Consider the following 115,343-nt stretch of genomic DNA (forward strand, 5'->3'; position numbering starts at 1 on the left):
GACAGCCGTGCCCGGGGTGGCTTCGGGGATTTTTTGCGAAACATGGTACAGATCGACTAAAAAAAACCGACTCAATTTAACAGCGAGGCGACGAATAGCGCCGCATGAGCAATACTCTACCCGCCGCAATCCAGGGTTTGGAGCGCGGTACATTGCTATCAACCAGCCCTCACGGGTCTGCCAGGCTTGATAAATCAAGCACCGCGCACGACTGAGGGCGAGACAGAACAAGGACGTACTGGTCATGAAATCGGTCTTCATCAGCGAAAGCAACGCACTCGCCCAGATCTGGAACAGCGCCCCGCAACTGGACAACATCCCGGTCATCAACACCCAGTCCCTGGTGCCCGAAGGCGCCCGCGCTGTGGTCATCGCGCCGCATCCGGGCGATGAAGTGGTGACCTGCGGCGGCTTGCTGCAGTTACTCTCCGGCCTCGGCCACCCCCTGCAATTGATCTCGATCACCGACGGCAGCGCCAGTCATCCGGGCTCGCAGCAGTGGTCGGAAAAACGCTTGAGCGTGTTCCGTCCCCAGGAAAGTGTCGAAGCCCTGCGTCGCCTCGGGTTGCCTATGCACAGCCTGAAATGGATTCGCGGCGGCTTCACCGACAACGCCCTGGCCGAGCGCGAACAGCAACTGACCCACTACATTGCGCGCTACCTGCGACCGGGGGACGTGGTGTTCAGTACCTGGAGCGAAGACGGCAACGATGACCATGACGCGGTCGGCCGGGCCTGCGCCAGGGCGGCGGCGATCGTCGGCGTGGCGTGTCATGAAATACCGGTCTGGGCCTGGCACTGGCCCAATCGTGACCAAGGGCTGATCCCTTGGCACCGGGCACGCAAGGTACGCCTCGACACCTGGACCGTCGCCCGCAAAAGCCACGCCATCCATGCCTACGCCAGCCAGCTCGACGGCGAACCGGCCATCGGCATTGCGCCGTTGTTGCCGAGGGTGTTGCTGGAGCGGGTGCGGTTGCCGTATGAAATTGTGTTTGTCTGAAGAAAGATCAAAAAATCGCAGCCTTCGGCAGCTCCTACATTTGAATGGCGTTCACCCTGTAGGAGCTGCCGAAGGCTGCGATCTTTTCGGCATCACCACAAATCCGCTGAACTGCCCGCCGCTGAGTCAGTCGCATAGTTATGCAGCCTGATTCAGAGGAGCCAACGTGACCCGCAACTCGCTAAACCCCGCGCCATTGAACACCCCCACGGCCGTTCACCGACTGCGGGTGCTCACGGTCAACACCCACAAAGGATTCACCGCGCTCAACCGCCGTTTCATCCTCCCGGAGCTGCGCGAAGCAGTGCGCAGTACCTCGGCAGACCTGGTGTTTTTGCAGGAGGTGGTCGGTGAACATGAGCGGCATTCTTCCCGTTACCACGCCTGGCCGCAGATGTCGCAATACGAGTTCCTCGCCGACAGCATGTGGAGTGATTTCGCCTATGGCCGCAACGCGGTCTACCCTGACGGTCACCACGGCAACGCGCTTCTGTCCAAATACCCGATTCGCGAGTTCCGCAACCTCGATGTGTCAATCACCGGCCCCGAGCGTCGTGGCTTGTTGCACTGTGTGCTGGACGTGCCGGGCCATGCCGAAGTCCATGCGATCTGCGTGCACCTGAGCCTGCTCGAAAGCCATCGTCAGTTGCAGTTGCAACTGCTCTGCCAATTGCTCGAATCCTTGCCCGACGATGCGCCCGTGATCATCGCCGGTGATTTCAATGACTGGCAGTTGCAAGGCAACGCCGCCCTCGCCCGACGCGACTACTTGCACGAAGCCTTCGAACGTCACCACGGACGCCCCGCCAAGACCTACCCGGCCCGTTTTCCACTGCTGCGCCTGGACCGCATTTACCTGCGCAACGCCAGTAGCCACAACCCGCGAATACTCGGCAACAAGCCCTGGACGCACCTGTCGGATCACTTGCCGTTGGCCGTTGAAGTGCACCTGTGAATCGCACTTTTGACAGAACCATTCGTCAGCCGCCCTCGACCCGTTAAAAAAACGCGTCTACACCTTCAAATAGCTAAGGAGCAGCGCGTTCAATTCGTTAGGGCACAGGCCTCACGTAGTTCATGAATTAGGGTTGATTGAGAGTCCGGCGATTTACCAAGGATGACATCCCGAAACTCGAGAAGGGATTCGCCATGAATCGTTACGCCGGGCTGCTGCGGGCATTGCCGCAGGCCTTTGCTGTCCCCGCTTCACTGCTGATGTTTATCAGCTCCCCCGCCCCTGCCGCCTGCACATTGATCGCCGGCCCCGGCAACGACACCTTCACCTGCGACAGTGGCACCAGCGGTGCATTGACGGATCTGGCGGGCAATAACAGCCTGACCTTCCCCGCCAACGGCACCGGGCGCATCAACGGTAATGTGACCTTCGGCGCCGGCATCGACACGGTGCAGATGAATTCCGGGACGCTCGCGGGCGCGCTGGATCTGGGCGATGGCAATGACAGCCTGCGCATCAGCGCCGGGCAAATCACCGGGGCGGTCAGTCAGGGCAACGGTATCGATGATTTCGTCATGAGCGGCGGGACGATCCAGTCCCTCGCCCAGGGCGACGGTCGCGACACCTTCCTGATGACCGGCGGCACGATCACCGGCGCGTTCGAGGACGGCGATGTGGCGAGGATGACCGGTGGCACCATCGGCCGGGTCGACATGAAGCTCGATAACAATATTTTTGATCTGTCCGGCGGGCAAATCCTCGGCAACCTGGTAACCGGTTTCGGCACCGACACCATCATCGTGTCGGGCGGTCGAATCGGCGGCAACATCAGTGTCAGCGGCGGCAACGACAGCATCACCGTGACCGGTGGCGAGATCGTCGGCGAAATCCGCGCCAGCACCGGCGACGACACGCTGACCTGGAGTGGCGGCGGGATCATCCGCTCGGCGGTGTTGATGGGCGAAGGCAACGACCGCGCAACCCTGAGCAATCTGAATGAAAGCCTCCTCGCCCTGACCCCGAGCATCGACGGCGGTCCCGGCAATGATCTGCTGACCTTTGATCACTCCGCCGCTGCGACGCCCGCCCGCTATATCAACTGGGAGACCGTCAACCTGAGCAACGGATCGCAATTCAACCTCGCCGGCAACTTTGTCCTCGGCGACAGCGCCAGTGGCACCGGTGTGTTCAATATCGACGGCAGCAGCACCCTGGCGACCAGCCAAGGCAACCTCTCGCCCTTCACTTCCGGCCAGTTGGTCACCCTGAACAACGCAGGTGTGATCGACCTGGCCAGCGGCAGTAGCCGCACCGACGACACCCTGACGGTGCAGGGCAACTACACCGGCAATGGCGGCCAACTGCTGCTGCAAAGCGTGATCGGCGATGACAATTCCCCCAGCGACAAACTGGTGGTGAACAACGGGACCTTGACCGGCATCACCCTCATCAGCATCAGCAACCTGGGCGGGGTTGGCGGACTGACTCAGCAGAACGGCATCCAGTTGGTCCAGGCCCAAGGCACGGCGATCAGCGACAACTCGGCGTTTGTCCTCAGGGGCCCGGTGTCGGCTGGCGCCTACGATTACCACCTGTTCAAGGGTGGCGTGACTGCGGGCAGCGAAAACAGTTGGTACCTGCGTTCGGCCGTCGTTGCACCCGCAGCGGCCACGAGCATTCCCAATCCCGATCCAGACTTGCCACCCATCATCGTGGCGGCGGTGGCGACCCCCGTGGCGGCAGCGACGCCGACAATCATCAGCATTCCCAACGCCGACCCGACCTTGCCACCGACCCTCGTCGCAGTGGCGTCGTCCGCCCCGGTGTTGCCAGCGGCAGTGCCCGGCGCCGCGCCGATTCCCTTGTACCGCCCGGAAGTCCCGACCTGGTCGGTGCTGCCTCCCGCCGCCGCGCAATTGACCCTCAGCGCCTTGGGCACCTTCCATGATCGGCAAGGTGATCAACGTCTGCTGACCGAAACCGGCACGTTCGGCGCCGGTTGGGCTCGGGTCTATGGCAAAAACTTCGACCAGACCTGGGCCGGCACAGTGACGCCGCGACTCAATGGCTCCTTGAACGGTTTTCAGGTCGGCAACGATCTGTACAGCTCACAAACATCGGGTGGACAAACCCAGCGCACCGGGTTCTTCGTCGGCCACACCCGTTTGCAAGGCGATGTCGACGGTTTCAATGAAGGCTTCAGAGGCCAGCACGCCGGCAGCATAGCGCTTGAAGGCGACAGCTACGGCTTGTACTGGACGCTGACCGATCCCAAGGGCTGGTACGTCGATACCGTGGTCATGGGCACCCGGTTCGACGGCGATAACCGTTCCGATCGCGGCCTCAAACTCGACAACCGTGGCCACGCCCTGACGCTCTCGGTCGAGGCCGGTTACCCGATTGCGCTGGCCGGCAACTGGGTGGTGGAGCCCCAGGCACAAGTGATCCATCAGAACATCTCCCTGGACACCCAGGACGACGGTATTTCCCGGGTGTCTTTCGACTCCGATGGTGCATGGACCGGTCGCCTCGGCGCTCGCTTGAAGGGTCGCTACGAAGTCAGTGGGCGGCCGCTGGAGCCTTATCTGCGGGCGAATCTGTGGCACACCTTTTCCGGCACTGACACGGTGACGTTTGATCGCGCTGACCGGATCGAAACACAGCAGCAATCGTCCTCGGCCGATCTCGGCGCCGGGGTGGTCGTGAGCCTCGCCTCTAGCGTCAGCGTGTATGCCGGCGCGGACTACACCAGCAATATTGACAGTAATCCGCTGCGCGGCATGGTTGGCAATGCGGGTATCCGGGTGAGCTGGTAAGCCGATAGCCAGCTATCAAAAGCCTCTGGCACGGTGGTTTTTTGATGATTTTTTGTACAAACAACCACTTATGGAATTCCGTCAAATCAGCCACTTGCAATCACCAAAATAGCCCTACCATTTATCGGCCATTTTCTTGACGCAGGGTCGCCGGTCTTCTTAGCTACACCTTACTACCCCCGGAAACACCACCAGGGGCAAGCCCTCAGACACCCGCAAAAACGGGCGGCCACAGGCTTGCCTCAATCCATTCGGTCGCCCCTCATTCGGGGTAGGAGAGACGCCAAAGCGAGATTCGGCATGCGTTTGCAAGGTAGACCTCCATGAAAACTTCACTCACCCCACAAGAGATCAAAATCACCTTCTGCACAGTCTCGAGCTCACTCCTGCTGTGTTCATCCATGGAGGTGCAGGCCGTGCCTGCTGAGGATGAAGCCACTCCCTGGTATCGCCAGGACGTATCGACACTGACCATGCCCGACGTCGCAACACTCTACCCCGGCCATTTCGCCGCCCGCCCCGATTTGCGAAGTTCGCGCCTCACCGTCGAAGACGCCGCCCCGGCTGCCTGGGATCAGCTCTATGGCAAGGCCTCGCGACAAGCACAAAGCGATTATCAAGCCGAGGGTTATGCAATCCCCGGCGCCGACGAATTCAAAGGCCCGGCCATCCTGACCCTGCAAAGCAGCGGTGGTCATGTGCAGCGAATGGGGCTGATCGGCGGCACCAGCCAGTACCAGGGCAACAGCAATGGCTTGCTGCCCAATCGCGGCTTTGCCGACCCCGGCAACGACACCTTGAACCTGCAAGGCCAGAGCCTCGGCGCCTACTGGAGCCTGACCGGGCCCCAAGGCTGGCACGTGGACCTGACCGCCAGCGGCGGACGCGTCAACGGCTACAGCCGCGACGCCCAGGGCATGCGCCAAACCGCCGAGGGCAGCGCGATGACCGTGTCGGTGGAGGGTGGTTTTCCGATTGGCCTGGGCGAGAACTGGGTGGTCGAACCCCAGGCGCAATTGGTCAATCAGCGCATCACCCTGGACACGCCCTATGCCGGCGCCAATAACGCCTCATCCAGCGATTTGACCTCCTGGAGCGGTCGGGTCGGTGCACGGTTGAAAGGCAGTTACGACATCAATGGCTTACCCGTCGAACCTTACGTGCGGACCAACCTGTGGCACACCGTGTACACCGGCAATACCGTGACCCTGGATCAAGTGGACAAGATCAGCAGCAGCCGCAATTCGTCTACGGTCGAATTGGGGTTGGGCCTGGTCGCCAGAGTCACCCCCAATGTCAGCCTGTACGTCAGCGCCGATTACAGCAGTGATGTGGATGACAATGATTTGAATGGGTTGATTGGCAGTTTGGGGGTGCGGATGCGGTGGTGAGGGTTTCGGGTTGAGAATGTGGTGTCTGGACTGACGCCTTCGCGAGCAAGCCCGCTCCCACCGTTTGGAAATGCATTCCAGTGTGGGAGCGGGCTTGCTCGCGAATAGCCGCGACGCGGGTCTGGATCAGCCCTCCGGCCGCAAAATCAACACCGCCAGCGGCGGCAGGTTCAACACCAGTGATAACGCCTGGCCATGGCTCGGCTCTTCCTCGGTAAACGCCCCGCCGCCATTGCCAAAGTTGGAACCGGCGTAAGTACTGGCATCGCTGTTGATCAGCTCGGTCCAGCGCCCGGCAAACGGCACGCCGATGCGATAGGCCTGACGCGGCACCGGCGTGAAGTTGGCCACCACCAGCACCGGCCGCCCCTCTTTGCTCCAGCGCATGAAGGCGTAGACGCTGTTGATCGCATCGTCACCGATCAACCACTGGAAGCCCTGCGGTGCGTCGTCCTGATCGTGCAGTGCCGGCTCTTCGCGGTACAAGCGGTTGAGGTCACCGACCAGTTTCTGCACACCTTTGTGCTCGGAGTACTGCAACAGGTACCAGTCCAGTTGCTGATCGTGGTTCCACTCGCGCCACTGGCCGAACTCGCAACCCATGAACAACAGCTTCTTGCCCGGGTGCGCCCACATGAAACTCAAGTAAGCCCGCAGGTTCGCGAATTTCTGCCAGCGGTCGCCAGGCATCTTGTCGATCAGCGAATGCTTGCCGTGGACCACTTCATCATGGGAAATCGGCAGGATGAACCGCTCGGACCAGGCGTACACCAGGCCGAAACTCAGTTCGTTGTGGTGATGGGCGCGGTACACCGGGTCCTGCTGGATGTAGTGCAGCGAATCGTGCATCCAGCCCATGTTCCATTTGTAATCGAAACCGAGACCACCCTGCTGGGTGTCCTGACTGACACCGGGCCATGCCGTCGATTCTTCGGCGATCACCAGCGCACCGGGCGCTTCGAGGTTGACCACGTCATTGAGATGGCGCAGGAAATCGATGGCTTCCAGGTTCTCGCGACCGCCATGCTTGTTCGGCACCCATTCCCCAGCCTTGCGCGAATAATCGCGGTAGAGCATCGAGGCCACGGCATCGACCCGCAGGCCATCGACGTGGAAATGCTTGAGCCAGTGCAGCGCCGAAGCAAGCATGTAGCCGTGCACTTCGGTGCGGCCCAGGTTGTAGATCAGCGTGTCCCAATCCTGATGAAAGCCTTCCATCGGGTTGGCGTACTCATACAGCGCGGTGCCGTCGAACTGTGCCAGGCCGTGAGTATCAGTCGGGAAGTGCGCTGGCACCCAATCGAGGATCACGCCGATCTCGGCTTGGTGGCAGGCGTTGACGAACACGGCGAAGTCATCGGGCGTGCCGTAACGGGCGCTTGGGGCAAATTGCGAGAGCAACTGATAACCCCAGGAGCCGCCGAACGGGTGCTCCATAATCGGCATCAGCTCAATGTGGGTGAACCCCAGATCCTTCACATACGGAATCAGGCGTTCGCCCAGTTCATGCCAGGTGTACTGGCGGGCGACCTCACCCAGATCATCCAGTTCGCATTGCCACGAACCGGCGTGCAATTCGTAGATCGACAGCGGCGCACTCGGTTTCTGCCGTTCTTCACGGGACTGCATCCACGCGTGGTCCTGCCAGTCGATGCTCAGTGGCGCGGCGACTTTGGAGGCGGTGTCGGGTGGCATTTGCGTGGCCAGGGCCATCGGGTCAGCCTTGAGCGGCAGAATGCCCTGGGCCCCGAGGATTTCGTATTTGTACGCCTCCCCCGCTTGCAGGCGCGGGATAAACAACTCCCAGACCCCGGTGGGATGACGCAGGCGCATCGGGTGCCGACGTCCGTCCCACACGTTGAAATCACCGACCACCGACACCCGCTTGGCGTTCGGCGCCCACACGGCGAAGCGCACACCATCGACGCCATCGACGTTCTTCAGTTGTGCGCCGAGGCAGGCGCTCAGGTCTCGGTGATTGCCTTCGGCGAACAGGTACAAGTCCATCTCGCCGAGTAGCGGCCCGAAGCTGTAAGGGTCCTCCGCGACTTGTTCGCCACCAGCCCAGCGGGTGCGCAGCAGGTACGGCTGGGCCCGGTCGAAGTGGCCGACGAACAGCCCCGGCGTCTGGGTGGCCTCAAGGTTGCCGAGCTCTTCGCCTGAGTCCTTGGCCAGCACCTGAACGCTTAACGCGTCCGGCAGATAGGCCCGAATGAATTGCCCGCCATGCTCATCGCCGTGGGGGCCGAGGATGGAAAACGGATCGTGGTGTTCTGCGCGTACCAGCGCATCAATGTCCCGCGCCCTGGGTAGCAGCGCTTCTTTGTGATGCCTCTGTTCCTTGTTCGAGAAACTCATGACTACTCTCCACCAAGATCGGAAAAGGGTTTGAGCCCACTCAATAACCCATACAAACCGTGCAACGGCACCGGCAGCCAAGTGGGGCGGTTTTCCGCCTCATAAGCCACTTCATAGGCCGCCTTCTCCAAACCGAACAACGCCAGCGCAGCGTCTTCGCCCTCGGGATCTTGCCATGCATGAGCAAGACTAGCTGCCGCCAGCCGATAAGCGTCGATAAATGCCTGTCGTGCTTCAACTAAATAGCGGTCGGCGACCCGCTGGCGGGCAGCCTGGGCATCAGCGGTGTTATCGACGCTGTGCACGTTGACGGTCATCGCCGCTGCGTAATCGAAGGAGCGCAATACGCCGCTGACATCCTTATAAGGGCTGTGCTTGCCGCGCCGGTCGCTGAGCGGCCGCGCCGGCTCCCCTTCGAAGTCGATCAAATACGCATCGCCCTTGATCACCAATACCTGACCCAAATGCAAGTCGCCGTGGACACGAATCCGCAAGCCCCCCGCCGCTTTTTTGCCCAGTTCCTGGACATGGCTGAGGATGGCTTTTTTGTTGTCCACCAAGTGGCTGACCAGCGCCGCATCTGCCGGGTTCAATTCGCTTTGATGCTGCTTGAGCAACTTCAAGGCGTGTTCCAGTTGCGCCGCCACGTCCTTGGCCGAGGCCAGGGCCTCTTTCTGCGAGGTCACGCGCGGGGCAAAGTCCGGGTCATCGGTCGGTTTGGCCAACACGACGTGCATTTCCCCCAGACGCTGGCCGAGCATGCCGGCGAAATCTTTCAGCTCGCCGAGGGCGTTGTAGTGCTGCTCCTGCTCGGACATGGCATTGGCCAGCTCGTCCCGCAGCGCCCGTTCGAGGTTGTTCTGCGTCCACTCCCAGGCGTCGCCCTGATTGCTCAAGTAGCCTTGGGCGATCATCAACAACGTGTCTTCGCCCTTGGCATCGCGACGAATCACCGAACCGAGCAGCGGCGAAATATTGCCGAAACTGGCGGCCGTCAGGTACGCGCTCATCTCCAGTTCCGGGTGCACGCCCGAGGCGAGTTTACGGATCAGTTTCAGCACCAGGCTTTTGCCAATGACCACGGAACTGTTGGATTGCTCGGCGGACAGGTAACGCACTTCCGCGTCGTCACCCAAGCCGAGTTTGGCCAGTTGTGCGGTCGGCTCGAAACGAATCTCGCCGTCGCTGGAGGACAACACGGTGCTGGCCTGCATGCCCGCCAGCACGGCACGGATGTAGGTTTCCAGGCTGAAGGCATCGGTGATCAAGCCGACCTGCCGCCCGCGCCGAACTCGAGACAACGCCAGTTGCTGTGGCAGCGGCGCGCCGACCTGGTCCTCGGCGATAAAACCGAACGGCAGTTGGTAGCGACTGGTCACACCCGCACTGGTGACGTCGATCTCACTCAACAGCACCGGGTGCGACGGATCGCCAAAACGCACGCCGTAAGCCAGGCTGACGCTGTCGATGGTGGCGTCCTTACCGGCGAACCAGCGACGGTTCTGCAACCAGTTCGGCAAGATGCCCTGCTCCAGCGTGTCCCGGGACGGCGCCTCGAGCAGTTCTTCCATGCGTTTTTTCAGCACCAGGGTGGTGAAGTCCGGCAGGCTTTGCGCCGGCTCCACGTGCCAGCTCGGCATCTGGTTTTCCGCTGCAAGCACGAACCAATAGAAGCCGTACGGCGCCAGGGTCAGGAGGAAATTCAACTGGCCAATCGGCGGGAAGGCGTTGCCGCCGAGCATCTCCACCGGGACCATCCCGGCGTAGGCCGACAGGTCGAGTTCCGCCGCTTGCGCACTGCGCGACACGTTGGCCACGCACAGGATGATTTCGTGTTTGCCGTCCTCGCCGGTGAATTCCCGGGTGTAGGCCAGAATCCGCCGGTTGCTCGGCGAGAGCATGTTCAGCGTGCCACGGCCAAACGCCTTGGACTGCTTGCGCACCGCGAGCATGCGTCGGGTCCAGTTCAGCAGCGAATGCGGATCGCCGGCCTGGGTTTCGACGTTGACCGACAGGTAGCCGTATTGCGGGTCCATGATCGGCGGCAGTACCAGGCTGGCCGGGTCGGCGCGGGAGAAACCGCCGTTGCGGTCGATCGACCACTGCATCGGCGTGCGCACGCCATCGCGGTCGCCGAGGTAGATGTTGTCGCCCATACCGATTTCATCGCCGTAATACAGCGTCGGTGTACCGGGCATCGACAGCAACAGGCTGTTAAGCAACTCCACACGGCGGCGGTCGCGCTCCATCAACGGTGCGAGACGGCGGCGAATCCCCAGGTTGATCCGCGCCCGACGGTCGGCGGCGTAATAATTCCACAGGTAATCGCGCTCCTTGTCGGTGACCATTTCCAGGGTCAGCTCATCGTGGTTGCGCAGGAAAATCGCCCATTGGCAGTTGGCGGGGATTTCCGGGGTCTGGCGCAGGATGTCGGTGATCGGGAAACGGTCTTCCTGGGCCAGCGCCATGTACATGCGCGGCATCAGCGGGAAGTGGAACGCCATGTGGCATTCGTCGCCGTTCTGGCCCTTGGCGTCGGCGTCACCGAAGTACAGCTGAGTGTCTTCCGGCCATTGATTGGCTTCGGCCAGCAGCATGCGATCGGGGTAGTTGGCGTCGATTTCGGCACGGATCTGCTTGAGGACGTCGTGGGTCTCGGGCAGGTTTTCGTTGTTGGTGCCGTCGCGCTCGATCAAGTACGGGATCGCGTCCAGGCGCAGCCCGTCGATGCCCATGTCCAGCCAGTAACGCATGACTGACAGCACCGCTTTCATGACTTGCGGGTTGTCGAAGTTCAGGTCGGGCTGGTGGGAGTAGAAACGGTGCCAGAAGTACTGACCGGCGACCGGGTCCCAGGTCCAGTTGGATTTTTCGGTGTCGAGGAAAATGATCCGCGTGCCGTCGTACTTTTGATCGTCATCGGACCAGACATAGAAGTCCCGGGCTGCCGAGCCTTTCTTGGCTTTGCGCGCACGTTGAAACCAGGCGTGCTGGTCGGAGGTGTGGTTGATGACCAGTTCGGTGATCACCCGCAAACCACGGTCGTGGGCCTCGGCGATAAAGCGTTTGGCGTCGGCCATGGTGCCGTAATCGGGATGGATGCCACGGTATTCGGCGATGTCGTAACCGTCGTCCCGGCGCGGCGAAGGATAGAACGGCAACAGCCAGATGGTGTTGACGCCCAGTTCGGCAATGTAATCGAGTTTGGCGATCAGGCCGGGAAAGTCGCCGATCCCGTCATTGTTGGAGTCGAAAAAAGACTTAACGTGAACCTGGTAAATCACCGCATCCTTGTACCAGAGCGGGTCTTTGATGAAGGTGGCTGCCTTGGGTTTCTTCGCCATTTGAAACTCCTGCTGAATTCAATAACGCCGACACGACGCAAGACAGTTCCCCTGTAGGAGCTGCCGAAGGCTGCGATCTTTTGATCTTGTTCTTCGGCGATTTGCAGCACGCCAAAAGCTTGAGATCAAAAGATCGCAGCCTTCGGCAGCTCCTGCGGGGTTACTTGCCCGCCTTGGGGAAGGTGTCGTTTTCGTTGGCGTTCAAGAGGTAGTGATGCGCCAAATCCCGAACGGCTGATGCGCCGGGTCGATCCGCATGAATTGATACTTGCCGTACCAGGTCCAGCGATGCCCGCTCATCAAGTCTTCGCCCTGGGTGTGCGCGTCATCGGGCAAGCCCATTTCCCACAGCGGCAATTCAAAATTGGCTTCCTGGACGTTATGCGGGTCCAGGCTGACGGCCACCAGAATGAAATTGCTGCCATCGGCGCTGCGTTTGCCGAAGTACAGAATGTTGTCGTTCCAGGCGTTGTAGAGCTTCAGCCCCAGATGGGTTTGCAGCGCCGGGTTTTGCCGGCGGATGCGGTTGAGCTGGGCAATCTCGGCAATGATGTTGCCCGGCGCATTGAAGTCCCGTGGGCGGATTTCGTACTTCTCGGAATCGAGGTATTCCTCCTTGCCCGGCACTGCAGCGGCTTCACACAGTTCGAAACCCGAATACATGCCCCACAGGCCCGAGCCCATGGTCGCCAGCGCTGCGCGGATCAGAAAACCGGCGCGTCCGGATTCGTGCAGGAATGCCGGGTTGATGTCCGGGGTGTTGACGAAGAAATTCGGGCGGAAGCATTCGCGCCACGGCGACTCGTTGAGCTCGCTGAAATAGGTTGATAGCTCGTATTTGGTATTGCGCCAGGTGAAGTAGGTGTAGCTCTGGGAGTAACCGACCTTGCCCAGGCGCGCCATCATCGCCGGCGTGGTGAAGGCTTCGGCGAGGAAGATCACCTCCGGGTGCAGCGCCCGGACATCGGCGATCAGCCATTGCCAGAACGGCAGCGGTTTGGTGTGCGGGTTGTCGACGCGAAAGATCTTCACGCCCTCCTCGACCCAACCGAGCACAATGTCGCGCAGTTCCACCCAGAGGCTGGGGATCGCGTCGGCGGCGTAGAAATCGACGTTGACGATGTCCTGGTATTTCTTCGGCGGGTTTTCGGCGTATTTGATCGTGCCGTCGGGGCGCCAGTTGAACCAGCCCGGATGCTGTTGCAGCCACGGGTGGTCCTGAGAACACTGGATCGCGAAATCGAGAGCAATCTCCAGCCCATGCTCAGCAGCGGCCACCACCAGTCGGCGGAAGTCTTCGCGGGTGCCCAGTTCGGAGTGAATCGCTTCATGCCCGCCTTCGGCGCTGCCGATGGCGTACGGGCTGCCCGGATCATTGGGGCCAGCGGTCAGGGAATTGTTCGGGCCTTTGCGGTAGCTGCGGCCGATCGGGTGGATCGGCGGGAAGTACAGCACGTCGAAACCCATGTCCTGGATCATCGGCAAGCGCGAGTGCACATCATTGAAGGTGCCGTGGCGCGCGGGATCGTCGGTGATCGAGCGCGGAAACAGCTCATACCAACTGGCGAACTGCGCAATCTCCCGTTCAACGTCCAGCGGGTATTCCGGACTCAGGCTCAGGTAGGCGCGGTGATCGGCCTGGGCCATCAGCTCGGCGCTACGCTGGTGCACAAACAACGCGACCTGCTCGGTTTCGAGCAGCCCGGCCAATTCGTGATGCAGCGCGGCCAGTTGTTCGCTCAGCGGTCCGTCACTGCGTTCGGCGGCTTGCTGGACCAGTGTGCGGCCTTCCTGCAACTCCAGGCTGACCGGCACCCGGGCCGTGTGTTTCTTTTCCAGCTCGTAACAGAAGCTGGCGAACTGATCGATCCAGGCTTCGATGCAGTACAGATGACGGCCCTGGCGCTCGACCCGGAACCGGCCCTGCCAGCCGTTGTTGCCCACTTCCACCATGGTTTCGCTGTGCCAGGACTCCTCGCCCTCGTTGCGCCAGCGAATGCGCACGGCCAGTTTGTCGTGGCCGTCGGCAAACACTTTGCTGGTCACCAGCACGTCCTGGCCGACCACGGCTTTGACAGCGAACTGCCCGCCATCGAGGGTCGGCATGGTGTTTTCAATTGCGATGCGCGGCAACAACAAGGCCTGCGACAGCGGCATGTGCGGGTTGTAACTGAGTTCTGTCGGTTTTTCAGCGATCATCGAGCATCTCTCCTTTACGCCCCAAGGACGCTCATTTGCCAGATGTTCATCCCCGTGGGCCGGTCCGTCCCGGAATGAACTCACTTAGGTTCCGAGCGACAGGCGCCGTTAAAAGTTCACGGGGATTTGCCTGGCATTCATGGGAATCAAAACCTTTGCGCGGTGGTCAATCCACTTAAGCACGACTCACGCCATGTGCCACAAGGAGCTTGAACGATGAACAATCCATTCCCCGCCGAAACCCCGGACCCGAACATCGACAACCCGGCCATTCCCGACACTGAACCGGCTCCGGTGCCCGAGCAAGAGCCGCCGGGCACCACCCCGCCACCTCGTGAAGACCCGCCAACCACCATGCCCCCGGTGATCGTCAATCCATAACATGAACACCCCACCGTAGGAGCTGCCGAAGGCTGCGATCTTTTGATCTTAAGCTTTTGGCGTCTTGGAAATCGCCGAAGAACAAGATCAAAAGATCGCAGCCTTCGGCAGCTCCTACCCAGGCGATGGTGCTGGTCTTCTTACGGGTTGCGATCCTTGTCGAGCATTCGCACCACCGCTGGCATCACGCTGAAAATCACCAGCGCCAACAACGTGCTGAGCACCGCTGTCGCTTCTCGCCCCAGCCCGGCCGACACGCCAATGGCGGCGGTCATCCACAACCCGGCGGCGGTAGTCAGCCCTTTCACATGCCCCTCGTCGCCCTCGGAATTCTTCAGGATCGTCCCGGCGCCGAGAAAACCGATCCCGGCAATCACCCCCTGCACCACCCGGCTCATGGCATCGGCCTGGGAACCGGACATCTGCGGCACCAACACAAACAACGCCGCGCCCAGGGCCACCAGCATGTGGGTGCGAACCCCGGCAGCCTTGCCCTTGTGTTCGCGCTCAAAACCGAGAATGCCGCCCAGCACCGCCGCGATCAGCAGGCGCACGGTGATCTGTGTCAGTTGCTTCGCATCCCCCACATCGGCGAACTCCGCTTGCAGCGTCACCCAAACTTCATGCCACCAGGCGTCCATGGGCCAGTCCTTGTAGTCGTTGTTAAACGATGGACCGCACCGACCACTAATCGGTTGCACAGAACCATGCCCATTCCTGGCGCCCTAACGTATTAGTCTCCGCCAAAATAAGGACAGTCCCATGACCGTACGCATCGAAAACCAGACCTGCTTCTTCAAGACCGAAAACGGCGAAGAGATTCGCCTGTGCCCCGACATCACCATCATCACCGACTCGGAAGTCGCCATGTCGGCAGTGGAGCTCGACGGCCAGCGGATCTACATCACCGAAGCAGAAGCCGACGCATTGACCGTAGCAGGCGCGGTCGACGGCCGTAAGCATTTGAAGGCCACCGACAGTGATTCGGTGATTTGACTGACCCGGATCAACAACCGCTGCGCACGCTTGAGATAGGCGCCCGCAGCCTTTGCCGCCGGGTGCATCAACTTGTCGCAGGCCGCCACTGAAAACCCATCTGATCCGCTTTTTATTGCAATACCTGAGTCTGTTATGCAAACAGATCGACGCTCATAGTGCACCGGCCTGATGGAGGCTGATGAGCGAACGACCATGAGCGAGAGAATCCCCGTCCGAACCGTAGAAACATTCGAGCCTTCGCGTCCAAAGATGAAGGCCAAATCCAGCGACAACCTGATCCACACCCGCAGCTTCACCGGCCTGTTCCGCACCTTGCGCATGAGCGGTGCAGGCTTTCTGTTCCTCGCGTTTTTCGGCACCGTGTGGCTGAACTGGGGCGGCCGCCAGGCAGTGCTCTGGGACCTGTCCGAAAGCAAATTCCACATTTTTGGCGCGACCTTCTGGCCCCAGGATTTCATCCTGCTCTCGGCGCTGTTGATCATTGCCGCATTCGGCCTGTTTGCGATCACCGTGTTCGCGGGCCGGGTCTGGTGCGGCTACACCTGCCCGCAGAGTTCCTGGACCTGGATCTTCATGTGGTGCGAGAAGATCACCGAAGGCGAGCGCAACCAGCGGATCAAGCTGCAAGCCGCGCCGTGGAGCCTGAACAAACTGCTGCGGCGCTCGGCCAAGCACACCTTGTGGCTGGCGATCAGTTTGCTCACTGGCCTGACCTTTGTCGGCTACTTCACGCCGATCCGGCCACTGGCCGAAGAGCTGCTGACCCTGCAAATGGCCGGTGTCAGCCTGTTCTGGGTGATCTTCTTCACCGGCGCCACGTACATCAACGCCGGTTGGCTGCGTGAAGCGGTGTGCATGCACATGTGCCCGTATGCGCGGTTCCAGAGCGTGATGTTCGACAAGGACACCCTGACCATTTCCTACGACGTGGCCCGTGGCGAAAACCGCGGCCCGCGCAAACGGGAGGTGAAACCGGCCGAGGTTGGCCTGGGTGATTGCATCGACTGCCAGCTCTGCGTGCAGGTCTGCCCGACCGGCATCGACATCCGCGACGGCTTGCAGATGGAATGCATCGGCTGCGCGGCGTGCATCGACGCCTGCGATTCGATCATGGACAAAATGAACTACCCTCGCGGGCTAATCAGCTACACCTCCGAGCATGAGTTGCAAGGTGGCAAGACCCACCTGCTGCGGCCACGGCTGATCGGTTACACGACGGTGTTGTTGCTGATGATCGGTGCGCTGGCATTGGCGCTGGTGGAGCGGCCGATGGTGTCGCTGGACGTCACCAAGGACCGTGGCATGTACCGTGAAAACAGCCAGGGCCAGATCGAGAACATCTACAGCCTGAAAGTGATCAACAAGACCCAGCAGCGTCAGGATTACCGCCTGAGCCTGGAGGATGGTGAGGGCTTCCAGTTGCAAGGCAAGACCGAGTTGAGCCTGGCGCCGGGCGAGATTGTCGATGTGCCGGTGTCGGTGGCGATGACCACGGAACGGCCCAGCAGCAGCTCACAGACCATCAGCTTCAAGATTGTCGACAGTGATGAATCGGACATTTATAGCGTGGCCAAGAGCCGGTTTGTTGCGCCGATGAATCGTTGAGCCATTAAGATGCACAGCCTTGTAGGAGCTGCCGAAGGCTGCGATCTTGACGGCTTCGACCGCGCCAATTCTCTAAATGACACAACCCGGGCACACGATGAAACGCTACGAAAAATTCGCCGATGACATCGCTGAACTGATCCGCTCCGGCGTCCTCGGCCCCGGCCAGCGCGTGCCGTCGGTGCGCTACGCCAGCCAGACCTACGGGGTCAGCCCGTCCACGGTGTTCCAGGCTTACTACCTGCTGGAACGTCGCGGCCTGATCCGCGCCCGACCGCGTTCCGGCTACTTCGTCAATACCCACGCCCCAAGCCCGTTCTCGGAGCCGGTGATCAGCACTCAGGTCAACGAGTCCACGGAAGTCGACGTCAGCGAACTGGTGTTCTCGGTCCTCGACTCGATCAAGGACCCAAACACTGTCCCCTTCGGCTCGGCCTTCCCCAGCCCGACCCTGTTCCCGCTGCAACGGCTGTCGCGCTCCCTGGCCAGTGCCGCCCGGGAGATGGACCCGCGCATGGTCGTCACCGACATGTCGCCAGGCAACCCGCAACTGCGTCGGCAAATCGCCCTGCGTTACATGGTCGGTGGGTTGATGTTGCCGATGGAGGAACTGCTGATCACCAACGGCGCCCTCGAAGCCCTGAACCTGTGCCTGCAAGCCGTTACCGAACCCGGTGATCTGGTGGCCATCGAAGCCCCGGCGTTCTACGCCAGCCTGCAAGTGCTGGAACGCCTGAAACTCAAAGCGGTGGAAATTCCGGTCCATCCCCGAGACGGCATCGACCTTGGCGTGCTCGCGCAAACCCTGGAACGGCATCCGATCAAGGCCTGCTGGTGCATGACCAGTTTTCAGAACCCGATGGGCGCGACCATGCCCGAGGCGAAAAAACAGGAACTGGTGGAGTTGCTGCGCAGCCATCAGGTGCCGCTGATCGAGGACGACGTCTACGCCGAACTCTATTACGGCCAGCAAGCGCCGAAACCGGCCAAGGCGTTCGACACCGAAGGCTTGGTGATGCACTGCGGCTCGTTCGCCAAGAGTCTGGCCCCCGGCTACCGCATCGGCTGGGTCGCCGCCGGGCGCTATGCGCAGAAAATCGAACGGCTGAAACTCATGACCTCGCTCTGCGCCTCGATGCCGGCCCAAGCGGCGATTGCCGATTACCTGCAACACGGCGGCTACGACCGGCACTTGCGCAAATTGCGCTATGCCCTGGAAGAACAGCAAAGTGCCATGCTCGCGGCCATCGCCCGCTACTTCCCGGCGCAAACCCGCGTCAGCCAACCGGCCGGCGGCTACTTCCTGTGGCTGGAACTGCCACCGCAGATGGACTCGTTGAAGTTGTTCCAGATGGCGCTGGCCCAAGGCATCAGCATCGCGCCGGGGCCGATCTTTTCACCGACCCAGCGCTTCAGGAATTGCATTCGCTTGAACTACGGCAGCCCGTGGGATGAAGCGTCGGAGAAGGCGATGGAGACATTGGGACGGATTGTGCGGTCGTTCTGACAGCCGTGTGTTGTCTGGACTGGAGCCTTCGCGAGCAAGCCCGCTCCCACAGGGGAGTGAGGTGAACACATCATTTGTGAACGCCACCAACCTCCTGTGGGAGCGGGCTTGCTCGCGAAGAGGCCCGCTGCAGCAACGCAAACCTTAAGTTAAGGCCTAACGCCCACCACCCAAATCCACAAACGTCCCCGTCGCATAAGAAGCCTTATCCGACAACAACCACACAATCGCCTCCGCCACTTCATCCGGCCGCCCGCCACGCGCCATCGGGATCGCCGATTCGAGTTTGCTGACCCGATCCGGGTCGCCGCTCAGCGCATGGAAATCGGTGTAGATATAGCCCGGACGTACCGCGTTGACGCGAATCCCTTCCCCCGCGACTTCTTTCGACAGGCCAATCGTGAAGGTATCCAGCGCGCCTTTGGAAGCCGCGTAATCCACGTATTCCCCCGGTGCGCCCAACCGCGCGGCGACCGACGACACATTGACGATGCTGCCACCCTGCCCGCCGTGCTTGGGCGACATGCGCAGGATCGCGTGCTTGGCGCAGAGGATCGGCGCCAGGACGTTGGTCTTGAGGATTTTCAGAATGCGGAACTCGGACATTTCGTCGACCCGGGACTTGTGCCCGACGGTGCCGGCGTTGTTCACCAGCGCAGTGACGCGGCCCAGTTCGGTATCGACCCGGTGGAACATCGCAATCACTTCATCTTCGATGCTGACGTCGGCCCGCACCGCGATAGCGTGGGCGCCGAGGGCACGGACTTGCTCCAGCACACTCAGGGCCGCGACTTCGTCGGCCAGATAGTTGATACAGATCCGATAGCCCTGCCCAGCGGCCAACAGCGCCGTGGCGGCCCCGATTCCACGGCTGCCGCCGGTGATGACAATGACTTTTTCCATGCTGACATTCCCCGTTTCAAGCTAAATCAGTCGGGGGCAAGAATAACCGTCATTGGCTGGATTTGCATGACCTGCATCTATCAGGCTGAGAATGCGGGCCTATGGCTCAAAGAGTTACCTGTGGCGAAGGGGCATTCAGCCCGCCGCCAACTGCTCGCCACGGTGGATGTCGGCCATAAAGCGCTCTGCCGGCAACGGGTGCCCGAGCAGATAACCTTGCAGCGAATCGCAGCCCAGCTTCGTCAGGAAGTCCTGTTGCACACCGGTCTCGACCCCTTCCGCGACAATCCGCAAACCCAACGCCTGCCCCAGGGCAACTATCGCCGAAACGATGGCCGCATCATCGCTGTCATGCTCCAGGTCGCGAACAAAGCCACGGTCGATTTTCAGTTCGTTGGCCGGCAGTCGCTTGAGGTACATCAAGCTCGAATAACCCGTGCCAAAGTCATCGATGGACAGGTCAACGCCCATTTCCGACAACTCCTGAAGCACGGTCATGCTCGCATCGGCGTCGCTCATGGCCGTGGTCTCGGTGATTTCCAGGGTCAGGCTGTTGGCCGGCAAGTGGTGCGTGGCCAACGCCTTGGCAACGCTCTGGACCAGCCCGGTGTGACAGAACTGCAACGCCGAGAGGTTCACCGCAATGCGCCAGTCGGTGTAACCGAGCACGTACCATTCGCGCATCTGCCGGCAGGCTTCGTTCAGCACCCATTCACCGATGGGGATGATCAGCCCGGTCTTTTCCGCCAGCTCAATAAATTTGTCCGGCAACAGCATGCCTTGGGTCGGATGCACCCAGCGCAGCAAGGCTTCCGCGCCCACCGGCCGGCCATTGCCGGCGTCGAATTTGGGTTGGTAATACAGGCTGAATTGTTGCTGCTCAAGGGCAGCGCGCAGGTCTTGCAGCAGTTGCAGTTGTTTGCGGGCGTTACTGTTCATTGAGGCGTCGAAGAAGCTGTGGCCGTTTTTGCCCGCGCCTTTGGCGTGATACATCGCCGCGTCGGCGTTCATCAGCAGTTCTTGTGGGGTCTGGCCGTTGCCGGGGTATAGCGCGATGCCGACGCTGGCGGAAATCTGCAGGTCATGCTCGGCCACCCGGAACGAGCGCGCGATCAGGCTGACCTGACGGGCCGCCAGGTTCAGGGCGTCGTTGGGTTCATTCAGGCGCACCAGCAGCACAAACTCGTCACCCCCGATCCGTGCCAGGGTGTCCTGGCTGCGCAAGTCTTCGCGCAGTCGCAGCCCGACCTCGCGCAACAACTGATCGCCCATGTGATGGCCGAAGGCGTCGTTGACCGGTTTGAAGCCGTCCAGATCGATGAACATCAGCGCAAAACAACCGCCCTGCTCCTGCACCTTCGACATGGCCAGTTCGATCCGGTCGGCCAGCAACATACGATTCGGCAGGCCGGTCAGGGTGTCATGCAGGGCCAGTTGGGTGAGTTCGCGGTTGGCTTCGGTCAGCGAGTGCGCCAGATCGGCGGTGCGGGCTTCCAGGCGCGCGTCGAGGATCGACGTCAGCAAGGCGATGCTCAACACCGCCAAGGTAGTGATCAACACCAGGTTATCCAGGCCTTTGCCGCTCAAGCCACTGAGGGCCGCACCGCAGAAACTGCCGTCCGGAAAACGCGCGGCGGCCATGCCGGTGTAGTGCATGCCGACGATGGCAAAGCCCATGATCACCGCCGCACCGCCACGGATCAGGCCCACGTAAGGCGTGTGCTGACGCAAGCGGAAAGCGATCCACAACGCAGCGGCCGAAGCCCCCACGGCGATCAGCAACGAGGCGCCAAACAGCGTCGGGTCGTAATCGATCCCCGGCTGCATGAGCATGGCCGCCATGCCGGTGTAATGCATGGCGCTGATGCCGCTGCCCATGATCAGCGCACCAAAGGCCAGTTGCCAGGCCGGCAGTTTTGGCTGACTGACCAGCCACAGGGCAAAGCCACAGGACAGGATGGCGATGGCCAAAGAGAGCACGGTGATGCCCAGGTCATAGCCCAGGTCGATGGGTAATTTGAAGGCGAGCATGCCGATGAAATGCATCGACCATACGCCGATACCCATGGCCACCGCGCCACCGGCGGTCCACAAATGAACCCCTCGGCCCTTGGTGGTAGCGATTCGGCCCGTAAGGTCCAGGGCGGTATACGAGGCGAGAATCGCCACGCACAGCGAGATGAAAACCAACGTGGGGGAATAGGTGCCGATGAGCATGGAATTTCTCGTGACCGCCCCACCGTACTGCGTCCATTCTCGGGGGGCAAAGTCGCGATTGTACTGATTGTCCAGAAGAACGCACTGACAAAATTATCAAAAGGCCATCAAGCCGATGAAACGCTTGTTTGACAGAAAATCAAGGCCTCGCGCAGCCCCAGAAAACTCGCTCAGAACCCAATTAAAAGGTCTGACACGACTCCTGTAGGAGCTGCCGAAGGCTGCGATCTCTTGATCTTGATCTTAAAAACAAAGTCAAAAGATCGCAGCCTTCGGCAGCTCCTACAGAGAGATGGCATTTGGGTTACGGGTTTTTGCTCATCTCTAGCTGCCCATCCCATCCACCACCCAGCGCCGCAATCAATTGAACGCTGGCAATCAACCGGCTCTGCAACACCGTCAACACGCTTTGTTCATTGCTCAGCGCGGTGGCTTGCACCACCACCACGTCCAGATAGGCAATCAGCCCGGCCTTGTACTGGTTCTCGGTCAGGCGCAGGGAATCCCGCGCCGCGTCCAACGCCTCCTGACGCACCGCCGCTTCGTTTTCGTAGACCTTGAGTTGCACCAGGTAGTTTTCCACCTCGCGGAAGCCGTCGAGCACGGTCTGGCGGTACTTGGCCACGGTTTCGTCATACAGCGCTTCGTTGCGATCGACTTCCGCCGAGCGCGCACCGCCGTCGAACAACGGCAACGTGACTTTCGGCCCCACCGACCAGAAGCGGTTCGGCAGGCTGATCAGGTTGCTGGACGTACTGCTGCTGTAACCGCCGCTGAGGCTCAGGCTCAAATCCGGGTAGTAAGCGGCTTTCGCCACGCCGATGTTGGCATTGGCGGCAATCACCGAGCGTTCGGCGGAGGCGATGTCCGGGCGACGTTCGAGCAGTTGCGACGGCAGGCTCAGGGGAATCTGCGGCAGTTTGGGGATGTCCTGGGTTTCAGCCAGAGTGAACTCGGCGGGCGCCTTGCCGATCAGCACGGCGATAGCGTTTTCGAACTGGGCCCGTTGCCAGATCAGGTCCACGAGGTTGGCCTGGGTGGTTTTGAGCTGGGTCTGGGCCTGGGCCACCGCATCACGCCCGGACACACCGGCGCGGTACTGGTTCTGGGTCATTTGCAGGGAGCGTTGGTACGCCGCGACCGTCGATTCGAGCAAACGCTTCTGCTGATCGATCACCCGCAACTGCAAGTAATTCTGCACCAACTCCGACTGCTGGCTCAGGCGCATGGCCGCCAGATCGGCAAAACTCGCTTGGGCACTTGCCTCGTCAGCCTCCAGCCCGCGCCGCAACTTGCCCCAGATATCCGCTTCCCAACTGACGCCCAACTGGGTGTTATAGGTATCGCGAATACCACTGGAGGAACTGCTCAAACTCGAACTGCTGCTGCCGGCACCCTGACTGGAGCGGGTTTTGCCCGCACTCAAATCCACCGTCGGATAAAACGCCGCACGGGCGCTGCTCACCAAGGCCTGGGACTGACGATAGCGGGCCTCGGCCTGGGCGACGGTCTGGTTGGCGTTGTTGAGTTTTTCGATCAGGTCATTGAGCTGCCGGTCGCCGTATAACTCCCACCAGGCACCCCGGGCCAGGGAATCGCTGGGGTTGGCCTGACGCCAACCCTCGGCTTCCTTGTATTGCGCCGGTTCGGCGGTGGGCGGGCGCTGATAGTCCGGGCCGACGGCGCAGGCGCTGAGCATCGCCACACACAGCGCCAGGCTCAGCAAGCGCGAGCCCCGGGCCATGGCAATCGGTGCAGCAAGAGTGATAAGCGAACGGTCAGTCATAGCGGAGTTTCCAGAGCTGCATCGGTACGTACCCCACGCCACTTGTTGAAGCGATGGCGCAGTTTGTCGAGATAGAGATAAACCACCGGGGTGGTGTAAAGGGTCAGCACCTGGCTGAAAATCAGCCCGCCGATGATGGTCAGGCCCAGCGGCTGACGCATTTCCGCGCCCTCGGCACGGCTGAGCAGCAACGGCAACGCGCCGAGAATCGCCGCCAGGGTGGTCATCAGAATCGGCCGCAAACGTTGCAGACAGGCACTGCGAATCGAATCCAGCGGACTCATGCCCTGATGCCGCTCCAGTTGCAAGGCGAGGTCGATCATCAGAATGGCGTTTTTCTTCACCACCCCGATCAGCAGGAACAGCCCCAGCAACGAGATCAGGCTGAACTCCCCGCCCAAGGCATAGATCGACAGCAGCGCGCCGACCCCGGCCGACGGCAGCGTCGACAGAATCGTCAGCGGGTGAATGTAGCTTTCATACAGCACGCCCAACACCAGATACACCGCCACCAGCGCGCCGAGGATCATGAACGGCTGGCTCTTTTGCGTCGCGGCAAAGGCATCGGCGGTGCCGGCCATTTTCACGATCACGTCTTCCGGCATCCCGAGCTTGGCAATCGCCCGCTCGATGGCGGCGGTGCCCTGCTCAACCGTGACCCCTTCTGCCATGTCGAAGGAAATGCTCTCGGACGCGAACTGGCCTTCGTGGCTGACCCGGTCGTCTTCCAGGCTGTTTTCGTAGTGCGCGATGGTCGATAGCGGAATCCGCGCGCCCGTCGAGGTAATCACCTGAACCTGTTTAAGGGTGATCGGGTCCTGGGCGTAGATCGGATTGACCTCCATCACCACCTGATACTGGTTGAGGCTGTCGTAAATCGTCGAAATCTGCCGCTGGCTATAGGCGTTGTTCAACACCGCCGTGACCATGTCCATGTCCACCCCCAGGCGTTTGGCCTGGTCGCGGTCGACAATCAGCGTCACCTGTTGCGCGCCACGGCCTTCGCGGGCATCAATCGCGGTCAGCTCCGGCAAGGCTCGCAGCGCCGTGACGACTTTCGGATACCACTCGCGCAACGAGCCGAGGTCGGCGCTTTGCAGGATGTAGGAATACTGCGACGTGGTCTGCTCGCGGCCCCCGCCAAATTGCAGGTCCTGGTCGGCCATCAGCATGAGTTGGGCACCGGCGACCTTGGGCATTTCCTTGCGCAGGCGTTCGATGACTTTTTGCGCTGAAATATTGCGCTCCTTGATCGGCTTCAACCGCACAAGCATGAAGGCGTTGTTCGTGCCGTTGGTGCCGCCGATAAACCCGGCCACGCTTTGCACGGCGTCGTCCTTGAGCACGGCGCGGCGGAAGGTTTCCATCTTCGGCTGCATCACGCTGAACGACAGCCCGTCGTCACCGCGCACGAAACCGATCAACTGCCCGGTGTCCTGCTGCGGCATAAAGGTTTTCGGCACCACCACGTACAGCGCGACGTTGACGCCAACGGTGATGATCAGGCTGAGCAAGGTCAGGCGGCGGTGACGCAACACCCAGTCGAGGCTGGTGGCGTATTTGCCGACCATCCATTCGTTGGCGCGCTGGCTCCAGCGTTGCAGGCGGTTTTCCTGGCCTGGCGTGTGTGGCTTGAGCCAACGGGCGCAGAGCATTGGCGTCAGGGTCAGGGACACAATCAACGAGACGACGATGGACGCCGCCAGGGTGATGGAAAATTCGCGGAACAGACTCTCGATGATCCCGCCCATAAACAGGATCGACAGGAACACAGCCACCAGCGAAACGTTCATCGACAGCAAGGTGAAACCGACTTCCTGGGCGCCGAGGTACGCGGCTTTCATCGGCGGCACACCTTCGTCGATGTGCCGGGAAATGTTCTCCAGCACCACGATGGCGTCGTCCACCACCAGCCCGGTGGCCAGGATCAGCGCCATCAGCGACAGGTTGTTCAGGGAAAACCCGTAGAGGTACATCACCGCAAAGGTGCCAACCAGTGACACCGGCACCGCCAGCGTCGGAATCAAGGAGGCGCGGAAATTACCGAGAAACAGGAACACCACCAGGATCACCAGGGCCACGGCGATCAGCAGGGTCATTTCCGCTTCATGCAGGGTCGCCTTGATCACCGGCGAACGGTCCATGGCCAGGTTCAGTTTGACGCTGGCCGGCAACACCGCTTGCAGCGCCGGCAGTTGTGCCTTGATGTCGTTGACCGTCTCGATGATGTTGGCGCCGGCCTGGCGGTTGATCACCAGCAACACCGCTGCATCGTCGTTGAAGAAACCGCTGTTGTAGCGGTCCTCGACACCGTCGCTGACCTTGGCCACATCCTTCAGGCGCAGGGCTGCACCGTTGTTGTAGTGGATGATCAGCGACTCGTAATCCTTGGCCTTTTCCAGTTGATCGTTGGCTTGCACCTGCCACAAACGCTGGTCGTCCTCGACCGAGCCTTTCGGACGGCGCACGTTGGCGTTGGCGATGGTGTTGCGTACGTCATCCAGGGCTACGCCGTACTGGTTCAGCGCCTGAGGTTCAAGTTCGATGCGCACCGCCGGCAGGGAGCTGCCGCCAATCTGCACCTCGCCTACGCCCTGAACCTGGGACAGGCTCTGGGACAGGATGGTCGAGGCCAAGTCGTAGAGCTGGCCTTTCTCCAGCACGTCTGAGGTCAGCGAAAGCACCATGATCGGTGCCTGCGACGGGTTGACCTTCTTGTAGGTTGGCATGCTGCGCATCCCGCTCGGCAGCAAGTTGCGCGAGGCGTTGATCGCCGCTTGCACTTCCCGCGCCGCGCCGTTGATGTCGCGGTCGAGGTCAAACTGCAGAATCACCCGGGTCGAACCCTGGCTGGAGCGGCTGCTCATGGTGTTGACCCCGGCGATGGCGCCGAAGGAACGCTCCAGCGGAGTGGCCACGGTCGAGGCCATCACCTCCGGACTCGCCCCGGCCAGACTGGCCTGGACCACGATCACCGGGAAGTCCATCTGCGGCAACGGCGCCACCGGCAACAGGCCGAAGCTCACACCGCCCAGCAGCATGATCGCCAGGCTCAGCAACATGGTCGCGACCGGGCGCTTGATAAAAGGTCCGGACAGGTTCATGGCTGCTCTACCGCTTCCACGGCTTCAGACTTATGGCCCCAGCGCCGACCGAGACGGTCGAAATACAGATAGATCACCGGGGTGGTGAACAGCGTCAACACCTGGCTCACCAGCAACCCGCCAACCATCACCAGGCCCAACGGTTGACGCAATTCCGCGCCCGAACCGGTAGCGAGCATCAACGGCACCGCGCCGAACAATGCCGCCAGCGTGGTCATCAGGATCGGCCGGAACCGCAACAGCGCCGCTTGATAGATCGCTTGCTCCGGCGCCATGCCCTGATTGCGTTCAGCGTCGAGGGCGAAGTCGATCATCATGATCGCGTTCTTCTTCACGATGCCGATCAGCAGGATGATGCCGATGATCGCGATCATCCCCAGGTCATTGCCGGTCAACAGCAGCGCCAGCAACGCGCCGACCGCCGCCGAGGGCAGGGTCGAAAGAATGGTGATCGGGTGAATGTAACTCTCGTACAAAACGCCCAGCACGATGTACATGGTCACCACCGCCGCCAGGATCAGCAACAAGGTGCTCGACAATGACGCCTGGAACGCTTCGGCCGCGCCTTGGAACTGGGTCTGCACGCCAATCGGCATGCCGATGTCCTTCTGCACCTGATCGATGATGTCCACCGCATGCCCCAGCGCCACGCCAGGCGCCAGGTTGAACGACATCATCACTGCCGGGAACTGACCGATGTGGGTGATCGCCAATTGCGTCTGGCGTTGCTCGACGTGCGCCAGGCTCGACAGGCGCACCTGACCGCCCGTGGTGGTCTTGACGTGAATCTGGTTCAGTGCATCCGGGCCGATCTTCTCACCGGACTGCGATTGCAGCACCACCCGGTACTGGCTGGCCTGGGTGTAAATCGTCGAAATCTGCCGTTGGCCAAAGGCGTCGTACAGCGCGTCGGTAATGTTCGACACCGACACCCCGACCCGTGACGCCGCATCGCGGTCGATCACCAGGTACACCTGCAAACCTTTGTCCTGTAAATCGCTGGCGACGTCGGTCAGCTCCGGCCGCTGAGCCAGGGCCTCGACCAGACGCCCGCTCCACAGGCTGAGCAATTCGGAATCCGGCGACGACATGCTGAACTGATACTGCGTGCGGCTGACCCGGTCTTCGATGGTCAGATCCTGCACCGGCTGCATGAACAGACGGATGCCAATCAGCTTGTCGACTTCCGGTTGCAGGCGGGCAATCACCTGCGTTGCGGTCAGATCCCGCTGGCTGTGGGCCTTGAGGTTGATCAGCATACGGCCGCTGTTTAGCGTCGAGTTATCACCGTCCACACCGATATAAGACGACAGGCTTTCCACCGATGGGTCGGCCAGAATCACCTTGGCCAGCTCCTGCTGACGCTCACTCATCGCCGCGAACGAAATCGACTGCGGCGCCTCGGAAATGCCCTGGATCACCCCGGTGTCCTGCACCGGGAAGAAGCCTTTAGGCACGACCATGTACAGGAACACCGTCAGCCCCAGGGTGGCGATGGCCACCATCAAGGTCAGTGGCTGGTGCTTGAGCACCCACTGCAACTTGCGCCCGTAGGCGGCGATCATCCAGTCGATGGTCGCACCGCTGGCCCGGTAGAAACGGCCCTGCTCTTCTTCCTTCGGTTCACGCTTGAGCAACCGGGCGCACATCATTGGCGTCAGGGTCAGGGACACGACCAGGGAAATCAGGATCGCCACCGCCAGGGTGATGGCGAACTCGCGGAACAAGCGCCCCACCACGTCAGCCATGAACAGCAGCGGGATCAGTACGGCAATCAGCGACAGGGTCAGGGAAATCAGGGTGAAACCAATCTGCTTGGCGCCCTTCAACGCCGCTTGCAGCGGACTGTCGCCTTCTTCGATAAATCGGGAAATGTTCTCCAGCATGACGATCGCATCGTCCACCACAAAACCGGTGGCGATGGTCAGGGCCATCAAGGTCAGGTTGTTCACCGAGAACCCGGCGAGGTACATCACGCCGAAGGTGCCGATCAACGACAGCGGCACCGCGACCGACGGAATGATCGTCGCGCTCGCCCGGCGCAGGAACAGGAACGTCACCATCACCACCAGTGCGATGGCGATCAGCAGTTCGTGCTGAACGTCGGTGACGGACGCACGGATGGTCTGGGTGCGGTCAGTGAGGACCGTGACGTCGAGGCCGGCCGGCAGGTTGTCGGTGATGCTTGGCAACAAGGCTTTGATCCGGTCAACCACCTCGATGACATTGGCGCCGGGCTGGCGCTGAATGTTCAGCAACACAGCCTGGTTTTCATTCGCCCACGCGGCGAGACGTTCGTTCTCGGCGCCGTCGACGATTTCCGCCACATCCTTGAGCCGCAACGGCGCACCGTTGGCGTAGGCCAGGATCAGGTTGGCGTAGTCCTTGGGCGAGGTCAGTTGATCGTTTGCGTCGAGCATCGACACCCGGGTCGGGCCGTCGAAGTTGCCCTTGGGCTGGTTGACGTTGGACGCGCCGACGAGGGTGCGCACGTCCGACAGGTTCAAGCCGTTGGCCGCCAGGGCTTCCGGGTTGACCTTGATCCGCACAGCCTGACGCTGGCCGCCGGCGATGCTGACCATGCCCACGCCACTGATCTGGGCGATTTTCTGCGCCATGCGCGTATCGACCAAATCATTGAGTTTGGGCAGCAGCATGGTTTTGGAGGTGATGGCCAGGGTCAGCACCGGGGTGTCCGCCGGGTTGACCTTGTTGTACACCGGCGGGGCCGGCAGGTCCTTGGGCAGCAGGTTGGTCGCGGCGTTGATCGCGGCTTGCACCTGTTGCTCGGCGACGTCCATGTTGATGTCGAGGCTGAAACGCAGGGTCAGCACCGAGGCGCCGCCGGAGCTGGTGGACGCCATTTGGGTCAGGCCGGGCATTTGCCCGAATTGGCGCTCAAGGGGCGCGGTCACCGCACTGGTCATCACGTCCGGGCTGGCGCCGGGATAGAGGGTCATGACGCGGATGGTCGGGTAGTCCACCTGAGGCAATGCCGACACCGGCAGCAGACGGTAAGCGATGATGCCGGCCAGGATAATGGCCAGCATGCTCAGGGTCGTGGCGACCGGGCGAAGGATGAACAGCCGCGAGATGTTCATGCGCCCTTCTTCGCCTTGTCAGTGACAGGTGCGTCAGAAGTCTTGGCCGCCGATTTGCCTTGCAGGTGTTCCGTTGGGGTGGCTGGCACATCCTGACTGCCGTTGACCACTTCCACTTCGCTGCCTTCCTTCAAGCGGTCAGTGCCTTCCAGGACCACGCGATCACCCACGGCCAGGCCTTCGGTGATGACGGTGTTGCTGCCATCGCTGGCGCCGACCTTCAACTGACGGATCGTGACTTTCTTATCCCCGTCCATGGCGTAGACGAAGGTGCCATTGGTGCCGAACTGGATCGCCGCCGAGGGTGCGAGTACCACGTCTTTGAGGGTGTCGGCCAGCAGGTGCACGTTGACGAACTGGTTGGGGAACAGCGCTTGATCGCGGTTATCGTAACGGGCCTTGAATTTCAGGGTGCCGGTGGTGACGTCAATCTGGTTGTCGAGGCTCTGCAACACACCGGACGCCTGCTGTTTCATGTCGCCACGGTCCCAGGCTTCCACCGGCAATTTGGCACCGGTGTGGTAACGGGCCAGCACCGTGTCGAGGCTGTTTTCCGGCAGGGTGAAAACCACGCTGATCGGTTGGGTCTGAGTGATGATCGCCAGTGCCGTGGTGTCGTTGGCGGCGACGAGGTTGCCGACGTCGAGCTGGCGCAAGCCGACACGTCCGGTGATTGGCGCGCGGATCTTGGTGAATTCGAGATTGAGCTTGGCGTCGTTGACTGCCGCCTGGTTGGTCTTGACCGTGCCCAGGTATTGGCCGACCAGCGCTTCGGCGGTGTCCAGGGTCTGCTTGGCGATACTGTCTTCTTTAAACAGGCCGCGATAACGCTCGACATCGACCTGGGCGTTTTTCAGTTGCGCCTGGTTTTGCAGCAAAGTGCCTTCGGCCTGGAGTAGCGCGTTCTGGTAAGGGCGCGGGTCGATCTCGGCCAGCAAGTCCCCGGCCTTGACCATCTGCCCTTCCTCGAACGCCACTTTCATCAACTCGCCGGCCACGCGGCTGCGCACGTTGATGGTGTTAAGCGCCGTGACGGTGCCCAGCGCCTTGTAATACAGCGGGAAGTCACCCTTGACCGCCGGCGCCACGCGCACTGGAATCGGCCCGGTTGCGCCACCGAAACCAGGGCGCATGCCCCCGGCCTTGCCCGTATGTCCGGCGACGGCTTTCGGCTTTTCGCCCGCCTTATGATCGGTACTGGCGGGCCAGAATTTCCAGCACACGCCAGCGACGACCAACAAGACAAGCAGGCCGAACAGCCAGCGACGGGGACTACGGGAGGAGGATTGCATTGAATGATCAACCATTGGGCGCGTGGGCTTCTTCTACGGGAGGCTGAACGATAAGCACTGGCGGGCATTAAGCAAAGCGGCTTTACCGGCAATTTACCTTCGGCTTACGTAACAGGATGTTTGTCTAAAACACTGAAGCACAAATGAAAACGGCCTGGACAGAGCCAGGCCGTTAACAATTGTAAAAGCGCTTACTTCAGAACGGCGAGTGCCGCTTCGTAATCAGGCTCTTCTGCAATTTCTTTAACCAGTTCGCTGTGCAATACATTGTCGTTTTCGTCCAGGACCACGACGGCACGGGCGGTCAGGCCTTTGAGCGGGCCGTCAGCGATAGCAACGCCGTAGTTTTCGATGAACTCGGCGCCACGCAGGGTCGACAGGTTCTGGACATTTTCCAGGCCTTCGGCGCCGCAGAAGCGGGCCTGGGCGAACGGCAGGTCAGCGGAGATGCACAGCACAACGGTGTTGGCGACGTCATTGGCCTGGGCGTTGAACTTGCGGACCGATGTAGCGCAGGTCGGGGTATCAACGCTTGGGAAGATGTTCAGCACTTTGCGTTTGCCGGCGAAGCTCGCCAGGGTCACGTCGGACAGATTGCCGGCAACCAGGGAAAAGGCTGGCGCCTTGGAACCGGCTTGTGGCAGTTGGCCGTTGACTTGAACCGGGTTGCCTTTAAGAGTGACTTGAGCCATGAACGGAGTCCTTCTGGAAGTGTTGTTGGAAATCTGAAGAGGCCGAAGTTAACCACGAAATTGTCCGACGACCTATGCCCAGATACAAATTGTGAAGTCTCGCGGCTGAAACTGGATACAACTCGCACAAATGACATAAAAGCCGTGTGGGAATGGGCTTGCTCGCGAAAGCGTCGCACTGATGACTGACGGGCCGACTTCGCGAGCAAGCCCGCTCCCACAGAACCGCGTACACACCGCGCTATCCCAATAAACGCAGCATATTGCGGTGCCGCGCTTCGAAAATCCGCCGCATGTAGCCGTTGACCAGTAACCACTCCAGCGGCGCGCCGCCGATGGCCGAGTACGTCACCCGGTCGGTGTACAGCGTACCGCCCTCTCCCGCCACCACCCGGTGTTCATGACGAAAGGCTGCCATCGGCCCCTTGAGCATTTCATCGATGAAATGTGTGTCGCCGACTTCACGAATCACCACCGTCCAGTTCGATGGAATAACGTTGAACATCCAGTGCCGAAACCTGAACTGCCGCCCGGCTTCGATGCGCAGGTTGTTCAGGTCGATATCGCCCAGCGGCGTGACACGTTCGGGGAAGATCTTCGGGAAATTGACGCCTTCCAGACAGAAGTCGAGCACCTGCCAGGGCGTGCGGTTGGGGATCAGAGTGGTGAGTTCCAGAACGGGCATGACTGACGGACATTCCATTGACCAAGGAACGCGCAGCCTACCACCGCGCTCAATGGCGACACACCCCTGTAGGAGCTGCCGAAGGCTGCGATCTTTTGATCCTGATCTTAAAAACAAGGTCAAAAGATCGCAGCCTTCGGCAGCTCCTACGGGGAATTTTGTTGGGCGCGGTGTCGATTCGGGAAACGACCATTCGACTAGACAGTGAATCACTCAACTACAGCGGAGATAAACCATGCGATTCATGATCATTGTGAAAGCCAGCCCGGACTCCGATGCCGGCGTGATGCCCACCGAAGAATTGATGACCGCGATGGGTAACTACAACGAAGAACTGGCCAAGGCTGGCATTCTCCTTTCATGCGACGGCCTCAAACCCAGCAGCAACGGCGCCCACGTGCGCTTCTCGGGAGAGAAACGCACAGTCATCGACGGGCCGTTTGCCGAAACCAAGGAACTGATCGCCGGCTATTGGATTTGGGAAGTGAAGTCCAAAGCAGAAGCCATCGAATGGGTTAAACGCTGCCCGAACCCAATGCCGGGAACAGAGGCCGAAATCGAGATTCGTCCGATATTCGAGGCCGAGGACTTTGGCGATGAGTTCACGCCGGAGCTGCGTGAGCAGGAGGAGAGAGTGCGGGCGCAAGCAAGGAAGCACTGAGTATTTCGTCAGTATTCAAAAGTGGGGCGAGCGTGCTCTCAAGAGCGGTGGTTGAGTCAGATGTTGGTGTATCGGTAGTCTCAAACATCGCGAACTGGCTCGCCCCACAACACCCTGTACAGGCCGTTTCAGCCCAGCAACCGCAGCATATTGCGGTGCCGCGCCTGGAAGATCCGGCGCATGTACCGATTGACCAGTAGCCACTCCACCGGCGCGCCGCCAATTGCGGCGTAAGTCACCCGGTCGGTGTACAGCGTACCGCCCTCTTGCTCCGCGACCCGATGTTCATGACGAAAGGCTGCCAGTGGGCCACTGACCATTTCGTCGATGAAATGGTGTTTACCGATTTCGCGGATCACCATAGCCCTATTCGCTGGGATGATGCTGAACATCCAGTGTCGGAAACGAAAATTTCTATTGGATTCGATACGCAGATCACTCAGGTCCATATCACTCAGCAGCGTCACGCGTTCTGGAAAAAACCTCGGAAAGCTGAGGCCTTCCAAACAGAAATCGAGGACGAGTTCCGGCGAACGATTGGGAATTAAAGTAGTGAGTTCCAGAACAGGCATACAGATAAACATTCCATTGTTTGGCGGCACAGCAGCAGGTTGTGTTCGACATAAGGCTAAGGTTCGACTAAGCAATAGTCGTAGCGGGATATTCGCTTCTATCTCTGAACATGACATACAGCGGGTCCAAACCTGCCTCGGCGGGAAAGACCACAATGTAGTCGTCAGCCCTGGGCCTTTCTGCGTCAACAAAGTTTTCAAGCAACGGCATGCGTGGCGTGTGCACAAACTGCAAGCGGGGTAAGGGGGCCGAGCCCGTCGAAGTAACAACCGTACTGGGGACCGAATCAGACCAGAGCACGGTAATCGGCGTTCCACCTTCAGCAGTAAAACTGAATGTATTGTTACGCTCGTTTTTCTTCGCCAGCCTGACCCTGACTCCGGGCACGTCTGGGCCGCCCAAAGAAGGTGTGACGTAAACCTGCGACAGCGTTTTGATTTCGCGTAACCCCTGGAATATTTTTCCAGGCTTGGCAGGGGCTATTGTGGTGCTCATCCGGAATGGCAGGTCTATCTCGTTTTCGCTTTCCGCAAGATGTTCCCAATCCTGGCCTTCAATGGGCATCAACTCCGACAGAGGCAGGCTCAATCCATAAACCTGACGATCCGCGCGGCTGGAAAATCCGAAGTAAAGCACTCCAGAATATTGGTTTCCAGCAGTTGCCTCGCTCGAAGTGTTTTGCCAGGAAAACTCAGCAACAGTCGAGCGAATGGCGTTCTGTAGACCAACTTTTTGGGATGTCACTAAACCGGATGGTTCGTTTACCAGCAAGATATCGGGACGCTTATTGGCAAATGCCAGCGAAGCAATGAACGTGCAGGTCACTTGTGTCGGGCCGGAACCCGCCAGGTTGCGTGCCACAATTAATTGGTCTTGCGCGCTTATCAGAAGCGTTTCTGCCCGTTCATGCAAACCACGATGTCGCAGGGCAGTGCTCGCCAACTGCGCAATGTAATGCTCATGAGTCGCGGTGATCTGCTGCACGATGCTCTGCCATTGGACTTGCTCAGACCGCGCGTAAGTCAACTCGCGCTGCGCACCGTGTTTGGCGAACTCCACGCGCATTTTCAGGAATTCAAACTTTCTAACGGCTATAACCGCCTCATGTTGAGCCGCTTCCAAAGCCTGTATGTCGACTTCGCGAGAAAAAATATCCGGATGAGCGTTCAGTTGATCAGACATGTGTTTGATACGCTGCGCGAACAAACTAAACGCGGTTTCTAGCCTGTGCGCGGTTGCAGCGACATCGGCAGCGATTGTTTGCACATCTGCCAGGTTCCGTGCAATGGGGCTCAGGGGAGTGGAAGGCCTTGGCGCCGTGGGGACAGTCTTATCTCTGAAAGCTACGACACCACGCTGGCGATGCCAATCTCTGACGTAATGCACAACCGACTCCGAGTCGTTCACGTTGTGCTTGTCATCGGGGTAAAACAACAAATCCGCTCCTTTGGGATGGCCAACGATTCGATCAAAATGATTGATTAGTTGATCGTGATCCTTTTTTGGCAAGTCGACGGCCCAAATCCGGTCAACCAGCGCCTTGAATTCTGCTGTCGAGTAGTGTTGCAGTGCAGCCTTAAGTTCCATCTTGATTTTTCCTTATTTCTCAAGCACGCAAAAAACGTCCGAGTTAAAGCATGCCCTCTTTTGAGATGAGCGCATGCATACACACTAAAGAATATTTCTATACTTAAATTGAATCACGACCTTTATCCACCAAAGTAAAAACCAGCGTTTTAACTCGCATATCGGCCGTATATTGAAAGACGACTTTTTTACCCGGATATATAGAAGAATCTAAAAGAAAGGACTCCCAACCACCAGTTTGCCCCATCGGCTCCGGCATTCTGATGGGCCCCCTTGACTCCGTTGGATTGCCAAAAACCGCATGCACATCGGACTGAGTCATTGCAGATCTGTAGGGTGCAGGAAGATCCCCCTCGTACTCGATAGTTGATGGTGTCGTCTTTACCAAGGTTACGAATAGCGTTTCAAGTCGTTTGGTGTCCGCCCAGAATGTAAGGCTGAGTCCGGCCTCCAGAACCATGTCCAACAGATCACAATCAGGATATAACGCCTCCAAGAGCTGATCCTTCGCTATAAAATCTCTACTGACGAGTTCCTCATAACTTGCCCCCAAGTTTTTTACCCACTGGTTTATCGTCGTGATGCTCATCAATACCATCCCTGCTCTGTGTGAAGCTTGTGGAGTTTCAATCGAACCGCTTCGACAGAAGCCTCGTTAAATCCGTGCTGCAACAGCCCGACCTTCAAAGCATCAAAATTAACATCAACCGCGCGCTTAAGATCGTCTGCGTCCTGAACTTGTTTTTCTCTATTATTTCGCGCCCCATAAGTTTCGCTAAATTTCCGGTGAACTTCAGAAGGTATCGCTACGCTTGGGGCTCGTCTTACAAACTCCTTCCTTTCTATATGACCAATTTCGGGGAATGCGTACATCAGATGAATCTCCAACGCCCTGCGCGAAGGAATGTGATCTATATCCAACCCATCCCCCCTGCTCCGACCACTGAGTTCATTGTAGGGCCCAACCTCTAACGGTTCGACTGGTGGCCCGACAAACACCAGCTCCGGAGAAGGCAGTTCCATCCCTCCCGGAAACCCAGGAATATTGGCACCAATCAACCCTTCATCAACAGCCGGAAACGTCTCGTTCTGCGGTAGGACCGGGATGACAGAACCGCCGGGATAAACCTCGGGTATTGGCTGAGTAATCGGCGATGTTGTAGGACCGAGTTGCTCGACGCCCGGCGGAATCAGGGGCGTCCAGGCACCCGAACCGACAGGGCGAATTGGCCAGGACACCACCGCCGGCAGGATACCCAAAAGGCCCTGAGTACTTTTCGGCGTGGCAATGCTGATTTTATCGAGGTTGAAGGGGTTTTCGCCGAGTTCGGCAATCTCCCAATAACGCAGTTCGTATTCACGCCGCTCGCCGACCCAGGTACTTTTCGGCGCATAGGGTGCAAAACCTTGTTCGAGGCGCTTTTGGTTCACCTCATCGAATCGGCCGGTTAGCAACTCCTGCTCGCCGAGGGTTCGCCAGAACGTTGAGTCGAAGGCCGCGAACGAGTGGATCTCCCGGCCTCGAAGCTGATCGCCGATCTGCGCTGGAATCTGCGCGCCGTTACTGAGCGTTCGCAACCAGTCGGCCGTGGCCGGTTGACCACTTCCGATGACAACGCCCGAGCCCATGGGCGGCAGGTTGAAAGACAGATACGTCGGCGGCAGGCCGGGTACGCAGACAATGCAGTCCTGTATGCGAAAATCCACACCCACCGGTACGGTCTGAACCTGCGTGGTCATAACCGCCAACCGCGCCTGGCCTATCGTGGCGGTCTGAGCGGCAGCGTCTGGCGTGAACTGCAGATGCCGAGGTATTGATCCTGGACTCTCTGCGATATAGAGCCCGGTGAGCGGGTCGAATACTGCATTGATGACGGGCACAAACTGGCCGATCTCAGAACCCGTGCTGACGGCAATAAGCGCGGTGCCTTCCGACACCGTTTCGGGTTTGAGCCGATACGCAACCTCTACCGAACCGCCGGCGTCAGCAATCGATTGCAGCACTTGATGGTCCGCAAGGCCCAGCGCGTGCGCAGGAATGGCGACAGCCTGAAACAGGCGCCGACGTTGCTCGGCAGTCAACTCGCCATTGCCGACGGTTGGCGAGTACACCATGGCCGTTACGAATACCGGCCCTGTCCTGACAGCTATTCGCCCAAAATCCATGAGCGCTTCGCCAGCAGCCTGCACAGCCTTTTCAAGCACGGCAGCGATTTCTTGCGCAACGAACACGCCCTCTCGGGTCAAAATCAACCCGCCAGAGGAAAGAGCAGAAGCAGGCGCCGTCAGCGTATTGGCCTGCCTGACCCGCTCGACGCGAAAATCTTCATCGGCCTGTTGCCTGAACCGAATACGTGCGTCGCGTTGTTCGGCCTGTTGCCGGTGACGCTCCCGAATAGCCTCATGCTCACGCCAGACAATCGTCTGTTCGGTGTGACGTCTGGCCAGCGCGCTGGACTTGTCGGTGAGCGCACTTACTTGAGCCGACAGCAGCCGAGCTTCATGCGCCGCGTTGTAAGCGTTTTCCCAGATCTGATGCCCGTCATTCAGCGCCTGGCCAAACGCCGCCAGGCGCGTCAGGTAGTCGTTTGAATTACGGTTGAGCGGATCATGCCCATCGAATGATCGGGCAACGGCGTTCTTGGCATTCAGCTCTGAAGTTTTGCGGGCGATCAGCCCGTCGATTTCGTTTTTTGCTTTGGTAAGGAGGTAAAGCTGCCAGCGCTCGCTTGAAGTGCCGGTGTGGTGCTGGCGCGCTGCCGAAATCTCCTGTTCAAGGGACGGCACGAGTTGCGCCGCCCGGGCTGCAAAGTTTCGGTCGGCCTCGGCTCTGATGGCGTCATGACGCTGCGCCAAAGCGCCAAGAAGCTGGTGAAGGGCCTGCGCCTGAGCCTGAGCTGCAGCGGCCTGCGTTTTGGCTGCCGCTTGCGCCTGGGCGTGTTCCTTTGCCTGACGATCAGCTTCTATGGCCCGCTTTCGAGCCTTCCGCTTACTTTTGCTGGTTTTACCGAATCCACCTGAAACCCCTCCACTGCCACCAAAGCCACCACTAAAGCCACCACCCGAAGATGACGGCCCGGATCTGATGACAACGTCCCCAGTTGATCCATCTTTAAATGTTTGTTGTGCCATACAGTCACTCCTTGTCTGTATGGCGCAGCATGTCGATGAAGCGGTGGTCAGGTGCGGTACATAGTTATCGGACGGGGATTTTTTCGAAAATCAGCGCACATGGGTTTGTTTGAATGCGATCTCCATTCGCGGATTCAGTTTGCCGCTTTTGCCTGACGTTCTTAATCCCCTCAACCTCCTGTTTCGTATTAACTTTTTAGTACACGAAACAAAGCGCGAACCCGCCCACAAAACCAAAGAATTAATCCATTCGACTGGCTAACCCTCGGTTAACTGCTAGCTTCAACTGACGTGTCCTACAGGCTTGATAGGAAAGGGATTACGCCGTAACGACCAAACATAGGGTCGAGTTCGCCCACTGAGCCACCAAGGAACCGGGGAATCATGTCGAAGAATCTGGGAGCTCACGCCTGTTTGCTGGCGGCAATGCTGGCATCTGCCTTTTGTGCACACGCCGATAACGCCGAGGACGCCAATAAAAGTAACAACCCGCTTAACCTCGCGCCCGGCGTCAACCTGCAGGATTACTACACACCCAAACTGTATGACACCAACGTCCACACCAATGACGCGCTGCTGCGCGGCACCCTGCCCGTGGCGCCTAACGACTTCATCGGCGTGCCGCAGTTGCTGCGCGCGACGTTACCGATCAGCACCCGCCCCGACCCGCACAACGGTTACAGCACCGGCATCGGCGATCTGAACCTGTTCGATATTTTCCTGCTCAAGACCGACGGCATTCAGTTGGGTATCGGCCCGCAGATCACTGCGCCCACCGCCGCGCAAGATGAGTTGGGCACGGGCAAATGGCAGGCCGGCCTCGCCGCCATCGCCATCGATTCGTCGCCTCGCGGCCTGCTGGGCGCGCTGGTGCAGTATCAGAGTTCGTTCGCTGGCGACCATGATCGCGCCCACGTCGAAACCGCCACGATGCAACCTTTCATCATTCATAACCTGGCCAAGGGTTGGTACTTGCGCTCGACCGGCACCTGGACTTTCGACCTGAAAAACGACACCCATTACATTCCCGTCGGCTTCGGTGGCGGCAAGGTCTGGAAATCCGGGACCAACGTTTTCAACGTCTTCGTAGAACCCCAATGGACCGTGGAACGCAAAGGCGATGGCTTGCCGCAGTTCACGCTGTTCGCCGGGATCAACGTCACCTTCGGCAAATAAGGACATTTCTATGCACAGTGCACTGCGGGTCGCCGGTTTCGGCATCATGGCGACGTTCGTCAGTTGTGGCGTGGGCGCCCAGGCGCAAGCCCAGGAACTCGACAGCCGAATCGGCAACGTGGCCATGGAAGGCGAACTGCCGGCTCACGCGTCCATCCCCCTGCTCTACGCCGAACTGGATTTCCAGCAAGCGACCCAGAGTTACCTGTGGGCCTTGCCGCTGGTGTCCTACGCTCAATGGCAGGAGGAGTTTCGCGACAAACTCGGGGCCCACAGCGGCGACTTGATGGTGCTCAACAGTTACGAAGACAAGCTAGGCGTGATCACCGCCAACGCCACCACGCCGTACATTCTCGGGTTTGTCGACCTCAATGAAACCGGTCCGCTGGTGATCGAACTGCCGCCGGGCCCGACGGCGGGCGGCGTCGGTGATTTCTGGCAGCGGGCGATCATCGACATGGGCCAGACCGGCCCCGACAAAGGCAAGGGTGGCAAGTACCTGGTGCTGCCTCCGGGCGCCGAGCCACCGGCCGATGCCGGCAAGTATTACCTGGCCAAGTCGGAAACCATGAACGTGCTGGTGGGCTTTCGCGTGCTCGATCCGGACCCGGCCAAAGGCAAGGCACTGGTCGAGCAATTCAAGATGTACCCCTACGCCAAACGCGCCGAGCCTGGCAAAACCCGGCTGCTCTCCCCCGACGGCAAAGCCTGGTCCGGTACTCAGCCACGTGGCCTGGCGTACTGGGAGCGTTTGCATCAGATCATCCAGAAAGAGCCGGTCAACGAACGTGACCGTTTCTACATGGCCATGCTCGCCAGCCTGGGCATCGAAAAGGACAAGCCATTCAACCCCAATGACAACCAGCGCAAGGCCCTGGAACAAGGCGCGCAGGTCGGCGAACTGATCGCCAAGGCCAACACCTTCGCCAAGCGTTTCCCGGAGGCGCAGTACTGGAAGGATCGTCAGTGGGACACCGTGCTGAACATCGCCGAGCCGTCCCAGCGCGTTGCGTATTACGACCAGTTGTGGGAGCGCAGCGCCTGGTTCTACGAGGCGGTCACCAACACCAAAGGCATGGTGTCGAAAACCCCGGGGCTGGGCCAGACGTACCTCGGCGCCTACACCGACGCCAAGGGCAACTGGCTCGACGGCGCCAAGAGCTATCGCTTGCACGTTGGCGCCAACCCGCCGGCCAAGCAGTTCTGGTCGATGACCGTGTACGACATCGACAGCCGTTGCCTGATCGACAACCCGCAACGCAAGGCCGACCTGTCGTCCCGCCAGGATCTGAAAAAGAACGCTGACGGCTCGGTGGACCTGTACTTCGGCCCGACCGCGCCCAAGGGGTTCGAGAACAACTGGGTGCAAACATTGCCGGGCAAACATTGGTTCAGCTACTTCCGGCTGTATGCGCCGACCGAGGCCTATTTCGACAAGAGCTGGAAACTGGATGACATCACCGCTGTGGAGTGACACCCGGTGACCCTGTGGGAGCGAGCTTGCTCGCGATGGCTTATTGACAGGCAATACCTGTGCTGAATGGACAACCGCAATCGCGAGCAAGCTCGCTCCCACAAAGGTTTCTGTGTTCAGTCTCAACTGACTGGCATTACACGAAAAGGACACGACATGCGTTTTGAGAAAACCCCACACCTGATGCTTGCCAGTCTCTCGTTACTCTTGAGTTGCAGTGCCTGGGCGGATTTCAGCGCCACACCGCAAGAGGCTCGCGGCATCGCCAAAGAAGCTTATCTGTACGGCTTCCCGGTAGTAGAGATGTACAAGACCCTCTACACCCAGGCCGTGGACAAGGCCGGGCCGAACTTCAAGGCGCCGTTCAACAAGATCGGCAACACCGCCAAGGTATTCACCCCGGCCGACACGGCGTTTGTCACGCCCAATTCCGACACACCTTATTCCTTCGTCTGGATGGACCTGCGCGCCGAACCGGTGGTGCTGACCTTGCCGCCGATTGCGGAAAACCGTTACTACTCGGTGCAGTTGATCGACCTCTACACCCAGAACTTTGCCTACCTGGGCACCCGCAGCACCGGCAACAAGGGCGGCACGTTCATGATTGCCGGTCCCGACTGGCAGGGCCAGCAACCGGTGAACATCGATCGACTGGTGCGCAGCGAAAGCAGCATTGCCTACGCGCTGTATCGCACGCAGTTGTTCGACAATGCCGACCTCACCAAGGTCAAGCTGATCCAGAACGCCTACAAGGTGCAAACCCTCAGCCAGTACCTCAAACAACCGGCGCCACCGGCCGCGCCGAAAATCGATTGGCCAAAACCCACACCCACAATGAGCGACAGCCCGGAACTGTTCCGTTACCTCAACTTCATGCTGAGTTTCGCCCCGCCCCAGGACGTGGAAAAGGACCTGCTGGCGCGCTTCGCCAAGATCGGCATCGTCGGTGGCCAGCCGTTCAAAGTCAGCGATTTGAGTGCTGAGCAACGCAAGGCGCTGGAGGACGGTATCGCCGACGGCAAGGCCGAATTCGCCCAGTTCAAAAAGGACAAAATCGACACGCATCAGGTCACCAGTGGCGACTTCTTCGGCACTCGCGATCACCTTAAAGGCAACTACCTGTACCGCTACGTCGGCGCCAATGTCGGCATCTTCGGCAACTCCGCCGAAGAGGCGAACTACATCGGCTACTTCGTCGACAACCAGGGCAAACCGCTTAACGGCGCGCGCCACAGTTACACCCTGCACTTCAATAAGGATGAACTGCCGCCTGCCGATGCCTTCTGGTCGCTGACGATGTACGACGGCAAGACCAAGTTACTGGTGGCCAACCACCAGAAGCGCTACCTGATCAACTCGCGGATGTTGCCCAAGCTCAAGCGTGATGCCGACGGCGGCCTGACCCTGTATGTGCAGCATTCAGAGCCGGTGGACGGCAAGAAAAGCAATTGGCTGCCAGCGCCGCACGGACCGTTCTACTCCGTGCTGCGCCTGTACCTGCCTAAACCGGAAGTGGTCAACGGCCAGTGGAAAATCCCGTTGCTGACGCCGATTGGCCAGTAAGTCACGCACGGTCCTACCGAACATTGCGGGAGCAGCAAAATGCGTTCGAGCCCATCAAGGATGACTGCACTGAGGCGAGCCATGACGCCTCTGTTGAGCCAGGCCGACAACTCGCCGTTTTTCGACGGCACACGGCACAACGGCGGGATGACCGCTCGCTCGGACACCGTTTCGGAACGCACCGGCTCGCCCGATGTGCACACCTGGACCCTTCGCCTGCAGTACACCTGGTAACGGAGCGCTGACCGATGATGACCGCATGGATGCGCACTCACCTGACCCTCTGCGGGGCCATGCTCAGCGGCCTGGCCTGCGCCGCTGGCAACTTGCCGGCCCTCGGCAGTACGCCGACGCAGCCGGCGGCCAAGGGTGACCCCGAAACCTGTCATCGCTTGCAGCAAGACTTCGACATCGATCTGAAAAAAGTCGTGGCCGCCGGTTGCGACCCGTCCACCGAGCAAATCGCCAAGTTGATGGACAACCCGGTGGGCAACCTGGTGTTGCTGTTCAACCAGTACGACTACACCGCGCTCAAAGGCCCGAACAGCAACGGCACGCGCATGCTCGGCAAATACAGCTTCATGCCGACCTTCCCGATTTCTCTCGGCGAAGACTGGAACCTGATCAACCGCTTGCCCATCAGCTACGTCAGCGCCCCGGTTAACCATAAGGCCGGCAACCTGATCGGCATGGGGCCGAACGAAATCCTGAGCGATCGCAGCGACTTCGCCTCGGTGGTTCAGGACCCGTTCGACCGCACCAGCGGTTTCGGCGACCTGGCGTATGTCGGGGTGTTCTCGCCCAAGGAACCGATCCGCTTTGCCGGCGGCGGCAAAATGGTCTGGGGCTTCGGCCCGACGGCGATGTTCCCGACCGCCTCACAAGATGTACTCGGCACCGGCAAATATTCCCTCGGCCCGGCGTTTGTCGCCGCGTACCTGGGCGAAGACTGGACCCTCGGCCTGTTCCCGCAGCACTGGTGGTCGGTGGCCGGCGACAGCAAACGCAAGGACGTGAGCCTGACCAACATCCAGTATTTCATCCAGCGCACCATTCCCGGCCCGGAGCAATGGCGGGTCGGCATGACGCCGAACATCACCGTCAACTGGAAGGCCGAGGGCGGCAACAAAGTGACCTTCCCGATTGGCCTCGGCGCCGGACGGATCTTCAACTTCGGCAAGTTGCCAGTGCGCATTTCCGGGGAGATTCAGTACTCCGCCATTCACCCGGAAGACTTGATCAGCAGCCGCTGGAATTTCCGTTTGTCGTTCATCCCGGTCATTCCGACCTTTATGTTTTAAGCCTGCATTTGAGAAAGGGAATGCCCATGACCGCACTCAATGATCTGAACGCCCTGCAAGCCAGCATCGCCGAATCGGTACTCGGCCAGGACCAGGTGATCCGCCAGATCCTCCTCGGCCTGTTGGCCAACGGCCATTTGTTGCTGGAAAGCCTGCCCGGCCTGGCCAAGACCCGCACGGTCAAGGCCTTGGCCAAGCACCTGGACGCGAAGATGAGTCGCATCCAGTTCACCCCGGATTTGCTGCCGTCGGACATCACCGGCGCCGAGGTGCTGCATCAGGTTGAGGGCAAGAACGAAATCCGTTTCCAGCCCGGACCGCTGTTCGGCAATTTGATCCTGGCCGACGAAATCAACCGCGCCCCGGCCAAGGTCCAGGCGGCGTTGCTCGAAGCCATGGAAGAACGGCAAATCACCGTGGCCGGCAACAGCCATGTACTGCCGGAACTGTTCATCGTGGTCGCGACGCAAAACCCGATTGAACAGGAAGGCACCTATCCCCTGCCGGAAGCGCAGATGGATCGCTTCCTGATGAAAGTGTTGCTCGATTACCCGAGCGCGCAAAACGAGAGCCAGGTGCTGCGATTGCTCCGTGAGGAAGAGTTTGCCTTGGGCGCCAAAACCGCAGCGGTGCCCGGTTTTGCGCTGTCCCAAGAGGTGATTTTCGCTGCACGTCGCGAAGTCAGCGGCATCCATGTGTCCCCGGCCATCGACACGTATCTGATCGACCTGATCAACGCCACGCGCCACCCGGCGGATTACGACGCCGACCTCGGTCGCTGGATCGCCATCGGCGCCAGTCCTCGGGGCGGGATTGGCCTGGACCGCTGCGCCCGCGCCGATGCCTGGTTGCAAGGGCAGGATTTTGTGTCGCCGGACAACGTCCGGGCCGTGGTGCATCCGGTGCTGCGTCATCGCCTGCAACTGAGCTACGACGCGGTCGCGGACGGCGTGACAGCCGATCAGGTGCTCGACCGTTTGCTCGATAAAGTGGCGATTCCCGCATGAACCCCGATGGGCTGGTCTATGTCTCTCTGGCGCAGTTGATGGCGCTGGAGTTCAAGGCCCGTGACCTGAGTTTCACGGCGCGCCAGCCCCAGGGCAGCATCCTCGCCGGCAACCATGCCTCGCGGTTGCGCGGTCGTGGCTTGAATTTCGATGAGTTGCGCCGCTATCAGCCGGGTGACGATTTACGGCATCTGGATTGGCGCGCCTCCCTGCGCACCGGCAAACCGGTGGTGCGGACCTTTACCGAGGAGCGTGATCGCCCGGCATTGATCCTGGTGGATCAGCGCATGTCGATGTTCTTTGGCTCCCAGCGCAGTTTCAAATCGGCGATCGCCGCTGAACTCGGCGCATTGGCGGCGTGGATGGTGTACAACGGCGGCGACCGGGTTGGCGGTTTGGTGTTCAACGACCAACGCATCGACAGCATCGCCCCGCTGCGCAGCCGCAAACGGCTCGAAGCGCTATGCAGCCGCATCGCCCAGCAGAATCAGGCATTGAACGCCGCGAACCCCGACGCCGAGGATGAGGACCAACTCGATAAGGTCTTGCAGCATTGCCTGGCGGTTGCCGGGCACGATCACCTGATCTGCATCGTCAGCGACTTCGCCGGGGCCGGCGAACGCACCTTGAAGTTGATGCGGCAACTGGCGACCCATAACGACGTGATCGCGATGCAGGTCTACGACCCGCTGGCGCTGAACCTGCCGAAGAACGGGCGGTTGCTGATCACTCAGGGCCAGTTGCAAGTGGAACTGGCGGTGGAGCAACGCCGCGTGCATGAGCCGTTGGGGGATTTTCTCAGCGGTCGGCTCAAGGACGTCGCAACGTTGCTGCGCCGCAGTCAGGTGCCGCTGATGATGTTCAGCACCGCCACCGAAGCCCAGGCCCAACTGCGCACCGAACTGGGCAAGCTCAGCGGCGGCCGGCGATGAACCCGAACATTCCGGGCATCGATCAACTCAAGGAGTTGGGATTACCCGCGCCGGTCAGTTATGCGCCGCAGACGTGGGGCTGGTGGCTGTTGCTGGGCCTGTTAGTGCTAGCGATGGTGTTGGTGAGTGCGCGCAGGGTTTGGCAGTGGCGGCGGGATCGGTATCGGCGCGAGGCGTTGGTGCGGTTGGCGCAATTGCAGCGGCGCAGCAATGATCTGGCCGCCCTTCGCGAACTCCCGGAGTTGCTCAAGCGAGTGGCCCTCTCCATCCCAGATACACACGGACAATGTAGGAGCTGGCGAAGCCTGCGATCTTTGGGCGGCGCCGAAAGCGCTGAAAATCCAGATCAAAAGATCGCAGCCTTCGGCAGCTCCTACAGGGGGACAGCGGCGTTGGGGGGTGAAGAGTGGCAAGCCTTTCTGGCGCGGCACAGTTCGCAGCCATTGCCGACGGATTTCAGCCAACAACTGGCGCAGTTGGCCTATGCGCCCGATGCAACTTTACGGGCACTACCGACCGAACACCGCCAACAGCTGTTCGACACCTGCAAACGCTGGGTGGAGCATCATCATGTGGCAGCTTGATTACCCCTGGCTGTTACTGCTGCTGCCATTGCCGTGGATCGGTTACCGCTACCTGCCCGCTTACCGCGAGGCCCGGAGCGCCGTGCGGGTGCCGTTTTTCAGCGCCATGAGCCGCGCCATCGGCCAGGCACCGAGCGCACCCGGCAGTCGCAACAATCGCTGGCAGTTACTGTTGAATCTGCTGGTCTGGGCATTGCTGCTGGTGGCCGCCGCGCGCCCGGTGTTCGTCGAAAAGCCCATCGAACGCCAACAACCGGTGCGCGACCTGATGCTGGCCATCGACATTTCCCAGTCCATGGAAACCACGGACTTCACCGACGCCGACGGCCAGAAGATCAATCGCCTGGCGGCAGTCAAGGAGGTGGTCCACGGCTTTATCGACAAGCGCAAAGACGATCGCCTGGGCCTCATCGTGTTTGGCAGCGGCGCCTACCCGCAGGCACCGCTGACCCTCGATCACGCCAGCCTGTCGCTGTTGCTGGACGACACCGGCATTGGCATGGCCGGCCCCAACACGGCGATTGGCGATGCCATCGGCCTGAGCCTGAAACTGCTCGATCAGGCCCACGAACAAGAGAAAGTGCTGATCCTGCTCACCGACGGCAACGACACCAGCAGCGCCATTACCCCGGACCACGCGGCGGCCATGGCTTCAGCCAAAGGCGTGGTGATTCACACCATCGGCATCGGTGACCCAACGGCGGAAGGAGAGGCCAAGGTCAACCTGCAAGGCTTGCAGCACATCGCCGAGGCCACCGGCGGCCAGTTCTTCCGCGCCGAAGACCGCAGCGCGCTGGATCAGGTCTACAGCACCCTCGACAAACTCACCCCGCATCAGGTGAAAACCCTCAGTCATCAGCCCAAGCGTGATTTGTTCTGGTGGCCGTTGGGCGCGGCGATGGGTTTGCTCGCGCTTTATCACCTGGGCGCCCTGCTCCGTCCGCGCCTGACGATGGCTCGTCAGCGACAGGAGGCCTGAGATGGAGATCAATCTCAGCGACTTCCATTTCCTCCGTCCGCTCTGGCTATTGCTGGCGCTGTTCGGCGCACTGCTGCCACTGCTGTGGCGCCGTAGCCATGATTTGCAGCGGCGCTTGCGCGGCAACATCGCCGAGCACTTGCTGCCGCACCTGTTGATCACGCCCCAGGACCAACATCGCCTGCGCCCGGTGCATCTGGTCTGCGCGATGTTGATCCTCGGCGCCTTCGCGGCGGCCGGGCCGACCTGGGAACAGGATCGGCCGGAGTTCCTGGAAAACCGCGCACCGTTGATCATCGCCATCGACCTGTCGCCGTCGATGGACGCCACCGACCTGCAGCCCAGTCGCCTGGAAGCGGCGAAACACAAACTCCACGACCTGATTCAGCGTCGTGCCGGCGCCCGCAGCGGTTTGATCGCTTACGCAGGCAGTGCCCACCTGGTGTTGCCGCCGACCGACGATCCGGCGTTGCTCGACACCTTTATCCAGGCCCTGAGCACCGACCTGATCGCCAAACCCGGGAAGAACGTCGGCGCGGTGATCGAGCAAGCCAAGCGTCTATTGGCCGCCGAGAAAACCCCGGGCACGTTGCTGCTGATCACCGATGGCGCGGACACAGCCCAACTGGACGGCCTCGACCAGCAACTCGATGACAGTCAGCTACAAGTGCTGATCCTCGCCGTGGGCCGTGAGGACGGCGGGATCATCCACGACGCCAGCGGCCAGCCGCGCACGGACAGCAATGGTCGCCCGGCTCTGGGCAGCTTCGATCAAGCCGCACTCAAACAACTGGCCTCCGCCGTGGACGCACCGCTGGGCAGCCTGACGCTCAACAACGATGACCTCGACTGGATCGACCTGCACGCCCAGCAGCACTTCCAGAGCGCCAGCGATGAACAGCGGGAGTTGCACTGGAAAGACGCCGGTTACTGGCTGTGCTGGCCGTTGCTGCTGATCGCGTTTTTCAGTGTGCGCAAGGGCTGGAGCCTGAACTGGATGGCCGGTTTGCTATTGGCGCTGGGCATTGGCCTGCAACCGACCGGCGCCGAAGCCAGTGCCCTGACCGATGCGTTTTTCACTCGGGATCAGCAAGGTCGCTGGGCTTTTGAACATGAGCATTTCCCTCAGGCGGCGGCGCTGTTTGTCGACCCCTACTGGAAAGGCATCGCCGCTTACAACGCCGCCGATTACGACCTGGCGCTGGCCAGTTTTGCGCGCCTGGAAACGCCGCAAGCGTATTTCTACCTGGGCAATATCTATGTGAAGCGTTTCAAATTCGACCAGGCGATTTCGGCGTATACCCAGGCGCTGAAATTGCAGCCGCAATTCCCCGAAGCCACGGCCAACCTGGCGCTGGCCATTGCCTTGCAAAAAGACACCGACAGCGCCGAACAGAACGCCCCCGAGGTCAAGCCGGACGAGATCAAAATGGACAAGGCGCCGGGCAAGGGCCAGAGCAAACCGGTGCAGACCGAGCAAGCGGCGTCGGATGAAGTGTGGTTGCAGAACCTCAGTACCTCGCCGGCGAAGTTTTTGAAGCAGAAGTTCAGTTTGCAGGATCAGGCGAGGGGCAAGCCATGATCCTTCTGGACCGAGTCGTGGCCATCGCGAGCAAGCTCGCTCCCACAGGGGAGTTGCGGCGCACACAGGTTCAGTGTGGGAGCGAGCTTGCTCGCGCTGGCACCCGCCCGATCACCACAGCATTCAGCACCTTGCTCATTTGCCTTGCCAGCCTTAATGCTCTTGCCGCCGAACCCGAACTCCGCGTCCAGGCCCATCTGCAACCCACCGATTCAATCATGGTCGGCAGCCTCGTCGAACTGCAACTCGACGTCCTCAGCGATACCTGGTTCACCGACGCCCCCACCCTGCCCGACCTGAAACTCAACGGCGCGCTGATGATGCCACCCAACGGCCACGCGCAACACCTGAACCAGACCGTCGACGGCAAGTCCTTTAACGGCCTGCGCTACAGCTACCTGATTACGCCGAACCTGGCCCGGGGTTTCGACATTCCGGCGTTGACCGTCCACGCCACGCCCGCCCAGGCCAGTAGGCCGTTGAACGCGCAAAGTCAGCCACTGCATTTCACGGCGGCTCAACCGCCAGGGTTCCAGGCCGGTGAAGCCGTATTGGTAGCGAGCGGCCTTCGCTTCACGCAAAAAGTCTTCAATTCGGCAACCCCGCTGAAAGTCGGCGACAGCCTCACCCGGCAACTGACGCTGCAAGCCGACGGCGCCCTGGCGATGTCACTGCCGCCCCCGTCGTTGGCCGATGTCCCGGGCCTGAGTCGTTACCTGAAATCCCCGCAAGTGAGCACCCTCGACGACGGTCGCGGCAACTTCAACGGCGGGCAGCGCATCGACACCGCGATCTACCGGATCGACACCGAAGGCCACCACACCCTACCCGCCATCGAGGTGAAATGGTGGGACGCCAGCACCCGACAAACCCGTACCGCCCAGGTACCGGCCATTACCCTCGATGCAGCCGCGAACAGCGCCTATCGCCCGGTGTTCTCCATCAGCGAAGACCTGAAAAAACTCGGCCAGCAACGCCGCGTGCACCTCTCCGGGCATTGGTTCGGGCTGCTGGCGCTGCTGCTGATCGTGGTGCTGCTCGGCTACTTCGCCCGCCCGCTCGTCCGTCGCGCCTGGCTCGAAGGGCAGGCCCGGCGCCGCGCGCGACAGGCCGCCTTCCGGCAATCGGCCGACTATGCCTGGCAGCAGATTTCGCCACAAATCGAAGGCAAACCCGCGCAACTGAGCGCCCTGTACCTGTGGACCCGACGCAGTGGCCAGGGGCTGAAACTGGCCAACCTCGGCCCACGCCTGCAAACGCTGTTACGCGCCTGTTACGGCCGTCAACCGACCGAAGGTCAGGCCCTGCGCCAACTCCAGCAATCCTTGGCTACGCTACATAGTCAGGTCGAACACCACAAGGCCCCGGCGCCCGGCGCGTTACGGCCACTCAACCCCGTTCACGAGAAGGATTTCCCATGACGAACCCGATGTTAAGCCGTCAACGCTTCGGGCTGAGCCTGCTACTGGCGCTGGCCATAAGTCTGCCAGCCTTCGCCCAGACCGCCGAGCCGCTGCCGTCATGGAACGACGGCCCGGCGAAGAAAAGCATCATCGAGTTCGTCCAGGCAGTCACCGATCAAAGCAGCAAGGACTTCGTCCAACCCGCCGAACGCATTGCCGTGTTCGACAACGACGGCACCCTATGGAGCGAGCAGCCGGCGTATTTCGAGCTGTTGTTCGCCTTCGACGAAGTCAAGCGCACCGCACCGCAACACCCGGAATGGCAAACCACCCAGCCGTTCAAGGCAGTGCTGGAAAACGATCACAAGGCATTGGCCGCCGCAGGCATGGACGGCATCCTGAAAATCTTCGGCGCCACCCACACCGGCATGACCACCGAAGCCTTCGACGATTACGCCAAGACCTGGCTGACCCAGGCCCGCCACCCGAAAACCGGCAAGCCGTACACCGAGATGATCTTCCAGCCGATGCTGGAGATGCTCGACTACCTGCGCAGCCAGCAATTCAAAACCTACATCGTTTCCGGGGGCGACACCGCGTTCATGCGCGCCTTCGCCGAGAAGGTCTACGGCATCCCGCCGGAGCAAGTGATCGGCACCACGTTCGTCACGGCCTATCAGCTCAAGGACGGCCAGCCGTCGATCCTGCGCACCGCCAAACTGGCGCACAACGACGATGGCCCGGGCAAACCGGAAAGCATCGACGCGGTGATTGGCCGCCGTCCGATCCTGGCCTTCGGCAACTCCGACGGTGACCTGCAAATGCTGCAATGGACCGCCGCCGGCAGCGGCAAACGTTTCATGGGCCTGGTGCATCACACCGACGCAAAACGCGAATGGGCCTACGACCGCCAATCGCAGATCGGCAAGCTGGACAAGGCGCTGGACGAAGCAAAATCCCGTGGCTGGACTATCGTGGACATGGCTGCCGAATGGCGCCGGATCTACCCTTTCGAGGCCGCCGCACCCGAGCAAGTGCAATAACAAAAGCGTGACGCAGGACTGCAATAAACGTTTGTCGCATCAAAGCGACGCAAGTGAGCAAAAGGAGCAAGTCAGATGACTCGCATACGCAAGTGGCTACCGAAACTCGCCTTGGTGGCAGCCTCGGTGATGGCAATTTCGGCTACGGCCGGCGCTGCTGAAAAACCCAATATTCTCGTGATCTTCGGCGACGACATCGGCCAGACCAACATCAGCGCCTATTCCATGGGCGTGGTCGGGTACAAGACTCCGAACATCGACCGCATTGCCAAGGAAGGCATGATGTTCACCGACTACTACGCGGAGAACAGCTGCACCGCAGGACGGTCATCCTTCATCACCGGCCAGACGCCTTTGCGTACCGGCCTGTCGAAAGTCGGCATTCCGGGCGCCCCGGTCGGCCTGCAAAAACGCGACATCACCATCGCCCAAGCCCTCAAGGGTCTGGGTTATAACACTGGCCAGTTCGGCAAAAACCACTTGGGCGACCGGGACGAATACCTGCCGACCAACCACGGATTCGACGAGTTCTTCGGCAACCTGTACCACCTCAACGCCGAAGAAGAACCCGAACGCCCGTACTGGCCCAAAGATGATGCGGATTTCGTCAAGGCCAACGCCCCTCGCGGGGTGATCCACAGCTTCGCGGACGGCAAGATCGAAGACACCGGCGCCCTGACCGTCAAGCGCATGGAAACCATCGACGACGAAACCACGGCCGCAGCGCAAGCGTTCATCGAGAAACAGGCCAAGGCTGACAAACCGTTTTTCGTCTGGATGAACACCACGCGCATGCACCTGTTCACCCACGTGCGCGATTCGATGAAAGGCCAGAGCGGCATGCCCGGCAACGAGTACGCGGACGGCATGCTTGAGCATGACGGCGACGTCGGCAAACTGCTGAAAACCCTCGATGACCTGAAAATCACCGACAACACCATCGTCGTCTACACCACCGACAACGGGCCGAACCAGTTCTCCTGGCCGGACGCGGCAACCACGCCGTTCCGTAACGAGAAGAACTCCAACTGGGAAGGCGCCTATCGCGTGCCGGCGATTATTCGTTGGCCGGGCAAGATCAAGGCCGGTGAAGTGTCGAACGAGATGTTCTCGGGCATGGACTGGTTCCCGACCCTGCTCGCAGCGGCGGGCGATGCCGATGTGAAAGGCAAACTGCTCAAAGGCTATGCGCCAACGGCGGGCGGCACCAACTTCAAAGTGCACCTGGACGGCTTCAACCAACTGCCGTACCTGACCGGCCAACAGCCTAAAGGTGAGCGCAAGGAGTTCTATTACTTCAACGATGACGGCGTGCTGGTTTCCATGCGTTTCGACAACTGGAAAGCGGTGTTCTGCGAACAACGGGAACCGGGCGGCTTCAAGGTCTGGAGTGAACCGTTTGTGTGCCTGCGGGTGCCGAAAATCTTCAACTTGAGGATGGACCCGTATGAACGGGCTGACGTGGTTTCCGATCAGTATTACGACTGGAGCACCAAAAACGTCTACCTGGCGGCTGTAGCGGTGGGCAAGGCTGCGGCGTTCCTGCAGACGTTCATCGAGTACCCACCCAGCCAGAAACCGGCAAGCTTCAGCATTGACCAGATCCGTGCTGCGGTAGATGCCAAGATCGCGGAAAAAATGAAAGCGGCACCGGCTGCACAGTAAGACCGTTTGACCTCCGCTCGCCTTCATCGGCGAGCGGCTCTTTTCCAGAATGAGCACACATTCCCCGTAGGAGCTGCCGAAGGCTGCGATCTTTTGATCTTCGGCACTGGCATGATCGCTAAAGATCAAAAGATCGCAGCCTTCGGCAGCGCCTACGCAGGTTTGTGTTGAATTCGAATTTTGTACAAGGCAATCCGCAATGTCCTCACGTGTCGCCAGCAAGTCGTCGGCCATACCTGCCCCTCACGTCGCCTCCCCGGCGCTGCTGATCCCCGCCCTGCTGTTGTTCGTTTCCGGCGCCGCAGCGCTGGTGTATCAGGTGCTGTGGATCAAGCAACTGTCGCTGGTGGTGGGCGTTGAGGTGTATGCGATCACCACCGGCATCAGCGCGTTTTTTGCCGGGCTGGCCCTCGGTGGTTTGCTGTTCGGCCGCTGGGCCGATCGCTTGCAGCAACCGGTGTTGCTCTACGCCGGGCTGGAAGTCGCGGTGGCGGTACTGGGCGTCAGCGCGACGTTCGCCATGAGCCTGTCGGCCAGCCCCTTCGCCTGGCTGGAGAATCACGTCGGGTTACTGGCCTGGGTCTTGCCGTTTGCGTTGGTCGGCCTCCCGGCGTTGTTGATGGGCGGCACGCTGCCCGTGCTGGTGCGTTCACTGGCCGCCGACCCGCAGCAACTGGGCAAGGCTGGCGGGCAGTTGTATGCCGCCAACACCGCCGGCGCCATCGCCGGGACCCTGCTCGCGGCGTTTGTACTGATCGCCACCCTCGGCGTGCGTGGCAGCGCGTTGGCGGCGGCGATGCTGAACCTGCTGGCCGCCGCCGGTGCATTATGGCTTCACCGCCATCGTCCCTTGACGACCGATGCACCGGTGAAACATCACACGGAAAAAGCCCCGGATCGCCTGGCCCTGTGGCTGTACTCCATCGCCGGCGGCGTGGCGTTGGGTTATGAGGTGGTCTGGTCGCAATCGATCGTGCAGTTCATGAGCACCCGCACCTACGCGTTCGCCGTGGTGCTGGCGACGTACCTCACCGGGCTGTTTTTGGGCAGCGCATTGCTGGCCCGTCGGGTTGATCGCCTTCGCGATCCCTGGGGGATCTTCGGTTTGTTGATTGCAGGCGCCGGGTTGATCGCACTGCTGGAAATCGCCCTGCTCGGACGCTGGCTGGTGCTCGCACAAAGTGGCGCCGAAGCCTGGGTGCTGTCATTCGGTGCCAGTGAACTGGTGGGCATGAGCACCCGGTTTGCCGTGGCGGCGCTGAGCATCGTGTTTGTGCCCACCCTGCTACTGGGCGCGGCATTCCCCCTGGCCTTGCGCTTGAGCGTGGGCCGCGAGCGGGTCGGCCGGGACGTCGGCGCGGTGGTGGCGTTCAACACCCTCGGCGGGATCATCGGCGTGATGCTCTGCGGCTTTGTGTTGATCCCGTTGCTGGGGCTGGTGCGTACCCTTGGGTTGCTGGCGATTGTCGCCGCCGGGATTGGTTACTTCGCCGTGCGCAAAGGTCACCATGTGAAGAAAGGCCGGCGCCAGGGTGTGGTCGCCATCGGTTTGTTGTCGGTGGCACTGGCGTTGCTGACGCCGGTCGACAAACTCGCCAGCCTGTTGCCCGGTGCACGTAACGGTACGTTGGCGTTCTACGAAGAGGGACGCGGCGGCACCGTCGCCGTGGTCACCCAGGGCAAGGGCGCGAAAGCCTTTCAGCGCTTGTACATTCAAGGAGTCTCGAACACCGGCGACGCCATGCCATCCCTGCGCTACATGCGCATCCAGGCACTGCTGCCGCTGCTGATCCACAACGGCGAACCGCGCTCGGCGCTAGTAATCGGTTTTGGCACCGGCATCACTGCGGGTGCGCTGACCCGTTATCCGGGGCTGGAACACCGGGTGGTCGCCGAGTTGCTGCCGTCGGTGGTCAAAGCCGCGCCACTGTTCAAGGGCAACTTCAATGCTGCTGCCGATTCGGGCGTGGACGTGCGCCTGCGCGATGGTCGCCAGGAACTGCTGCGCAGTCCGCAAACTTACGACCTGATCACCCTCGAACCGCCACCGCCCTCCGCCGCCGGTGTGGTCAATCTCTATTCCCGGGATTTCTACCAGTTGGCCGCCAGCCGCCTGGAGAAAAACGGCCTGGTCGCCCAATGGCTACCGCTGCCGACCCAGAACATCGACGACTCGCGCTCATTGGTACGCAGCTTTCTCGACGTCTTCCCCTATGCGACGCTGTGGACCAGTGAGTTCCACGAAATGCTGCTGGTGGGTTCGCTGGAGCCGATTGAACTGGATGCGGCGAAAATCAGTGAGCGCTTCCAGCAGGACAGCGTTCGCAGCACCTTGCAGGACGTGGGCATTGGTTCGGCGGCGGCGTTGTTGTCGACCTGGGTGACGGACCGCGCGGGGCTCGAACGTTTTGCCGCTGACGCCCCAGCAGTGACCGACGATCACCCGCGTATCGAATACGCACCGTGGGTGCGCGCCAAAGAGATCAGCCGCGTATTGCCGGCGCTGCTCGACTTGCACAGCGCGCCGCCATTGGTGAATGCCGACACCGGTTTCAACGAACGAATGAACGCACACCGCCAGCGCTTGATGCAGTTTTACCGGGCGAGTTTGCATGCTTACGATGGGGATCGTGACGCCTGGGCACGGGACATTGGCGAGGTGATGCGCGGGGATGGAGGGAATCCGTATTACCGGTGGTTTGTCGGGGAGTGATTTTGTGCCTGGAAGAGCGCTTTCGCGAGCAACCCTGCTCCCACAGTGGAACTCTGGTGTACACAATATGTGTGACCAAACAGATCCACTGTGGGAGCGGGCTTGCTCGCGAAGCTTTCAGGCGTTTACCTGGCCTTGAGCTTCAAATACGACTGATGCAAATCCGAAGCCCAGCCATCGATCACGCCTTTGACGTCATCGGTCTTCATCACCTGGGTATCGTTCTCCAGCGGTTTGCCGGTGCCTTTACGCACCACCTGCGCCACCACGCTGTTGTTGCTGCCATCAAGGAACACCGCCTCCGTCGCCAGGGTGGTTTCCTGATCGCGAATCCCGCTGGCGGTGCTGACCGCTGCGGCCACCAACGCAATCGGGATCACTTCATACGGTTTCAGGCCTTCGGTCTTGCTGCTGACCGCCGTGATCGCCGCGCGCACCACGATCACGCCGGGCCCCGGGCCGGTGGCCAATGGCAAGGATTTACCCAGTTCGCGCTTCAGCGCCTGGTCGTAGTAACCGGTGATGCCATTGAGGGTGGCCTGGGGGATTTTCACGGTCGCTTGGGGCTTGGGATAGAGCTGGGTCGGCTCGATGTAGACGCTGGTGAATTTATTGATATTGAGTTTGGGGTCCATCCAGCGCATGACCTCGGCGCCCGATGGCGACTTGGCTTCCTTGAGCTGGCTGTAGTCCTTGAGAAAACCTGAATACTGATCCGGTTCGACCACTTTGCTGGAGCAACCGACCACCCCGATCGAGGCAATGCACAGTGTGCTCATCATTAACGCAAGCTTCATGCTGTAACTCCTGTAAGAGGGTCGATAACGCGACGGAAAACGCACAGGTAGTTATAGCCAGATATCAATAATCTGCCGGCCGCATCATCGAATATTCATCTAAGGCTGTGGCGCACCGCACAAAGCCCATTTGACAGACGCGTGCCATCCGGCAAAGCTGCATCGAGCTTCAAAGCGCGCCCTGAATGGCCAACGCACTCGGACTACGGAAGTCGCAATGCTGAAGCATAAAAATAAAGTAGCAAACCCAAACCCTGATTCGCCACCGACCCTGATTAACCGTTACCTGTTCCCCGCGACCATCAGCATTTTGCTAGTGGCCGTGGCGGCGATTGGCTGGTTTCTTTTCGCCAGCAGCACGCCAACGCCTGCGAAGCCTGTGCCGGTCAGTGCCCCCGTCGTTCAACCGGCCAAATCGGTAGCCGTTGCGGTGCCCGCAACGATGGTTGACGAGCAACAATGCCAGGGCTGCCACACCGGCCAGGTCAAGGACTGGCAAGGTTCCCATCACCAATTGGCGATGCAACCCGCCGCCACCGGCACGATGTTGGGGGACTTCAACAACGTCACCTTCAAGGCCGAAAAAGAGACCACCCTGTTTTCACGTAAGGGTGACGAATTCTGGGTCAACACACCGGGGATCGATGGCAAGAATAGCGACTTCAAAGTCGCCTACACCTTCGGCATCGCACCGCTGCAGCAATATTTGATCGAGGTCGGCGAAGGTCGGCTGCAAGCCTTGGGCGTGGCCTGGGATACCGAGAAGCAGCGCTGGTTTCACCTCTATCCGGGCCAGGGCGTGAACTTCAAGAACCCGCTGCACTGGAGCAAGCCGAGCCAGAATGCCAACTTCATGTGTGTCGAGTGCCATACCACCGGCTACAAGCGCAATTTCGATGCAGTGAAAAACACCTTTGACAGTCATTGGAACAGCCTGGGCGTCGGCTGCCAGGCCTGTCACGGTCCGGCCTCGAATCACCTGGAATGGACGGCAAAAAAAACCGATCTGATCCACGCCGGTTTTGCCGTCGACCTCAAGGACAAGAACGCCACCGTCGAGCTCGAAACCTGCGCCCGTTGCCACTCGCGCCGGGCACCGCTGGGGGATGGCTACACCGTCGGCAAACGGCTGATGGATGACTATCTGCCAAGCACACTGACCCGCGAGTTGTACGCGCTGGACGGCAAGATCAAGGACGAAGTGTTCGAACACGGCTCCTTCGCCCAAAGCAAGATGTTCGACAAGGGTGTGCGCTGCAGCAACTGCCACAACCCCCACAGCACCGAGCTCAAGGCACCGGGGAACGGCGTGTGCCTGCAATGCCACAACACCGCCGGCAAGACTTCGGTCGAAGGTGTCGATGGCAAAGGCCTGCAAGCGAAGAACTACGATTCCATCGAACACACCCGACACACCATGGGCCAACCGGGTTCCCAGTGCGTGGATTGCCACATGCCGGGCAAGTTCTACATGGGCAACGACTTCCGGCATGACCACAGCTTCAGCATTCCCAACCCCGAACGGGCGTCGAGACTCGGCACGCCGGATGCCTGCCTGACCTGTCACCAGGGCAAGGCCGGGGACAAGGTCACCGAGCAATTCAAGCTCTGGAACACGGCTTCGGCATCTGCTGTGCAGGCGCCGCGCTATGACGAAAGCCTGTGGCTGATCCGTAATGGCCAACCGGGTGCCGCGCAAGCCCTGTATGAGCAATTGCAGCGCAGCAACCTGCCGGCGATTCAACGGGCGACGCTGCTGGCCGAACTGCCGCTATACCCGAGCGAGCAAGCGCTGAAACTCGCGACCAAGGACCTGAGCAACCCGGCGCCGCAAGTACGTGAAAGCGCGGTGCGGGCGATCAGTGCGTTCCTGCCGCCACCGGAGCGTGCGCCGCTACTGACGCCGTTGCTTGGCGATCCGGTGAAAGCCGTACGGATTGTCGCCGCGCGGGATTTGCTGAGCGTTGCGCGCAACGGTTTGGGCGCGGCTCAAGCGAACTGGGAAGCGGCCATTGCCGAGTACGAGGACGTGCAAAAAAACCTGGCGGAACGGGCTGAGGCCAACCTCAACCTGGCGATGCTCTATCAGGCCAGTGGTCGCACGGCGGACGTCGAACCGCTGCTGCGCGCAGCCCTGAAACGTGATCCGGATTTCTACCCGGCGCTGGTGACCCTGGTGCAATGGCTGGAGGCCAATGGGCGCGGGCCCGAGGCGCAAGCGCTGCTGGAACAGAGCGTCAAGGACCACCCGGACGCTGCACTGTTGCTGCATACCCAGGGTTTGTCGCTGATCCGTGCCGGCAAAACCGCCCAGGCCATGCCGCTGCTGCACAAAGCCGCCGCGCTGGAGCCCCAGAGCGCGCAGTACGGGTATGTACTGGCCGTGGCGCTGCATGACAGCGGCCAGGTGAATGAGGCGTGCGAGGAGCTGGAGCGGCTGTTGAAGGTCCAGCCGGCGAATCGTAATGCGCGGTTGTCGTTGATCCAGTACTACCTGGAGAACGGCCAGGAACCCAAGGCCCAGGTGCTGTTGCAGGGCTGGAAGAAGATGAACATGGGGGACCCGGCGTTGAAATAACCGGACAGCCCCACCCCGTTCCCCCGTAGGAGCTGCCGAAGGCTGCGATCTTTTGATCTTGCTCTTCTCGATCCCAAAGCAAGATCAAAAGATCGCAGCCTTCGGCAGTTCCTACGGGGTTATGGGCCAGCCGTTAAACGATCACCAGGTCGACCCGCTCTGCGCCGCCAGCGCCCTCCGACTATTGGCCCGCATCGCCTTGATCAACGACACCGTCCCTACCAGCAGAATCGCCGCGCCAAACAAAAAGTCGATGTTGTACAGCTGAAAATCCTGCAATGGACCGATCAGCAACACCCGAACCGCACCAATCCCCACCAGCGTGGCGAGAAAGTCGATCCCCGGCTCGTCGCGATAAAACACGTGCATCAGCGGCAGGCAAATCACCAGCAACAACAGCAGGACGATCACCTTGAACGAGCCCTTGCGCTCGACGCTGAACGCACATTCCGTGGTCGCATAAGGCTTGTAGTCCTCCTCGCGCACCATCGGGTTTTTCTCGTTGATGTACTCCGCACGGTTGTACTTCTGGATCGGTATGAAGGTGTTCGACATCTCCATCAGCGTGGTGATGTGGCGAAAGCGCAAGTCGATGCGCTCAGTGCCCTTGAGGTAATACAGCACCGGTTTGTAGCCGTAGCGGTAGGTATCGAAAGGAAATTCGGTGGCCCGCCCCTGCACGTTGATCGGTCGCGGCTCCAGCTCGGCGTAGGCACTTTTGTTGTCGGCGGCGAGGTTGCGGCTCAGGGGTTTGATCCGCACCTGTTCGAGGAAAATCGGCGTGGCGCCGTAGGACCATTGCAACGGTTCCAGACGCAGACGTAATTCGTTACGGCCCAGGTCGTAGCGGTTGAACGTGCGCTCGGACACGATCACCGAACCGCCGAGCATGAACTCGCCACGCAGGTTGTTGGTGACGCGCAGGGTCAATTGATCCTTGCCCGCCGACAACGCATCGGCGGACGGTGGCGTGCCACACCAGGCGCTGCTGTCATAAGCGCCACCCAACTGCCCGCCACGGTTTTCCTGGAACACGTAAAAATAACCCGCCCACAGGGTCAGCATCAGCAAACTTGCCGTCAGCCCTAAAATCTTCTTGCCGAAGCTCACAACGCCAGACTCCCTTCTTGATTTCGTCCATGCAGCCAAAAAACCGCTGAGTGCGGCGGACTCTACCAAAAGGTCGTCAACCTCCAAAGCAAAAGATCGCAGCCTTCGGCAGCGCCTATGAGTACACCTGTAGGAGCTGCCGAAGGCTGCGATCTTTTGCTCTTGCTGTGCTTACCGCCGACGAAACAACGGCCGAGGCTCAATCACCGAACGCCCATACAACACGCTCATCCCCGCCAACCCTTTGAGCGCGTCCTCTGCAGACTTATCCTCACGCACCGCAAAACTGTCGAAGCCGCACTGGCGCATGTGGCTCAGTTGATCGCGCAGCACGTCGCCAATCGCGCGCAATTCGCCGGTCCAGCCCAACCGGGTGCGCAGCAGGTACGCCTGACTATAACCGCGACCATCGCGAAAACTCGGAAAATCCAGGGCGATCAGCGGCAGCAGGTGGAACCAGGGTTTCAAGGGCTCGACCTCATCATCCGGCCCCAGCCAGACACCCTGCTGCACCGGATCTTCGAGCCAGCGGGCCAATGGCAGAATCAACGCTCCCGAGGGCAATTCAGCGTCGATTTCCCGAACCAATGTCCACGGATCATCCCCGTCGATCCGTGCCACCCCCTCCTCCAGCCGCAACAAATTATTCATGCCGAGACCTCCAGCACTTTCGGATAAATCCGTTCCTTGAAGGGCTCCAGACCAATGCGTTGCACCGTATCGACGAACAACTCCTCGCTCTCGCGATAACGCACGAAAGTGCTGATGATGCACTCAATCACATTGGGCACCTCGGCGGCGCTGAAGGACGGGCCGATGACTTTGCCCAACGCGCTGTTTTTCCCCTGGGCGCCGCCGAGGGTGATCTGGTACCACTCGCTGCCGTTCTTATCGACGCCCAGAATGCCGATGTTGCCGATGTGATGATGGCCGCAGGCGTTCATGCAGCCTGAGATGTTGAGGCTGATGTCGCCCAGGTCATGGAGGTAATCAAGGTCTTCGAAACGTGCCTGGATCGCCTGGGCAATCGGGATCGACTTGGCGTTGGCCAGTGCGCAGAAGTCACCGCCCGGGCAGGCAATGATGTCGGTCAGCAAACCGATATTGGCGCAGCCCAGACCTTGATCGCAGGCCAGGCACCACAGCGCGTACAGATCCGATTTGGTCACGTCCGGCAGCACAATGTTCTGTTCGTGGGCGATGCGGATCTCGCCGAAACCGAACTGCTCGGACCAATCGGCCACAGCATCCATTTGCTCGGCGGTGACGTCCCCCGGTGGCGAGGCGATGCCCGGTTTGGTCGACAGCACCACGCTGACATAACCCGGTACTTTGTGCGGCTGCACGTTGCGCGTGACCCAACGGGCGAACGCCGGGTTCTGAGCCAGGCGCGTGCCGAAATCCAGATCGGTGCCCGCCAGCGATTGATAAAGCGGCGGGACGAAGGCACTGGCGACCCGCTCATATTCGACGTCGGTCAATTGCGCGGGGCCGTCCTTGAGGCACTGCCATTCCTCCTCGACTTCCTTGGCGAAAGCATCGATGCCCAGCGCCTTCACCAAAATCTTGATCCGCGCCTTGTACTTGTTGTCCCGCCGGCCATGGCGGTTATAGACCCGCAGCACCGCTTCGACGTAGGACAGCAAATGCTGCCATGGCAAGCCCTCGCGAATCTGCAAACCGAGGATCGGCGTGCGCCCCAACCCGCCGCCAACGATCACGCGCAAGAGCATTTGCCCGTCGGCACCGGGGTAAAGATACAGGCCGATGTCATGCATCATGATCGCCGCGCGGTCCTGTTTGGCCGAGCAGATGGCGATCTTGAACTTGCGTGGCAGAAACAGGAATTCCGGGTTGATGGTCGACCATTGCCGCAGGATCTCCGCCAGTGGCCGAGGGTCGATCAACTCGTCCGCCGCGACCCCGGCGAAGGCTTCGGTGGTGATGTTGCGCACGCAGTTGCCCGAGGTCTGGATCGCGTGCATTTCCACCTGGGCCAGGCGTTCGAGGATGTCCGGCACCTGGGCCAGTTCGATCCAGTTGAACTGCATGTTCTGCCGGGTGGTGAAGTGACCGTAGCCACGGTCGAAGTCCCGGGCAATGCTGGCCAGGGTGCGCATCTGCCCGGCGCCGAGAGTGCCGTAGGGGATCGCCACCCGCAGCATGTAGGCGTGCTTTTGCATGTAGAGGCCATTTTGCAAACGCAGGGGCAGGAATTCCTCTTCGCTCAATTCCCCGGCCATGAAGCGCTCGACCTGATCGCGAAACTGCGCGACCCGTTCAAACACCAGCGCCCGGTCATAGTCGTCGTACTGATACATCTCGCTACCTCATCAGGATTAGACACAGCCCCTGTGGGAGCGGGCTTGCTCGCGAAGGCGGCGGCACATTCAACATTGATGTCGCCTGACACAGCGCTTTCGCGAGCAAGCCCGCTCCCACAGGGATTGCGTTAGGAGTCGGGCTCTGCGGCTCGTTCGACGGGAGCGACTATGAACCTGCGGCGCAGCACGTTACAGACCCACCTGAAACCTAAAAAACCGTATCAGAGCGCGGCAGATGGCCGCAGGCATGCCTCGCATCTGATCCGCATAAATCAAGTTTTCCTGAGTCTGTTTTGTTTCCGACAGGGTTTCTACAGTGCATCCCATGCCAGACCGGGTGGCCTGGCAAGACTTTGCATGGATGAACTGACCATGAGCACAGCAACAATCGGACAGGCCTATAACTACAAGGTCGTCCGCCAATTCGTCGTGGCGACCATCGTCTGGGGCGTCGTGGGGATGGCGATGGGGGTGTTTATCGCCTCGCAACTGGTGTGGCCCGAAATGAACCTCGACCTGCCATGGACCACCTTCGGTCGCCTGCGCCCGCTGCACACCAGCCTGGTGATTTTCGGCTTTGCCGGCAGCGCGCAATTCGCCGCCAGTTATTACGCGGTACAGCGTACGTGCCAGGTGCGGCTGTTCTCGGACACGCTCGCGGCGTTCACCTTCTGGGGCTGGCAATCGGTGATCGTGATCATGCTGATCACCCTACCGCTGGGCTACACCACTACCAAGGAATACGCCGAGATCGAATTCTCCGGCGCGGTGTGGATGACCGTGGTGTGGGTCGCCTACGCCGTCGTGTTTTTCACCACGGTGGTGCGGCGCAAAACCAAGCATATCTACGTCGGCAACTGGTTTTTTGGCGCGTTCATCGTGGTAATCGCCATGCTGCACGTGGTCAATCACCTGTCGATTCCGGTGGGCTGGTTCAAGTCGTACCCGGTGTATTCCGGGGCCACCGACGCCATGGTGCAGTGGTGGTACGGGCACAACGCGGTGGGTTTCTTCCTGACCACCGGGTTCCTCGGGATGATGTATTACTTCGTACCGAAACAGGTCGGGCGGCCGGTGTATTCCTATCGCTTGTCGATCGTGCATTTCTGGGCGTTGATCACCCTGTACATCTGGGCCGGCCCGCACCACTTGCACTACACCGCACTGCCGGACTGGGCGCAGTCCCTCGGCATGGCGATGTCGCTGATCCTGCTGGCGCCGAGCTGGGGCGGGATGATCAACGGGATGATGACGCTCTCGGGCGCCTGGCATAAGTTGCGCACCGACCCGATCCTGCGTTTTCTGGTGCTGTCCCTGGCGTTCTACGGCATGTCCACGTTCGAAGGGCCGATGATGGCGATCAAAACAGTGAACGCCCTCTCCCACTACACCGACTGGACCATCGGCCACGTTCACGCCGGCGCCCTCGGCTGGGTAGCGATGATCACCTTCGGCGCGATCTACCACATGGTGCCGAAAGTCTTCGGTCGCGAGCAGATGTTCAGCACACCGCTGATCAACCTGCACTTCTGGCTGGCCACGATTGGCACCGTGCTGTACATCGCCTCGATGTGGGTCAACGGCATCACCCAAGGCTTGATGTGGCGCGCGATCAACGACGACGGCACGCTGACCTACTCCTTCGTCGAAGCCTTGCAGGCCAGCCATCCGGGGTTTGTGGTGCGGTTTGCCGGCGGGGTGTTCTTCCTGACGGGCATGCTGCTGATGGCCTACAACTGCTGGCGCACCGTGCGGGTCGCGGACGTGGCGATGGCCGAGCGTGAAGCGCAGATTGCGTGAGGTTTGAAATGATCGAGATGATGTTGAATCTGCTCGGGGTGATCGGGTTTTGGCTGGCGATTGAGTATTGCCTGAAACACCAGACGCCCGAGAGCCTGGAGGATGCAAGCCTGATTCCGTTTGCTGATGATCCAGAGGTGGCGCGTCGGGTGGAATTGGCGACGGGCAAGATTGTGAAGGCCGTGGCGCCTGAAGAGGCTAAACCTGGATGGGGGAATTTGGAGGTTTGAGTACTGGCTTCAGATGATGTGTGTCACGTTCGTTCGTCGACACCGCGATGGAAGTCGCTCGTTTCTGGGCGGCGGATTGGTCTAGGCTGCTCCGGTAAGCGCCGTCAAAGTCATGGCGGCGACGGCGGCGACGGCGGCGACGGCCGTGACCGCAGCAGTCAGCCAGATGACACCCGTTGCGGCGCTGGCCAATTCTATCGGGACGCCGCAAGACCCGTTCGAGAAAAACAAGGTCTACGAGCAACTTAAGTCACGTGTCGCCAGACGATCAGGTTGCGGGCATCACACTGCCAGGAAAAATCGCGGATGGGTTCAAACAGACAGGTGCGAGCGCGTATTCAGCAAAATCCCTTGATCCTCAATAAAAGAGTCCACGATGAAACGCGCACTTTTTTCGATTATCGCGCTCTCGCTGCTGCTCGGCGGCTGTGAGCTGAGCACCTTGGCAGACTGCGCCGGACGCGCACCGCTGGCAATTCAACCCGACAGTCTCGCGAGCGCGACAGCGGGCAAGCCTTATCGCGTCAGCGTCGAGGTAAAAAGACCCAACGTCGCCGTTGCCGGATTTTATGTCGACCCGGCACAGCCACTGCCTGAAGGGTTGAAACTGGTTTATGAGCAAGGCCAGAACCTTGCCGAGATCATCGGCACACCGACAGCGCCCGGCCAGTATGAAGTCTCGATATACCTCAACACTTACGGCACTCAGTGCACCGGGCAAGCGGCGCAACGAACCTACACGCTGAACGTTGTGAACGATTGATACAACACAACGCCCGGCGTTTGATCAACCGCGCTCGCGGGGAATCAGGCTCTGCAACTGCAACGCCAGGAAGTTCGCATCAAAGCTGAACGTATCCGGGTCTTTCAGGCCGTTGGTCTTGCGCCATTGCCAGCTAGCAGATGGCGGCAGACAGACCAGGGAAATGCTGCCATAGCGCGCGGCCGTCAGGCCCATCACCGCCAGGGAAATCTGGCCGCCAGTGCCCATCACGTCCGGCACGAATTCCACCGGTTTGCCGGCAATCACGATTGTCAGTTTCTCGGTGTTGAAGGTCGAGGTCTCGACCGGCACGCTCGGCCCGCAGGCAACGTACACCTCGCGGCTAACCTCCAGCAGATTCGGTGCGCCGACGGGTTCCAGCCACAACTGAATTTCATCGAACAGCTCACCAATGCGCTTCGCCCACACGGCCGATTGCGATTCAAACAATTGCTTCTTGTGCGCTTCGCTTTCTGCGTAGTGGCGAAGCATCTCGCCCAGTTGCCGTACGTCGTCCATTGCGGTGTTCCTTAGGTTGAAGCGGTGCTGCGGACTTTGAGCATGGCAGATGCGCGCGGGCGGCGTATGACTAAAAGCGCGAGCGGTACTGGCTGGGGGTCATGGCCAGGTGTTTACGAAAGGCGCTGCCCATGTGCGACTGATGGGCGAACCCGGCGTCCAGGGCGATGCTGGCCAGGGGCAAGTCGGTCTGTTCGATCAGGCGGCGTGCGGCTTGCAGCCTGATTTCAATCAGGTAGGCGTGGGGCGTAAGGCCGATGGCGCGGGTGAAGTCGCGTAGAAAGCGCAGTTCATTGTGTCCATACGTGTCGGCCAGTTGCTCCAGGCTCAGCGGTTGGTGGAATTGCTCCGCCATCTGGTCCAGCACCCGGATGAAGGCTTTGGACGTGATTCGTTGTGGGGTGTCGGTTGGTCTGCTCGCCAGATCGATAAACGCCAGCGCCGCTTCCTCCAACGCCAACCGGTCGGATTGCGGCACCAGCAGCAAACGCCGCATGTCCCTCGCCAACCGCAGCGCCCGCCCATGCCCGGCGGATTGCATGCGGTGGTCAACCGCAGGCAAGTGCTGACGGGCAAACGACTCGTCCAGACGTAACAACAGGTATTCGCCGCCAATGGCCGATTCGGAAAACACCTCGACGCCGACCGGGGTGTGCGCCAGTACGCCGGGGAGCGTGTCGAAGTCCACCCGTCGGTCGGAATCGATGGCATGCACGCCTTGCTGGCGCTCCAGAGTCACGCCGAGCGTGTGCCACTGCGCGGGGTCACGGGCGCTGTAGGCCGCGCGCGGGAGCAGTTGCAGGCACACTTTGTCGCCCAGCAGGCGTTGGCTCAGCATCTGAAATTTCCTGATAGATCGGCGCTCGATTCCACGGGAGACTCTCAAACAAAGGGTTGCCCACAACAGGAGCACAACATGCGCACCATCGGCCTTATCGGCGGCATGAGCTGGGAGTCCAGCGCCGAATACTATCGCCTCATCAACCAACAGGTCCGAAACCAACTCGGGCCGTTGCGTTCGGCGCAATTGCTAATGTACAGCGTCGACTTCGGGCCTGTCGAACAGGCCCAGCACGCCGGGCGCTGGGACGATGCGGCGGCGATTCTGGTGGATGCCGCGCGCAGGCTGGAGGCCGGCGGCGCCGATTGCGTGGTGCTGTGTACCAACACCATGCACAAAGTGGCCGGGCAGATTCAGGCGGCGATCAGCATTCCATTCCTGCACATCGCCGACCCGACCGGCCAAGCGGCGGTGGAGGCCGGGGCGCTCAAGGTTGGGTTGCTCGGTACGGCGTTCACCATGGAGCAGGACTTTCTCAAGGATCGCCTCACAGCCATGGGGCTGACGGTATTGATACCCAAGGCGGATGAGCGCCAGGCCGTGCACCGAATCATCTATGACGAGTTGTGCGTCGGGGTGATCAGCGAAGCGTCGCGCCAGGTCTATCAACACGTCATCGAGTCACTGACCGCGCGCGGCGCCCAGGCGATCATCCTCGGTTGCACGGAAATCACCTTGCTGGTCAAACCCGAGCACAGCGCCCTGCCCCTGCTCGACACCACCGCGCTGCATGCGCGGGCGGCGGTGGCGTTTGCTTTAGGCGATTGACTCAACCCACCTTGGGCATGGAACGCAGACGCGCCATGCTCAAGGCATCCACCAGCACGCCGTCACGCACGGCGTAGTCGCGGAACAGGCCTTCGTCTTCGAAACCGAACTTGCGGTACAGCGCGATGGCCGCTTCATTGTCGGCATACACCGAGAGTTCGACCCGGCGCAGGTTCATCCAGTTGTCAGCGATGTCCAGCGCCGCGGCCAACAGTTTCGAGCCCACACCCTTGCCCTGCCACGCCCCGGCGACGCCCATGCCGATGCTGCCGGCGTGGCTGCGGCGGATGCGCGAGAACTGCTCCAGCCCGATGTTGCCGATGATCATCCCCTGATGCAGCGCCACCAGTTGCACCACCCGCTCGTTGTCCGGCGCCAGGCGTTTGCGCCAGACCTCGGTAGACTGAAACGGCATTTGCAGCACCTGACGGGTGATCGCGGGATCGTTGTAGAGCGCGGTGATGCCGTCGATGTGGGATTCGCTGAAGCGCTGGAGGGTGATAACGGGGTCGGTGGCGGACATGGCGATTCTTCCTTGAATGGCCGCTTACTCTAAACCGCGACCTGCCTATTTGGCGATATCCAAAAATGTGGGGGTGAGCTTGCTCGCGAAGGCGGAGTGTCAGTTGGCATTGATGGTGCCTGACACAATGCGTTCGCGAGCAAGCTCGCTCCCACATTTGGATTGGTGTTCAGGTGTAGACCGGCCAGCTATCGACAATTTTGCCGCCGCGTACCGCAAGCAAATCCCCAAACTGCAACAGCACCGACTCGGTCTGCACCGGGCGCAGGAACACCTGATCCTCCACCGCCACCCCCACCGCGCTGGAGCCGTTGACCATTTCCTGATTGGAGCTGCGGCCATACACCCCGTTGCTCTGCAACCCCTGGGGGGATTCGAACTCGGCCATCCAGTTGCCGCCGTAAATGAAAAACGTCTCGCGCTGATTGGCGTCCCACCACGAAAACAATCGCGACTTGTCATCCAGTGCCGGAATGTTCACCGCCCCGGTGCTTTTCAATACGGGCGTGGCGATGTACGCGGCCGGTACATGATCCACCAGTGATGGCAAGTCATAGTGCGTCGGCTTGAGCATCGCCGTACCCACCGACACTTCGGTGCTCAGGCGCTCCTGCTCATGCAGGCGATAACTCGGGCTGCCGGCGGTGTTGAGCGTCAGTCCATCTCGCCAGAGGCCGGGATATTGCTGACGAGTGAAATCGACGGCGCGGTTGTAGATCACCATGACCTTGGCGAACAGTTCTTCGGGCGAACCGAGAATCCCCGGCACGCCCATGCCCACGAACGGGTCATAACCCATGAACCCGGCGAATTCCAGATTCTGCGGGTGAGCGCTGATCAGCTTCAGCATCTGCCCGAGTACGCCCAGGTCGCTCACGCCACCACGGTGCAAGCCCACGTCCAGTTCAATATTCACGCGCAACCGCGTCCCCAGACCTTGGGCCAGCGCCAGGTATTGCTGGAGCCGCTCCGGGGTATCGAGCAACCACTGCAACTGCTTCGCCGGGTCGAACGGCCCTGTGTGGGTTTGATAAAACAGTTGCGCTGAACGCACCGGCAGCGGTTTACCCAGCAGGATGTCGGCGTCGGGAAATTGCACCGCGTCATGGTTGAGAAACGGCTGGTGAAACGACATCAGGCGTCGGGTGTCGGCGCGTTTGGCGATGTACGTCAGCAGCCCCGGTGCCGGCAGGGATTTCTCCACCAACCGCAAGTGTTTGCCGGCGCGCCGGACCGATTGCGTCACCACGTCGATGTTGTGATCGAGGCGATCCAGATCAATCAGCATCACCGGGCGCATCGGGCCGTGGTCCTTCAACTCGCGGTTCAGCGCGCGGAAATAATCGCTGTACGGCCCGCCTCGATCCCCGGGCCGCAACCACGCACCGACACCCACCAGCAACGCTCCCACGCCCAATGTCCCAAGCAAAAAATGGCGGCGATTCACGCTCATCAGCTCACCCCCAGAATCGATGACAAATGCGCGTTGAGAAACCTGCCGCTGGGGTCCAGCGCCTGGCGCACCTCAATGAACTCCCGCCAGCGCGGGTACAGTGGCTGCAGGTTTTTAGCGTTCAAGGTATGCAACTTGCCCCAGTGTGGCCGGCCGTTGTACTTCCAGAAAATCGGCTCGACGGCGGCAAAGAAGTTGTGATGGTCCATTTGGTAATGCTGGTGGACCGAGATTGAACAACTGTCGCGACCTTCGAACATGCTCAGGGGAATGTCGTCGGCTTTGACATAGCGGTACTCGATGGGAAACCAGGTGCGCAGGTCTTTGTCCTGAATCAGTTTGAGGATTTCCCGCAGGCACGCCGGGCCGTATTCCGCCGGCACCGAATACTCCATCTCGTTGAAACGCACCGTGCGCACGTTGGCGTAGATGTCGAACGAGTCGCCGACCCGGTCATCGAAACTGGCGAGGTGGCGCAGGTTGTTGAGCATGGTGCGGCGCAGGTCGGGGAAGTCGCTGCCGTACTTGTCGATCTTCTCGATCAGGGTCACGAACTCATTACCGCCCTCCTCGTCGGCCGGAATCGGCGGGGTGGCCGGGTCGGTGGTTTCGTTGAGGGCGATCGACAAGGCGTAGTCGGAATGAGTCACCACGAGCATTTCCCAGTGCTGGTTTTCCCGGGTGTTTTTGTCGAGGTCTTCCAGCAGTTCTTCGGTCTTGGCGATCCATTGGCGTTCTCTCAATCGATACGCCGGACGGTTTTGCAGACGGATTTTAGTCGCCACGCCCAATGCACCGAGGGACACTCGGGCCGCGTTGAATACTTCGGGATGACGGTTGCCGTCGCAGTCCAGCACCTCGCCGCTGGCGGTCACCAGTTGCAAGCCGCAGACGTGGGCCGAATAGGATTGAAAGGTCTTGCCGGTGCCGTGGGTTGAGGTGGAAATGGCGCCCGCGAGAGTCTGGTAGTCGATGTCAGCCATGTTTTGCAGGGCCTGGCCGATGTCCTTGAGTGGCGTACCCATGCGGGACATCGGTGTGCCGGCGGCGAATTCGGCCTGCACGGTGTTCGCGTCGTGATCGAGCAGACCGGTGAAGTAACTCAGCGACAACAGCGTGCCGTCGGTGGGCACCAGTGCACTGAAGGAATGCGCCGAGCCGACCGGTCTTATTTTGCCGGGGGCCTGGCGAATCACCTGGGTCAATTCATCGAGGTTTTTCGGCGCCAGACGCGCCGCTGGCAAACAACTCTGGCCGCCCGACCAGTTGCGCCAGGGAATCAAGCGCGGCGCACGCAGCCATTCGGCCAGTGCCGGGCTTGAGCCGAGCGCGGTGAAAGTACCGATGACGCTCGCCCGTTGCAATAACTGACGTCGTGTCAGGTCCATTGTCATGAAGTGCACCTGCCGTTCTTATTGTTGGATGGACTGACCGGACATAAATGAAATCAGCGCCAGGAATTCTTCCTCTGAACACTGCATGCACATCCCCATCGGCGGCATGCCGTTGTAGCCGTTGATCGCGTGATCGAGCAGCGTGTCGGCGCCTTGCAACACCCGAGGCTCCCAGGCTTTTTTATCGCCGGTCAGCGGTGCCCCGGCGGCGGGATTGGCGTGGCAGAGCTTGCAGCTATTGGCATAGACCTGGGCCAGAGCGGCATCGGTGGGCGTTGCAGTGGCCGCTTCGGTGCGGGTAGCCGGGGGGGTGGGCGCCTCGCCGCAACCGCTGAGCAGCGTGGCGACGATCAGAAACGCCGCATACCTGTTTGTCCGCATAGCGTCCTCTCGTGTGGTGCGCCGGCCGGGGGCACATTTTTTATTGTGGTCAAGCAGAGGCAACACTAAGCCAGGCACGCCGGGAGATTGAGGGCATTGCCGGACACTAAGGGGGGCTTCTGAGGCCAGCCAATCTCCCGTGGGAGCGGGCTTGCTCGCGAATGCGGTGTGTCATTCAACATTGATATTGGCTGACCCACCGCATTCGCGAGCAAGCCCGCTCCCACAATGAGGAGGTGTCGATCTCATCACTTGTGGTCACAGCAGCGACTATCTTGAATAGGCAACGCTCACCTGAGATGGGTCATGACAAGCAAGGCCAAGGTCTGCTAAAACGATTCATCAGTGCATCCGAATCCACACGGGGTAGCGACATGACCACAGCACACATCCTTGGCAATCTGTTTCCCGACAGCAGCGACATCCCGGAGAAATACCGCCTCGACGGCCAGACCGAGCAGCGTGAATACCTGGTTGACGGTCAATTGCGCACCTGGAACGGTCCGCTCGCCCAGGTCCGCAGCCCGGTGTACCTGACCGGCGAAAATGGCGATGAGCAAGTGATCCTCGGCAGCACGCCGCTGCTGGACGCCGAAACCGCCCTCACCGCCCTCGACGCCGCCGTCCGCGCCTACGACCGGGGCCAGGGCCTGTGGCCGACCATGCGCGTGGCCGAACGCATCCAGCACGTCGAGGCCTTCCTCGGGCGCATGCGCCAGCAGCGTGAAGCCGTGGTCAAGTTGCTGATGTGGGAAATCGGCAAGAACCTCAAGGACTCGGAAAAAGAGTTCGACCGCACCTGCGATTACATCGTCGACACCATCAACGCCCTCAAGGAACTCGACCGCCGCTCCAGCCGTTTTGAGCTGGAACAGGACACCCTCGGGCAAATCCGCCGAGTACCGTTGGGCGTCGCGCTGTGCATGGGGCCTTACAACTACCCGCTGAACGAAACCTTCACCACGCTGATCCCGGCGCTGATCATGGGCAACACCGTGGTGTTCAAACCGGCCAAGCTCGGCGTACTGCTGATTCGACCGCTGCTGGAAGCCTTCCGCGACAGCTTCCCGACCGGCGTGATCAACGTGATCTACGGCAGCGGCCGCGAAACCGTCAGTGCGCTGATGGCCAGCGGCAAGATCGATATCTTTGCGTTTATCGGCACCAACAAGGCCGCCAGCGACCTGAAGAAACTCCATCCGAAACCACACCGTTTGCGCGCCGCGTTGGGCCTGGATGCGAAAAACCCCGGCATTGTGCTGCCTGAAGTGGATCTGGATAACGCCGTCAGCGAAGCGCTCACCGGCTCACTGTCGTTCAATGGCCAACGCTGCACGGCGCTGAAAATCCTCTTCGTCCATGAAGACGTGGTCGAGTCGTTTATCGAGAAATTCAACGCCAAACTCGCCACCCTCAAACCGGGCATGCCGTGGGACAGCGGCGTGGCCCTGACGCCGTTGCCGGAAGCGACCAAAGTCGATTACCTGCACGCACTGGTGGCGGATGCCGTCAGCAAAGGCGCTACCGTGGTCAACCCCAATGGCGCTGAGGCCCGTGCGTCATTCTTCTACCCGGCGGTGCTGTACCCGGTGAACCCGCAAATGCGCGTTTATCAGGAAGAGCAGTTCGGCCCCGTGGTGCCAATCGTGCCGTACCGGCATCTGGACACCGTGATCGATTACGTCCTGGAGTCGGACTTCGGCCAGCAGTTGAGTATCTTTGGCACCAACCCGGTGGCGGTTGGCCGACTGGTCGACACCTTCGCCAATCAGGTCGGGCGGATCAACATCAACGCCCAGTGCCAGCGCGGCCCGGACACCTTCCCGTTCAACGGCCGCAAAAACTCCGCCGAGGGCACGCTGTCGGTGCATGACGCATTGCGGGTGTTTTCGATCCGGACACTGGTGGCGACCAAGTTCCAGGACAGCAACAAAGCACTCATCAGCGAGATCATTCGCGGACGGGATTCGAGCTTCCTGACCACCGACTACATCTTCTGAGGAGACCCGATCTGAGCGCCTATCGCCTGCCGCCCCTGATGCGTCGATTATTACGTCCGCTGCTGGACCCGTATCGGCGCTATCGCAACGCCAGGGTTATCCATGCGGTGCGGGTTTCGCTGGGGTTGCTGGCGACGATCCTGCTGACCACCGGCATCCACCTGCCCCACGGCGAGTGGGCGTCGGTGACCATGCTGGTAGTGATCGGTGGCTTGCAGCATCACGGCAACATCGGCAAGAAAGCCGCCGAGCGGGCGATTGGCACCTTGATCGGTGCCGGCGTCGGCTTGCTGCTGGTGGCGCAACAAGCCTGGCTCGGAATGCCATGGCTGACCTATTTCGCGATGTCGGTGGTGTGCGGGTTCTTCTCGTACCACGCCATTGGCAAGGGCGGTTACACGGCGTTGCTGTCGGCGATTACCGTGTTTATCGTCGCGGGGCATGGCGACAACCCGGTCACTGACGGGTTATGGCGCGGGGTCGATATCCTGATCGGCATCGCCCTGGCCCTGGCGTTTTCCTTTGCCTTGCCGCTGTATGCGGTGTTCTCCTGGCGCTACAACCTGGCCGATGCCTTGCGCGACTGCGCGACCATTTATGGGCGGATCATCAATGGTCAATCGGTTTCCGCTGATGAGCATCTCAAGCTGATGGGGCGGGTGAACGCGGTCATGGTGCAACTGCGCTCGCTGATGCCCTCGGTGTCCAAGGAAGTGCGGATTTCCATGACCGAACTGGATGCCATTCAACGCAACCTGCGGATGTGTATCAGCACGCTGGAGATCCTCGGCAATACGCGACCGGATGCCAGTGACCCGCAGGCCATGGTGCATTTGCAAACGGCGCTGAAAGCCGAACACCGGCAGATCCGCGTGCAACTGATCGGCATGGCCCGGGCCTTGAAGTCCGGTGCGGCCCAGCGGCTCAGTCGGCCAGTGGAACTGCCGGACGCCAGCCTTGATGCGCCGGTATACAGTCCGTTGGACGGCTATCGTTTACTGACCCGGCAACTGGCCGCCAACGTCACCGAAATGCGCCAGCGTCTGGCCAAAACTGCTCCGCGCTGGAACCTCTGACAATCACGGCGTGGCCACCCGGCGCAGCTTCAGGCCCCAGCCTTGTTGCATGCCGGCGGCGGCCAGCAAGATCGCGGCCACGCCAAGCCATTGCAACGGTTCCAGGCGATGGCCGAACGCGAACCAGTCAACGAAAATCGCCGCAATCGGATAAATGAACGACAACGCGCCGGTCAGCGCCGTCGGCAGTTTTTGGATGGCACCGTAAAGTAGCACGTACATCAAACCGGTGTGGACAACGCCCAGGGTCACCAGGCTGGCCCAGGCACTTGGCGCCTGCGGCAGTGCCGAAAAGTGCGCAAAAGGCGCGAGCAACAGCACGCCGGTGCAGACCTGGATCAACGCGATCAAATGTGGCGGTGTGCCGGTCAGGCGTTTGATGATCAACGCGGCAATCGCGTAGAGAAACGCCGCCCCCAGTGCCAGGCCAATCCCCGTCAGGTAGTCATTACCGCCCGCGCCCTGCTCGCCATGGGCGCTGACAATCGCCAGCATTCCGAGGAACGAAACAACCAGCCAGAACAACTTTTGCAGGGTGATTTTCTCGCCGAGAAACAACGCGGCCAAGCCAACCAGCATGAACGGTTGAACGTTGTAGACCGCCGTGCCAATGGCAATCGAGGCACGCGAATACGACGCAAACAGCAACACCCAGTTGCCGACAATCGCCATACCGCTAATCACGGCCAGCAGGAACGTGGTGAAGCTCAGAATGCCCGGGCGCAGGAAGCCGAACACTGCGCAGATCAGCAACAAGGTGCCGGCGCCGAACGCGCAGCGCCAGAACACCACGTCCAGCACCGGTTGGCCTGACACCAGCACGAACCAGCCGATGGTCCCGGAAATAAGCATGGCGGCGGTCATTTCAACCGAGCCGCGACGTAGTGTTTTGTCCATCATCAGACTCCTGTGTTTGAGCCCAAATTATGGCAACCGGCCCAGGCGCTTCTCCAGCGCAAAAATCAGGCTAAACTCGATTTCTGCCTTTTTTATCAAGGCTGTTCTGTTCAACTGCCTAATAGAGGTTTTGCCATGACCGACGACATCGACCAAGTGCTGATCACCGCTCTGATGAACGACTCACGCCGCTCGCTCAAGGCCCTGGCACAGATCAGCGGCCTCTCCTCGCCCAGTGTTGCCGAGCGTTTGCGGCGTCTCGAAGAGCGCGGCGTACTTAAAGGCTACACCGTTGAGATCGACCCTAAATGTTTCGGCTATCAGCTTCAGGCGATCGTGCGCATCCGCCCGCTGCCGGGGCAGTTGCAGGAAGTCGAACGGCAGATTCAAGCGATTCCCGAATTCACCGAGTGCGACAAGGTGACCGGCGACGATTGTTTCATCGCACGGCTACATGTGCGCTCGATGGAGCAGTTGGACACCCTGCTCGACCGCCTCAATACCCACGCCGAAACCAACACGGCGATCGTCAAGAAAACCCCGGTCAAACGCCGGTTGCCGCCGATGGCGTGAGTGTTGTTTGGTACCGATTGGCGTAGATTGATGCCTTTGCGGCTAAAGGATTGGCGGTATGAAAACTCATGTTTTGATGTTGGCGGCGCTAATGCTGGCGGGCTGCGGCACCGTCCAGACGGTGGTGCGCGGTGATGCAGTAGCCGTTAAAAGTCTCAAGGAACGGAAAAGCTACTGCGGTGCTATTCCATGGATTTACAGCGGCGTGACGTATGACTTCTGCTACCTGAATGCGCCGCTGGAGAAAGGCATCGATGCACAGGCACACACCTCCGTCCCTGCCGTTTTGCTGGTCGACGCGGTCATTTCCGGCGCGCTGGACACATTGCTGCTGCCCTACACCGTCTACCGGCAGCAGGCCGATGGCAGCATCATCCTCAACTAGTGATCCTGAATCGCAGACCATAAAAAACCCGCCGAAGCGGGTTTTTTATTGCTCATGCCTGGCGATTAATCGTCGCGGCTCATGATGCCGAAGATCTGCAACAAGCTGATGAACAGGTTGTAGATCGATACATACAGGCTGATGGTCGCCATGATGTAGTTACGCTCGCCGCCCTGAATGATGGCGCTGGTCTGGAACAGAATGCAGACCGACGAGAACAGCACGAAACCTGCGCTGATCGCCAGTTGCAGACCGCTGATCTTGAAGAACATGCCCGCCAGCGTCGCACCCAGCAACACGAAGAACCCGGCAGTGATGAAACCACCCAGGAAGCTCATGTCCTTGCGGGTGATCAGCACATAGGCCGACAGACCACCGAACACCAGTGCCGTCATCGCAAAAGCGGAACTGACCACTTCAGCGCCGCCCTGCATGCCCAGGTAACGGTTGAGAATCGGGCCGAGCAGGAAACCCATGAAACCGGTCAATGCAAAGGCCGACACCAGGCCCCAGGCCGAATCACGGAGTTTGTTGGTAAGGAAGAAAAGGCCGTAAAAGCCGATCAGCACAACGAAGATGTTCGGATAACCGACTCGCATCTGCTGAGCAACGAACGCCATCACACCGCTGAATGCGAGGGTGAGGGCGAGCAAGCCGTACGTGTTGCGCAGGACGCGGCTAACCTCTAGCTGCTCAGCCTGCACGCTGTTATTAACTGCGTAATCCTGTTCGCGCATGGCGACACTCCTGTTGGTTTGAAACGTTCAGTGGCAAAGATCATAACAGACGCTCTGTAACAAGCTATGCAGAGAGTTTGACAGTGTGTTTCATTCAGGTATTATGGCGCCCGCAACGCAAACGGAGGTGTGGCCGAGTGGTTTAAGGCAACGGTCTTGAAAACCGTCGACTGTAACAGGTCCATGAGTTCGAATCCCATCGCCTCCGCCATATTTGTACCGATAAAGCCCTGATTAGTCAGGGCTTTGTCGTTTCTGTTACTCGCGTTTTTTGGACCTCCCTTTCTGGATCGTTTCCGCATCTTTTCAGCTATTTCCGCAACCCTCCCGCTCCATCCCAGCTTTCCAGCCTGGATCAAGAAACTCAGAACTCACCCGCAATGAGTATTCGGTGACGTCGATAGACAGCTTACGGCCAGAAGCGGATCAGCGTGAATGTCCGCCACGGCCAATACCGCACGTTCAGATAAACGACAAAACCGTCAGTGATCCTGCCAGATGTGACCAGTCAAAAGATAAGTAGTAAGGGGCAAAGAGGCCCGACAGAGCGGGCCTCGATTTCAAACTTTTATGCCTGTGCCAGTTTAACTGTTTCAGTTTGCCCCTTATCGTCAGGACGGATCTTGAACCAGATCGAGTACATCGCAGGCAGGAACACCAGCGTCATAATGGTGCCAACGAGCGTGCCGCCGATAAGGGTATAGGCCAGCGTCCCCCAGAACACCGAGTGTGTCAGGGGAATAAACGCCAGGATCGCCGCCAGGGCCGTCAACAGTACCGGTCGCGCACGTTGCACCGTGGCTTCGACGACTGCGTGAAACGGATCCAGCCCTTCTTGCGCGTTGTGATGAATCTGCCCGATCAGAATCAGCGTATTGCGCATCAGGATCCCCGACAGTGCAATCAACCCGACCAGCGCATTGATGCCAAACGGCTGATTGAAGATGAGCAGTGTCGGCACCACACCAATCAACCCTAACGGTGATGTGAGGAACACCATGATCATCGCCGAGATTGAACGAACCTGCACAATGATGATGACAAGGGTCATTGCGATCATGATCGGCAGCAACGGTATGATCGCCTTGCCGGCCTTGCCGGACTCTTCGATCGCACCCGCCTGCTCAATCCTGTAACCGGAAGGCAGTTTCTCGATGATCGGCTGCAGTTGCTTCAGCAGCGCACCGGAAACATCCGGTGGCTGCAAGTCTTCGGCAATGTCACCGCGCACGGTGATGGTCGGGGTGCGATCACGCCGACGCAGGATCGGATCCTCCATGCGCACATCGACCTCGCCTATCTGCGACAACGGGATTCGCTGCCCTGACGTACCGACCAAGGTGAAGCCTGCGATTTGCTGCGGATCGAGGCGGATGTCGCCCGCAGCCCGCCCCATGACCTGCACTGAACGAATATCCTCGCGCACCGCCGTAATCGGTACTCCGCTCAGCAGGAACTGCAATTGCTGTGCAACCGCAGTCGATGTCAGTCCCACTGCCTGCAGGCGATCCTGATCCAGATTGAAATGCAAGGCCGGGGTAAGCGGACCCCAGTCGGTGTTGACGGTTCTCATCATCGGACTATCCTGCATCACGCCCCTCACCTGCTCGGCGATCACGCGCAACTTTGCCGGATCAGGCCCCATCACCCGGTAGGCCACCGGAAATGGCGAATAAGGACCAAACACAATTTGCGATGCCCTGAGGCGCGCTTCCGGGGCGAGCCCTTGAGCGACCGCGTCACGAAAACGCAACTTGAGGGTTTCCCGTGTTTCCTGACTGTCGGTCAGCACCACGATCTTGGCGAAAGACGGATCGGGCAGCTCCGGCGCCATCGCCAGGAAGAAACGCGGCGCACCCTGACCGATATAGGCCGTGACGATTTTTGCCTCGTCCTGCTGGCGCAGCCAGGCCTCGACCTTGGCAGCCGTGGCACTGGTCTGCTCGATGGAGGTGCCGTAGGGCATCTGCACCTCGATCATGACCTCGGGACGGTCAGAGGTCGGGAAGAACTGTTTCTTCACCAGGCCCATGCCCGCAGCCGCCACGAAGAACAGCGCGACCACCGTGCCCGCGACCAGCCATTTGCGCGCAATGACCCGAGTCAGAACCCGGCGGAAGCGGTTGTATCGCGGCGTGTTGTAGATCGCCGCGTGTCCACCCGCGACCGCCTTGATGTCTGGCAACAGCTTCACGCCCAGATAAGGGGTGAACGCCACCGCAACGACCCAGGAAGCGATCAGTGCGATACCCACGATCCAGAACATGTTGCTGGTGTACTCACCGGCCGTGGACTGAGCGAATCCGTTAGGCAGAAAACCGATCGCCGTCACCAGGGTTCCGGACAGCATCGGCGCCGCCGTGTGACTCCAGGCATAGGCAGACGCCTTGATGCGATCGTAGCCCTCCTCCATTTTCACCACCATCATTTCAATGGCAATGATGGCGTCGTCGACCAGCAGCCCGAGCGCCAGGATCAATGACCCGAGGGTGATACGGTCGAAATTCTTGCCGGTGGCCGCCATTACCACAAACACGATCGCCAGGGTCAAAGGTACGGCGGCGGCGACCACCACGCCGACACGCCAGCCCATGCTCAGAAAGCAGACGAGCATGACCACCAGCAGCGCGACAAAGAACTTGACCATGAACTCGCCGACGGCCGAGTCAATATTCACTGCCTGGTCGGTGACCTTGGAGAGGCTCATGCCCAGGGGCATCTCCTCATTTATCCTGACGGTCTCCGCATCCAGCGCCTTGCCAAGATCAAGACCGTTCCAACCCTCACGCATCACCACACCGAGCAACAGCGCATCTTCTCCGTTATTGCGCACCAGAAAAGTGGCCGGGTCTTCGTAACCGCGTTCGACCGTCGCCACATCAGACAGCTTGAGTGTCCGCCCTTGCACGACAACAGGCGTGTCGCGGATTTTCTGTAGCTTGTCGAACGCACCATCGAGACGCAGAAAAACCTGTGGCCCGCTGGTTTCGACTGATCCGGCCGGGGTCAGTGCGTTCTGACTGTTCAGCGCGGCAAAAATATCCTGCGGTGACAAGCCCAAGGTCGCCAACCGGTCATGGGAGAACGAAACAAATATCCGTTCGGCTTGCTCGCCGATGATGTTGACCTTCTTCACCCCCGGCACATGCAACAGGCGCTGCCGCATGGACTCCGCATCGCGGACCAGCAGGCGCTGCGGCTCGCCTTTGGCTTTCAGGGCGAACAGCGCAAAGGTCACGTCCGAATACTCGTCGTTGACCATCGGCCCGATGACGCCCGCCGGCAATTTGATGGCTTCATCGTCGAGTTTTTTACGCGCCTGATAGAACTCCTCCTGCACTTGCGAAGGGGGCGTGCTGTCGAGTAACGAGACCATCGTGAAAGCGAGACCTGGCCGCGTATAGGTTTCCGAGCGGTCGTACCATTTGAGTTCTTGCAGGCGCTTTTCCAGTGGTTCCGCGACCTGATCCTGCATCTCTTGTGCGGTCGCCCCCGGCCACGCCGTGATGACGGTCAACTGCTTGACCGTAAACGGAGGATCTTCGGCACGCCCCAACTGGAAGAACGCCAGGATGCCGGCAACGGCGATCAGAAAAATCAGAAAGACCGTGATCGCCCGCTCGCGAACGGCGATGGCGGAAATGTTGAATCGTCCTTCGCTCATGGACGACTCCCGGCAACCGTCGCTTCATTCTTCACAGGTATTCTCACTGGCTCACCCTCGCGTAACAGATGAGCGCCCAGCGCAACGATTTGCTCGCCTACGCCGAGGTCGCCGGCCACTCGCGCAGAATCGTCGCTCAACCCCAGTATCTGAACCGGTCGCCAGGTCACTGTTGGCGGTGTGCCGGTGATGACCCACACGCCAGGGCCTTTACCCGCGTCGTAAACCGCAGCGATAGGCACTTGTAACGACGCGACAGGTGTCGAGCCCTCGGCGATTCTGAGGGTGACAGTCGAACCTATCGGCGCATTGGCCAGCGCGCCTTCCAGTACATAGCGCGCCTCGAACGTGCGCGTCGTGCGGTCTGCCGAGTCCGAAAGTAATCTCAGTTTCGCTGTCACAGCACCCGAGGCGTCACCATAGAGTGTGGCTTGCGCGGTGGATCCTGCGGCGGGACGCAACGTCTCGGGCAGGTGCACGATGGCCTCGCGCTGCCCTGCCCGCGCCAGTCGAACCACTGGCTGTCCCGGGCTGACGACTTGTCCGGGTTCGGCGAGTGTTTCCACCACAACGCCTTCGGCATCGGCGACCAGCACCGCATAACCAGAAGCGTTGCGGGCAACGTCCGCTTGCGCTTCAGCAGCGCTGAGCTGCGCCTTGGCAGTGTCTGCGGCGGCTTTGATCTGATCGTAGGCCGATGCGGAAATGGCGCCGGCGCTGACCAGGGTGCGATAGCGAACTTCGTCATCGGTTGTCTGCTTGGCGCGGGCCCGGGCGGCGATGACCGACTCCTGCTGCGCGCGTGCCTGCAGCCCAAGATCGATGGGGTCAAGTCGCATCAGCGGCTGACCGCGCTTGACGGTCTGGCCCGTGTCAACCAGACGTTCGAGCACCTTGCCCGATACGCGAAAACCCAGGTCGGTCTGAATGCGCGCGGTCACAACCCCCGTAAAGGATCGAGAACCGTCAGCCGCCGCTTGAACGGCGGAGGCCCGAACCAAAGGCGCCTGAGTACGCGGGTCGGTTACGGGGGAAGAATCACCGCACGCCACCAGAGCGAGCGGCAACAGGCATGCGGCAATGGGGAAAGATCGGAGCCGGCGCATAGGTCCCCTTACTAAATAGGATGATCATCATATTCTCATACTTGTGACTATTGTAGTCAATGGTCACGGCATTGAAGTATTTTCAGCGTCGTAAATTCAGACAAATACTCAAGAATCCTTAGAAAGTCTGAGCCTTAACGAGCGTCATCAATTGACAGATTGTGACCAAATCATATTATGGTCACAATCACTCCACCAAGGAACTCCAATGCCTCCCCTCCGCCCGATTGCTCTTTTGCTTACCGCCGGCCTGATGGCAGGTTGTGCGGTGGGACCGGATTACCAGCGTCCGGACGCCCCGCTTTCTGACCATTACCTGGGCCAGTCCGCTGTCGAACCGCGATCCGAATCGACACCAGGCAGCCTTGTCGCCTGGTGGGAAAACTTTAATGATCCGCTGCTGACCGACTTCATCAACCAGGCCCTACAGCAGAATCTGGACCTGGCGCAGGCGTCGGCGCGAGTCACCCAGGCAAGGGCCGGCCTGGGTGCCGCAAACGCAGCACTGCTGCCCTCGGCGAACATCAACGCACAGGCTGCGCGCGCTTATCAGTCCGTCGAGACGCCACTGGGCCAGGTATTGAATTCAACACCGGGCTATGACCGTTACGGCAATGCCTACGAGGCCAACTTCGAGGCGGGCTGGGAAGTCGATGTATTTGGCGGACTGCGCCGGGGGCGTGAGGCGGCACTGGCTGAGTACCAGGCCTCAGCAGCGGGTTTCACCGCTACACGACTGGCAATCGCCGCGCAAACGGCCGATATCTACATCACCTTGCGCGGATTACAGGCACGGCTGGACATTGCCAACCGGCAAGTCGACACCCGGCGCACGCTGCTAGAAAAGGTCCGGTTGCTTTACGGCAAGGGCCTGGCCGCGGAGTACCAGGTGCGCCAGGCCGAGGGTGAATTGTCACAAGTTCAGGCGACCGTTCCGGTACTGCAGAGCGGTCTGGAGGCGGCCATGAATGCGATGGACGTGATGCTCGGCACGCCTCCCGGCACTCATCGCACGCAACTGGCACGTGAGGGCAATATTCCCGTTGCACCGTTGTTGACTGCGCTGGGCACACCGGCGGATCTGCTGCGGCGCAGACCGGACCTGATCGTGGCCGAACGCCGTCTTGCAGTCTCCAACGCGCGCATTGGTGAAGCGATTGCCGAGTACTACCCGAAATTTTCCCTCAGCACCTTACTGGGCAGCGCGACAGCTGTCTCCGGCGGCAATCTTTTCACCAGCGGCGCGAGCCAGTCGAGCGGTGTCCTGGGCCTGCGCTGGAGGCTTTTCGACTTCGGACGCATCAACGCCCAGATAGATCAGGCCAAGGGACAGGAAGCTGAAGCGTTGGCCGCGTATCGCCAGTCGGTACTGCGCGCCACCGAAGATGTAGAGAACGCGCTGTCCTCACTGGTGAATCGGCAAACCCAGACCACCACCCTCACCGGCGGCGAAGCGGCACTGACTCAAGCTCGCCAGTCCTCATTCACCGCCTATGAAAAAGGCACAGCCAGCCTGATCGATGTCCTGCACACCGACGAAACACTGCTGCAGGCCTCCGACGCCAGAGCGCAAGCGCGGACGGAATCGGCCCGTGCGGCGGTGGCGGTATTCAAGTCGCTCGGCGGAGGCTGGCAACCCGCTGAATCGCAGTCTGTAACGGCGCGCTGAGCAGCACCGCCAGATCGTTTTCAGACCAGGTTAATGAGAGTCGGGAGACACGTGTACTCCCGACCCGCATTTGGGCTTAACCGCGTTCAACTAGAAGCGGTAACTGACAGAAGTACCGAACCCGCTCGCACTGTTCTTGTACTTGGCACTGTACGCACCCCGGGTCGCCGAGGTGTCGTTGATCTGTACGCTCTCCTCCCAAAGATAGGAATACGCGAGATCGATCGTGACATTGTCCACGGGCGTCCAGCCGGCACCGAAGCTGACAACCTTACGGTCGCCGGTAGGAATCCGGGGGCCGCGATTGGTATTGTTGGTGGGTGACTGATCAACCGAAAACCCGCCACGCAACACCCATTGCTTATTCAGTTGATAGGCCGCACCGATCGCGTGAGCCCAGGTGTCATGCCAGTTCTGCTCTTCGCTGATCGTCCCCAATTGGCCGCTCAGCAACGGCGGCAAGCCGCTGTTCTCAATCGTCAGTTCCTTGAAGCGGCTCCACCGCGTCCACGTACTACCCACATAAAGCGTCCAGTCGTTGTTGAATTGATGCGTCACCGAAAAGTCCACCGACTCCGGCGTGTCCACATCCAGCGATGCGTCATAGCTACGGCCGCTGACGCCCAGCACGCTGAAGATGCCATCCGTGACCTTGGTTTTGGCGTCCAGGTGGTAACTGACTTTGGAGTGATACGTCAGGCCCAGACGGGTCTGATCGGTCGCCTGCACCAGCACGCCGGCGTTGAAACCCAGTGCGGTGTCATCGCCGGTGCTTTTGAGCTTGCCGTCATTACGCCCCGGGCTGAGTGGATTGGGCACCATGCCCGATATCTCTCCACCGATACGGTTGATGGTCGGCCCGAATCCGATCGAGACTTTTTCGTTAAAGGCGTAGCTGATCGTCGGCTGGAAGGTCAGCGTGGTGACTTCACTCTTGTTGGCGTAATAGCGTCCGGCAAAACCACTGCCGTAGTCGGTGATCAGCCCGAAAGGCACATAAAACCCGACGCCGAATGCCCAATGCTCATCGATCGGTTTGACGTAATACCCCATCGGTACAGTGGTGGTGGGCACCATGTCGCCGTCTTCCTTGCCGCCGAAGGTACTGCGAGTCCGGCTGATGTCAGATTTGGCAAACAACGTAGCAGTCCCCACGCTGATCTGCTCTCGTTTAAGCCGCGCCATGCCCGCCGGGTTGCCGTAGATCGTACTGGCGTCTTCGGCTGACGAAGATCGCCCGGCAAAACCGGACCCCATCCCGCTGATGCTTTGCTCGTTGAGTGCAAAGCCACCGGCTAATACATTGGAGGACGCCAGCACGACGGCCAAGCCAACGGGATTTTTGAGCATTATTTTTTTCATTATCTGGACTCTATGGGATCGCTGAAAAAGAACATCGAGAACGACAGCGAAGCCATATTATCCAAGTGACCATTTCAGTCAATGGTCACAGACAGCAAAATTTAACGCCGTTCCGGCATGCATGTGCCGGGAACAGGAAACCTGATAAGGGGGATGTCGCTCTGGCGCAGATCACCTGAAAGGGTGATCTGCGTTTGGTCAGGGCATCAGGCTACGCAGAATAAGGTTGGAGGTCAGCGTGGGCGCTACCTCAATAAAATCCAGATTGTGCTGCAGCAGCAACGGGTTGACGAAGGGACGCAGGGCCAGATGGATCGCCTCGACGGTCTCGTCCAGCGGGGTCTTGCGCTCGAACTCTCCGACCTCTCGCCCTTGACGCACGATGTCGAAGATAAAGCGCTTGATCTGCTCCTCATACACCTGGGCACTGGGCCAGCGCTCCGCTGCGGAAAATGCCGCGATGTCGTAGAGCTTGCGATCATTGAAGAACAGGTTCACACCCGTGGCAATCACGGTTTTCACCAATCGGCGGAAACGCTCGGTCGGCGAAATCGCCTCTGCGTTAACAGCCTGTTCTACCGCTGCAACGATTTGCCCCAGACAGTTTGAGCAGATCGCCTCGCCGATCGCCTGTTTGGAATCAAAGAATTTATAGATGTACGCCTTGGAAAAACCGATGGCCCTGGCCAGATCAGAAACAGTGGTTTTGCCATAGCCGTATTGACTGAAGTGTTCATTGGCTGCCGCGACAATCTGATCGCGAATGTCATGGTCGGCTGGGCCACGTGGGCCGGACGAAAATATTGATGGCTGATTCATGGGAACAGCTTACTCACCCTATCGAGGACTTACAAATCGTGACCAATAGTACATATAGTCACGAATCGAACATTCGTATACTCGGCTGATCGGATGGAAGCGGGTAATCGCCGAAAGCCGTTCTTCTACAGCGTTTCCACTTTATCGACCGGCAATACCGGTAATGAAGCAAACATTTCAGCGCGACACACCTTCAAAATCTCATCCGCCAACGCGGAATCATCCGGGCAAGCTCGCGACAAAATAATCGCGCCAACCGCTCGAGACAGCAGGTCGATCATTTTCTTTCTGCCCTCACCCACCGCAGCGTCCGGCCCTGTTGGATATTTGTCTCCCAGGGTCTGCAGGGTATGTTCGATGCCTTCGGCAAACGTCGATTTCACATCGTCCGCCTGACGCGCTGCGTCGCCACACAATGCGGCCATCGTGCAACCGCTGCCGCGTCCGTCGCGATGTTCTCTGTTCACATAGACGTTGATGAAACCGGGAACATCAAGCGCCTGGGCACCTGTCAACGATTTGCCAAGACTGCAGGCCGAGGCTTCGGACATCAGGTCGGCCTTCGAACCGAAATGCTTGTAGAAGCCTCCATGGGTGAAACCGGCAGCCGCCATGAGATCCGCCACACCGACGCCGTCAAAACCGCGCTCACGGAACATCTTTGAGGCCGTTTCAACGATGTGCTCTCGATTGGCCTGCGCCTGTGCCTTGGTCACTCTCACGTGCAATACCTCGTGTTTACCGGGAATCATGCGCCCAATCATACATAGATGCTGGTCATAATCAAAACCGTTGGCAGTTTAGATTTCGATCATCATCCTAATTGAACGCAACATCGATCTCCATCCACGGGCACGGAAGAAACTCCAGATGACCAACCAGAATCTGTTCACCCCTTACACCCTTGGTAGCCTCGCGCTGTCGAACCGCGTCGTCCTCGCACCGCTTACACGCAACCGCGCAGGCCAGGGCTTTGTCCCCAGTGAATTCGCGGCCGCCTATTACAGCCAACGCGCCAGCGCCGGCCTGCTGATCAGCGAAGCCACGCAGATTTCCCGACAGGGCCAGGGTTATCAGGACACCCCCGGGATCTACACGCAGGCGCAAATAGACGGCTGGCGCACAGTCACCGATGCCGTCCACGCCAAGGGCGGAAAAATCTTCCTGCAGCTGTGGCATGTCGGCCGCGTCTCACACGTCGATCTGCAAGAAAACGGCGCCGCACCGGTGGCCCCTTCTGCGCTGCGTGCCGCGACCAAAGTGTTCGTCAACAATCGTTTTGAAGACGTTTCCGAGCCCCGCGCGCTGGAACTCAGCGAACTGCCGGGGATCGTCGCCGATTTTCGTCAGGCTGCGGCCAACGCGGTCGCCGCCGGGTTCGATGGCGTGGAGATTCACGGTGCAAACGGCTATTTGCTGGATCAATTCCTAAAGGACAGCGCCAATCTGCGCACCGATGCTTACGGCGGTTCGATTGAAAATCGTGCGCGTCTGTTGCTCGAAGTGACGGCGGCCGTCATCAATGAAATCGGCGCGGATCGCACCGGTGTGCGCTTGTCCCCGGTCTCACCCGCCAATGGCGTTTCCAGCAGTGCCCCCCAAGCGCAATTCGATTACGTCGCCGAGCAGCTCGATGCCCTCGGTGTGATTTATCTGCACGTCGTCGAAGGTGCGACCGGTGGCCCGCGCGACGTGGCGCCCTTCGATTTCGGCGCCCTGCGCCAGCGTTTCAAAAACACCTACATTGCCAACAACGGCTATGACCTGGACCTGGCGACCGCGAGGCTCGCCGAAGACCAGGCCGATCTGATCGCCTTCGGTCGCCCGTTCATTGGTAATCCGGATCTGGTGGAGCGCCTCAAGCGTGGCGCGCCGTTGTCCGCCTTCAACCCCGCCACCCTGTATGGCGGCGGCGCGGCGGGCTACATCGACTACCCGACGCTGGCTGATTCGAGCGCTAACGCAAGCTGAGTAATCAGTGAACGCACTTTCTGTTTCTCACATCCTGAAAGAGAGATACCCCATGAGCACTCGCCCTACTGTTCTGATCACTGGCGCCTCCACCGGCATTGGCGCTGTCTACGCCGCGCGCTTCGCGCAACGCGGCCACGATCTGGTACTGGTCGCCCGCGATCAGGCTCGCCTGGACGCACTTGCAGCGCGCTTGCGCAGCGAACACGACGTCGCCGTCGATGTCATTCAGGCGGACCTGACCCAACTCAGCGATCTGACCGCCGTTGAAAGCCGCCTGCGCGACGACGCCCGTATCGGTATTCTCGTCAATAACGCCGGCGCCGCGCTGTCCGGTCACTTCGTCGATCAAAGCACCGACAGCATTGCGCAACTGGTCGCCCTCAACACCACGGCGCTGGTACGGCTCGCCAGCGCCATCGCCCCACGCCTGGCCAAGGCAGGCGACGGCGCAATCATCAACATTGGTTCGGTGGTGGGCCTGGCGCCGGAGTTCGGCATGACGGTCTACGGTGCGACCAAGGCATTTGTGCTGTTCCTTTCCCAGGGCCTGAGCCTGGAACTTTCGCCTCTGGGCGTCTACGTGCAGGCCGTGTTGCCCGCCGCCACCCGCACCGAAATCTGGGATCGCTCCGGCATCGACATCAACACCTTGAACGAAATCATGGAAGTGGACGATCTGGTAGATGCCGCACTGGTCGGTTTCGATCGTCGCGAACCTGTGACCATCCCGCCGCTGCAAGAAGCTGAGCGCTGGGATGACCTGCAGGGCGCACGCCAGGGCCTGCTGGGGCAAATCCGCCAGTCTGCGGTTGCCCAGCGCTACCAGACTCCACAGTGATTTTTTGGTAGCGAGCATTCGCGCCGGATTCGATGCAGGCGCATGGCATTGCATCGAATCCATCCCGCTGTCCGGAGTAACAATGAATTCAACGCAGACAAATTCCCCCTCGGGTTCGCCGACGTCGTTCATCAACGCGGCGAACCAGTCAATCACGGTCAACGGCGTTCGCTTTGCCTATCGCGACACCGGCCACGCAACCGGTGTGCCCCTCGTACTGTTCAATCATTGGGGCGCGGTGCTGGACAACTTCGACCCCGCGATCATCGATGGCCTGGCGCAAACCAGACGCGTCATCACCACCGACTATCGCGGCATCGGCAGCTCTGCTGGAGCCGCGCCACTGACGGTGGGTGAAATGGCCGACGATGCCATCCGGCTGATCCAGGCGCTGGGGCTGGAAACCGTTGATGTGCTCGGTTTCTCCCTCGGCGGTTTCGTCGCTCAGGACATCGCGCTGAAGGCGCCTGATTTGGTGCGCCGTTTGATACTGACCGGCACCGGACCGGCGGGCGGCACCGGTATCGACAAAGTCGGCACGGTGTCGTGGCCATTGATCCTCAAAGGCTTGCTGACCCTACGCGATCCCAAGTTCTACCTTTTCTTCACTTCGACGGCCAATGGACGACGGTCCGCCTCGCAATATTTACGACGCCTCAAAGCACGCAAGAAAAATCGCGACAAGGGCCCGACGCCCCGCGCTTTCCTGCGGCAATTGAAAGCCATCACCGCGTGGGGCAAACAACCGCGGCAAGAACTCGGACGGTTGCGCACGCCAACGCTGATCGTCAACGGTGACAACGACATCATGGTGCCCAGCATTAACTCGTTTGAGCTGGCCAAGCTTATCCCGAACGCACAGTTGGTGATTTATGAGGATGCCGGGCACGGCGGCATTTTCCAGCATCACGCTGACTTTGTGGCCAAGGCGCAGGCGTTCCTCGACGCTTGACCACGTCACGCAGCAACACCGCAATCTACCGACTACCCTCCGTACAACCAGCAAGAGCCGCACCACGATGAAAGCATTTCTAATTGATCGCTATGGCAAGAACCCCGGGCGCATTGGCGAAGCGCCCGCCCCCGCAGTCGGTGCCCACGATGTCCTGATCGAGGTACATGCGAGCAGTGTCAACGTGCTGGATTCGAAGATCAGCAAAGGCGACTTCAAGCTGATCCTGCCCTACTCATTTCCGTTGATACTGGGCAATGACCTGGCGGGTGTCGTGGTTGAAGTCGGCTCGAAGGTGACACGCTTTAAACCGGGAGACGAGGTATACGCTCGCCCGCCCGAAGCGCGGATCGGGACGTTTGCCCAATTGATCGCCGTGAACGAAAACGCGGTCGCCCTGAAACCTGCCAATACCAACATGGCCCAAGCCGCGTCCCTCCCCTTGGTTGCACTGACCGCCTGGCAAGTACTGGTTGAAACCGCTCGACTGCAAAAGGGCCAGAAAGTGCTGATTCACGCGGGTTCCGGCGGCGTCGGCACCCTTGCTATTCAGCTTGCCAAACACCTCGGTGCGTTTGTCGCCACAACCACCAGCACCGCTAATGTCGAATGGGTCAAGGCGTTGGGGGCCGATCTGGTGATCGACTACACACAGCAGAACTTCGAAAGTGTCCTGCATGACTACGACGTGGTGCTGAACAGCCTCGGCGCCGACGTGCTGGAGAAGTCACTCACGGTCCTAAGACCCGGTGGCCAACTCATTTCCATCTCAGGGCCACCCACTGCACAGTTCGCGCAGGAGCAAAGGTTGTCTTGGCCATTGCAGCAAGTCATGCGTCTGCTGAGTCTTGGCATTCGTCGCAAAGCGCGCAAGCAGCACGTCAGCTATGCGTTCGTGTTCATGCGGGCCAATGGCGCTCAACTGCAACACATCACCGCGCTCGTTGAGGATGGAATCATCAAACCTGTGATTGATCGTTCCTTCACCTTTGAATCAACGGCAGAGGCATTGAAGTACGTTGAGCAGGGACGAGCCAAGGGCAAGGTCGTTGTTTCGCTCAAATGACCACGCCGCCTACTCATGAATCGACCGTAGAAGTTGCACAGCTTTTACTGCTTAAGCGGTCATCATCCGAAGTGATTTCGCCAGAGGTGCAGGAACAGCAAGCGCTTCAACCGGATGTTGCGCGGGTTGAACCGCCCGTTATCGTTTGGCGCAGTTTCATGCTTGAGCCATAGGGCGGGGGGCGAGCATCGGTCGTTCCAACTATCCCAATCATCGACAAATGCGCTGAGCCCGGGCGTCTCTCAAGCCGACGGCGGGATAACTGCCAAGTGACATGCGTTTCTGCTGGCCGGTCCAGTAGAAACGAAACAGCCAGCGCTTGCCACCCGCCGCAGTCACCATGAGTGACAGACCGTCGAAGTCGCCAAGCGAGTAGTTTTTACCCGTGATGCGGGCATGCCGAATCGTGAATTCCGAGAGAGGCATGGTGAGCCACTGTAAGAGAGTCAGCACCTGATGCTCGTCTGGTGACCTGAAGGGTTCCAGCAACAATACGAATTCGAGCCTGTCCCAAAAAAGGGACTTAAACGTACCGGCTTCCGCTGATTTCCAGTGGTTTTTCGCAGCAACGAAAAAAGACGCCGAAGCGTCTATTTCGATGATCCTCAGCGCCCAGTGGACATCTGTGGATCTATGTTTGGAGCGGGAAACGAGACTCGAACTCGCGACCCCGACCTTGGCAAGGTCGTGCTCTACCAACTGAGCTATTCCCGCGTCTTGGTGTGGCGCATTCTATAGATTCCAGAAGCCCCGTCAACCCCTTGATTCAAAAAAGTTTTATTTCTTTTCTACGTCGGTCTTCAGATGCGGCCAGGCAGCCCGCAGATACTGGACCATGGACCACAATGTCAGGCCTGCCGACACCAGCAATAAAGCGTAACCCACCAGAACCCAGAAGCTGAAGTCCGACGGATTGGCCAGCAGGATCACCAGCGCCAACATTTGCGCGGCGGTTTTCCATTTGCCCAGGTTCGATACGGCGACGTGAGCGCGGGCGCCGAGTTCGGCCATCCACTCTCGCAGCGCCGAGACGACAATCTCGCGACCGATAATGACCGCTGCCGGCAGCGTGAGCCACAGGTTGCCGTGTTCTTGCACCAGCAACACCAGCGCAACGGCGACCATCAGCTTGTCGGCCACCGGATCAAGGAAAGCCCCGAACGGTGTGCTTTGTTCCAGACGGCGAGCCAAATATCCATCGAGCCAGTCAGTGGCAGCGGCGAAGGCGAAGACCGAACTGGAGGCCAGGTAGCTCCATTGGTAAGGCAGGTAGAACAACAAAATGAAGATCGGAATGAGCAGGACGCGTAGAACGGTAATCAGATTAGGGATATTCATCGGCACAACTGGCTACGAGGTGAGTTGGCATTCTACTCGCTGTGCAGATTTGCATAAATCGACTCAGCGAGCTTTTTACTGATCCCGGGTGCTTTGGCGATCTCTTCGATGCTGGCACGAGACAGCTCCTGCAATCCACCAAAATGTTTCAACAAATCGCGCCGACGTGTCGGTCCGACGCCCGCGACGCCTTCCAGCGTGGAGGTACGGCGGGTTTTACCCCGTCGCGCCCGATGCCCGGTAATGGCGAAACGGTGAGCTTCGTCACGAATCTGCTGGATCAAATGCAGCGCGGGGGAATCGCCGCGCAAGGTGAATTCGTGTGCAGCGTCGTTCAGGTACAAGGTTTCAAAACCGGCCTTGCGCGTTGCGCCCTTGGCCACGCCCAGCAGAATCAGATCGGGTACTGCCAATTCATTGAGCACATCGCGAGCCATGGACAACTGGCCTTTACCACCGTCCACCAACAGAATGTCCGGCAACTTGCCCTCGCCGTCCTTCAGCTTGCTGAAGCGCCGGGTCAGGGCCTGATGCATGGCTGCGTAATCATCGCCTGGCGTCACGCCCTCGATGTTGTAACGACGGTAGTCCGACTTGATCGGGCCTTCCGGGCCGAATACCACGCAGGACGCCACGGTGGCTTCGCCGCTGGAGTGACTGATGTCATAGCACTCCAGACGCTGCGGTGGCTCATCCAGGTTCAGCACCTCGGCCAGCGCATCGAAACGCGCAGCAACATGCTGACGATTGGCCAGTCGCGCGCCCAGCGCCTGTTCGGCGTTGGTGACAGCCAACTGTTGCCAGCGTGCTCGCGTACCACGGACCCGATGACTGATGGACAATTCGCGACCGCGCAACTCATCGATGGCCGCAATCAGGACAGGAAAGTCGTCGTGAACCACGTTGACGATCAACTCGCTCGGCAAATCCCGTTCGGGGCTGCTGATGTAGTACTGCCCCATAAACGCCGCCATGACTTCGGAAACATCTTCTTCAATTCCCACTTGCGGGAAGAAGTTCTTGCTGCCGAGCACCCGTCCACCGCGCACACTGATCAAGTGAACACAGGCACCGCCCGGATTGACGAACGCGGCGATCACGTCAATATCACCCGTCCCGCCTTCCATGCTCTGCTGGTCCTGCACCCGCCGCAGCAATGAGATCTGGTCCCGCAGCTCGGCCGCACGCTCAAACTCGAGGTTGATTGCAGCCTCTTCCATCCCGGCCGACAACTCGTCCGTCAACGCGTTGCTGCGGCCCTCAAGGAACATCACCGAGTGCCGAACGTCCTCGGCATACACCTGTGGCTCCACCAACCCGACACACGGCGCCTTGCAGCGCTTGATCTGGTATTGCAGGCAAGGCCGGGTGCGGTTCTTGTAATAGCTGTCTTCACACTGGCGAACGAAAAAAGTTTTTTGCAGCAGGCTAAGGCTTTCGCGAATGGCACCGGCGCTGGGGTAAGGGCCGAAATACTTGCCCTTGGCCTTTTTCGCACCACGGTGAATGCTCAGCCGTGGAAACTGGCCATCCGAGAGAAAGACATAAGGATAGGATTTGTCGTCGCGCAGCAGAATATTGTAGGGCGGACGCCATTCCTTGATCAGCGTCTGCTCCAGCAACAAGGCTTCGGTTTCGTTGGCCGTGATCGTGGTTTCGACTTGGGCGATACGACCTACCAGCGCAGCGGTCTTGGGGGCAAGACCGGTCTTGCGGAAGTAGCTGGCCAAACGTTTCTTGAGGTTCTTGGCCTTGCCGACGTAAAGCAGGCGAGCATCGATGTCGAACATGCGATAGACGCCGGGGCGTCCGCTAACGGTCGACAGGAATGCACTCGGATCGAAGACTTCAGTCATTTTCAGAGACTGGCATCGACCATGCCGTGACGAACCGCCAACAGGGTCAGCTCGACGTCGCTGCTGATCGAAAGCTTCTCGAAAATGCGGTAACGGTAGGTATTCACGGTTTTCGGCGACAGGCAAAGCTTGTCGGAAATGATCTGGACCTTCTGACAGCCGACAATCATCAAGGCGATCTGGATTTCCCGCTCAGACAACGCATCGAAAGGTGAATCGTTGGTCGGCTGAAACGACTTGATCGCCAGTTGCTGGGCAATTTGCGGGCTGATATAGCGTTGTCCGGCAAATACCAGGCGAATGGCCTGGACCATTTCCGGCAAACCGGCACCCTTCGTCAGATAACCCGCCGCACCGGCCTGCAACAGTCGTGTAGGAAACGGATCTTCCTCACACACCGTGACAGCGACTACTTTGATATCAGGATGACTGCGCAGCAGTTTTCGCGTGGCTTCAAGACCGCCGATCCCGGGCATCTTGACGTCCATCAGAACCACATCGGGCTTCAACTCACGCGCCTTGAGCAGGGATTCCTCCCCTGACTCGGCCTGGCCGACTACTTGCAGGCCATCGATGTCAGCCAGCATTCGTGTAATGCCTGTACGAACGAGATCATGGTCATCGACTACTAGCACCCTAATCAAGCAGACACCTCGCGATATGGTCGTATTGGGTTGCCGAACACCTTAGCAAAAAGCGACTGGCAGACCTAGCGGCAAGCGTCATATAAAAAGTTTCAATTCATCTTTGAGGGCTTGCCGTCCGTGTGTTTCAGCCATGCGGGGCATCGATCTGGCGCTGCATTCTCAGGAAACACTCGTCCTCGCCGACCACCTCCAGCCCCATTCGCCGATACAACGCCTGCGCCGGATTATTTTTGAAAACGGTCAGCCGTAATGCCGGGCGTCGCTCCGAACAGGCCATGCCCCCTACCTGATCGATCGCCCAGGAACCGGCGCCCTGCCCTTGAAACTCTCGCGCCACGTGCAGCTCACGGATGTACAAAGCCCTGGCATCACGACTGAGGCTGACATAACCCACCGTCGATTCGCCTTGCACAATCAGCCAGTTTTCCCGACCGGCCCAAGCGACATCGAAAGCTTCATCCAGCCACAACAGATCGTACTGAATGTAATAGCGCAGCATGTTCTGACGAGTCAGGCTGCGGGCGAAATCCAGATCTCCAGATGTCGCCGGACGTAATTCGAAAACCATTCAGCGCTCCGAAAGGGTCACTCTTTGTCGAAACCCGGAGTGTGTCACAACCCCTGAGGCACTCAAGCGATAGAAAACACGGCCGTTGCCCGATAGCATTTTCTGATTGAATCCCACTGCCGCCCTCTAGTAAGCTCGGCACATTCATCGGAGACAGACCATGTTCAACGCCCTCTCACAGCTTCGTACCGTCAGCGCCCTGCGCTCGATGGCGGCTGCCCGGGCGAATGACATTTGTGCTCCGGTCAGCTTTTATTTTGGGTATTGGTTTAGCCACTGGCGCGCCTGATACCCACACGGCGCCCACTTTAAACGGGTCGCCACCAGAGAATTCTCAACCCCCGGTCGGCTTCCCGACCGGGGGTTTTGTTTTTTCAGCCCCACACATTTTGTAGCGACACACCAGACATCCGAGGATCAAGAACATGAACTACGCCATTTATTACCGTTACGACAGTTTTACCGCCTGGCGATTTACCAGCCTCCGCTCGGGACAGCCTGCCGCCTCCGATCGGTCACCCACAGGTGGCAAGCACACACACGCAGCCAATCCGGCCAATTGTCGAACACCCCAGTAGGGCCGAGCAGCGGGAGCGAACCCGCCGCCAGCCCAGGAAGCCCGAATATGAACTCGTCCGTCTCTGCTCTGCCGCTGTCCACCTTGAGCCCTGCCAATGAAGCGCTGACCCTGCGCCTGCCCAGCTCATTGCAACTCAAACAGCAATTGCCACTCAGCAATGCCCTGACCCAGCAAGTCGCCGACCATCGCCACGCGGTCCGCGCGATTCTCAACGGTGAAGACTCCCGCTTGCTGGTCATCGTCGGCCCCTGCTCCATTCATGATCCGCAGTCAGCCCTCGAATACGCCGGCAACCTTGCCCGCCTTGCCGCTGAAGTCAGTGGTGAAATGCTCCTGGTAATGCGCGCCTACGTCGAAAAACCCCGCACCACTGTCGGCTGGAAAGGCCTGGCCTACGATCCGCATCTGGATGGCAGCGATGACATGGCCGGCGGCCTGACACTGTCCCGGGAGCTGATGCGTGAAATGCTCCGCCTCGGTTTACCCATCGCCACCGAACTGCTGCAACCGATGGCGGCCGGCTACTTCGACGACTTGCTCAGTTGGGTTGCTATCGGCGCCCGTACCACCGAATCGCAGATCCACCGGGAAATGGCCAGTGGCCTGAGCATGCCCGTCGGCTTCAAGAACGGCACCGATGGCGGTGTCACGGTCGCCAGTGACGCCATGCGCTCGGCGGCTCACCCCCATCGGCACTTCGGGGTCGATAGCCAGGGCCATCCTGCCATCATTCAAACCCCCGGCAATCCAGATACCCACCTGGTGCTACGTGGCGGCCACCGCGGGCCAAACTACGATCGCGATAGCGTCGCCAAAATCAACCATGATCTGACCAAGCTGAAAATTCCGGCACGCATCATGGTCGATTGCAGCCACGCCAACAGTGGCAAAGACCCGCTGCGCCAGCCCGCCGTGTTCAACGACGTGCTCGAACAACGCCTGCAAGGCGATCACTCATTGATCGGCATGATGATCGAAAGTCATCTCTTCGAAGGCTGCCAACCACTGAGTCCGTCCATGCAGTACGGGGTATCAGTCACCGATGGCTGCCTAGGCTGGACCGGCACCGAACACTTGCTGCGCCAGGCGGCCGACCGACTACGAGCATAGCCGTCCGGGGTCAACGTCCAGCCCTCAATCGAGGGCTGGAAGGCTGTGCCGTCTAGCGAGACAACTTACGCCTGCACCTGCACCAGCGTCGCGTCTGATAGCTGGCTCACATCGTCGAGTCGTTCGACCGAATAACTGACGCGCACCGTCGAGCCATGATGCTCTCTCCAGAACCGGTAAGGGACAATGAACACCAGCGGTTCGCCGGCCATCTCCCGGGCAATCTCCCGCTCATCCCGGTGACTGAAGCTGGCGCCGTCGCACTTCAGATACACCAACTCACCCTCCTCGGCTTGAGCATCGTCAATCACGATGGTGACACCATCAATCGAGTCCTGCAGATCCAGCCAGCCTTCATCTGCCTCCAATACGACCGGAGCCAGCAGCGGCGCTCGCACCATAGGCCCGATGGACAGTTGCGCAGGTTCTGAGTAGAACGGCGCCTGGCCACGTTGTTCAACGCAGTAACGGATCGTCACCCTCGACCCGAGATTGGGCGCAATGAACTCGGGACTCACCCAGAACGAAAGCTCCTGCCCCACGGCAAAGGACTCGATGTTCAATCGGTCCCGAAAACTCGTTTGAGGGTTTACGCCATCCCAGGACAGCACGATACGGTCACCCGCCGCCATCCGCGCATAAGGTCGAATCGTCACGCGAGCGCCTTCCGGCACCCGGTCGGGGTCCAGCGTGCCACCCACGGCCTCATTCAGCACCACCGGCAACAATTCGGAACGGGTATCGCCGACATTCAGTTGCAAACGCCGGGACTCTGTCGGCTCTGGCGATGAGCGACTGGCAAGCGTGTAGTAAACCTCCAGCGAACCGCCATCCAATGCACTTATGTGCGCACTGGAGACGCTAAAGACAACATCCTGCCCCTCCAGCCCCTGACTGACGAAGCCCGACATTTCGTGCCGGTAGGCTAACCCCTGAGCATCCAGACCCGACCAGTGCAACACCAACCGGTCTCCGCTCACCATGCCTGGATAAGGCAGGACCTTGACGACAGCCTTTCTACTGGCCGGATCGAGAACGCCATTTTCTGCCTGTACCAGCACCGGCGCCAGCATCGATCGCTTTGCACACATTCCTGCATCTACTTCATAAGTGGTCATTCACACACTCCAGTCCTTGGAAACAAACACCGCCCTTAGTAATGCAGGGCGGCATCGAACGACGGTTATTGAACAACAAGGTGCTGCCGGGCGATGTCAGGAAATAGCTACCCATCGCCGAGACAATGAGTCTTGTGAAGTAGGCCGCTGGTGAGAATCACTCTCGAACAGACAAAAAGATGTCGAAATATTCCGATCCAGGCCTCAGCAACATCTGAAATTTCCGACTTTTTCTATGCCGCTTTCCACTGATTACAGCGGACTTTTCATACATCGCCGGGCCGGGCGAGTGCTTTAGAGTGAGCCCTGCTGCACATCCTCGAACGTCTTCGAAAAGGTACGAACATGCAACGGAATGCAACAACTCAACACCCTATCTTGCTGGTGCACGGGCTCTTCGGTTTCGACCGTATCGGCAAATTCGAACTGTTTCATGACGTCAAGCTCGCCCTGAGGAGTGGTGGCGCCAGGGTCTTCGTTCCGCACTTGTCAGCCACCCACAGCAACGAGGTCCGTGGCGAGCAACTTTTGGCGCAAATCGAGCGGGTTTTGGAGGGGACCGGCGCGAACAAGGTCAACCTGATCGGCCACAGTCAGGGTGCGCTGGCTTCACGTTACGCCGCCGCCATCGCGCCACACTGGGTGGCTTCGGTGACCTCCGTCAGCGGCCCGAACCACGGTTCCGAGCTTGCAGATTTCTTGCGCAAGGCCCTGACACCGGGACGCCTGCCAGAACAGGTGGCCAGTAGAGTCGCCACCCTGTTCGCCGACTTCCTGTCGCTACTCAGCGGTAATCACCACATGCCACAAAACGCGATTGCCGCGCTTAACGCGCTGACCACCGAAGGTGTTGGCGCATTTAACGACAAGTACCCCCAGGGCCTGCCAAAAAACTGGGGCGGCAAGGGTCGAGAGGTGGTCAATGGCGTGCGCTACTATTCCTGGAGCGGCACGTTGCAAGGCAACCTCCTTGATGACGGGCTCAACGCCCTCGACCCGGTCCGCGCCTTTTGCCGAGCCTTTTCCGAGTACTTCATCACCGAGGCCGGGCAGAATGACGGAATGGTCGGCCAGTACAGTTCCCACCTCGGCAAAGTGATCCGCTCCGACTACCCGATGGATCACCTGGACAGTCTCAGCCAGACCGCCAGTCGAGACCGCAAAGGCCCCAGCCCGATCGAGCTCTATGTACTGCACGCTGAACGCCTGAGGAATGCCGGCCTTTAACCCGCACCTTTATATAAAGGTGCCATTGCCCGACAGGCCTGAAATGGAACTTTGAGGAGAAATAGACCACTGAATCCGGTAGGCTCAGCACTTTACTGAACATTGAATGGAGAATTTTCCCATGGCTAAAGCCACTGCCCGTCACATCCTTGTTGCCAGCGAAGCCAAGTGCAACGAACTCAAGGCGCAAATCGAAGGCGGCGCTGATTTCGCCGACGTTGCCAAGGCCAACTCCACTTGCCCGTCCAGCCGTCAGGGCGGCGACCTGGGTTCGTTCGGTCCAGGCCAAATGGTCAAGGAATTCGACACCGTGGTCTTCAGCGCACCGATCAACGTGGTGCAAGGCCCGGTTAAAACCCAGTTCGGTTATCACCTGCTGGAAGTCACCAGCCGCCAGGATTGATCTGACGCCTGCGTTTTCTACATGACGGCCCGCCTTTTGGTGGGCCGTTGTGTATTTGGTTACGTGATTCGGCTGGTGAGTAACGCGCCGCTAGCGTACAAATTGTGCTTTCGATCACCCGGCTCTAAGGCTGACAATGCGACTGGCTTTCCCCTCTTTGATATTCACTGCCGTGGTCCTGCTACTGAGTGCCGCTGGTGTGAATGCAGCACCGCAACACGCGCTGACCGTGTATGGCGAGCCGGCGAAATATCCTGCCGGCTTCAGTCATTTCGCCTACACCAACCCGCAAGCGCCCAAGGGCGGCACGATGCGCCGCTCGGCAATTGAAATCGGGCATTTCGACCATGTCCTGCCCTATATCGACAAAGGCATCGGCGTTACCCAGATTGACGGCCTGCTCTACTCCCCCCTGGCCCAACGCTCACTCGACGAACCCTATACCGTGTACGGGCTGGTAGCGCAGAAGATGGAGCGTGCGGAAGATGGGTTGTCCCTGCGCTTCTACCTCAACCCCAAAGCGCGTTTCGCCGATGGCACACCGATCACCGCCGAGGATGTGCGCTACAGTTTTGACCTGCTGATGACCCAGGGCAGCCTGCGCTATCGCACCCAGTTCGCCGACGTCAAAGGCGTCGAAGTCGAGTCGCCACTGACCGTCCGCTTTGACTTCAAGAGCAACGAGAACCGCACCCTGCCCCTGGATGTCGCGACATTGCCGGTATTCCCCGAACACTGGTGGAAGACCCGCGACTTCGCCAGCGGCGGCGGTTACGAGCCCCCCTTGGGCAGCGGCCCGTACAAAGTCAGCAAAGTCGATTCAGGACGCAGCATCACGTTCGAGCGCAATGCCGACTGGTGGGGCAAGGACCTGCCGGTCAGCCGTGGCCTTTACAACTTTGATCACTTCAGCATTGAGTACTTCGGCGACACCGACGTGGCCCGCCAGGTCCTGCGCGGTGGCGCCTACGATTACAACCGTGAGTTCTCGGCCACCGGTTATTCCATAGGCTATGAAAGCCCGGCCCTGAATGACGGTCGCCTGCAAAAGGCCCATCTGGCCACCGAAGCACCGCAAGCGGCTCAGGGCTTTGTGTTCAACCTGCAAAACCCGATGTTTCAGGACCGTCGAGTACGACAGGCCCTGGCCATGCTGTGGGATTTCGAATGGAGCAACCGGCAGATGATGCGTGACCTGTACATCCGCCAGCAGAGCTACTTTTCCAACACCGACCTCGCGGCGCGCAAGCTTCCGGATGCGGCGGAGCTCGCGATTCTCGAACCGTTACGCGGGCAGATTCCCGATGAGGTTTTCACCCAGGTCTTCGAGGCACCGAAAACCGATGGAAGCGGCGTGATCCGCGACAAGCAATTGCAAGCCCTGGATCTGCTCGAACAGGCCGGCTGGAAACCCGACGGCGATCAACTGGTGAATGCCCAGGGCGAGCCATTGAGCTTTACCTTCCTCACCAGCCAGAACGGCATCGATCGACTGCTGCTGCCTTATAAACGCACGTTGAAACAGATCGGTATCGACCTCAACATTCGCCGCATTGACTCATCCCAATACGTCAATCGCTTGATGTCTCGGGACTATGACATGGTCATCACCGGCTACCCGGTAACCACCTCCCCCGGTGGCGAACTGCTGAACTATTTCGGTTCGGCAGCAGCCAACGACCCCGGCGCCAATAACTACATGGTGTTGAAGAACCCGGCAGTCGACACGCTGATCAGCGGCCTGATCCGCGCCTCCACCCAGGCCGACATGCTGCATTACGCCCATGCGCTGGACCGGGTGCTGCAATGGAACTACTACTGGATTCCCAACTATTACCCACCCGGCAGCTCGACCGTGTGGTGGAACCGCTTCGGCATTCCCAGCGTGCAGGCGAGCAATGACGAAGCCATCGAGAGCTGGTGGGAAGTCAGCTCCACCCCGCTGACCAACCAACAGATGACCGCCGAACTGATCAAGCGCGGCAAACCGGGAGGACCGCGCTGATGTGGGCGTACATACTGCGGCGTTTGCTGCTGATCATTCCGACGCTGGTGATCATTCTTCTGGTCAATTTCGTCATCGTCCAGGCTGCGCCCGGCGGGCCGGTGGAACAGGCGATCGCGCACCTGCAAGGCATCGGTGGCGCGAGCGTCGGCGGCGGCTCAAGCGAAACCTTGCACGGCAGTTCACGGGCCAGTCGTGGCCTCGACCCGCAACTGATCAAGGAAATCGAAAAACAATACGGCTTCGACAAACCGGCCCCGGAACGCCTGTGGCTGATGCTCACCAGTTACGCGCGCCTGGACTTCGGCAAGAGTTTCTTCCGTGGCGCCACGGTCACCGACCTGATCCTGGAAAAAATGCCGGTGACCATTTCCCTCGGGCTCTGGGCCACGCTGATCACCTACCTGGTCTCGATCCCGCTGGGCATCCGCAAAGCCGTGCATCACGGCAGCCATTTCGACATCTGGAGCAGCACCGCGATCATCATCGGCTACGCGATGCCGGCCTTCCTGTTCGCCATGTTCCTGATCGTGGTATTTGCCGGCGGCACGTCGCTGAACTGGTTCCCGGTGCGCGGGCTGGTATCGGACAACTTTGAATCGTTGTCTACCGTGGGCAAAATCGCCGACTACTTCTGGCATTTGGTGCTGCCGGTCACCGCATTGGTGATCGGTGGCTTCGCGACCCTGACCATCCTGACCAAAAACTCCTTCCTCAATGAAATCACCCGCCAATACGTAGTCACTGCCCGCGCCAAAGGCATGAGCGAGCGACGGGTGCTCTACGGCCATGTGTTCCGCAACGCCATGCTGCTGGTGGTCTCGGGGATACCCCAGGCGTTTATCAGCGTGTTTTTCGCCGGGTCGTTGCTGATCGAGGTAATTTTCTCCCTCGATGGCCTGGGTCGCATGAGCTATGAAGCCGCCGTATCACGGGACTATCCGGTGGTGTTCGGCTCGCTGTTCATCTTCACCCTGTTCGGGCTCTTGATAAAACTGGTCGGCGACCTCTGCTACACCCTGGTTGACCCGCGTATCGACTTCGCAGCGAGGAACGCCTGATGTTCAAGCTTTCGCCGCTGGGCCGTCGCCGTTTCGAGCGATTCAAGAAAAACCGTCGTGGCTGGTGGTCGCTGTGGCTGTTTATCGGCCTGTTCCTGCTGACCCTGGGGGGTGAGCTGATCGCCAACGACAAGCCGCTGATCGTCAGCTATCAAGGCTCGCTGTACTTCCCGGCGTTCAAGCGCTACACCGAGCAGGAATTCGGCGGGCAACTGCCGTTCCAGGCCGATTACCGCAGCGACTACGTGCAGAAGCTGATCCAGAAGGACGGCGGCTGGTTGCTGTTCCCGCCGATCCCGTTCAGTGACGACACGCCCAACTACGACCTGAATAAACCGGCGCCGAGCCCGCCGACGAAGGTCAACTGGCTGGGCACCGACGATCAGGCGCGGGATGTGCTGGCCCGGGTGATTTTCGGTGCGCGGGTGTCGATTCTGTTTGCCTTGATGCTGACGTTTGTCAGTGCGCTGATCGGCATCGCCGCTGGCGCCCTGCAAGGCTACTACGGCGGCTGGGTCGATTTGCTGGGTCAGCGCTTGCTGGAGGTCTGGTCCGGACTGCCAGTGCTGTACTTGCTGATCATTTTGTCGGGATTCGTCGAGCCGAACTTCTGGTGGCTGCTGGGGATCATGGCGCTGTTTTCCTGGCTGGCCCTCGTAGACGTGGTGCGCGCCGAGTTTCTGCGCGGACGCAACCTGGAATACGTCAAAGCCGCCCGGGCACTGGGCCTGAGCGACCGTAAAGTGATCGTCCGGCACATCCTGCCCAATGCCATGAACGCGACCTTGAGCTACTTGCCGTTCATCCTCACCGGCGCCATTTCGACCCTGACCGCCCTCGACTTCCTCGGCTTCGGCATGCCGGCCGGCAGCGCTTCATTGGGCGAATTGATCGGCCAGGGCAAACAAAACCTGCAAGCGCCCTGGTTGGGCCTGACGGCGTTTTTCACCCTGGCGCTGATTCTTTCTTTACTGGTGTTCATCGGCGAGGCGTTGCGTGATGCCTTCGACCCTCGATCATGAAACGGACCGTAGATATGAGTGACAACCTGATCGAAATCCGTGACCTCAACGTGGCCTTCAGCGGCCAGACAGTGGTGCGCAACCTGTGCCTGGACATCCGCCCCGGCGAGTGCCTGGCGCTGGTGGGCGAGTCGGGTTCAGGCAAATCGGTGACGGCCCATTCGATCCTGCAACTGCTGCCCGAAAGCGGCACCGAAACCACCGGCAGCATTCGCTATCGCGGCCAGGAACTGGTCGGTGCCGATGCCAAGGTCTTGCGCCAGTTGCGCGGCGACCGCATCGCCATGATCTTCCAGGAGCCGATGACCTCGCTGAACCCGCTGCACAGCATCGAAAAGCAGATCGGTGAAACCCTGCTGCTGCACAAAGGCCTGGCCGGCAAAGCGGCGCAAGCACGAATTCTCGAACTGCTGGAACTGGTCGGCATCCAGAAACCCAAGGAACGGCTCAAGGCCTATCCTCACCAACTGTCCGGCGGCCAGCGGCAACGGGTGATGATTGCCATGGCCCTGGCCTGCGAGCCGGAGTTGCTGATCGCCGATGAGCCGACCACAGCGCTGGATGTGACGGTGCAGCGCAAGATCCTGTTGCTGCTCAAGTCCCTGCAACAGCGGCTCGGCATGTCGCTGCTGCTGATCAGCCATGACCTCAATCTGGTGCGCAGCATCGCCCAACGGGTGTGCGTAATGAAGGCCGGGGAAATCGTCGAACAGGCCTCCTGCGAAACACTGTTCACCGAACCGAAACACCCTTACAGCTGCGTATTGCTGAACGCCGAACCGGAGGGCGAAGCCTTGCCCCGGGACGAGCGCGAGAAGGTGCTGGAGGTCGAGAACCTGCGCGTACAGTTTGCCCTCGGCGGCGGTTTGTTTCAGCGCAAGACCTATCTGCACGCGGTGGATGGCATCAGCCTGAATGTCCAGCGTGGCAAGACCCTGGGCATCGTCGGTGAGTCCGGCTCGGGCAAGTCCACCCTCGGCCAGGCGATCCTGCGTTTACTCGACTCCGAAGGCAGTATTCGTTTTCAGGGGCAGGCGCTGGATGGCCTGACGCAGAAGCAACTGCGGCCCTGGCGCAAGAAGATGCAGGTGGTGTTCCAGGACCCCTTCGGCAGCCTGAGCCCGCGTATGTCGGTGTCGCAGATCATTAGCGAAGGCCTGGAGGTCCACAGCCAGTCGACGCCTCAGGAATGTGAGGCCCAGGTGATCCGGGCGCTGGAGGAAGTCGGTCTTGATCCCCTGAGCCGCCATCGCTACCCCCATGAATTCTCCGGTGGGCAGCGCCAGCGCATTGCCATCGCCCGGGCGCTGGTGCTCAAACCGGCGCTGATCCTGCTGGACGAACCGACCTCGGCCCTGGACCGGACCGTACAGAAGCAAGTGGTCGCCCTGCTCCGCGATCTTCAGGAAAAGCATGGCCTGACCTATCTGTTTATCAGCCATGATTTGGCGGTGGTGCGCGCCCTGGCCCACGACATGATCGTGATCAAGGACGGCAAAGTGGTGGAAAGCGGCGCCAGCCATGATGTGTTCGATTCGCCGCAGCACCCGTACACCAAGGAACTGTTGGCGGCGGCACATCCGGGGTAAACCTCGAAACCGTGGTGCGGCGTTCGCGGGCAAGCCTCGCGCCTACGGATCACTTCGGCCTGTAGGAGCAAGGCTTGCCCGCGAAGACACCTGCACTGACAACACACTTTCTGGATAAGACCGACATGAACACCACCGAAGGCCTCAAGGACTACCAGCGCGTTCGCCTGCTGGCGATCCGTTCGTTGTTCGAGATCATCGAGCAATCGAGCGAAGGCACGGTGATTGTCGATCGTGACGCCAACATCGTCTGGATGAACGAACGCTATGCCCGCCGTTTCGGCCTGGAATCGGCCGAAGTGGCGATCGGCAAGGCCTGCGAAAGCGTGATCCCCGGCAGCCTGCTGCGCGAAGTGGTACGCACCGGTCGGCCGATCCTGCTGGACATGCAGGACACGCCCAAAGAACCGTTGGTGGTGATGCGCCTGCCGATCCATGACGATGCCGGCGCGGTGATCGGCGCCATCGGTTTTGCGTTGTTCGACGAATTGCGCAGCCTGTCGCCGATGCTCAAACGCTACCTGAGCATGCAGGAAGAACTGGCCTCCACCCGCTCGCTGCTGCGGGCACGGCAAACCAAATACAACTTCGCCCACTTCATTGGCACCAGCGCCGCCAGCCTGGAAGTCAAACGCCGGGCCCGACGCAGCGCCAGCGCCAAATCGCCAGTGTTGTTGCTCGGCGAGACCGGCACCGGCAAAGAGCTGCTGGCCCAGGCGATCCACGGTGCTTCACCACGGGCGCACAAGGCCTTTGTCAGCATCAACAGTGCGGCGATTCCTGAGGCATTGCTGGAAGCAGAGTTCTTCGGCACGGCCCCCGGCGCGTTTACCGGCGCTGACCGCAAGGGCCGGGTTGGCAAACTGCAGATCGCCCAGGGCGGCACATTGTTTCTCGATGAAATCGGCGACATGCCCCTGCCCCTGCAAAGCAAGTTGCTGCGGGTATTGCAGGAAAAAGAATTCGAACCGGTGGGCTCCAACGAGGTGATCCAGAGCGATGTGCGGGTGATTGCCGCTACCTCCACGGACCTGGAAGCGGCGATCAAGCGCGGCGAGTTTCGCGCCGATTTGTATTACCGCCTCAACGTCCTGCCGATCCAGGTGCCGCCGCTGCGCGACCGACTCGACGATATCCCGGCCCTGAGCGAAGCGATCCTTGAAGAGCTGCGCAGCCAGCATGAACTGAACCGTGAAGCGTTGGAGTTGCTGGGCCAACATGCCTGGCCGGGGAACATTCGGGAACTGCGCAACGTGCTGGAACGGGCGGCGTTGCTCAGTGATGACTTGATGTTGAATGCGGCGGATATCCGCGCAGCGATTGGTACGTTCACGCCTGTGGAGCGTGCGGTCAGCCCGGCTATTGAGTCGGTTGACCATGAGACATTCAGCGCGGCTCGGGAGCGGTTTGATCGGCAGTTGATTGAGACCACCCTTGTGCAATGCGGGGGGAAGGTGATTGAAGCGGCGGCGCGGTTGGGGCTTGGGCGGTCGACGTTGTACAAGAAGATGGTGGCGTTGGGGATTGCTGAGTCTCAACAATGAGATATAGGTCTCATAAAAGAGAATCAACGTCAAAATCAAAAGATCGCAGCCTTCGGCAGCTCCTACGAGGGGTTTAGCATCTCTCACGTAGGAGCTGCCGAAGGCTGCGATCTTTTAAAACAACAAAACCGTCTCCAATTTGAGACTGAAGTTAAATAAAATTTAAATATATCTATATATTTCAACAACTTAGATATATGGCACGATTCCCGCTAAAGCCCTCTCCCACAAAAGATCCACCCTACAAAAATAACAATTCCAGGAGACACACCCATGAGTGTGATCATTGCCTTGGCAGCCCTCGCGCTGCTGATGATGGCTGCTTACCGTGGCTACAGCGTTATCCTCTTCGCCCCGATTGCCGCCCTCGGCGCCGTCCTGCTCACCGACCCTTCTGCCGTCGCGCCTGCCTTCACCGGGGTGTTCATGGAGAAAATGGTTGGCTTCATCAAACTGTATTTCCCGGTCTTCCTGCTCGGTGCGGTGTTCGGCAAACTGATTGAGCTGTCGGGTTTCTCCCGTTCCATCGTGGCAGCGGCCATTCGTTTGCTCGGCACCCGTCAGGCGATGCTGGTGATCGTTCTGGTTTGCGCCCTGCTCACCTACGGAGGCGTGTCGCTGTTTGTGGTGGTGTTCGCGGTCTATCCGTTTGCGGCGGAGATGTTCCGCCAGAGCAACATCCCCAAGCGGCTGATCCCGGCAACCATCGCCCTCGGTGCGTTTTCCTTCACCATGGACGCCCTGCCCGGCACCCCGCAAATCCAGAACATCATCCCCAGCACCTTCTTCAACACCACCGCGTGGGCGGCGCCGTGGCTGGGTCTGATCGGGACGATTTTCGTCTTCTGTGCCGGCATGCTGTTCCTCCAGCGCCAACGCAACAAGGCCCAGCGCGCCGGCGAAGGCTATGGCACCGAACTGCGCAACGAGCCGGAAACCGCTGAAGACATCAAGTTGCCAAATCCGTGGATCGCGCTGTCGCCGCTGTTGATGGTCGGCATCATGAACCTGCTGTTCACCCACTGGATTCCGCTCTGGTACGGCAAGACCCACAGCCTCGCCCTGCCAGGCATGACCACGCCGGTGACCACTGAAATCGCCAAACTCACGGCGATCTGGGCGGTTCAAGCAGCGCTGCTGATCGGCATTCTCATGGTCCTGGCATTCGGCTACCGAGCGATCAAAAGCAAATTGGCCGAAGGCAGTAAAAGTGCGGTCAGTGGTGCATTGCTGGCGGCGATGAACACCGCGTCGGAATACGGGTTTGGCGCGGTGATCGCCTCGCTGCCCGGCTTCCTGGTGTTGGCCGACTGGCTGAAAAGCATTCCCAACCCGTTGGTCAACGAAGCGATTACCGTGACCTTGCTGGCCGGCATCACCGGTTCTGCGTCCGGCGGCATGAGCATTGCGCTGGCGGCCATGGCCAATGACTTTATCGCCGCCGCCCACGCCGCCAACATTCCACTGGAAGTGCTGCACCGGGTGGCCGCCATGGCCAGCGGCGGCATGGACACCCTGCCGCACAACGGCGCGGTGATTACCTTGCTCGCGGTCACCGGCCTGACACACCGCGAAGCCTACAAAGACATTTTCTGTATTACGCTGATCAAGACCCTGGCGGTTTTTGTGGTGATCGGTACTTTCTACGCCACTGGCATTGTGTGAGGTATTCATGACGAATCTTACGGGCAAGACCGCACTGGTCACCGGCTCCACCAGCGGCATCGGCTTGGGCATCGCCCTCAGCCTGGCCAAGGCCGGGGCCAACGTAGTCCTCAATGGTTTCGGCGATGCGTCGACAGTGATTGCCGAAGTCCAACAGTTTGGCGGCAAGGTCGGCCATCACCCCGCCGACGTCAGCAACCCGGAGCAAATCGCCGAGATGATCGCTTACGCCGAGCGTGAGTTCGGCGGCATCGACATTCTGATCAACAACGCCGGCATCCAGCACGTGGCCGCCGTGGAAGACTTTCCGGTCGAACGCTGGGATTCGATTATCGCGATCAACCTGTCGTCGGTGTTTCACAGCACCCGCCTGTGCCTGCCCCGGATGCGCGCCAAGAATTGGGGGCGGATCATCAACATCGCTTCGGTCCACGGGCAGGTGGGCTCGGTGGGCAAAGCGGCTTACGTGGCAGCCAAGCATGGGGTGATCGGGTTGACCAAAGTGGTCGGCCTCGAAACCGCAACCACCCGGGTCACCTGCAACGCGATCTGCCCAGGCTGGGTGCTGACACCGCTGGTGCAGAAGCAGATCGACGATCGGGCGGCCACCGGGATCGATCCGCAACAGGCGCAACATGATTTGCTGGCCGAGAAACAACCGTCGCTGGAATTCGTGACCCCACCGCAACTGGGCGAACTGGTGCTGTTTTTGTGCAGCGAGGCCGGCAGCCAGGTACGGGGCGCGGCGTGGAATATTGACGGTGGGTGGCTGGCGCAGTGATGAGCGGCTAACCCCTGGTGGGTGAAGGTTTCTGTGGCGAGGAGGCTCGCCACAGACGCTCACTCTATGAATAGCGTGTGTGTGCATATAAGAAAAAAGAGGCAAGCCATGTCCGACATCCTCTGGCAACCCAGCGCCGAGCGCATCGGTAAGACCCGCATGGAGGCCTTTCGGCGCTTCATCAATCAGCGGCATCACCTGAAGATCGACGACTACCCGGCCCTGCACCGCTGGTCCATCGAGCAACGGGAAGCGTTCTGGCAGGCGATCGTCGACTTCTTCGACATCCGTTTCCACGATCAACCCGACGCAGTACTGCGTGAAGGCCCACAGATGCCCAGCGCCGAGTGGTTCCCCGGTGCAACCCTGAATTTCGCCGAGCACTTGCTGCGCCGTCGCGACGACGCTGTGGCGGTGGTCGCGGTGGCCGAAAACGGCCAACGGGAACAACTGACCTGGGCCGAGCTGGCCAGCCACGTCGCCGGTTTCCAGAACAGCTTGAAAGCCGCCGGCGTCAGCCTCGGCGACCGGGTGGCGGCGTGTATGCCGAATACCTGGCAAACCCTGGTCGCCATGCTCGCCACTACCAGCCTCGGGGCGATCTGGTCCTGCTCTTCTCCGGATTTCGGCACCCAAGGGGTGATCGATCGTTTCGGCCAGATCGAGCCAAAAGTGCTGATCACTTGTGCCGGTTATCGCTATGCCGGCAAAGAGATCGATCAAACCCTCAAGGTCAACGAAATCCTCGAACGGCTGCCGTCCTTGCAGCAATTGATCATCGTGCCTTACGCCCGGCCGCAGGCGCATATCGCTGACTTCCACACCCGCACCAACGTAACGCTGTGGGATGACTTCTACGACATCGGCGGCGAACCGGATTTCGTTTCCGTACCGTTCGGCCATCCGCTGTACATCCTCTATTCCAGCGGCACCACCGGCGTCCCGAAATGCATCATCCACGGCACTGGCGGCGTGTTGCTGCAGCACGTCAAGGAACACGGCCTGCATTGCGATCTCGGCGCCGGCGACCGTTTGTTCTACTACACCACCTGCGGCTGGATGATGTGGAACTGGCTGGTCTCGGCCCTGGCGGTCGGCAGCGCCGTGGTGTTGTATGACGGTTCACCCTTCCACCCAGACCCGGAGCGCTTGATCGACCTGATCGACGACGAGCGAATCAACGTCTTCGGCACCAGCCCCAAATTCCTCGCAACGCTGGAAAACACTGGCCTCAAACCTCGCCAAAGCCATGACCTGAGCAGCCTGAAAACCCTGTTGTGCACCGGCTCGGCGCTGTCGCCGCAGAGTTACGATTTCGTCTATCGCGATTTCAAGCCGCAGGTCTGCCTGGCCTCGATGTCGGGTGGCACTGACATCGTTTCGTGCTTCGTCAATGGCAACCCCCTGTCGCCGGTACGCCGTAGCGAAATCATGGGCAAAAGCCTGGGCATGGCGGTCGAGGTGTGGAATGACGACGGTCAGCCAGTGGTCGGCGAAAAAGGCGAACTGGTCTGCACCCGGCACTTCCCCGCCATGCCCATTGGCTTGTGGAATGACCCGGCGGGCGAAAAACTCCATGCCTCGTATTTCAGCCAGTTTCCCGGGGTCTGGGCCCAGGGCGACTACGCCGAACAACTGCCCCACGGCGGGATGATGATTCATGGACGCTCCGACGCCGTGCTCAACCCCGGCGGCGTGCGAATCGGGACGGCGGAAATCTACCGCCAGGTGGAGAAAGTGCCACAAGTGCTGGACAGCGTGGCCATCGGTCAGCAATGGCAGGATGACGTGCGGGTGGTGCTGTTCGTTCGTCTGAAGGATGGCGTGCCCCTCGATGAACCCCTGCAACAGCAGATTCGCCAGGTCATCCGCGCCAACACGACGCCTCGGCATGTACCGGCGAAGATCGTTGCCGTCACCGACATTCCGCGCACCATCAGCGGCAAGGTGGTGGAGTTGGCGGTGAGGCATGTGGTGCACGGTCAACCGGTGAAAAACACCGATGCCCTGGCCAATCCCGAAGCGCTGGAGCAGTTTCGGAATCGGCCGGAGCTGGCGAGCTAGCGCCCATCAAAGGATCAGAGGCTGATCAGCACTTCTCCCACGATCGGCCCGCCGCGACGTCCGTTTACTGCGGCGGACATCATCTGGGTGTTCTGCAGGAACTTGGCCCTGTCGGTCATCAGTTGGTTCAACAGCACGACTGCAAGACTGAAGGAGTCGGCGTTCTCCAGTGACTTGGCAGCGGCATATTTCTCTGCGGACGCGTCATCCGGGGAAATCGCAAGCTCGCCCAGGGCCAGGTTCAGCAACGGTGTGACATTCAACTGATAGTGATCCGGATTCCTGGTCTGCGCCGCCAGTGTATGGCTCAGACCTGTCGCGCCGGGCGCGCCCCTGAACAGTTCATGCACCAGGTCGATGGCGATAACCTCGTAGTTGAGTGCTTCCCGATAAAAATGATCATTCAGGTTGTCGCAGTACACCGTGATCACCGGCTGATCGGCTCCGGCGGCCGGGCCGGCATTTTTCCAGGCGCGGTATTCATCCGGCATGAGGGAAACGGTGGTGACGTCGTCTTTTATCCCGGCCAGCACGAAGTTCCTGCCGGACAAGCCATCAAAATCCGTTTTCACCAGTTTCAGGAAAATCAGTGCCTGGTCTCGCCCCCGGGGGGTACTGCCAAACAGCAATCCCATCACCAGATTGCAATCCAGTGTGCGCGCAGGGCTGCCCAATGCCGTCAGCGCATTAGCGACGTTGCGCCGGGCAATCGGCAGGCTTTTGCGCAGAATCAGATGGGTATAGTCGCTCGGTAACGGTTTGTGAAACCTGGGCAAGCTAAGGGACTGCGTGAAGCCAAAGTGTTTCAGTGTCGGGCCCCAAGGCCTGCCCAAGCGATTCATTGCGTACCAACGCTCCTTCCGGGCAATCGCACATACGTTCACCGCATCGCCGCCGTGCTCCAGCGGACGCCACACACCTTGGCCGATGTGTGGGTAATCGGCAGCCTTGATCAAATTGTATGAGTGCGCGTTACCGGCAATCCTGCGTAACTGAAAAGTAGCGGTTTCAACGGTTTGAAGTACGCCGTTACCTAACTTCAAGCCGCCCTTGTGAAGCAACTTCACGGCACCACGCCCAAGCGTTCCCACCCCATCCAGCGGATTGAACGTTGATACGCTGATCTTGATGGCAAACTTTGCCAGGCTGGCCATTTTGGATGTCAACGAAACGCTTCGGGCGGCGACACTCATGACTTTACTGGCGACGCCCACCGCTGCGCCGAACAGCGCAAGGGTGTCCATAATGCAGCCAAATGCGCCATCGGCGACGCGGTTCTTATCACCGGAAGTCAGGTCTTCGACGCAGCTTTTGAACGGCACGATCAGATTCAGCAAATAATCCGTTTGCGTCTTTCTAGTGAGGATCGCCTCCTCCATCCACGTTAACTCCGTGGCGATTTCCTTGAGTTCTTCGTAAGTCACCAGCGGCCGATTCTTCACGATAAACGTCGCGATCTTGTCAAATTGTGCGCTTGCGTAGTTGCTGTAGATGCTGTGCCCGCGCGGAACCCTTACCACCGAACCCGCAACTTCGCCAAGTTTTTCTATGACTGCCGTACTGTAGACCTTCATAGTGCGATGAGTGCCATGAGTGTAGCTGCCCATATCAACAGAAATATTCGTGGTCACAGGGATCGCCAATGTCTTCGCCGACATATCCCCGGAAAAGTCCACCCTGGATGCCGTGTGCATTTTTTGGGTTCTGCCAATCAACACGCCAAGTTCCTGATTCTTTTTACACTTGCCCTGCAGTATAAAAACCTCATAACAAGTGATCTGATCCTTACCGTGAAAAGCGCACATCACGACACCGTAACGCCCCGTAGCCGCATCTTTCTCCGCTTGGGTTTCTGCCAAGTAATTACGACCCGGAGTGCTACTGCCGATCAAACCGGAAGTGACTGCCGGAATGTGGTTTTTGGCCACCGAAGGCCGCAGGGTAAAAAAACCGATCTTGCTGTTTTGAAAAATAATCCGGTCGGCATCCATCATGGCCGACATCGCCAGCTTCAAGGTCGTGACATGCGCCTTGTTCATGTTTGCGTAATGATCCCTGAGTGTTCGCTCAAATTGATCATCGACCTGGCCCAGTCCGGATATCCCCGGCCAGGTTCTAAAAATACTCTCACCCTCAAGCTTGTCCCAATTGCCCCCCACCAGATACCCGGCGATGTGCGCATCGAGCATCGAGAGGGGTTGCCCTGCCGGGCGGAAAATCGAGTTGGGTTTTTCATCAGGATACGGGGAGCTGTTCAGCGTGTTGGCGGCTTCCTGATAGAGCCGGTCCCTTCGGGTAAACAGCGAGCGTTGCTCAAGGTCGGCGCTGGGCGCGACGGCTTTCAATGCCTTCAGTGCGATTTGCTTTCGGGAAGGCATGGCCATCGAGAATGTCTCGGCCGCCTGCGCAATCGACGTCGCATAGGCTTCGTATGCGTTGACCGCCATGACCGACGCGTCTTTTTCGGATTCGTTTAGCTGCTCATGGGTAATCAGTTTATTGATCAGGCCCCAATCGGTGATGGACGGAATCGCCGCCAACCCCTGAAGTTTTTCCAGCGACGGACCAACAGGTTCGATCCCGGCGAATGCCATGACCTGGTCATAAGTCATCAATCGCGAGGTACCCGACGCCTTCAGTTCGAGCGTAGCCACCGCATGGCAAAAGCTGACCCAACCCGCCGAGCCCACCAGCAGTTGATTGGGAATATCCCTGACGAGAAACTCCGGTGCAGCCTTCGCCAACAATAGATGCATCGCCAGCGGCGCGAGATTCATGGAGACGAGCTGGTTGCTCAGTAGATAACGCTCAAAATCATCAATAATCAGGAAATGCGGTAAATCGACATTCCCAGGCTGATAGAGGTCGTAGCCGCAGATGTGATTTCGCCGAGTGTCACGGCCGGCGCGCGTATCAAGATCAACAAGGATGGCCGTTACGAGTACCTGGGCAAGCTCGTCGGCACTCACGTTTTCATCCGGCCCCGCGCCATACCACTGCAACTCGCTGACGTACTTTCTCGCCAGGGCCTGGGACGCGGGGTGATTCAACAGTTCCTTGATCACCCGGCCCGCGCTCTGCCGGTCGTCCTGGCCAGGTAACGCGGTGTTGCTGTCCGCGTGCAACTTCTCAAGCAGCCGTCCATTTTTGGGCACCGTCCTGGCTGTGAGCGACCGGACACGCTGTATCTCCTCATCGGTCAAAACGGCTGCTGATTCATCGTCAGCCAGGAGTTGCGCCCAATAGCTGCCCAAAGGCTCCGCATCCGGCAGTTGCAGCGACAGGAATGCGATCAGATTTTTAACCTGCGCAATCGTCTCAGGCACATACAAATCGTGGAACCGCAGCCATTGAGACAGCACAACTTCATCGGTATCCCAGACGAACCCGCCCGTCACCTTCGCAAACTCGGTCAATAGTTGAATTCGCTCGATGGCGTTTGGATCAGTGTCCAGCCATTGCGAAATATCGTGTTTTTCCTGCTCCACGAAAACAATCACTTCGCCACTGGCGGTGACACAAAACTCATCCGTCTCCTTAGTTCTGTACCGTGAATGCACGACAATCATCGATTTAAATTCAAGCATTTCCCCCAACAGAACTTTGGCGGGTGTATGTGCCTGATGCAACGAAGAACCGGCGCGCAGTACAAGTGGTTTATTATCCAAATCCAACTGCTGAGTATCGACACCTCCATGTTTCGCCACGAGCACCTGCAAGTCAGCCAGCACTTCTTGTTTCTCAAGCGCATCTTCATTCATGCGCAAGTTATGTGTTTCGGCAGCAGCGACATGCGAGGAGTTCGGTTTGTTTCTGGTTAAGATTGTGGATCTTCCTACCAACTTATTAATGGTGCAATTGTTGAGAGCGGGATACTTACTCACAACAGGAAGACGCTCAAGCCAACTTCTATTAGATAACGTTTCAACAAAACCAGACAACTAACATCGCTACCGTTTAAGCACTGTGCAAAGGACAACGCGCAGCGCCCCGATCAAAACTTAAAACATATTACTTATTAATCCACCAAGCCCCATTCTCCCGAAGAGCGTGATTGATCCGGTAATGTTTCAACATGCAGTTTCAAACGCAGCCGCAGATTGTTGACCGAATCCGCATGTTTCAACGCCTCTTCCTCGCTGATTGCCCCTTCCAGCACCAATGCGTACAGCGCCCCGTCGAACGTCTGCATCCCCAACTCCACGGACTTCTCCATGATCCCCTTGAGCTCATCAAACTCATTGCGCCGGATCAGGTCGCTGATAGTCGGCGTGCCCAGCATCACCTCGACCACCGCCCGGCGCTGACCATCAATGGAACGCACCAGCCGCTGAGACACGAACGCCTTGAGGTTGTTGGCCAAGTCATGCAGCAGTTGCTCGCGGCGCTCTTGGGGGAAGAAATTGAGGATGCGGTCCAGGGCCTGGTTGGCGTTGTGGGCATGCAGGGTGGA

At 59.8% G+C, this 115,343-nt stretch carries 90 protein-coding genes, 2 tRNA genes and 1 pseudogene (2 of these 93 cut by a window edge); 51 read left to right on the forward strand and 42 right to left on the reverse strand.

Going from position 1 to position 115,343, the window contains the following annotated elements; all coding sequences use genetic code 11:
- From V5E99_RS02620 to V5E99_RS02640, 5 genes are all read left to right on the forward strand, one after another.
- Positions 1 to 60: the final stretch of a glycosyltransferase family 2 protein gene (locus V5E99_RS02620; protein WP_499800705.1), read on the forward strand. The gene continues 600 nt to the left of window position 1, outside the view; 60 of the gene's 660 nt are visible here — the last part of the coding sequence; the start codon falls outside the window, past its left edge; it ends in the stop codon at positions 58 to 60.
- A 184-nt stretch (positions 61 to 244) separates the two neighbouring features.
- The gene (locus V5E99_RS02625) at positions 245 to 1,003 is read left to right on the forward strand and encodes a PIG-L deacetylase family protein (RefSeq protein WP_499800707.1); all 759 of its coding nucleotides are present in this window, start codon (positions 245 to 247) and stop codon (positions 1,001 to 1,003) included.
- Positions 1,004 to 1,169: 166 nt separating this feature from the next.
- Positions 1,170 to 1,958, forward strand: a complete 789-nt coding sequence (locus tag V5E99_RS02630; RefSeq protein ID WP_499800708.1) for an endonuclease/exonuclease/phosphatase family protein — start codon at positions 1,170 to 1,172, stop codon at positions 1,956 to 1,958.
- Positions 1,959 to 2,152: 194 nt separating this feature from the next.
- Positions 2,153 to 4,774: an autotransporter family protein gene (locus tag V5E99_RS02635; RefSeq protein WP_499800710.1), complete on the forward strand. Its 2,622-nt coding sequence runs from the start codon at positions 2,153 to 2,155 to the stop codon at positions 4,772 to 4,774.
- 323 nt (positions 4,775 to 5,097) lie between these two features.
- On the forward strand, positions 5,098 to 6,165 hold the full coding sequence (locus V5E99_RS02640) for an autotransporter domain-containing protein (RefSeq protein WP_499800712.1): 1,068 nt from the start codon (positions 5,098 to 5,100) through the stop codon (positions 6,163 to 6,165).
- 126 nt (positions 6,166 to 6,291) lie between these two features.
- Here V5E99_RS02640 and glgB read toward each other — a convergent pair whose 3' ends face one another.
- The 3 genes and pseudogenes from glgB to V5E99_RS02655 all read right to left on the reverse strand — a co-directional run.
- On the reverse strand, positions 6,292 to 8,523 hold the full coding sequence (glgB, locus tag V5E99_RS02645) for a 1,4-alpha-glucan branching protein GlgB (RefSeq protein WP_499800713.1): 2,232 nt from the start codon (positions 8,521 to 8,523) through the stop codon (positions 6,292 to 6,294).
- 2 nt (positions 8,524 to 8,525) lie between these two features.
- Positions 8,526 to 11,867 (reverse strand): maltose alpha-D-glucosyltransferase, encoded by a 3,342-nt coding sequence (gene treS / locus V5E99_RS02650; RefSeq protein ID WP_499800714.1) that lies wholly within the window; start codon positions 11,865 to 11,867, stop codon positions 8,526 to 8,528.
- A 201-nt stretch (positions 11,868 to 12,068) separates the two neighbouring features.
- Positions 12,069 to 14,021 (reverse strand): annotated as a pseudogene (locus V5E99_RS02655) (alpha-1,4-glucan--maltose-1-phosphate maltosyltransferase); the annotation flags it as partial.
- A gap of 261 nt (positions 14,022 to 14,282) precedes the next feature.
- Between V5E99_RS02655 and V5E99_RS02660 the strand changes: the two are divergent.
- Positions 14,283 to 14,447: a hypothetical protein gene (locus V5E99_RS02660; RefSeq protein ID WP_499800716.1), complete on the forward strand. Its 165-nt coding sequence runs from the start codon at positions 14,283 to 14,285 to the stop codon at positions 14,445 to 14,447.
- 140 nt (positions 14,448 to 14,587) lie between these two features.
- On the opposite strand, the gene V5E99_RS02665 is transcribed toward V5E99_RS02660, so the two are convergent.
- A complete protein-coding gene (locus V5E99_RS02665) occupies positions 14,588 to 15,088 on the reverse strand; it encodes an MgtC/SapB family protein (RefSeq protein WP_499800717.1) in 501 nt (166 codons plus the stop codon).
- 121 nt (positions 15,089 to 15,209) lie between these two features.
- Here V5E99_RS02665 and V5E99_RS02670 point away from each other — a divergent pair, with 121 nt between their 5' ends.
- The 3 genes from V5E99_RS02670 to mapR all read left to right on the forward strand — a co-directional run bounded on the left by V5E99_RS02670 (position 15,210) and on the right by mapR (position 18,558).
- Positions 15,210 to 15,443 carry a DUF3203 family protein gene (locus tag V5E99_RS02670; protein WP_499800718.1) on the forward strand — a complete coding sequence of 78 codons (234 nt, stop codon included), beginning with the start codon at positions 15,210 to 15,212 and terminating at the stop codon, positions 15,441 to 15,443.
- A 252-nt stretch (positions 15,444 to 15,695) separates the two neighbouring features.
- Positions 15,696 to 17,051: a cytochrome c oxidase accessory protein CcoG gene (gene ccoG, locus V5E99_RS02675; RefSeq protein WP_499800720.1), complete on the forward strand. Its 1,356-nt coding sequence runs from the start codon at positions 15,696 to 15,698 to the stop codon at positions 17,049 to 17,051.
- Positions 17,052 to 17,148: 97 nt separating this feature from the next.
- On the forward strand, positions 17,149 to 18,558 hold the full coding sequence (mapR, locus tag V5E99_RS02680; RefSeq protein WP_499800721.1) for a GntR family transcriptional regulator MpaR: 1,410 nt from the start codon (positions 17,149 to 17,151) through the stop codon (positions 18,556 to 18,558).
- Between the two features lie 156 nt (positions 18,559 to 18,714).
- On the opposite strand, the gene V5E99_RS02685 is transcribed toward mapR, so the two are convergent.
- From V5E99_RS02685 to V5E99_RS02720, 8 genes are all read right to left on the reverse strand, one after another.
- Positions 18,715 to 19,461 carry an SDR family oxidoreductase gene (locus tag V5E99_RS02685; protein ID WP_499800723.1) on the reverse strand — a complete coding sequence of 249 codons (747 nt, stop codon included), beginning with the start codon at positions 19,459 to 19,461 and terminating at the stop codon, positions 18,715 to 18,717.
- A gap of 135 nt (positions 19,462 to 19,596) precedes the next feature.
- A complete protein-coding gene (locus tag V5E99_RS02690; RefSeq protein WP_499800724.1) occupies positions 19,597 to 21,678 on the reverse strand; it encodes a putative bifunctional diguanylate cyclase/phosphodiesterase in 2,082 nt (693 codons plus the stop codon).
- A gap of 304 nt (positions 21,679 to 21,982) precedes the next feature.
- Positions 21,983 to 23,464, reverse strand: coding sequence for an efflux transporter outer membrane subunit (locus tag V5E99_RS02695; RefSeq protein ID WP_499800726.1), 1,482 nt, complete (start codon positions 23,462 to 23,464; stop codon positions 21,983 to 21,985).
- The gene (locus tag V5E99_RS02700; protein ID WP_499800728.1) at positions 23,461 to 26,568 is read right to left on the reverse strand and encodes an efflux RND transporter permease subunit; all 3,108 of its coding nucleotides are present in this window, start codon (positions 26,566 to 26,568) and stop codon (positions 23,461 to 23,463) included. The genes V5E99_RS02695 and V5E99_RS02700 overlap by 4 nt, the downstream gene beginning before the upstream one ends.
- Positions 26,565 to 29,669 (reverse strand): MdtB/MuxB family multidrug efflux RND transporter permease subunit, encoded by a 3,105-nt coding sequence (locus V5E99_RS02705; RefSeq protein WP_499800729.1) that lies wholly within the window; start codon positions 29,667 to 29,669, stop codon positions 26,565 to 26,567. Before V5E99_RS02705 ends, V5E99_RS02700 begins: the two co-directional genes overlap by 4 nt.
- Positions 29,666 to 30,961 (reverse strand): MdtA/MuxA family multidrug efflux RND transporter periplasmic adaptor subunit, encoded by a 1,296-nt coding sequence (locus V5E99_RS02710; RefSeq protein WP_499800730.1) that lies wholly within the window; start codon positions 30,959 to 30,961, stop codon positions 29,666 to 29,668. The genes V5E99_RS02705 and V5E99_RS02710 overlap by 4 nt, the downstream gene beginning before the upstream one ends.
- A gap of 191 nt (positions 30,962 to 31,152) precedes the next feature.
- Entirely contained in the window at positions 31,153 to 31,653 is a 501-nt protein-coding gene (tpx, locus tag V5E99_RS02715) for a thiol peroxidase (protein WP_499800732.1), read from the reverse strand.
- Positions 31,654 to 31,894: 241 nt separating this feature from the next.
- Positions 31,895 to 32,338, reverse strand: a complete 444-nt coding sequence (locus V5E99_RS02720) for an SRPBCC family protein (RefSeq protein WP_499800741.1) — start codon at positions 32,336 to 32,338, stop codon at positions 31,895 to 31,897.
- Positions 32,339 to 32,573: 235 nt separating this feature from the next.
- Here V5E99_RS02720 and V5E99_RS02725 point away from each other — a divergent pair, with 235 nt between their 5' ends.
- A complete protein-coding gene (locus tag V5E99_RS02725; protein ID WP_499800743.1) occupies positions 32,574 to 32,999 on the forward strand; it encodes a YciI family protein in 426 nt (141 codons plus the stop codon).
- 128 nt (positions 33,000 to 33,127) lie between these two features.
- Here V5E99_RS02725 and V5E99_RS02730 read toward each other — a convergent pair whose 3' ends face one another.
- The 4 genes from V5E99_RS02730 to V5E99_RS02745 all read right to left on the reverse strand — a co-directional run bounded on the left by V5E99_RS02730 (position 33,128) and on the right by V5E99_RS02745 (position 38,291).
- Positions 33,128 to 33,571, reverse strand: a complete 444-nt coding sequence (locus V5E99_RS02730; protein ID WP_499800745.1) for a polyketide cyclase — start codon at positions 33,569 to 33,571, stop codon at positions 33,128 to 33,130.
- Positions 33,572 to 33,638: 67 nt separating this feature from the next.
- Positions 33,639 to 35,159 carry an S-type pyocin domain-containing protein gene (locus tag V5E99_RS02735; RefSeq protein WP_499800746.1) on the reverse strand — a complete coding sequence of 507 codons (1,521 nt, stop codon included), beginning with the start codon at positions 35,157 to 35,159 and terminating at the stop codon, positions 33,639 to 33,641.
- Positions 35,160 to 35,262: 103 nt separating this feature from the next.
- Positions 35,263 to 35,748, reverse strand: a complete 486-nt coding sequence (locus V5E99_RS02740) for a DUF6392 family protein (RefSeq protein WP_499800748.1) — start codon at positions 35,746 to 35,748, stop codon at positions 35,263 to 35,265.
- Complete coding sequence (locus tag V5E99_RS02745) at positions 35,748 to 38,291, reverse strand: pyocin-S2/colicin E7-DNase domain-containing protein (protein WP_499800750.1); 2,544 nt, start codon at positions 38,289 to 38,291, stop codon at positions 35,748 to 35,750. The genes V5E99_RS02740 and V5E99_RS02745 overlap by 1 nt, the downstream gene beginning before the upstream one ends.
- 384 nt (positions 38,292 to 38,675) lie before the next feature.
- Here V5E99_RS02745 and V5E99_RS02750 point away from each other — a divergent pair, with 384 nt between their 5' ends.
- The 14 genes from V5E99_RS02750 to V5E99_RS02815 all read left to right on the forward strand — a co-directional run bounded on the left by V5E99_RS02750 (position 38,676) and on the right by V5E99_RS02815 (position 55,713).
- On the forward strand, positions 38,676 to 39,467 hold the full coding sequence (locus V5E99_RS02750) for a hypothetical protein (protein WP_499800752.1): 792 nt from the start codon (positions 38,676 to 38,678) through the stop codon (positions 39,465 to 39,467).
- Positions 39,468 to 39,477: 10 nt separating this feature from the next.
- Positions 39,478 to 40,941: a DUF1254 domain-containing protein gene (locus tag V5E99_RS02755; RefSeq protein WP_499800753.1), complete on the forward strand. Its 1,464-nt coding sequence runs from the start codon at positions 39,478 to 39,480 to the stop codon at positions 40,939 to 40,941.
- 156 nt (positions 40,942 to 41,097) lie between these two features.
- The gene (locus V5E99_RS02760) at positions 41,098 to 42,504 is read left to right on the forward strand and encodes a DUF1254 domain-containing protein (RefSeq protein WP_499800754.1); all 1,407 of its coding nucleotides are present in this window, start codon (positions 41,098 to 41,100) and stop codon (positions 42,502 to 42,504) included.
- An 81-nt stretch (positions 42,505 to 42,585) separates the two neighbouring features.
- The gene (locus V5E99_RS02765; RefSeq protein WP_499800756.1) at positions 42,586 to 42,738 is read left to right on the forward strand and encodes a hypothetical protein; all 153 of its coding nucleotides are present in this window, start codon (positions 42,586 to 42,588) and stop codon (positions 42,736 to 42,738) included.
- 14 nt (positions 42,739 to 42,752) lie between these two features.
- On the forward strand, positions 42,753 to 43,805 hold the full coding sequence (locus tag V5E99_RS02770; protein ID WP_499800758.1) for a hypothetical protein: 1,053 nt from the start codon (positions 42,753 to 42,755) through the stop codon (positions 43,803 to 43,805).
- A 26-nt stretch (positions 43,806 to 43,831) separates the two neighbouring features.
- Positions 43,832 to 44,812 (forward strand): AAA family ATPase, encoded by a 981-nt coding sequence (locus V5E99_RS02775; RefSeq protein ID WP_499800760.1) that lies wholly within the window; start codon positions 43,832 to 43,834, stop codon positions 44,810 to 44,812.
- The gene (locus V5E99_RS02780) at positions 44,809 to 45,744 is read left to right on the forward strand and encodes a DUF58 domain-containing protein (protein ID WP_499800761.1); all 936 of its coding nucleotides are present in this window, start codon (positions 44,809 to 44,811) and stop codon (positions 45,742 to 45,744) included. Before V5E99_RS02775 ends, V5E99_RS02780 begins: the two co-directional genes overlap by 4 nt.
- A complete protein-coding gene (locus V5E99_RS02785; protein ID WP_499800762.1) occupies positions 45,741 to 46,328 on the forward strand; it encodes a DUF4381 domain-containing protein in 588 nt (195 codons plus the stop codon). Before V5E99_RS02780 ends, V5E99_RS02785 begins: the two co-directional genes overlap by 4 nt.
- The gene (locus V5E99_RS02790) at positions 46,315 to 47,307 is read left to right on the forward strand and encodes a vWA domain-containing protein (protein WP_499800763.1); all 993 of its coding nucleotides are present in this window, start codon (positions 46,315 to 46,317) and stop codon (positions 47,305 to 47,307) included. The genes V5E99_RS02785 and V5E99_RS02790 overlap by 14 nt, the downstream gene beginning before the upstream one ends.
- Position 47,308: 1 nt before the next feature.
- A complete protein-coding gene (locus V5E99_RS02795) occupies positions 47,309 to 48,889 on the forward strand; it encodes a VWA domain-containing protein (RefSeq protein WP_499800765.1) in 1,581 nt (526 codons plus the stop codon).
- Positions 48,890 to 49,107: 218 nt separating this feature from the next.
- A complete protein-coding gene (locus tag V5E99_RS02800; RefSeq protein ID WP_499800766.1) occupies positions 49,108 to 50,310 on the forward strand; it encodes a hypothetical protein in 1,203 nt (400 codons plus the stop codon).
- Positions 50,307 to 51,335, forward strand: coding sequence for an HAD family hydrolase (locus V5E99_RS02805; RefSeq protein WP_499800767.1), 1,029 nt, complete (start codon positions 50,307 to 50,309; stop codon positions 51,333 to 51,335). The genes V5E99_RS02800 and V5E99_RS02805 overlap by 4 nt, the downstream gene beginning before the upstream one ends.
- A 129-nt stretch (positions 51,336 to 51,464) precedes the next feature.
- Complete coding sequence (locus V5E99_RS02810; protein WP_499801089.1) at positions 51,465 to 53,000, forward strand: arylsulfatase; 1,536 nt, start codon at positions 51,465 to 51,467, stop codon at positions 52,998 to 53,000.
- A 199-nt stretch (positions 53,001 to 53,199) separates the two neighbouring features.
- Positions 53,200 to 55,713: a fused MFS/spermidine synthase gene (locus tag V5E99_RS02815; protein WP_499800769.1), complete on the forward strand. Its 2,514-nt coding sequence runs from the start codon at positions 53,200 to 53,202 to the stop codon at positions 55,711 to 55,713.
- A 125-nt stretch (positions 55,714 to 55,838) separates the two neighbouring features.
- Here the strand turns inward: V5E99_RS02815 and V5E99_RS02820 are convergent, their stop codons facing one another.
- Positions 55,839 to 56,510 carry a DUF3313 domain-containing protein gene (locus V5E99_RS02820; protein ID WP_499800771.1) on the reverse strand — a complete coding sequence of 224 codons (672 nt, stop codon included), beginning with the start codon at positions 56,508 to 56,510 and terminating at the stop codon, positions 55,839 to 55,841.
- 217 nt (positions 56,511 to 56,727) lie between these two features.
- Between V5E99_RS02820 and V5E99_RS02825 the strand changes: the two genes are divergently transcribed.
- On the forward strand, positions 56,728 to 59,088 hold the full coding sequence (locus tag V5E99_RS02825; protein WP_499800772.1) for a tetratricopeptide repeat protein: 2,361 nt from the start codon (positions 56,728 to 56,730) through the stop codon (positions 59,086 to 59,088).
- 141 nt (positions 59,089 to 59,229) lie between these two features.
- Here the strand turns inward: V5E99_RS02825 and V5E99_RS02830 are convergent, their stop codons facing one another.
- The 3 genes from V5E99_RS02830 to nirA form a co-directional block, all read right to left on the reverse strand.
- On the reverse strand, positions 59,230 to 60,198 hold the full coding sequence (locus V5E99_RS02830; protein ID WP_499800773.1) for a hypothetical protein: 969 nt from the start codon (positions 60,196 to 60,198) through the stop codon (positions 59,230 to 59,232).
- 171 nt (positions 60,199 to 60,369) lie between these two features.
- Positions 60,370 to 60,849, reverse strand: coding sequence for a DUF934 domain-containing protein (locus tag V5E99_RS02835; protein ID WP_499800775.1), 480 nt, complete (start codon positions 60,847 to 60,849; stop codon positions 60,370 to 60,372).
- Positions 60,846 to 62,519: a nitrite reductase NirA gene (gene nirA, locus V5E99_RS02840; protein WP_499800776.1), complete on the reverse strand. Its 1,674-nt coding sequence runs from the start codon at positions 62,517 to 62,519 to the stop codon at positions 60,846 to 60,848. Before nirA ends, V5E99_RS02835 begins: the two co-directional genes overlap by 4 nt.
- Positions 62,520 to 62,894: 375 nt before the next feature.
- Between nirA and ccoN the strand changes: the two genes are divergently transcribed.
- The 3 genes from ccoN to V5E99_RS02855 all read left to right on the forward strand — a co-directional run bounded on the left by ccoN (position 62,895) and on the right by V5E99_RS02855 (position 65,315).
- Positions 62,895 to 64,322 (forward strand): cytochrome-c oxidase, cbb3-type subunit I, encoded by a 1,428-nt coding sequence (gene ccoN, locus V5E99_RS02845; RefSeq protein ID WP_499800778.1) that lies wholly within the window; start codon positions 62,895 to 62,897, stop codon positions 64,320 to 64,322.
- 8 nt (positions 64,323 to 64,330) lie between these two features.
- The gene (locus V5E99_RS02850) at positions 64,331 to 64,552 is read left to right on the forward strand and encodes a hypothetical protein (protein ID WP_499800779.1); all 222 of its coding nucleotides are present in this window, start codon (positions 64,331 to 64,333) and stop codon (positions 64,550 to 64,552) included.
- Between the two features lie 376 nt (positions 64,553 to 64,928).
- Positions 64,929 to 65,315 (forward strand): putative Ig domain-containing protein, encoded by a 387-nt coding sequence (locus V5E99_RS02855; RefSeq protein ID WP_499800780.1) that lies wholly within the window; start codon positions 64,929 to 64,931, stop codon positions 65,313 to 65,315.
- A gap of 24 nt (positions 65,316 to 65,339) precedes the next feature.
- Here the strand turns inward: V5E99_RS02855 and V5E99_RS02860 are convergent, their stop codons facing one another.
- Together V5E99_RS02860 and V5E99_RS02865 are read right to left on the reverse strand one after the other, a co-directional pair.
- Positions 65,340 to 65,834, reverse strand: a complete 495-nt coding sequence (locus tag V5E99_RS02860; RefSeq protein WP_499800781.1) for a hypothetical protein — start codon at positions 65,832 to 65,834, stop codon at positions 65,340 to 65,342.
- 70 nt (positions 65,835 to 65,904) lie between these two features.
- On the reverse strand, positions 65,905 to 66,672 hold the full coding sequence (locus V5E99_RS02865) for an AraC family transcriptional regulator (RefSeq protein WP_499800783.1): 768 nt from the start codon (positions 66,670 to 66,672) through the stop codon (positions 65,905 to 65,907).
- Between the two features lie 78 nt (positions 66,673 to 66,750).
- Between V5E99_RS02865 and V5E99_RS02870 the strand changes: the two genes are divergently transcribed.
- Positions 66,751 to 67,443 carry an aspartate/glutamate racemase family protein gene (locus V5E99_RS02870; protein WP_499800785.1) on the forward strand — a complete coding sequence of 231 codons (693 nt, stop codon included), beginning with the start codon at positions 66,751 to 66,753 and terminating at the stop codon, positions 67,441 to 67,443.
- A gap of 1 nt (position 67,444) precedes the next feature.
- Here the strand turns inward: V5E99_RS02870 and V5E99_RS02875 are convergent, their stop codons facing one another.
- The 4 genes from V5E99_RS02875 to V5E99_RS02890 all read right to left on the reverse strand — a co-directional run bounded on the left by V5E99_RS02875 (position 67,445) and on the right by V5E99_RS02890 (position 71,194).
- Positions 67,445 to 67,966, reverse strand: a complete 522-nt coding sequence (locus tag V5E99_RS02875) for a GNAT family N-acetyltransferase (RefSeq protein WP_499800787.1) — start codon at positions 67,964 to 67,966, stop codon at positions 67,445 to 67,447.
- 169 nt (positions 67,967 to 68,135) lie between these two features.
- A complete protein-coding gene (locus V5E99_RS02880) occupies positions 68,136 to 69,419 on the reverse strand; it encodes a DSD1 family PLP-dependent enzyme (RefSeq protein ID WP_499800789.1) in 1,284 nt (427 codons plus the stop codon).
- Complete coding sequence (locus V5E99_RS02885; protein ID WP_499800790.1) at positions 69,419 to 70,813, reverse strand: D-arabinono-1,4-lactone oxidase; 1,395 nt, start codon at positions 70,811 to 70,813, stop codon at positions 69,419 to 69,421. Before V5E99_RS02885 ends, V5E99_RS02880 begins: the two co-directional genes overlap by 1 nt.
- A gap of 18 nt (positions 70,814 to 70,831) precedes the next feature.
- A complete protein-coding gene (locus V5E99_RS02890; protein WP_499800791.1) occupies positions 70,832 to 71,194 on the reverse strand; it encodes a c-type cytochrome in 363 nt (120 codons plus the stop codon).
- Positions 71,195 to 71,568: 374 nt separating this feature from the next.
- Between V5E99_RS02890 and V5E99_RS02895 the strand changes: the two genes are divergently transcribed.
- Both V5E99_RS02895 and V5E99_RS02900 read left to right on the forward strand, forming a co-directional pair.
- Positions 71,569 to 73,194, forward strand: a complete 1,626-nt coding sequence (locus V5E99_RS02895; protein WP_499800792.1) for an NADP-dependent glyceraldehyde-3-phosphate dehydrogenase — start codon at positions 71,569 to 71,571, stop codon at positions 73,192 to 73,194.
- Positions 73,195 to 73,232: 38 nt separating this feature from the next.
- Positions 73,233 to 74,270: an FUSC family protein gene (locus V5E99_RS02900; RefSeq protein ID WP_499800793.1), complete on the forward strand. Its 1,038-nt coding sequence runs from the start codon at positions 73,233 to 73,235 to the stop codon at positions 74,268 to 74,270.
- 3 nt (positions 74,271 to 74,273) lie between these two features.
- On the opposite strand, the gene V5E99_RS02905 is transcribed toward V5E99_RS02900, so the two are convergent.
- A complete protein-coding gene (locus V5E99_RS02905; RefSeq protein WP_499800795.1) occupies positions 74,274 to 75,170 on the reverse strand; it encodes a DMT family transporter in 897 nt (298 codons plus the stop codon).
- Positions 75,171 to 75,302: 132 nt separating this feature from the next.
- Between V5E99_RS02905 and V5E99_RS02910 the strand changes: the two genes are divergently transcribed.
- A complete protein-coding gene (locus V5E99_RS02910; RefSeq protein WP_499800797.1) occupies positions 75,303 to 75,740 on the forward strand; it encodes an Lrp/AsnC family transcriptional regulator in 438 nt (145 codons plus the stop codon).
- Between the two features lie 58 nt (positions 75,741 to 75,798).
- Positions 75,799 to 76,125 carry a YceK/YidQ family lipoprotein gene (locus V5E99_RS02915; RefSeq protein ID WP_499800798.1) on the forward strand — a complete coding sequence of 109 codons (327 nt, stop codon included), beginning with the start codon at positions 75,799 to 75,801 and terminating at the stop codon, positions 76,123 to 76,125.
- 65 nt (positions 76,126 to 76,190) lie between these two features.
- On the opposite strand, the gene V5E99_RS02920 is transcribed toward V5E99_RS02915, so the two are convergent.
- Positions 76,191 to 76,862 (reverse strand): Bax inhibitor-1/YccA family protein, encoded by a 672-nt coding sequence (locus V5E99_RS02920; RefSeq protein WP_499800800.1) that lies wholly within the window; start codon positions 76,860 to 76,862, stop codon positions 76,191 to 76,193.
- A gap of 123 nt (positions 76,863 to 76,985) precedes the next feature.
- On the opposite strand from V5E99_RS02920, the gene V5E99_RS02925 reads away from it, so the two are divergent.
- Positions 76,986 to 77,073: transfer RNA gene (locus V5E99_RS02925), tRNA-Ser, on the forward strand.
- 357 nt (positions 77,074 to 77,430) lie between these two features.
- Here the strand turns inward: V5E99_RS02925 and V5E99_RS02930 are convergent.
- Positions 77,431 to 80,526 (reverse strand): efflux RND transporter permease subunit, encoded by a 3,096-nt coding sequence (locus V5E99_RS02930; RefSeq protein WP_499800802.1) that lies wholly within the window; start codon positions 80,524 to 80,526, stop codon positions 77,431 to 77,433.
- The gene (locus V5E99_RS02935; RefSeq protein ID WP_499800803.1) at positions 80,523 to 81,632 is read right to left on the reverse strand and encodes an efflux RND transporter periplasmic adaptor subunit; all 1,110 of its coding nucleotides are present in this window, start codon (positions 81,630 to 81,632) and stop codon (positions 80,523 to 80,525) included. Before V5E99_RS02935 ends, V5E99_RS02930 begins: the two co-directional genes overlap by 4 nt.
- A 208-nt stretch (positions 81,633 to 81,840) precedes the next feature.
- Here V5E99_RS02935 and V5E99_RS02940 point away from each other — a divergent pair, with 208 nt between their 5' ends.
- Entirely contained in the window at positions 81,841 to 83,301 is a 1,461-nt protein-coding gene (locus tag V5E99_RS02940; RefSeq protein ID WP_499800804.1) for an efflux transporter outer membrane subunit, read from the forward strand.
- A gap of 90 nt (positions 83,302 to 83,391) precedes the next feature.
- Here V5E99_RS02940 and V5E99_RS02945 read toward each other — a convergent pair whose 3' ends face one another.
- The 3 genes from V5E99_RS02945 to V5E99_RS02955 form a co-directional block, all read right to left on the reverse strand.
- Positions 83,392 to 84,651, reverse strand: coding sequence for an OmpP1/FadL family transporter (locus tag V5E99_RS02945; RefSeq protein WP_499800806.1), 1,260 nt, complete (start codon positions 84,649 to 84,651; stop codon positions 83,392 to 83,394).
- A gap of 210 nt (positions 84,652 to 84,861) precedes the next feature.
- Positions 84,862 to 85,482 carry a TetR/AcrR family transcriptional regulator gene (locus tag V5E99_RS02950; protein ID WP_499800807.1) on the reverse strand — a complete coding sequence of 207 codons (621 nt, stop codon included), beginning with the start codon at positions 85,480 to 85,482 and terminating at the stop codon, positions 84,862 to 84,864.
- 125 nt (positions 85,483 to 85,607) lie between these two features.
- Entirely contained in the window at positions 85,608 to 86,204 is a 597-nt protein-coding gene (locus V5E99_RS02955) for a TetR family transcriptional regulator (protein ID WP_499801091.1), read from the reverse strand.
- A gap of 148 nt (positions 86,205 to 86,352) precedes the next feature.
- On the opposite strand from V5E99_RS02955, the gene V5E99_RS02960 reads away from it, so the two are divergent.
- From V5E99_RS02960 to V5E99_RS02975, 4 genes are all read left to right on the forward strand, one after another.
- Positions 86,353 to 87,453, forward strand: a complete 1,101-nt coding sequence (locus V5E99_RS02960) for an alkene reductase (protein WP_499800809.1) — start codon at positions 86,353 to 86,355, stop codon at positions 87,451 to 87,453.
- A 52-nt stretch (positions 87,454 to 87,505) separates the two neighbouring features.
- The gene (locus V5E99_RS02965; RefSeq protein ID WP_499800811.1) at positions 87,506 to 88,294 is read left to right on the forward strand and encodes an SDR family NAD(P)-dependent oxidoreductase; all 789 of its coding nucleotides are present in this window, start codon (positions 87,506 to 87,508) and stop codon (positions 88,292 to 88,294) included.
- Between the two features lie 82 nt (positions 88,295 to 88,376).
- The gene (locus V5E99_RS02970; protein ID WP_499800813.1) at positions 88,377 to 89,246 is read left to right on the forward strand and encodes an alpha/beta fold hydrolase; all 870 of its coding nucleotides are present in this window, start codon (positions 88,377 to 88,379) and stop codon (positions 89,244 to 89,246) included.
- A 67-nt stretch (positions 89,247 to 89,313) separates the two neighbouring features.
- Positions 89,314 to 90,312 (forward strand): NADP-dependent oxidoreductase, encoded by a 999-nt coding sequence (locus V5E99_RS02975; RefSeq protein ID WP_499801093.1) that lies wholly within the window; start codon positions 89,314 to 89,316, stop codon positions 90,310 to 90,312.
- A gap of 210 nt (positions 90,313 to 90,522) precedes the next feature.
- On the opposite strand, the gene V5E99_RS02980 is transcribed toward V5E99_RS02975, so the two are convergent.
- The 6 genes from V5E99_RS02980 to V5E99_RS03005 form a co-directional block, all read right to left on the reverse strand.
- Positions 90,523 to 90,765, reverse strand: coding sequence for an Arm DNA-binding domain-containing protein (locus V5E99_RS02980; RefSeq protein ID WP_499800815.1), 243 nt, complete (start codon positions 90,763 to 90,765; stop codon positions 90,523 to 90,525).
- A gap of 185 nt (positions 90,766 to 90,950) precedes the next feature.
- Positions 90,951 to 91,026, reverse strand: a tRNA-Gly gene (locus tag V5E99_RS02985).
- A 63-nt stretch (positions 91,027 to 91,089) separates the two neighbouring features.
- Complete coding sequence (pgsA, locus tag V5E99_RS02990; protein WP_499800817.1) at positions 91,090 to 91,656, reverse strand: CDP-diacylglycerol--glycerol-3-phosphate 3-phosphatidyltransferase; 567 nt, start codon at positions 91,654 to 91,656, stop codon at positions 91,090 to 91,092.
- 26 nt (positions 91,657 to 91,682) lie between these two features.
- Positions 91,683 to 93,506 (reverse strand): excinuclease ABC subunit UvrC, encoded by a 1,824-nt coding sequence (gene uvrC / locus V5E99_RS02995; protein ID WP_499800819.1) that lies wholly within the window; start codon positions 93,504 to 93,506, stop codon positions 91,683 to 91,685.
- Positions 93,507 to 93,508: 2 nt separating this feature from the next.
- The gene (gacA, locus tag V5E99_RS03000; RefSeq protein WP_008015884.1) at positions 93,509 to 94,150 is read right to left on the reverse strand and encodes a response regulator transcription factor GacA; all 642 of its coding nucleotides are present in this window, start codon (positions 94,148 to 94,150) and stop codon (positions 93,509 to 93,511) included.
- A 127-nt stretch (positions 94,151 to 94,277) separates the two neighbouring features.
- Entirely contained in the window at positions 94,278 to 94,721 is a 444-nt protein-coding gene (locus V5E99_RS03005; RefSeq protein ID WP_499800822.1) for a GNAT family N-acetyltransferase, read from the reverse strand.
- Positions 94,722 to 94,881: 160 nt separating this feature from the next.
- Here V5E99_RS03005 and V5E99_RS03010 point away from each other — a divergent pair, with 160 nt between their 5' ends.
- Positions 94,882 to 95,010 (forward strand): hypothetical protein, encoded by a 129-nt coding sequence (locus V5E99_RS03010; protein ID WP_499800824.1) that lies wholly within the window; start codon positions 94,882 to 94,884, stop codon positions 95,008 to 95,010.
- A 336-nt stretch (positions 95,011 to 95,346) separates the two neighbouring features.
- A complete protein-coding gene (locus V5E99_RS03015) occupies positions 95,347 to 96,411 on the forward strand; it encodes a 3-deoxy-7-phosphoheptulonate synthase (protein ID WP_499800826.1) in 1,065 nt (354 codons plus the stop codon).
- 65 nt (positions 96,412 to 96,476) lie between these two features.
- Here the strand turns inward: V5E99_RS03015 and V5E99_RS03020 are convergent, their stop codons facing one another.
- Entirely contained in the window at positions 96,477 to 97,529 is a 1,053-nt protein-coding gene (locus V5E99_RS03020) for a hypothetical protein (protein ID WP_499800828.1), read from the reverse strand.
- A 345-nt stretch (positions 97,530 to 97,874) separates the two neighbouring features.
- On the opposite strand from V5E99_RS03020, the gene V5E99_RS03025 reads away from it, so the two are divergent.
- The 10 genes from V5E99_RS03025 to V5E99_RS03070 all read left to right on the forward strand — a co-directional run bounded on the left by V5E99_RS03025 (position 97,875) and on the right by V5E99_RS03070 (position 110,890).
- Positions 97,875 to 98,756 carry a lipase family alpha/beta hydrolase gene (locus V5E99_RS03025; protein ID WP_499800829.1) on the forward strand — a complete coding sequence of 294 codons (882 nt, stop codon included), beginning with the start codon at positions 97,875 to 97,877 and terminating at the stop codon, positions 98,754 to 98,756.
- 121 nt (positions 98,757 to 98,877) lie between these two features.
- Positions 98,878 to 99,159, forward strand: a complete 282-nt coding sequence (locus V5E99_RS03030; RefSeq protein WP_093413984.1) for a peptidylprolyl isomerase — start codon at positions 98,878 to 98,880, stop codon at positions 99,157 to 99,159.
- 199 nt (positions 99,160 to 99,358) lie between these two features.
- Positions 99,359 to 101,164: an extracellular solute-binding protein gene (locus V5E99_RS03035; RefSeq protein ID WP_499800831.1), complete on the forward strand. Its 1,806-nt coding sequence runs from the start codon at positions 99,359 to 99,361 to the stop codon at positions 101,162 to 101,164.
- The gene (locus tag V5E99_RS03040) at positions 101,164 to 102,225 is read left to right on the forward strand and encodes a microcin C ABC transporter permease YejB (RefSeq protein ID WP_499800832.1); all 1,062 of its coding nucleotides are present in this window, start codon (positions 101,164 to 101,166) and stop codon (positions 102,223 to 102,225) included. The genes V5E99_RS03035 and V5E99_RS03040 overlap by 1 nt, the downstream gene beginning before the upstream one ends.
- Complete coding sequence (locus V5E99_RS03045) at positions 102,225 to 103,247, forward strand: ABC transporter permease (protein ID WP_499800833.1); 1,023 nt, start codon at positions 102,225 to 102,227, stop codon at positions 103,245 to 103,247. Before V5E99_RS03040 ends, V5E99_RS03045 begins: the two co-directional genes overlap by 1 nt.
- A gap of 14 nt (positions 103,248 to 103,261) precedes the next feature.
- Positions 103,262 to 104,836 (forward strand): ABC transporter ATP-binding protein, encoded by a 1,575-nt coding sequence (locus V5E99_RS03050; protein ID WP_499800834.1) that lies wholly within the window; start codon positions 103,262 to 103,264, stop codon positions 104,834 to 104,836.
- A gap of 125 nt (positions 104,837 to 104,961) precedes the next feature.
- The gene (locus V5E99_RS03055) at positions 104,962 to 106,380 is read left to right on the forward strand and encodes a sigma-54 interaction domain-containing protein (protein WP_499800836.1); all 1,419 of its coding nucleotides are present in this window, start codon (positions 104,962 to 104,964) and stop codon (positions 106,378 to 106,380) included.
- 273 nt (positions 106,381 to 106,653) lie between these two features.
- Entirely contained in the window at positions 106,654 to 108,045 is a 1,392-nt protein-coding gene (locus V5E99_RS03060) for a GntP family permease (protein WP_499800838.1), read from the forward strand.
- 7 nt (positions 108,046 to 108,052) lie between these two features.
- On the forward strand, positions 108,053 to 108,826 hold the full coding sequence (locus tag V5E99_RS03065) for a 3-hydroxybutyrate dehydrogenase (RefSeq protein WP_499800840.1): 774 nt from the start codon (positions 108,053 to 108,055) through the stop codon (positions 108,824 to 108,826).
- Between the two features lie 108 nt (positions 108,827 to 108,934).
- Positions 108,935 to 110,890: an acetoacetate--CoA ligase gene (locus tag V5E99_RS03070; protein WP_499800841.1), complete on the forward strand. Its 1,956-nt coding sequence runs from the start codon at positions 108,935 to 108,937 to the stop codon at positions 110,888 to 110,890.
- A 14-nt stretch (positions 110,891 to 110,904) separates the two neighbouring features.
- Here the strand turns inward: V5E99_RS03070 and V5E99_RS03075 are convergent, their stop codons facing one another.
- Complete coding sequence (locus tag V5E99_RS03075) at positions 110,905 to 114,651, reverse strand: hypothetical protein (RefSeq protein ID WP_499800843.1); 3,747 nt, start codon at positions 114,649 to 114,651, stop codon at positions 110,905 to 110,907.
- A 257-nt stretch (positions 114,652 to 114,908) separates the two neighbouring features.
- A protein-coding gene (locus V5E99_RS03080) for a PilT/PilU family type 4a pilus ATPase (RefSeq protein WP_499800844.1) crosses the window boundary here: on the reverse strand, positions 114,909 to 115,343 show its final stretch. 675 nt of this gene lie beyond the right edge of the window; the window shows 435 of its 1,110 coding nt (coding positions 676-1,110); the start codon falls outside the window, past its right edge — the gene reads right to left on this strand; it ends in the stop codon at positions 114,909 to 114,911.

It is taken from the genome of Janthinobacterium sp. LPB2021202312-11-4 (assembly GCF_037049705.1).
Taxonomy (GTDB): domain Bacteria; phylum Pseudomonadota; class Gammaproteobacteria; order Pseudomonadales; family Pseudomonadaceae; genus Aquipseudomonas.

Excerpts from the sequence above, each read along its gene's own strand:
- V5E99_RS02625 (WP_499800707.1), top strand. The coding sequence starts at position 245 with ATGAAATCGGTCTTCATCAGCGAAAGCAACGCACTCGCCCAGATCTGG.
- V5E99_RS02635 (WP_499800710.1), top strand. The coding sequence starts at position 2,153 with ATGAATCGTTACGCCGGGCTGCTGCGGGCATTGCCGCAGGCCTTTGCT.
- V5E99_RS02640 (WP_499800712.1), top strand. The coding sequence starts at position 5,098 with ATGAAAACTTCACTCACCCCACAAGAGATCAAAATCACCTTCTGCACA.
- glgB (WP_499800713.1), bottom strand. The coding sequence starts at position 8,523 with ATGAGTTTCTCGAACAAGGAACAGAGGCATCACAAAGAAGCGCTGCTA.
- treS (WP_499800714.1), bottom strand. The coding sequence starts at position 11,867 with ATGGCGAAGAAACCCAAGGCAGCCACCTTCATCAAAGACCCGCTCTGG.
- V5E99_RS02660 (WP_499800716.1), top strand. The coding sequence starts at position 14,283 with ATGAACAATCCATTCCCCGCCGAAACCCCGGACCCGAACATCGACAAC.
- V5E99_RS02665 (WP_499800717.1), bottom strand. The coding sequence starts at position 15,088 with ATGGACGCCTGGTGGCATGAAGTTTGGGTGACGCTGCAAGCGGAGTTC.
- V5E99_RS02670 (WP_499800718.1), top strand. The coding sequence starts at position 15,210 with ATGACCGTACGCATCGAAAACCAGACCTGCTTCTTCAAGACCGAAAAC.
- ccoG (WP_499800720.1), top strand. The coding sequence starts at position 15,696 with ATGAAGGCCAAATCCAGCGACAACCTGATCCACACCCGCAGCTTCACC.
- mapR (WP_499800721.1), top strand. The coding sequence starts at position 17,149 with ATGAAACGCTACGAAAAATTCGCCGATGACATCGCTGAACTGATCCGC.
- V5E99_RS02685 (WP_499800723.1), bottom strand. The coding sequence starts at position 19,461 with ATGGAAAAAGTCATTGTCATCACCGGCGGCAGCCGTGGAATCGGGGCC.
- V5E99_RS02690 (WP_499800724.1), bottom strand. The coding sequence starts at position 21,678 with ATGCTCATCGGCACCTATTCCCCCACGTTGGTTTTCATCTCGCTGTGC.
- V5E99_RS02695 (WP_499800726.1), bottom strand. The coding sequence starts at position 23,464 with ATGACTGACCGTTCGCTTATCACTCTTGCTGCACCGATTGCCATGGCC.
- V5E99_RS02700 (WP_499800728.1), bottom strand. The coding sequence starts at position 26,568 with ATGAACCTGTCCGGACCTTTTATCAAGCGCCCGGTCGCGACCATGTTG.
- V5E99_RS02705 (WP_499800729.1), bottom strand. The coding sequence starts at position 29,669 with ATGAACATCTCGCGGCTGTTCATCCTTCGCCCGGTCGCCACGACCCTG.
- V5E99_RS02710 (WP_499800730.1), bottom strand. The coding sequence starts at position 30,961 with ATGCAATCCTCCTCCCGTAGTCCCCGTCGCTGGCTGTTCGGCCTGCTT.
- tpx (WP_499800732.1), bottom strand. The coding sequence starts at position 31,653 with ATGGCTCAAGTCACTCTTAAAGGCAACCCGGTTCAAGTCAACGGCCAA.
- V5E99_RS02720 (WP_499800741.1), bottom strand. The coding sequence starts at position 32,338 with ATGCCCGTTCTGGAACTCACCACTCTGATCCCCAACCGCACGCCCTGG.
- V5E99_RS02725 (WP_499800743.1), top strand. The coding sequence starts at position 32,574 with ATGCGATTCATGATCATTGTGAAAGCCAGCCCGGACTCCGATGCCGGC.
- V5E99_RS02730 (WP_499800745.1), bottom strand. The coding sequence starts at position 33,571 with ATGCCTGTTCTGGAACTCACTACTTTAATTCCCAATCGTTCGCCGGAA.
- V5E99_RS02735 (WP_499800746.1), bottom strand. The coding sequence starts at position 35,159 with ATGGAACTTAAGGCTGCACTGCAACACTACTCGACAGCAGAATTCAAG.
- V5E99_RS02740 (WP_499800748.1), bottom strand. The coding sequence starts at position 35,748 with ATGAGCATCACGACGATAAACCAGTGGGTAAAAAACTTGGGGGCAAGT.
- V5E99_RS02745 (WP_499800750.1), bottom strand. The coding sequence starts at position 38,291 with ATGGCACAACAAACATTTAAAGATGGATCAACTGGGGACGTTGTCATC.
- V5E99_RS02750 (WP_499800752.1), top strand. The coding sequence starts at position 38,676 with ATGTCGAAGAATCTGGGAGCTCACGCCTGTTTGCTGGCGGCAATGCTG.
- V5E99_RS02755 (WP_499800753.1), top strand. The coding sequence starts at position 39,478 with ATGCACAGTGCACTGCGGGTCGCCGGTTTCGGCATCATGGCGACGTTC.
- V5E99_RS02760 (WP_499800754.1), top strand. The coding sequence starts at position 41,098 with ATGCGTTTTGAGAAAACCCCACACCTGATGCTTGCCAGTCTCTCGTTA.
- V5E99_RS02765 (WP_499800756.1), top strand. The coding sequence starts at position 42,586 with ATGACGCCTCTGTTGAGCCAGGCCGACAACTCGCCGTTTTTCGACGGC.
- V5E99_RS02770 (WP_499800758.1), top strand. The coding sequence starts at position 42,753 with ATGATGACCGCATGGATGCGCACTCACCTGACCCTCTGCGGGGCCATG.
- V5E99_RS02775 (WP_499800760.1), top strand. The coding sequence starts at position 43,832 with ATGACCGCACTCAATGATCTGAACGCCCTGCAAGCCAGCATCGCCGAA.
- V5E99_RS02780 (WP_499800761.1), top strand. The coding sequence starts at position 44,809 with ATGAACCCCGATGGGCTGGTCTATGTCTCTCTGGCGCAGTTGATGGCG.
- V5E99_RS02785 (WP_499800762.1), top strand. The coding sequence starts at position 45,741 with ATGAACCCGAACATTCCGGGCATCGATCAACTCAAGGAGTTGGGATTA.
- V5E99_RS02790 (WP_499800763.1), top strand. The coding sequence starts at position 46,315 with ATGTGGCAGCTTGATTACCCCTGGCTGTTACTGCTGCTGCCATTGCCG.
- V5E99_RS02795 (WP_499800765.1), top strand. The coding sequence starts at position 47,309 with ATGGAGATCAATCTCAGCGACTTCCATTTCCTCCGTCCGCTCTGGCTA.
- V5E99_RS02800 (WP_499800766.1), top strand. The coding sequence starts at position 49,108 with ATGGTCGGCAGCCTCGTCGAACTGCAACTCGACGTCCTCAGCGATACC.
- V5E99_RS02805 (WP_499800767.1), top strand. The coding sequence starts at position 50,307 with ATGACGAACCCGATGTTAAGCCGTCAACGCTTCGGGCTGAGCCTGCTA.
- V5E99_RS02810 (WP_499801089.1), top strand. The coding sequence starts at position 51,465 with ATGGCAATTTCGGCTACGGCCGGCGCTGCTGAAAAACCCAATATTCTC.
- V5E99_RS02815 (WP_499800769.1), top strand. The coding sequence starts at position 53,200 with ATGTCCTCACGTGTCGCCAGCAAGTCGTCGGCCATACCTGCCCCTCAC.
- V5E99_RS02820 (WP_499800771.1), bottom strand. The coding sequence starts at position 56,510 with ATGAAGCTTGCGTTAATGATGAGCACACTGTGCATTGCCTCGATCGGG.
- V5E99_RS02825 (WP_499800772.1), top strand. The coding sequence starts at position 56,728 with ATGCTGAAGCATAAAAATAAAGTAGCAAACCCAAACCCTGATTCGCCA.
- V5E99_RS02835 (WP_499800775.1), bottom strand. The coding sequence starts at position 60,849 with ATGAATAATTTGTTGCGGCTGGAGGAGGGGGTGGCACGGATCGACGGG.
- nirA (WP_499800776.1), bottom strand. The coding sequence starts at position 62,519 with ATGTATCAGTACGACGACTATGACCGGGCGCTGGTGTTTGAACGGGTC.
- ccoN (WP_499800778.1), top strand. The coding sequence starts at position 62,895 with ATGAGCACAGCAACAATCGGACAGGCCTATAACTACAAGGTCGTCCGC.
- V5E99_RS02850 (WP_499800779.1), top strand. The coding sequence starts at position 64,331 with ATGATCGAGATGATGTTGAATCTGCTCGGGGTGATCGGGTTTTGGCTG.
- V5E99_RS02855 (WP_499800780.1), top strand. The coding sequence starts at position 64,929 with ATGAAACGCGCACTTTTTTCGATTATCGCGCTCTCGCTGCTGCTCGGC.
- V5E99_RS02860 (WP_499800781.1), bottom strand. The coding sequence starts at position 65,834 with ATGGACGACGTACGGCAACTGGGCGAGATGCTTCGCCACTACGCAGAA.
- V5E99_RS02865 (WP_499800783.1), bottom strand. The coding sequence starts at position 66,672 with ATGCTGAGCCAACGCCTGCTGGGCGACAAAGTGTGCCTGCAACTGCTC.
- V5E99_RS02870 (WP_499800785.1), top strand. The coding sequence starts at position 66,751 with ATGCGCACCATCGGCCTTATCGGCGGCATGAGCTGGGAGTCCAGCGCC.
- V5E99_RS02875 (WP_499800787.1), bottom strand. The coding sequence starts at position 67,966 with ATGTCCGCCACCGACCCCGTTATCACCCTCCAGCGCTTCAGCGAATCC.
- V5E99_RS02880 (WP_499800789.1), bottom strand. The coding sequence starts at position 69,419 with ATGAGCGTGAATCGCCGCCATTTTTTGCTTGGGACATTGGGCGTGGGA.
- V5E99_RS02885 (WP_499800790.1), bottom strand. The coding sequence starts at position 70,813 with ATGACAATGGACCTGACACGACGTCAGTTATTGCAACGGGCGAGCGTC.
- V5E99_RS02890 (WP_499800791.1), bottom strand. The coding sequence starts at position 71,194 with ATGCGGACAAACAGGTATGCGGCGTTTCTGATCGTCGCCACGCTGCTC.
- V5E99_RS02895 (WP_499800792.1), top strand. The coding sequence starts at position 71,569 with ATGACCACAGCACACATCCTTGGCAATCTGTTTCCCGACAGCAGCGAC.
- V5E99_RS02900 (WP_499800793.1), top strand. The coding sequence starts at position 73,233 with ATGCGTCGATTATTACGTCCGCTGCTGGACCCGTATCGGCGCTATCGC.
- V5E99_RS02905 (WP_499800795.1), bottom strand. The coding sequence starts at position 75,170 with ATGATGGACAAAACACTACGTCGCGGCTCGGTTGAAATGACCGCCGCC.
- V5E99_RS02910 (WP_499800797.1), top strand. The coding sequence starts at position 75,303 with ATGACCGACGACATCGACCAAGTGCTGATCACCGCTCTGATGAACGAC.
- V5E99_RS02915 (WP_499800798.1), top strand. The coding sequence starts at position 75,799 with ATGAAAACTCATGTTTTGATGTTGGCGGCGCTAATGCTGGCGGGCTGC.
- V5E99_RS02920 (WP_499800800.1), bottom strand. The coding sequence starts at position 76,862 with ATGCGCGAACAGGATTACGCAGTTAATAACAGCGTGCAGGCTGAGCAG.
- V5E99_RS02930 (WP_499800802.1), bottom strand. The coding sequence starts at position 80,526 with ATGAGCGAAGGACGATTCAACATTTCCGCCATCGCCGTTCGCGAGCGG.
- V5E99_RS02935 (WP_499800803.1), bottom strand. The coding sequence starts at position 81,632 with ATGCGCCGGCTCCGATCTTTCCCCATTGCCGCATGCCTGTTGCCGCTC.
- V5E99_RS02940 (WP_499800804.1), top strand. The coding sequence starts at position 81,841 with ATGCCTCCCCTCCGCCCGATTGCTCTTTTGCTTACCGCCGGCCTGATG.
- V5E99_RS02945 (WP_499800806.1), bottom strand. The coding sequence starts at position 84,651 with ATGCTCAAAAATCCCGTTGGCTTGGCCGTCGTGCTGGCGTCCTCCAAT.
- V5E99_RS02950 (WP_499800807.1), bottom strand. The coding sequence starts at position 85,482 with ATGAATCAGCCATCAATATTTTCGTCCGGCCCACGTGGCCCAGCCGAC.
- V5E99_RS02960 (WP_499800809.1), top strand. The coding sequence starts at position 86,353 with ATGACCAACCAGAATCTGTTCACCCCTTACACCCTTGGTAGCCTCGCG.
- V5E99_RS02965 (WP_499800811.1), top strand. The coding sequence starts at position 87,506 with ATGAGCACTCGCCCTACTGTTCTGATCACTGGCGCCTCCACCGGCATT.
- V5E99_RS02970 (WP_499800813.1), top strand. The coding sequence starts at position 88,377 with ATGAATTCAACGCAGACAAATTCCCCCTCGGGTTCGCCGACGTCGTTC.
- V5E99_RS02975 (WP_499801093.1), top strand. The coding sequence starts at position 89,314 with ATGAAAGCATTTCTAATTGATCGCTATGGCAAGAACCCCGGGCGCATT.
- uvrC (WP_499800819.1), bottom strand. The coding sequence starts at position 93,506 with ATGACTGAAGTCTTCGATCCGAGTGCATTCCTGTCGACCGTTAGCGGA.
- V5E99_RS03005 (WP_499800822.1), bottom strand. The coding sequence starts at position 94,721 with ATGGTTTTCGAATTACGTCCGGCGACATCTGGAGATCTGGATTTCGCC.
- V5E99_RS03010 (WP_499800824.1), top strand. The coding sequence starts at position 94,882 with ATGTTCAACGCCCTCTCACAGCTTCGTACCGTCAGCGCCCTGCGCTCG.
- V5E99_RS03015 (WP_499800826.1), top strand. The coding sequence starts at position 95,347 with ATGAACTCGTCCGTCTCTGCTCTGCCGCTGTCCACCTTGAGCCCTGCC.
- V5E99_RS03020 (WP_499800828.1), bottom strand. The coding sequence starts at position 97,529 with ATGACCACTTATGAAGTAGATGCAGGAATGTGTGCAAAGCGATCGATG.
- V5E99_RS03025 (WP_499800829.1), top strand. The coding sequence starts at position 97,875 with ATGCAACGGAATGCAACAACTCAACACCCTATCTTGCTGGTGCACGGG.
- V5E99_RS03030 (WP_093413984.1), top strand. The coding sequence starts at position 98,878 with ATGGCTAAAGCCACTGCCCGTCACATCCTTGTTGCCAGCGAAGCCAAG.
- V5E99_RS03040 (WP_499800832.1), top strand. The coding sequence starts at position 101,164 with ATGTGGGCGTACATACTGCGGCGTTTGCTGCTGATCATTCCGACGCTG.
- V5E99_RS03045 (WP_499800833.1), top strand. The coding sequence starts at position 102,225 with ATGTTCAAGCTTTCGCCGCTGGGCCGTCGCCGTTTCGAGCGATTCAAG.
- V5E99_RS03050 (WP_499800834.1), top strand. The coding sequence starts at position 103,262 with ATGAGTGACAACCTGATCGAAATCCGTGACCTCAACGTGGCCTTCAGC.
- V5E99_RS03055 (WP_499800836.1), top strand. The coding sequence starts at position 104,962 with ATGAACACCACCGAAGGCCTCAAGGACTACCAGCGCGTTCGCCTGCTG.
- V5E99_RS03060 (WP_499800838.1), top strand. The coding sequence starts at position 106,654 with ATGAGTGTGATCATTGCCTTGGCAGCCCTCGCGCTGCTGATGATGGCT.
- V5E99_RS03065 (WP_499800840.1), top strand. The coding sequence starts at position 108,053 with ATGACGAATCTTACGGGCAAGACCGCACTGGTCACCGGCTCCACCAGC.
- V5E99_RS03070 (WP_499800841.1), top strand. The coding sequence starts at position 108,935 with ATGTCCGACATCCTCTGGCAACCCAGCGCCGAGCGCATCGGTAAGACC.
- V5E99_RS03075 (WP_499800843.1), bottom strand. The coding sequence starts at position 114,651 with ATGAATGAAGATGCGCTTGAGAAACAAGAAGTGCTGGCTGACTTGCAG.